Raw genomic sequence first — 115343 nt, forward strand, 5'->3', positions numbered from 1 at the left:
CGTGTAGCATTATTAGGATCAGTTATTTAGATATATCGACTCCAAGTTTGATTGTTTTTTTATCAGGTCGCGTGGGATGAATTTTGTAAATGGGTTTTAACGGATCGAACAAGACTGAACGAGCGACACCAGGAGCAACAAGGGAGATAAAACCAGCTTTAACTAGGGTTGATATAGAGCGATCAATTCTTGCCCTAGGCATGCCTAGCATCTTCTGTAACTCCAGACTTTCGAACCCAACTACATATCCTGCTTGATTCGCCTTACTGACTAACACAGCCCAAACTAAAAGTATCGACACTTTCATTGGTTTAGAGCTATCACGAAACTCTGAATTTGTTAGATTTGAATTAGCTAGCAGATGACATATCTCCATAGCCCAAACTGGACAATTATCGAGCGATTTACACCATAGACTCCAACCTTCAATAGTAAGCCCATAATCAAAACTGTCTTTGGTTTTAACCTTCAGTGCGGAGGAAGAAAGGCTTCTAGCCTGCCAAAAGTAACCTTCGCGAACAAGGTATTCAAGCGCTTCTTTAACATTACGCGTGGATAAAGCAAAAGCATCTAATTTAGCCCTAGTACCTGCTTGAAAACTCATCCCAAAACGAGCTGCCCAGGTAATGAGTATCAACCTAGTTTCGGGTGTTGCACCGGTCATCGTGCTTAATACATTCATTTTTCTTTATTAAAATCCTTTAATTTCTAGACTTTTACCACGTTACAACCAATTAAAACACTGTATGGCGCGAACAATAAACACATGTTACATTACATGTAACAAAAGTAATCATATACAGTTTCATGCCAATCCCCCATCCAGAATTGATCAAGCTATTCGACTTTTTAGATTCAGACACGCCTGCGACCATTAATTGGGTACAGCGGTATTTAACAAAACACGGCATTAGCATCTCCCACTACACCTATCAAGGGGCAGTGAAGCAATATATCGCCGAACAATTTATCCCTCTACAACCAACTCACGCAGACATCACGCTATTCGCGCAAAGAATGGGAAATGCCTGGCGGATAAGAAAACATCGTCAGAAAAAGGATGTGGTTTCTCTTTCGGTTAGTCTCGACAAATCAGTGGCAAACAAACTATCTCGGATGAGTAAGGAACAAAAAAAGGCTGATGTAGTATCAATGCTCATCAAGGAAAACTTTCAAGAATTTGTAGCAGAAAAAAACAGGCAGAAAGCCAAGCGCACCGAGGAAAAAAGAACTCTGACAATGCAGCCTGATCAAGCCTCTCTGATGCAGCCCCTCAACCAGCCACCAAGTGAAACAACGCAAGTATTGAACCAATCAAACCGAGCAGAGGAATTCAGGGAAGCAATGATTCATCTCTATGACATTATTTTCTGTGCTAATGAAAAGGGTGAACCCATTGATGACCAAACCTTGATTCAGGCAACAAAAATTTATTACACAGCATTTAACAAATAGCTGATTGGCACTTTACTTGAACCAGCATGCGTTAAAATACAACTCAAATTCATACCTTTTTCAGTACAATTTAGAATTGTATCGGCTAACCAATCCTTGATAGCGACATTAGCTAGCTTAAAAACTTACACCTAACCAATCAACAATTTCCTGGCTAGTGTAGCTTCACACTAAACACGCCAAATGCAAGCACCTAAAATCCACAGAACATCAGGTAAATAATGATTAAAATGAGATATTGATGTCGCATTTTTGCATTTGATAATTGTCGTATTTTTGCTTATGCTACAACTACGATAAACGGGAGGTATCAGATGACGATACAAGACAGAATACAAACCAGAGTGAAGCGCTCTAAGCGTTCTGTTTTCCTGCGTTCTGATTTTACTGATATCGCTGATTATGATCAGGTTGGCCGTGGGCTCAGAAGCCTGGTACGCGAAGGCTTGCTGTTGAAAATTGGCTACGGCATGTATGTACGCGCCAGAATCAATCGCATCACTGGTCAGCTAATGCCGGACAACCCTGCCGGTAATGACGGTGTAATGATAGAGGCTATGGAAAGGTTAGGTGTTGATTATCAACTTGATGACTTGTCTCTGAAAAATTTGTCAGGCGAAAGCACTCAAATTCCGGCAAATGTGAAGATTATTCCTAAGAGTTCGCGCTTTACCCGCAAGATTGCGGTAGGGAAACAGCGTGTCAACGAAGTTCGATAGTTCACTCTTTGTCGATGTTGCGAATGCTTTAGGGCTTGGCAACCCTGCCATTGTTGAAAAAGACTATTACGTAGTGCAATTACTGCAGCAGATATCTGCACTTGAACTCGAATATCACCACATCGTGTTCTCTGGTGGAACAGCACTGGCGAAGTCAGCTATTAAAACCTATCGCATGTCTGAAGACGTCGATCTAAAGCTGGTCCCGAAGCATGCTTTTTCTGGTCTCGTATCTCGCAATGCCAAAAGAAATGCACGCAAGGCCGCTAAGCAGCTAGTTGAGTCAGTTATTGCACAGAGTGAAATCTTCTCTGTTGAAACTGCGCCTCTAGTGTTAGATGAATATAGATATTTCAGTTTCGAAATCCGTTACCCACAGGAGTATCAGCAAGCTCCCTGTTTACGTCCATTTATCAAACTGGAGTTTATCGAGTCTGATTTACTCAGCGCCTCTGAGCCACGGAGTATTCAGTCTATTTTTTCGCGTGTGCTGAAAAGCGATGTCGAGATTAACCAGTTATCCTGCGCTGCGATTATTGAGACACAAGCCGAAAAACTGCTTTCTATGATGCGCAGAACAGCTAGTGTAGAGCGCAACAGCGAACGGGATGATGACGAGACCTTAGTTCGGCATATCTACGATACTTACCATATCCAACTTGCCCAACCTTCAGATATCGAACAACTTGGCTCACTGGTAGCCAGAGCAATCCGCACAGATATAGATCGCTACGGTAATCAACATCCACAGATGGTTGGATCCCCTATTGAAGAGTTGCGCTTTGGATTGCAGCTTTTAGCTGACAACCCTAAGTTCGAGCAGCGATACAACAGCTATGTTAGCCCTATGGTGTATGCTGAAATCCCCACTCAGTGGCAGGATGCGTTAGCGGTTTTTATAAAACTGTCGCATAACGTATTGGATTATGTAGAACAACAATTTGATGGCCCACTTTCGAAAGTAAGCAGTTAATGCATATTTAAAGCAAACCTAAAATGGTGGGTAAAGTGGCGAGTAAAACGCAAAAATTAATATCGAATTTACACACAAGCAATTGATTTAAAATAACTTATAAAAATAAATCAATTAACAGATACAAAATATCGAATAAAATCAATAGCTTGCTATCAAAGCCCTGTATTTTCGTAAATTCAGGGCTTTATACCTTAAGGGTTCTCCTTTTTTTTACCCTACAGCTAACTTCGCCGCTTGTTGCCACATAAAGCTCGGCATAGGCGACTGAAGCTTCCAGGTAATGCTCATGGGTTGTGAGCCTGTATGTGATACATACTCAACTTCACCATAGTTAACAAAGCCCATAGTACGGCCATATTCATCGTCTGTTTGCTCACGAACAAACAAGAAAATCCTCTTGCCCGTCATTTTATGCTGTAGATAATCCAAACCTCGACCACGATCTGGACGTGCGCTATTTTGTGACTGCCAATGAAACAGCGATTCATTAATGGCGTAGTCGTGATACATGGTCGTCGGAGAAAATTGTTTTTCGTTTTTAATTAAAGTGACAAATAACAGCTCAATATTTTGATTTTGAATAACATAAACCCCTTCCCTTGCTGGAGGTTGTCGCTCGAAAGTTATGGCTCCAAAACCAGTTAATATTTGCTCACGTGTATAGCGGGCATGAAGTCGTAGTGGCACTTCTGGTAAACCTGCCAAAGCTAACTGTTCATGCTTAGTTCGCGCGATTTTCCACTCCAAAACGTCGAGCAACTCATTCCTAAGAGATAGGCAGTTTAAAGCATTTAAACTTTGCTCAAGTGTTTCGAAACCTACTGCAGGACCTGGCTTTTGCCAAAAGTCGTAATGACACATTAACGCCAACCGTGGGTTCTGAGAGCCTTCAACAACAAAATGGTGCGAGACGAGCTTTTTCAGGAATACCAAATAGTGATAGTCGTCACAGGCCAAAATCTTGAGTTTGATAGCCCGTTTGTATACTTCAACCAATACATCATCGGTATCTTTTTCTCTGACTTCATCAAATGAACGCGAGACTAATTCGCTCCACCCACCCCGTTGATATAAATCACGGATACCAATATGTGGATGTAATTTAAGAAAATTACCAAGGGTTAACGGCAATTCAAAATTATGAGGGTATTGCCTGATAAGACCGACTAACCTGTTAGTCGTCAGTGTCGCCTGACGAATATTGTTCAGGACCATCTCTTGCGTGATTTTCGATAGCTCAATCCGACAGCCAAGTGGTGCGTGTGGGAAACCTTGTTTAATTTCTTCGCTAATGGCTTTATTTGTTTTACCAATCAGTGCACGGAATTTATTGGAGAAATCATATTCAGCTCGTGAATTCCCAACAAAATCTAATACAGTACAACACTCTTTGTCATCGGCTAGACGCAAGCCGCGTCCCAACTGTTGCAGGAAAATAGTCAAACTTTCGGTAGGTCGTAACAATAACAATGTATCAATTTCTGGAATATCTACACCTTCGTTAAAGATATCAACCACACATAACACATTGATTATGCCAGAACGGAGCGCCTGCTGCTTTTGCTGCCGCTCGTCACTGTTATCACTGGTTAATACGTCACTTTTGATACCTTTGAGCAAAAATTGTTTGGACATATACGTGGCGTGCTCACGACTCACACAAAAGGCCAGAGCTTTCATAGAGCCGATATCAGTGATGATTTGCTGCATGCTTTGCAAAATCTTATTTACGCGGCTTTGATTATGAGTGTAAAGATTGCTTAGCTGCGAAATATCATAGCGGCCACGATTCCAGCTAATGCCTCGAAGGTCAGTATCATCGTCAATACCAAAATACTGGAATGGGCAGAGATGCCGCCTATTGATCGCTTCCGGCAATCGTATTTCTGCAGCAATGACACCACAAAAATCATCTAAAATATTTGCGCCGTCATGACGTTCCGGCGTAGCCGTCAATCCTAATAGGATTTTAGGCTGGAAGTAATCAAGCACTGCACGGTAGCTATTGGCAGCGATATGATGCACTTCATCAATCACCAGATAGTCATAAAAGTCTGCAGACAACTTTATAGAATCTAATTGATTATTCAGTGTCTGGATCGACACAAATAGTTGATGGTGATGCTCTGGTCTGTGACTGCCAACCCATAACTCACCAAACTGGCCGCATTTCAACACGCCACGATAAGCCTGACGCGCTTGAATTAAGATCTCCTCTTTATGCGCAATAAATAAAAACTTAGCATCTGGTTTTTCTTTTATAAATCGGGTGAAATCAAATGCGGAAATGAGGGTCTTGCCAGTACCAGTTGCTGCGACCACTAAGTTACGAAACCTATTGTGAATTTGTCGCTCGATGCTAAGTTGTTCCAAAATTTCGAGTTGGTGTGGAAAGGGTTTTAGATCAAAATAATGCTGATGACCTTCGCTAACACTACCTCGGGCAGTCTTTAATGCTAACTTGAGCTTCTCGCGACTCTCGACTTGGCCATCAAATAGTTCAAACTCGCTGGATTGCCAATAGGTTTCAAAAGTGTTCAGTGACTTATCAATAATATGTGGAATTTCCTGCGATGTGATTTTCAGATTCCACTCAAGGCCGTTCGTCAGTGCAGAGTGCGATAGATTGGATGAACCAATGTATCCTGTGTGGAAACCTGTATGACGTAAAAATAGATAGCTTTTGGCATGTAGCCGCTCACGTTCAGTGTTGTAGCTCAATTTCACTTCAGTGTTAGGTAAGCTTGCCAGATACTCAACCGCCTTAGCATCTGTAGCTCCCATATAAGACGTGGTAATAATTTTCAGCTCACGGCCACTCCGCGCAAAAGACTCCAACTCGTTGCGAAATACACGAATACCAGTCCACTTAATAAAAGACACCAGCCAGTAAATTTTATCTGCTGACAAAATCTCACGCTTTAGCTCAGACTCCAGCGACAAACCTGCATTGCTACCACAAAACAACTCGCTCTCAGTCAAACCCGTCAGCGGGAATATGTCCTCAACATACTTCTGTAAATCAGCAGCTATTGGGTTATCTAGCCTGTACAACGCTGTCAGAATTTTTCCTCTGCTACTTAGTAAATTTTCTTCAATAAAACCATCATCTTGAATTTTATCCTTCAGCCACATCAGCATCTGGTTAGCGAGCTCAATTTGCAGCTTTAACCGATCGTCACCCGTTGGAACTGAGGCTACAGCAAATTCCATAATTTTACTGAGAAAGCGGGATAACCAAACTGAGGCCTCATTAGAAGACAGCTCTCGCTCACCGACGTAAAATCGTGTTCGATCCAAGTTCCGTTCAACCAACTGAGTGATCAATTGCTCGTAAAGGCCAATTTGCTGCATTAAAAAATCCTTTTCATTCTGGCGCTGGCGCAGTGAATGCTCTGCATAAAGATTTGGGGTTTAGCAAGTTGTTCCAGGATATCGTACTAGCTGCTACGCCGTAAAATAATAGCGACTGATACGACATAAAAACGGACTGAAACTCAGTCCACCTCAGTGCACAATAACGGCCCTACAATCTCACCAAAGCCTGAATCGAAGAACAAAAATAGGACTATATTTCAATAATACTATGCCTAAATAGGAATAAAGTTTGAAAACATCACTTTTCACGTCATTAATTGACGTAAAAAACTGAATCAGCAAACCATCACCCTTGATTCAGTTTGAAAAAGCAACAAAACACGTCAATAATTGACGTACATTTGCTAATTACCAAACTAGTTAAGGCCCACTATGCTGAATACTCAGGCCAGACAACAACTGCAGAAGGTGCTGCCTCTGGATCTCATTGCAACCAAATCATGGCTGGTGGAGCAAGGATTCAATCTGCACTTTTTGGATAATGCGGTGCGCAGCCGAACTTTAATCCCACTCGCAGCTGGTGTTTACGCGCGACAAGAAGCTCGACTGTCATGGCAGGGTATAGTGACTTCTTTGCAGTTGATGTCTGAAACCCCGGTTCATGTTGGAGGTTTAACTGCATTGGAGTTGGAAGGTCTCGGCCATTACTTGTCCAAGGGAAGCAAGCCACAAGTTCAGCTGTATTCTGATCTGGTACTTCCCAAGTGGTTGAACAGAATAGAAATTCAGGCGCAGTTTGAGTGGCACGGCACACGCCGCCTTTGGCCGGAAACCCTGATGCAAAACAACGAGTATCTCCGGCAGGAAACCTGGCAGGAATCACTTCCTCCACTGCGGTATTCTTGTCCGGAAAAAGCCATACTGGAGATACTTGCCAATGTTCCGGCAACCATCAGCTTTGAACATGCAAACCAGTTAATGCAAGGGCTGCACAACCTGTCACCACGCAAGCTGGACGAATTACTCAAAGCCTGCTTCAGTATTAAAGCCAAAAGACTCTTTCTATGGCTGGCTGTAAAACACCAACATGCCTGGTTCAAGCACCTTACCCCTGAGCACTATTCACTTGGCACAGGCAAACGGCTGATAGCGAAGGACGGCAGACTAGAGCCCCTATGGCAAATTACTGTGCCCAAGGAGATGTAACAAATGGACAGGCAAAGTCGTTACTACCGGCAAGCTCAGCTTTTACTGCAGGTTATTCCTTTTGTAGCCAAGCACAGTTGTTTCGCGCTGAAAGGAGGCACTGCTATCAATTTGTTCGTTCGTGACTTTCCACGATTATCGGTTGATATTGATCTGGTTTTTCTACCGATGATGGACAGGCCTGAGGCTTTAGAAACCATAAAAACCAATCTGGAAACTCTCTCGACTAATATCATGGCAGGTCTCGACAATACCTTGGTTATCCGATCCTTTGAGGAGAAAGAAGATGCCTTGCGTCTACTGGTGGAGAGAAGGACTGTACAAATTAAAATAGAATTATCTCCTGTACTACGAGGCACAGTTTATCCACCTGAAGTCATACCTGTCAGCGCAGCAGTAGAGGCCGAATTCGGTTTTGCCGAAATGACCGTAGTGAGTTTCGCTGATCTGTATGCAGGCAAAATATGCGCAGCGCTGGATCGCCAACACCCTCGTGACCTTTTTGATATCAAGCAGTTGCTTGAAAACGAAGGGCTAACTCAGGACCTACGTAAAGCAGTGCTGGTATACATGATTAGCCACCCTCGCCCTATCGCAGAGCTGCTAGATCCACATATCAAAGATATTACAGCAACCTACGAAGGGGAGTTTCGCACTATGACAGAGCAGGATATACCTTTGGTTGATCTGAACGCCGCATTGTTGCAGTTAGTACATAGAATCAATACTTCACTGACAACAGAAGAACGGGCGTTCCTACTATCCTTCAAAAATCGTACTCCAGATTGGTCGCTACTCGGGCTTTCGGGTATCGACCAGTTGCCTGCTGTGCGCTGGAAGCTGCACAATCTGAATAATATGTCCGCAGAAAAACACGCGATATCTTATGCCAGGCTTAAAAAACTCCTCAGTATCTGAAGTGCAAACTTAGATCGACTGAGCCTGTTTTACTCAAGTATACGAAGCTGCAGTTCCAACTTTTCTTTCCCGCAACATAAGTTAAATAGAAAAGCTAAAACTCTGCAGCAACAGCGGTTCTATGCTGGCCTTTCTCTGCACCTTCACCCCATTCACGTACAGTCTTGGGTCTAAAGTCACAAAACCCCAGAATTGTAAAAAACGTACCACAAAACGCGATTCAATCATTTTTCCGAGTTGCTCTTCTGGTGAGAAATAGTGCTCATCCGGCAGTTGCTGAAGCAGAGCTGGAAATGCGACACACACTTCTTCATTCAGCTTTTCGACAGAGGCATGGCTTTGCAAACGCCACAGCATAAAAAGCCAGAAGGGTTGCAGCTTAACCTGCTCACTCCAACCATCCAGATAAGCCCAGTTGTATTGTTTGATAGCCACCTCCAGCATAGGCCAGAAAAAAGCGCTAATACCCTGCTGCTGGTATTGTTTTATCGCCGCTTTTTTCACATAAAAACTGCCAGTTTTTTTATAAAGAATACCTGCAAGTTCAGCCAGTAATCGGCTGTAATGCAGAGCATTAAATTTATCTTCGTTGCTGCCAGAAAATTCGCTGATACTGGGGTCTGTTTCAAACCGGGCTACCGCAAATTCAGGCAACAGCTCACTGGCTTGCTTTACTAATTTGGCAGGAAGATTGCCTTTGGTAGTCGCCTTAAAAGATCCACCTTGTTCTATAGCTTCATCAAGCATCAAAGCCAAATAACACATCACAGGGCTGGCGGATAAATCAACTGGTGTGGTGATTTTGACCAGAGCTAATTCGCTCAAAGGCGCATACAACCAGTTTTCCATCTGCGTGGGTGACAGACCACAAAACTCAGCATGAGGCTTGTTGTTACGCTCCGCCATTTTATGCTGAGCCACCAGATTCAATTCGTCCAAATTCAGGTTTGGGTTCATCGCTACGACTTGCGCTATGTCGCCGAACATTTCTGCATGCTGCTTTGATACCGCATTGATGCAGCACTGTTTGTATTTTTTACCACTGCCGCAAGGGCAAGGATCGTTACGGCCTGTTTTCATACTGATATGCTCTGAATTATTCCTCGGTTAACCACAAAAGCAAAACAACACTGCCCTGAATAATACGGTGCTAAAGGTTGAAAGCCCCTTGCTTAGTGATTTGCTCACTGCGGTTGATCCCCAGTTTGGTTGCCACGGCTTGCCAGTGCTTCACCTTACTGAGTACTTCGTCATAAATAGCGATAGCTTCAGCTTCACTTAAACGGAAGAAATCTCTCACTTCAAAAGCCAGCTGGTAATCTAAGGCGTTGGAGTTGTCGGTAATGTTCAGATGCAAACCTTGTTTGTCATGGCTTGGGTTTAAATCGTAAGCGGGAGAAAGTTTCCAGCCTTTTTCCGTCAATAAGAAACCGTGGTTTCGTAAATGATCGTCGGTATTCGACACTGCAATATTAAACACTATTCGCCGCCACAACTGAGCAAGGTCTGCTTTAGTCTGGGCGCCGTTGTTACTCAGGAACTCTGCGATTTCCAGGTAGCTTGCTCCTGCTGAATGCTCACCATCATAGTATTGCAGCTGCGTCATGGCCGAGGAAAAGTGAATTCGTTGGTCACCCACCCGATCAAAGCGTTTGGTCAAAAACGTATGATGGTTGGAAGAAAAACGCTGTACGCTGCAGGGAAACATATCAATGCCAGAGGCAAGCGCAAGTTCATGGCACAACATTTCCCAGGCACCAACGTCGAAGTTATCGTTTTGATTAGGAAATTTGGCTATCCAAAGGTTGTTATCAGCATCAGTCACACAAGCTTTAGGTCTGGCTCCACCCAATGATGAACCTGGAGAAATCAACATCTTTAACCAGCGGTAGTATTCGTCACTGTCGATGTTTTTATCCTGCTCAATTTTCATCGCAGCATATTCAAGCTCTCTGAGTGATGTGATAGGTGGAGCAGCAAACTCCGCGTTGTTGTCCAGAAAGTCTGGTGATCCGGCAGTTTTAAAGCGGATCCCGCCCATTCGATAGGAATCATGCACACCTAACAGGTAATCAAGCTCTGTTAATCTGGCCGAAGCCCGAATGCCTTTACGATGTTCAATCGCAGCCCGTCGTTGCATTAATAAACGCCCCCAACGGTCTGGCGATGAGTCTAAAAAGGCACGAAAGTTTTGATCTGGCAAGTCGTTATAATGCTCACCTCTATGCAGCGCTAACAGTGGGTCGATTTGCAGACGATATTTAGAACTGAGAAAACTTTTGTCGTAGGCAAAACTAAAAATGCCACCTCTGGTTGTTTCAGCAAAAGTCAGTTGCCCTATCTGTAAAGGCTTTGTTATCGGCATCCATGCTGCATAAACGTCGACCAGAGTTCGGTTCATCGTGAGCGCTCCAACAGCTGGATGTTTTGCAGTTTGGTACCAACTTCATCATGTGCAGCCACTTCAGCAAAATTATCTTCCATACCCAACACTGCCATGACCTTCAGATAGGCCCCTATGGAGACACCTGGATCACCGGCAAATACTTTACTGACAGTCTTGTTATCAAAGCCTGTTCTGTCACAGATGGTTTGTTTATTAAAACCACGGCGTCTGGTCGCTAACAGCAAGTCTTCACCAAAAGTAGCGAGGATTTTTTGCTGTTTAGGAAATAACACTCTGTGCATATCGCGCTTTGACATAAAAACCATCCAAAATGGGACTATATTCCCTTTATTTGAGCTATATAGGGAATATAGTCCGGTTTATGGTTTATTTCAATCTAAGGTAGTGCCTGATTTGGAAAGTAAAAATGGGACTATATTCCTATAAAAGCGTAGCTTAGTAGGAATATAGTCCTATTCGAATAAATAGACCTGACTAGCTAAGCGCTATAAAAAGCGGCTTCCAAATTCAGCATTAACACCCAAAGCTACTTACAAAGCCCCCGCGGCAACAACCCCGCCGCTTTATAAGCATCATCAATCAGTTGCATTTGGTCGATCGCATCCTGACCACCTGTCAGCGGCTTGGTTTCGCCTTTGATGCAGGCTATTACATGCGCCAATTGGTGGTCGTAGGTGGTGTCGCCGTTGATTTGATACTCATGAGCCTCGCCGTTTTTGGTGAGGCACAACTTGTGGCCTTGATGGGGGGCGACCAGGTTCAGAACTTCTAGTTGGCCTTTGTCGCCTTCAAGATACAAGGATGCGTCGTGGTGACGGCTTAGATGTTCGCTCATAGCGCAGCCGACATAACAAAGCGGGCCGTTCGGGAACTGCAGGCGAAGCTCGAAGCTGCTATCGAGTTGGGGTTTAGGGCAAATGGCGTCGGCCCATAAAATCTCTGGAGTGCCGCCAAATAAAGTGCGTAACCAGTGCAGTGGGTAGCAGCCTAAATCCATTAAAGCGCCGCCACCTAAAGGCGCGTTATGGCGCAAAGAACCTGGTGTTTCGGCAATACGCACTGAAAAATTGCTGCGCACTGTGTGAATAGTGCCAAGCTCGCCACTCTTTACTAAGCGCTCTACTTCCGCAAACACCGGATGAAAGCGGTAGTGATAGGCTTCAATCAGCAAACGGCCACTGGCATCTGCAGCCGCCACCATAGCTTTGGCTTCTTCGGCGTCCATGGCAAAAGGCTTTTCGCACAAAACGTGTTTACCATGCAATAAAGCTCTGATTGACCATTTCGCGTGCAAAGATGGTGGTAAGGCGTTGTAAATTAAATCGATATCATCGCGGGCAATAAGCTCGTCATAACTGCCAAATGCGTGCTCTATACCAAACTGCTGCGCAAAAGCCTGAGCTTTTTCAAGATTCGATGCTGCCACTGCTGCTATCACCACATCATTACGCAAAGCGGCAGGCTGAATAATAGCCTGGTCGGCAATACGGGCTGCGCCTAATAAACCTATACGGATCATGCTGTTCCCTCTGAAGTTATAATCGGCAATTGCAGCAGTAGCTGATAACTTTGGCCTGCGGTGATAGTACGTACCGCCAACTCCGCCTGCTGCACACCGTCTAGCCAGAGTGTTGGAGCTGTGACATCAGCAACCCGTTCAAAACGAATATGGAAGTCTGCGCCACGGAAACGGCGTAACACAGTGGCTTTGTTCCAGCTGGCAGGCAGTTGAGGCGCCAAAGTTAAACCTTGTTGGTTACCCTTCACGCCAAACAAACCTTCGACTAAGCAGCGGTATACCCAGTGCACAGTGCCTGTATTAAACAGCTGGCTGGAGCGGCCTGCGGTGCGCGGTAATGTCTGGTAAGCGCCACGGTAATAATTTGGAATAAATACCGGCAACTGACCCCGTTGTAACTGATCCTGTGGATCGTCCGACGGCAGCATTTGTTTTAATACCTGATAGGCTTTGTCGGCTTCATTCACCTGATACAAAGCAAACAGATAAAAAGCCGCAGCATGGTTATACACCGAGCCATTTTCTGCTGAACCCGGGTATTTTTGGGTGACCCGGCCCACGTCTTCACGCATGGCTGTATAAGCAGGCGCCAGCATTTGCGGACCATAAGGTGTATGCAATTGCTGCTCTACGGCTTTTAACAGTTGCTGCTGTTGTTCGCTGTTGGCGGCACCACTTAATAACGCCCAGCTTTGTGGGTTCAGATAAATACGGCCTTCGGTATCTTTGCTGGTGCCAAAGACGACGTTATCGTCTGTGATACCACGGCCATACCAGTTGCCATCCCATAAATACTGATTAACGGCGGCGTTAAATTCACTGGCCTGTTGCTGATACAAAGAGGCTTGTTCGTCAAAGTTTAAATCACGGCAAATTTGCGCCCAGACGTTCAGCGCATAAGCTGCGGCTAAGCTGAGCCAACCCGATACCCCTTTGCCTTTGTAACCCACCATATTCATTGGGTCACACCAGTCGCCCTGCTCGATATAACTTAAGCAGCGCTCATCTTTTTTCAGCCATAACCAACCCATAGCGCGATGGATATGTTCAGCTACTGTGTGTTGCTCTCTCGAGTCTTTATAGGCTACTTTTTCGCTTAACAGCGCGTAATCGTTGGTTTCAGCCAGATAAGCACTGATACAGACAGGTAACCAGACGCATTGATCGGTATGAGGCACCTGGTTGATGTATTTCAGTTCGGCGTCTTTGTGCAACAAGATACCATCCGGCATTTCACCCGACAGATGCTGCTGCGATAAGGCCGTTAAAAAGGCCTGACGAGCCACAGCAGGAGCCAGATAGCTCATGCCCATATTATCCTGCAGATAATTACGGCTTTGTGGATCTGTGGTTAAACGGTTGACGTCGCCGTGGTAATACACCTGACGCGCCAGCCAATGGTTGACATAGTTATTCAGCTCTTGATCCGGCGTGTCGATTTCTAAGCAAGGCACAGCCTGGGCTACATAGGCGGCATACGCCTGCTGGATTTGATCAAAACTCTCTGGCGTGCCAAACACTTGCTGACGAATGTGCGCAACTTCCGCCTTGTCATAAGCAGGACCAAACACAAAACGGTATTGTTCGGTTTGGCCTGAAGCTAAAGATACTATGTACTGCATCACACAAGCAGGCGTTTCGTAGTCTGAATCGCCACAAGCTAAAAACGGTTGTTGCACTGCAGAAGGTGCATGTAAACCGCCCTGCCCTTCGAACTGTTGCTGGTTCACTTCCCAGAAATCCGGTGTGCGCTCAGCCAATAAGAAGGTTTTGTCTTTTAAGAACTTGTTTTTAAAGTAATCCGGATACTTTTGATAAGGCGTGACTGATGAGCAGATAATGGCTTTTAAATCGGCATCATAACGGCCAGACTGGTTCATCCAGGACATATAACCAACAGGGAAATACGGATACAAGCTTAAAGAACGGTTCTGCTTTGAATCATTGCGTACCGTCAGTTGCCATAACTCCAGCGGTTGATCTGGCGTTAAGGTCAACAGCCATTCCACCGTTAAACCTGAGTCCAGTGTGAGCTGCCAGCGGATATCCGACTTGCCCGCTGAAAACACAAAATTTTGGGCTTCTTTGCGTACCGGCTCGTACGGCACAGACCAGATTTCACCGCTGTTTTCATCTTTGATATACACAAAACGGCCCGGATGATGAGCATAATAGGGCTGCTCCGGCTGCATAAAAGTTTTAGCTTCTAAGTTCGGCGCATGGGCATATTTGGCGGGTTCTGGCTGCATAAACTGCGCTGTGGCGTAACCACGGCAGTTTTGCTGGATCATCATCACCTTGTTCCATAAAAAAGCCGCAGCCTGTGGCATCGCAGTGGCGCTGTACAATTCATAACGCTGGCCGCTTTCTGTGGCTTGCATCAACTTCTTCATAGTTACTCCGACACTCCGACTACGTCATTTTTTACAAAGGGTGCTGATTTACGCTGATCCAGTTCTTGCTGAATGGTCAGCAATTGTTTTTCATCTAAATGGTAAAAGCGCATCACAAAAGCAGCCAAAAAGGCCACTAAGCCAGGGATCACTGAAACCATGAGTAAAATACCCAGTTGTGAGCCGGCACTTTGTTCAGTGTTAGCCACATAACCTATCAGTGCCAATAACCAGCCAATTACTGCTGAGGCAATAGCCCCGCCAAGCTTTTGTGAAAAGGTAGCGGCTGAAAAGGTCATAGCTGTAGCACGACGGCCAGTGCGCCATTCGTTGTAATCTGCAGTGTCGGCATACATAGAAAAGGCCAAAGGAGACTTAGGCCCCAACACAAAACCTATAGCCAGATTGATGGCAAAAATTAAACCTACCTGGTCGGCTGGTACAAAAAACAAGCTGATAGAAAACAGACCGGCCAGGCTCATCAGCAGCATCATCAGCGGCTTTTTATCCATAAACTTAGTCATTAAAGGCGTAGAAGCAGCGCCTAAAGCCAAAGCAAACATATAAGAGGATAAAAACTCGCCCACCAGTTCAGGCCGCTCCACATAGTATTTAAAGTAATACACACCGCTGCTGGCTCTCATAGTGATAGTGATCATAATGATCAGCGCTAAGCTAAAGAGCACCAGCCAGGGTTTGTTGTTTTTTAAATCAAGTAAATCCTGCCTCACAGCACTGTTATTTTCGCTGACCGGCTGAATACGTTCTTTGGTGCTGAGAAAAGTAAAAATAAACAACAAAGCAGCAGCCACACCAAAAACGCCCATGGTCAGCTGCCAGCCTAAGATTTCATCACCCTGGCCTAATAACACAACCAGTTTAGGGGTTAAATAAGTCACCAGAATACCGCCGGTAAAACCGCCAATAAAACGGAAGCTAACTAAAGTAGTGCGCTCCTGACTGTTACGGGTCATCACACCAGACAAGGCTGAATAAGGAATATTGATAGCTGTGTAGGTCAGCATCAGCAAACTATAGGTACAATAAGCCCATACCAGTTTACCGCCTGGGCCTAAGTCTGGCGTGCTGTAGGTCAACACACCAGCACCAGCTAAAGGCAAAGCTAACCACAATAAATAAGGCCGGAACTTACCAAAACGGCTTTTGGTTCTGTCTGCTAAAGCGCCCATCATAGGGTCGGTAAAAGCATCGATGATTTTAGTGATCAGCATCATGGTGCCGGCGGCAGCCGCTGAAATACCAAACACATCTGTGTAGAAAATTAATAAAAAGGCAGAGATATTGGCCCAATAGAAGTTAAAACCCATATCGCCCAGGCCATAACCGACTTTTTCGCGCAGCTTTAGCCTGTCTTGAGGTACCGCAGTTTCTGTTGTCACTTTGTCACCCTGTCGTTGTTCTGTTGTTTTGATTCGCAGATTTATTGATCATGCGCCAGAGCCTGATGGCCGGTCGTGATCGCTTGTTATAGTTGTTGTTCGATTTTTAATACCACCTGCAGCATCAGTTCACTGACGCTTTGGCTGATATCCAGACACAACACATCAGGCTCCTGATCTACCGACTCCATAGTCGCCAGTTGGCTTTGCAGCATAGACACAGGCATAAAATGGTTTTGCCGCTGCGCCAGCCGTTTGGCCAGTAATTCAGCGTTGCCTTGTAAATAAATAAACTGTGGATGGGATGCTGCCTGACGAATACGCTCACGATGCTGACGGATTAAACCTGAATAACTCAGTACCACATGCTGTTGTCTGGCTGCACAGTTTTGCAAAGCTGCACATAAACGATTGACCCACAGATCCCGCATCTCGTTGCTAATAGGTGTGCCTGACGCCATCATTTGTTTGGCTTCTGGGCTATGAAAATCATCCCCTTCGAGATAAAACCAACTCAGTTGCTCTGCAAGGCGCAAAGCGAGTGTGGATTTACCGCTGCCGGCCACGCCCATAATGATCAGACTTTGGCAGTGGTTCGCATTTTTTGTTTTGCTTGCCAGCTGCCCTGTTGGATCCTGTTGCATCAGATACGATCACACCTTCCATAAAAATGTGACTTCAGCTTAAAGCAGCCAAAATGATAGCGCAACCATTTTGACTCAAACCATAGTTTCCGTTATTGTTTTTCAAAGGCTTGAGAGTGGCATAATGAATAAAAAACCTAACCTGAAAGATGTGGCCAAAGTAGCAGGTGTCAGTGCCATCACAGTGTCGCGTGTGCTTAGCAACCCGGATAAAGTCTCAGAAAAACTGCGGGTAAAAGTTGAACAGGCCGTGCATGAAATTGGCTATATCCGTAACCATGCTGCAAGCGCGTTGGCTTCCCGTCGCTCTGGTGTGATTGCGGTTATCATTCCATCATTATCTAACATAGTTTTTAATGATGTACTGCAGGGTATTTACAGCGCGGTGAAACCGCATCATTTGCAGGTGATCCTGGGGGATTGCCATTATTCACCTTTGGAAGAAGAAAAGCTGATCGCAACGCTGCTCAGCCAGTCGCCTGAAGGTTTTATTTTAACCGGCACAGATCAAACCCATTATGCCCGTAAATTGCTGCAGCAATCCGGTATTCCTATAGTGCAGCTGATGGAACTCAGTGACTGCCCTATTGATATGAATATTGGCTTTTCGCACTTTAATGCAGGGGTGGATATCACCAACCATTTACTGCAAAAAGGCTATCGTAAACTGGGCTTTTTAGGTGCCCGAATGGACCCTCGTACTCAGCAACGCTTGGCCGGCTTTAAAAAGGCGATAGCGGACTTTAAGCAGCCTTGTCAGAGTTATGTAGTCACCACCACTCAGTCTTCATCCATACGTTTAGGCGGTCAGTTGCTACAGGCCGTGATGGCTGAATCTCAGGGCCAGTGTGATGCAGTATTCTGCTGTAACGATGATTTGGCGTTAGGTGCTTTGTTTGAAACCAAGCGTATGAACCTGAAAGTACCGGCTGATATCGCCATTTGTGGTTTTAACGACTTAGAAGCTTCAGCTTTGGTAGAACCTTCAATCACCAGCGTAGCATCCCCCCGTTTTGAAATGGGCCAGCAGGCTGTTGAATTACTGATGACAGCATCAGGCGAGGACAAAACCCATAAACCACCTATAGATGTGGGCTATCGCATTGTGGAGCGAGCTTCGACCTAGCCAGAGATCAGGCGGATCAAAGCCTGACCTCTGCGGTTATTTCTTCTGTAAAAAGGCTTTATCCAAGGCGAGGAATACCACAGGAGTCGTTAATAAGGTCAGTACCTGGCTAAAGGCTAAACCGCCTACTACAGCCACACCTAAAGGCACACGCAGTTCTGCGCCAGTACCAAAACCCATCATTAAAGGCACTGCGCCTAAAATAGCAGCCAAGGTGGTCATCATAATAGGGCGGAACCTTACTAAACAGGCCTGATGAATAGCCTCTTTCGCCGACAAACCTTGTTCACGCTGGGCTTGCAACGCAAAATCGACCATCAGAATGCCGTTTTTCTTCACTATCCCTATCAGCAAAATAATGCCGATAAGCGCCATAATAGAGAAATCCAGCTGCCAGACCCATAGCAGCAGAATGGCTCCGATAGCAGCAGAAGGCAGAGTAGACAAAATAGTCAGAGGGTGAACAAAACTCTCGTACAACACGCCCAAAATGATATAGACAGCTAATAAAGCCGTGAAAATCAGCAGAGGTTGAGTGGCCAGAGAATCCTGAAACGCCTGAGCTGCGCCAAGGAATGAACCTGACACTGAAGCTGGCATTTGTAACTCGGTCCGAGCTTGCTCCAGAGCATCCACAGCCTCACCCAATGAAATACCTGCAGCCAGATTAAAGGATAAATTCGCTGCCGGTTGCATGCCATTGTGTGCAATCACCACAGGACCACTGGTCGCTGGCAGCACTTTTGCAAAAGCCAATAAAGGCACCATTTGCCCTGTAGTTGGAGAACGTAAGTGGAAATAATTAAGGCTTTCTGCTGTGCCACGCTGGGCCGGGTCCAGCTCCAATATCACGTTGTATTGGTTGGTTTCAGTTTGATATTCGTTGATCTGACGCTGACCAAAGGCATCGTACAAAGCCTGATCCAAATCGGCAGCAGCAAAACCTAAACGGGCGGCTTCCTGCCTGTCCAGTTCCAGCTTGATAATATTGGCATCCCATTGCAGGTCATTGGATAAATCGGTAAATATCGGATTTTGCCGTAACTTCGCCGTTAACGCCTGAGTCCAGGTGGCTAACTCTTCACTACTTAAGGCTTTCAGCACATAGCTGTATTGAGCCCGGGCACCACCGCCAGCACCTAAATTAATATCCTGAGCCGCCCTTAAAAACACCTGGAGGCCCGGAATTTGCGCAAACTGTGGTCGTAACCGGTCAATAATCTCACTGGCGCTGGCATCACGATCATCAGGATCGCTTAATACCACCCAGACCCGGCCTGAGCCAGTTGAGTTATTGCCGCCTACCGCATGGTTAAAGCCTGTGATATCCGGATCATTTTTTAAGATCTGCTCCAGCTGTTTATGTTTGGCAATCATATCTTCGTATGGAATATCTGAAGCAGCCTGAGTGACACCTATAACAAAACCTGTGTCTTGCAGCGGAAAAAAGCCTTTAGGAATGGCTATAAAACTGACGACACTGCCTGCCACTGTCAGAAAAAACACTCCGAGCATTATCTTCTGATGATCCAAAGCCCAGGTCAGCACTGTGTCATAACGTTTCACTAAGCGGTCAAAAAAACCAGGATTGTCCGGGTCATGGGCTGGCGCTTTGTCCATAAAAATAGAAGCTAAAGTAGGGGCTAAAGTTAAACACACCACCACTGAAATCAGAATAGCCGCCGCTGCTGTTAACGAAAACTCCAGAAACAACTTGCCAATGATGCCGCCCATAAAGAGCAGCGGGATAAAAGCTGCCACCAAAGACACACTGATCGACACCACAGTAAAACCAATTTCTTCAGCGCCTTTGAGCGCCGCTACTCTTTTGCTGTCGCCCGCTTCTAAGTGCCGGTGAATGTTTTCAATCACGACTATGGCATCATCAACAATAAAGCCTACGGCTATGACAATAGCCACCAGCGTCAGGTTATTCAGACTAAAGCCAACCAGATACATAAAAGCACAGGTGCCAATCAAGGACACCCCGAGCACAGCAGAGACAATCAGGGTGGCCGACCATTGCCGTAAAAATGCCGCCATTACAGCTATTACCAGCACCACAGCAATCGCCAGCGTCAGTTCTACTTCATGCAAAGAAGAACGAATAGTACGGGTTCTGTCGTTAAATACTTCTACCTTCACATCAGCAGGTAAAGCGGCGGTCAGCTGAGGTAAAGCAGCTCTGATTCGATCCGCAGTGGCCACTATATTGGCACCTGGCTGACGGCGGATAATAAGCGCCACACCAGATTCACCATTAGGCCAGATTTGCACAAAATCGTTTTCAGCGCCCAGTTTCACTGTGGCTACATCACGCAAGTACACAGGAGAACCATCGCTATAACTGACGATTAAATCAGCGTATTCATCGGCTGAGAAAATTTGATCATTGACCGCAAGAGTGGACACTCTGTTGTCACCAAACAAAGCGCCTTTAGGCAAATTAACACTGGCTCTTTGCACCGCGGTGCGAATATCTGCCAGGGTTAAACCCGCAGCTGCTAAAACTTCAGGCCTGGCCTGAATACGAATAGCAGGTTTTTGTTGGCCGCCAATAAAAACTTCACCCACGCCATTAATCTGGGTCATCTGGCGCGCCAGTACAGTTTCGGCCAAATCACTGATTTCCGTGCGGGACAAAGTTTCAGAGGTCACACCAATAATCAGAATAGGACTGTCGGCCGGGTTCACCTTACGCCAGGTCGGTAAATTAGGCATATCAGGCAAACGCCCTGCCGCCTGATTCAGTGCGGCTTGCACTTCCTGAGCTGCACTGTCGATATCTTTTTCCAGTACAAACTGCAAAGTCACTTCGACCGAACCTAAAGCGCTGGTTGACGTCATTTCGGTAATGCCAGGCACTGAACTTAATGCCACCTCCAAAGGAGTAGCAACAGAAGAAGCCATAGTTTCAGCACTGGCCCCGGGTAAACGGGCATTCACCTGAATAGTAGGAAAATCAGCCTCAGGCAAAGGCGCTATAGATAAACGTGGAAAGGCCAATATACCTAACAACACCAAAGCGAATGTCAGTAATACTGTGCCTATAGGGTGATCCATACACCAGGCATACAGACTGCGGCTTTTCATGCTTAGCGCTCCGTAGCCGCAGTTTGAGGGGCATCAGCCAGAACTTTCAGCTCTGATCCTCTGCGTAACCGGCTTTGCCCATCCACCACCACCTGCTGACCAGCGGTGACTCCTGTCACTACTACCTGATTTTTATCCTGCAATACCACATCAACTGCTGCAGTAGCGGCTTTACCTTGATCATCAAACCAGACAAAAGCGCCTTGTGGCCCTTGCTGTAAGGCTTTTGCCGGAATAGTTAAGGCATTTTCTAACACCTTGCTTTGCAAAGCGATCACCACAGACTGACTTGGCCATAAGGCAGAATCCGGATTGGCAAAATCAGCTTTGACTCTGATAGTGCCAGTCGCTGAAGCCACCCTGTTATCCACCACAGTGAGCTGGCCCTGCGCCAGCGGATCCGCTCCTTCTTTTAAATAAGCCAAGACGGGAACTGTCTGCTTTTGCCTGATTTGTTGCATCAGAAGCTGTAACTCGGCTAAACGGGACTGAGGTAGGGCAATTTCAATACTGATAGGGTCCAGTTGCACCACAGAAAACAAACTGGTTGCATCACTGGTTCGGACATAGTTGCCTGCATCTACATTACGAATGCCGACCTGACCTGCGATAGGCGACAGAATTTGAGTAAAAGACAACTCCACTTGCTGCGCATTGATAGTGGCCTGCACACTACGAAGTTCAGCCTCTAATTGTTGCACTGTGGCTTGTTGCTGATCGGCCATTTGTGCCGATACTGCCTGATCTTTGCGTAAATTCTGATAACGTTTTAAATCCAGTCGCGCTACATCCAGTTGGGCCTGAACCACAGAAAGCTGAGCTTTCGCCTGCTCAAGGGCTGCTTTAATGCTGCGATCATCAATCACAGCCAGCAGATCCCCGGCCTGCACCAACTGGCCTTCTTCCACCAGAATGCGCTGCAACACCCCATCGACCTGCGGACGTATTTCGACACTTTGTTGGGCTTTCACCTGTCCTATAGCCCGGATCCAAACAGGCACAGCCTGCTGTTGCACCACAGCGGTTTTGACAGGTACAGCCGGGCTTTGTTGTGCAACAACAGCGCAGCTCAGCCAAAGGCCGGATAGCATCACTAGTTTTACCAATTTCATGCAAAAACTCCGCTTCATTCAGTGACAATAAACAGCCTGTTCAGCCCACTCAGCATAGCCAGCGTTATCTGGAAGTCGTAGGCTATTTCTTTAATTTATTCAGTATTTTGTATTATCTAACCAAGCTAAACGATTTCAGTCTGATAAAGGATCAGAGAATGCGTTCAGCTGCAAAAAAAAACAGACCAGCAGAGCCTGTTTCTTCCCTTGAATTCAGTCAGCTCAAAGCGCCAAAAATCAACTATAGTTATTTAACCCTTCATTAACAGGCGGAGTTGTGGATGAAACCGCTGTTGTGTATTGTATTCTGCTGCAGTTTTGCACTTTATGCCCAACCCCAATGGCCAGCAGCTGATTGTGCCAAAGCCACCAAAAAACTGCAGCAACTGGAGCAAAAAATCAGTTCAGGGTACAGCTTAAAAGAAGCAGAACAGCTCAGCCTCGATCAGCGTTTGTTAGAAAAACAGCTGGATCAGTTTTGCCAAAAACCGGTCACACCGCAGATTAAACCAAAGAAAACCATCAAGGCACCAGACACAACAGCGGCACTGGATGATATAGCCAAAGGCCCACAACTTTATGTCAGCTCAGTTGCAGTGAAAGCACCTTATCAGGGCAAAAAATTACAGGCATGGCTGGCTTATTACTCTGAGCCGAAGCAATGTTTTGGTGTACGCGACAGCAGACAAATGGTCTGGTGCGTTGAGCAACGCCAGCAAGCCAAAGCGAATTTTGAGCGCCATTGGCAGCAAAAAGTCGCACTATCGCAACCAGAATGATAAGCTCCGACCAGTTGAATTCTGGAGCATGCTTTTATGAACACCTTAACTAAAGCCAACTGGCAACTCTGGTGGTTTGGATTTCGTTATATTCCGCTGATTGGTTTTTGTAAGCCAAAAATTCTGGAATTAACAGACGCTCGCACCGTCATTCGTATGCCACATCATCGCCATACTAAAAATCATTTAGGCAGTATTTATTTTGGTGCTTTGGCTATAGGTGCCGATTTAGCCGGTGCTTTTTTAGTTTTTTACAAAGCGCGACAAAAAGGCCTGAATATCCATTTTGCTTTTAAAGATGTGCAGGGCGAGTTTTTAAAGCGCCCTGAAGCTGCTATTCATTTCATCAGCAACGATGGCGCTTTAATAGATCAGATGATCCAACAATCGCTCGAGACCGGAGAGCGGATTAATCAGCCAGTGACTATTGATGTCACCTGCCCTTCTTTGCATGGCGACGAGCTGATGGCCAAATTCACTTTGACTTTGTCGGTCAAAGCGAAAAAGAAATCCTGAACAAACACCACACCTTGTTTGCAGCACGACAGCGATGCGGCTAAAATCCGCTTTTGATCAGAAGGTGGTACGGCATGCAGGATTTATTAGGTAACTTATTTATTATTTCAGCGCCAAGCGGGGCGGGAAAATCCACGCTCATTAATGCGCTGCTGAAACAACATACCGATATGCAGCTGAGTGTGTCTCATACCACCCGCTCACCAAGGCCGGGCGAAAGTAATGGTGTGCAGTACCATTTCACTGATATTCCAGCCTTTAAACAGTTGATTGAACAAGATCAATTTATTGAATGGGCTGAAGTCTTTGGTAATTATTACGGTACGTCCAAAGCAGCCCTGGCGGATAAACTTACCCAAGGTATAGATGTCTTTTTGGATATTGACTGGCAAGGTGCCCGTCAAATTAAAGCCCAACTGCCTTTTGTCACTACTATTTTTATTCTGCCACCCAGTGTTGAAGCTTTAGAGCAACGCCTGAATCAGCGTGGTCAGGATAGTGCAGAAGTGATAGCTGGCCGCATGGCGAAAGCCCGTGATGAAATCAGTCATGCCAGCGAATACGACTACTGGGTGGTGAATGACGATCTGGAACTGGCGTTACAGCAATTTTCCGGCATTATCCTCACCCAGCGCCTGAAACAGAACAAACAAGCCCTGCGGCAACAGAAGTTAATTTCTGGCCTGTTGGCGAACGAAACGAAATAGAGTAGACTATGCGGTCTTTATTCAGACCCAGATTAACCGGAGTGGCAGATGGCTCGCGTAACAGTTGAAGATGCAGTAAATAAAATTGGTAACCGCTTTGATTTAATTCTGGTGGCCTCACGTCGTGCCCGTCAGTTAGCTGTTGAAGGCAAAGAGCCAATGGTTGACCCGGAAAACGATAAGTCAACTGTGGTTGCTTTACGTGAAATCGAAAAAGGTTTTATCACGAACGGTATTCTGGACCAGCAGGAACGTCGTGAACAGTTACAGCAAGAAGCCTCTGAAATGGCTGCCGTTGCTGCAATTATCGGTTCTGACGAATAATCTGAGCTCGTACCCTCTGCCAACGGTATCCGGCCGTTGGCAATAGTTTGAAATCCACGTATATTCAAAGGAACACGCCAAAGCGTTGTGCGTATTGGGGAGTTTCGGATGTATTTGTTTGAAGGCCTGAAAAATCAAATCAGTGCTTACCTGCCAGCTGAGCAGGTCGTTCTGGTGCAACAGGCTTATGTTGTAGCCCGCGACGCGCACGCGCCACAAATTCGCTCCAGTGGCGAACCTTATATTACTCATCCTGTTGCAGTTGCCAGTATCCTTGCCGAAATGCGCATGGATTACGAAACCTTAATGGCTGCGTTATTACACGATGTGATTGAAGATACTCCTGTCAGTAAAGAAGACTTAACCCGCACTTTTGGTGAAACAGTAGCCGAACTGGTACAGGGTGTCAGTAAACTCGATAAAGTAAAATTCAAAGATATCAAAGAGTTCGAAGTTACCAACTTGCAAAAAATGTTTATGGCGATGACGCAGGATATCCGCGTTATTCTGATTAAACTGGCCGACCGCACTCATAATATGCGCACCATAGGTGCTCTCAAACCAGAAAAGCGCCGTCGTATTGCCCGCGAAACGTTAGAACTCTATGCCCCTATCGCCAACCGTTTAGGTATTCACAATATTAAAAACGAGCTGGAAAACTGGGGCTTCCGCGCTTTATACCCTATGCGCTATCGCGCTTTGGAAACTGCAGTGAAGCAGGCCAGGGGCAACCGCAAAGAAATTATCGAACGCATTCAGTCGGAAATAGAACAGCGTATTAAAGCCGCCGGTATCGAAGCAGAAGTAGCTGGCCGTGAAAAACATCTGTATAGCATCTATCGCAAGATGAAAAGCAAAGAGCTGATGTTTAACGATGTGATGGATATTTACGGTTTCCGTGTACTGATTAACAGCATAGACAACTGTTATCGGGTTTTAGGTGTAGTGCATAACCTGTTTAAGCCTATTGAAAGCCGTTTTAAAGACTATATTGCTATTCCAAAACAAAACGGTTATCAGTCCTTGCACACCTCTCTGATTGGTCCACACGGTATTCCAGTGGAAATTCAGATGCGTACCCGTGAAATGGATGAAATGGCTGACAAAGGTATAGCTGCGCACTGGTCCTATAAAGGCGCAGGCGAAAACAAAAATACCACAGCGCAAATCCGTGCTCAGCGTTGGATGCAAAGTTTACTTGAACTGCAACAAAGCTCAGGCAACACCTACGAATTTGTCGAAAACGTCAAATCTGAACTCTATCCGGATGAGTTGTATGTATTCAGTCCTAAAGGTCAGATTGTTGAATTACCTATAGGTGCCAATGCGGTCGATTTTGCCTACACAGTGCATACCGATATAGGAAACAGATGTGTTGGCGCGCGGGTGGATCGTAAACCTTATCCGCTGAACAAACCTTTAGAAACTGGCCAGACGGTTGAAATTATCACCAGCCCAGGCGGTAAACCTAACGCCAACTGGCTGAACCATGTGGTGACCAGTCGTGCCATCTTAGGTATTCGTAACTACTTGAAAAAACAGCAGCTGAGTGAAGCTGTGGGCTTAGGCCGTCGTTTACTCACTTCAGCTTTGGGTGATGTCAAACTGGAAAGTATTCCGCCAGAACGTATTGAGCAGGTACTGCAAAGCACTACGCAAAAATCGTTGGATGAACTGCTGGTTGAAATAGGTTTGGGTAATCAGTTGCCCATCGCTGTAGCACGGCGTTTGATGGGTGGTTTTGATTCAGGCGAAGAAGCATTGCCTGCTGAAAATCCGGCTAACCAAAAAGCCAAAGCCTTTATTATTGGCTCTGAAGGTATGTTATTGACCTTCGCCAAATGTTGCCGCCCTATTCCTGGTGATGAAATTGCCGCTAATGCCACGCCAGGCAAAGGCCTGAACGTGCACCGTGTGGAATGCCGTAATATTCGTGGCTGGGAAAAAGAACCGGGTAAATACTTCCCGGTGAAATGGGATAAAACAGGCGATAAACAATTTTTATGTGATATCCGGGTATTTATTGTCAATCAGCCCGGTGTGCTGGCAAAACTGACGACAGTGATAGCGTCGCAGGATTCAAATATTCAGGACTTGTCGACCGACGACAGAGACACAGGTGAATACGTGGTGAAAATCACTTTATCTGTACGTGACCGCATTAATTTAGCTAACGTCATGCGCAAAATTCGTGTTGTGCCTGAGGTACTTAAAGTTTACAGAAGGAAATAGTTGTTATGTCAAAAGTGATCATCAGTACAGATAAAGCTCCTGCCGCTATTGGTACTTACAGTCAGGCCGTCAAAATTGGCACTACTGTGTATTTATCTGGCCAGATCCCTTTAGTTCCAGAGACTATGCAGATGGTGTCTGAAAATTTCGCTGAACAAACCCAGCAAGTGTTTGAAAACCTGGCTGCTGTTTGTCAGGCTGCTGGTGGCAGTTTAAATGATATGGTGAAGGTGAATATTTTCCTGACTGATTTGTCGAATTTTGCCACAGTCAATGAAATTATGAGCAAACACTTCAGCGCCCCTTATCCGGCTCGTGCTGCGGTTCAGGTCAGTGCTTTACCTCGTGGCGCTCAGGTTGAAATTGATGGTGTGATGGAAGTTCCTTCAACGAACTAACAGGGACTTCCATTGCTTCTTTCCTGCAAGGCGAACTGAGTGAATAAAATCCTGTGTTGTGTTTTGCTGCTGGTTGTTTCTCGCCTGGCAGCCGCTGCAGAGACACCAGTGCTCACCTGGTGTCTGGATCATTTTTCGCGTTTTCATGCCTATGAAACAGGTAAAGCACCCTACGGCCCTTCGGTAGACTTAATGCAGGAACTGGCGAAACGTGCCGGCTTCCAATTGCAATTCAGCCCAAAAACTCCTTCGGCACGCTGCTTTCGTCAGATGCAAACAGGCGAAGCAGATTTAATGAGTAATCTGAACTTTACCGACGATAGGGCTGAATTTATGTATCTGATGCCTTATAACGAAAGAATTCCTGAGTCTTTGTATTTAAAGGTCACAGACCCAAGGCAGATCCGTAATTTTAGCCAATTGGCCTCTTTAACTTTGGCGACTGTACGCAACTACACGTACCACCCCAGCCTGATGTCATTAATCAAAAGCTCCAAGCGTCATGTTGAAATAGCCAGTATAGAAACAGGTTTTGAAATGCTGTTACGTGGCCGGGTAGATGGCTTAATAGTGCCCACTCAAAGCTCCCTGGATGTCATAGCAGACAAACAGGAACTGCATTATCAGTTTAAAAGAGCCCCTGTTGATTTCTCTGTGGTAGAAAAACGTTTTATCAATATTGGCTTGTCTAAAAAAAGCAGACATCTTGCACTACAAAACCGGATTGAACAGGCCATCGCCTCTATGGTGCAAGACGGCACAGTAAAAAAACTCTATGCCTTTAACCCTTTAGAACATGGCCCAACCTATCTGGCAGAGCCGGCAGAGGCGAAGCAATGATGAAAGTTTTTCTGTTGTGCTGTTTCAGTTTATTCAGTGCTTTGGCCTCAGCTTCAACTCTGGAATGGTGCCTTGATCATTTCCCACACAGGCATTTTTATCCTGACAATAGCGAACCTCATGGCCCTACTGTCGACCTGATGCAAGAACTATCGAAAAGAGCTGGTTTTACAATTACTTACAGTACAAACACCCCTTTCCCTCGTTGTTTACAACATCTGAAACAGGGTAAAAGTGACCTGATGACCAGTCTGAATTACTCAGCAGCCAGAGCAGAATTTATGTATTTGCTGCCTTATGACAAAGCCAGAGTGGAAGTACTGTATCAACGAAAAGGCGCACCACCACTTAACAGTTGGGCCGAACTAAGCAACCAGCAGCTGGGTTTGGTTCGGGGCTATGTGTACAATGCGGCTTTATTGGAAAAACTGACAGTGAAACATCAGGTAGAAGTGAGCAGTCTGGATATAGGTTTTGCGATGTTGCTGACAGGCCGTATTGATTCTCTGATTGCACCAGCTCAGCAGGCCATCAACGTCATAGACTCTAACCCTCGTTACAAATCCCAATTTCAACCCGCAGTCTTACAATTCCAGCCGGCTGAAGACCGTTTTGTCTACCTGGGGTTATCGAAAAAATCTGTTAATCCAGAACAAAAACAACGGATCGAAACGGCGTTGCAGAGCATGCTCGACGACGGCTTAATTGATCATTTTCACCACAATATCCAACGAGCAAAAGACTAAAGCTACCCTCAAAGAGGATCACAAGTTAAACTGCCTGTTATCAGCCACTTAGCTTTTTATTACCCAAAGTAATTGCAGCTGCGACGCGGCAGCAAGTACAAGCATCCCCATGAGCATAGAGACACTATGTGATTGGGGTGCGCGAACGCAGCGAACAAAGTGGCAGCTTCAAGTACGAAGGGAATATATTTTGACAGTTACAGCACTGGATACCCTATCCGTCAGCCAGCTAAAAGGTGTTGGCGCCAAAGTCAGTGAACTGCTGCATAAGCTGGGTATTCAGAGTGTGCAGGATTTGTTGTTTCATTTGCCCTTGCGTTATGAAGATCGTACCCGCCTTTACCCCATAGCCGACTTATGGCCGCAGCAAACAGCGACAGTACAAGGCGAAGTGATCAGCAGTGAAATCACCTTTGGTAAAAGACGCAGCTGGCTGGTGTCTATTCGTGACGGTTCAGGCCATCTGACCTTACGCTTTTTCCATTTTAATGCAGCGCAAAAAAATGCTGTCACGCCAGGTGTCACTTTAAGAGTGTTTGGTGAGGTGAAACGCGGCATGCGGGGTTTTGAGATGATGCACCCCGAATACAAAGTCTTAAAAGACGGTATTGATCAGGATGTAGCTGAAACTCTGACCCCTGTTTATCCAAGCACTGAAGGTTTAAAACAAAACAGCTGGCGTAATTTAACAGACGCCGCTTTGCAGGTATTACAACGCAGCAGCCCTATCGAATACTTAGCACCAGTGCTGGGCCACAACAGCTGGTCTTTGTCTGATGCTTTATTTTATCTGCACAGACCGCCACCAGATGCGTCTTTGCAATTGCTGGAGCAAGGCCAACATCCAGCGCAACAGCGCCTGATCTTCGAAGAATTAGTGGCACAACAGTTATCCATGCTGCAATTGCGCCAACAATGTCGTGTCCAGCAAAGTCGCAGTTTTGTAGTCGAAGAGCAGCAGGATCAACAATTTTTAGCCGCTTTGCCTTTTGCCCCTACAGCGGCCCAGCAGCGCGTGGTCAAAGAAATTCGCCATGATTTAGCTCAGACCGAACCTATGTTGCGTCTGGTGCAGGGCGATGTAGGTTCTGGCAAAACTTTAGTAGCGGCCTTGTCGGCTTTAACTGTGTTGAGCCGTGGCGCTCAGGTGGCCTTGATGGCCCCGACAGAGCTGTTGGCAGAACAGCATGCCAACACCTTCAAAGCCTGGCTGGAGCCTTTGGGTTATCAGATTGCCTGGCTGGCCGGTAAAGCCTCAGTCAAACAAAAGCAGTTACAGCTGAATGCTATTCAAACAGGTGAAGCCAAAATGGTGATTGGTACCCACGCTTTGTTTCAACAGCAGGTGCAGTTTCAACAACTGGCTTTCGTTATTATCGATGAGCAACACAGATTTGGTGTGCACCAGCGTTTAGAGCTGCGTGAAAAAGGCGCTGATACCGGCTTTTATCCACATCAACTGGTGATGACGGCCACCCCTATACCCCGCACTTTAGCCATGACAGCTTATGCCGACTTAGATACCTCTGTTATAGACGAATTACCGCCAGGTCGTACTCCTGTCACTACAGTAGTATTGCCCGACAGCCGTCGTGGCGAAGTGACAGAACGAGTCAGGCAAGTCGTACAACAACAAGGCAGGCAGGCCTATTGGGTTTGTACTTTGATTGAAGAGTCGGAACAGTTGCAATGTCAGGCGGCGGAAATGACAACTGTAGAGCTGGCTGCCGCTTTACCGGATTTACGTATAGCTTTAGTGCATGGCCGCTTAAAAGCTGCGGAAAAACAACAGGTCATGGCCGCTTTTAAAGCCGGTGAACTGGATTTATTAGTCGCTACTACTGTGATTGAAGTAGGCGTTGATGTTCCCAATGCCAGTTTAATGATTATTGAAAACCCCGAACGTTTAGGTTTAGCTCAGCTGCATCAATTACGTGGCCGGGTTGGCCGGGGCAGTGCAGCCTCCCACTGTGTGCTTCTGTATCACGCGCCTTTGTCACCCACAGCTCAGGCTCGTTTGGCGGTGCTGCGCGAAAGTAATGACGGTTTTGTGATAGCACAACGTGATTTGGAAATACGTGGGCCGGGCGAACTGCTGGGTACCAAACAAACAGGCCAGGTGAGCTACCGCATCGCCGACTTAAGCCGGGACGCTCAGCTTATCCCCGCAGCCCAACAAGCTGCAGCTTTACTCTGGCAACAATATCACCACAACTGCCCGCCTTTAATCCGCCGCTGGCTAGGTTTGAAAGAGATTTACGCCCAGGCGTGACAATTTCAAAACAAATTTCTATTTTTTATTACAGAAACCATTAACTCTGGCCGCTTATAATAGTCAGAGTAAAAAAGACAAGGAAAGTGCTTTCAATCTGAGGGATTTAGTGAAGTAGTAAAATCTCAAAGAAGGAAACAACATAATGCGGCTCATCAGCGCAATCATTCTTTTCACTTATGCAGTGGCTTTTAATCTTGATGCCAGGCAAATCCAGAGCATCAAAGCATTCCAGGCTTTAGAGCCCTATCAGGTGATATCCCCGGAACCCAGACAATGGAGCAACGCCCTTAGTTTTGGTATCTGGCATACAACAAGCCCACAACAACATCATACCCAAGGCTCTGCTTTAGCTATCTTAGGATTACCCCTGGATGCTCAAACACCAGCCTATCAACTCACTATGACAAATGGGCTGCAGTGGCAATATCTGGAATGTGTCAGTCGTCGCCATCTGACAGAAATAGCTCACTGGCCTGTCCACTCGAATAAAGGCCAGAAACCTGCTTTGGCTTGCGGCATTAGCGGATTAGCTGATGTAACTTTCTACCTGACTCCTGAGTGGGATAACCAATTTGTCGGATATAGTGAATTGTCAGACCGCTCAATCAAAATTCGGTCACTGCATTTTCTGGAAAAAACCACCTATCCAACACTCTTTCCTGTTGGCTATTTATTAACTGACGAACAAGGAGCTTTAGCTCAGGTGGAAATATCAGGCAGTGGCCGGGTTTGGTTCAGACCAGGTTTAACAGACCAAACCCAACTTGAACTGGCTGCTCGTGTAGCAGTTCTGTTATTGTTTAATCCACAAAACTGATGGACTGAAGCAATAATGTTCCAAATAGTTCAGATTGACCATGTAGTGCTGCGGGTGAAAAACCTGCAGCTGATGCTGGATTTTTATCAGCAAGTGCTGGGTTGTAGCTTAGAACGCGAAGAAACCGATTTAGGTTTATATCAATTAAGGGCCGGCACTAGCCTGATTGATCTCGTGCCTGTGGATCAACCTTTAGGGCAACAAGGTGGTAAAGCACCTGGCCCTGAAGGCCACAATATGGACCACTTGTGCTTACGTATTGAGCCTTTTGATGCACACAGTCTGCAGCAGTATTTTCAAAGCAAAGGGGTAACGGCTGGCCCGGTTGAATCACGTTATGGGGCTGAAGGTAAGGGTCCGTCAATTTATATTCAGGACCCGGAGGGCAATACCATAGAACTGAAAGGCCCAGCTGCCTGCCTCTGATTCAATAGTGCAAAGAGACGGGCGCGGATAAGCCACGCCCCTACGCTGCCGCCTTATTCCACTGGCTGAACAGCCGGTCTTTTCCGCAGCGCCAGATACGCATCCAGTGAATACACAATCAATGCAAGCCAGATAAAACCGAAGGTTACCAGCTTAGCTGTAGTCAGAGTTTCGTTGTACAACCAAACCCCAAATACAAACATAAAACTTGGCCCTATGTATTGAAAAAAGCCCATAGTGGAGAGCTGTAAGCGTTTGGCGCCCGCAATAAAAAACAGCAAAGGCACTGTAGTGACAAAACCTGCAGCTATCAGCCACAAGTTTAAACTCCAGCTGTTTTGACTAAAATCAGCTGCACTGCTGTCTGCAAACTGCCACCAGTAATACAAAGCTAAAGGCAATAACAACAGGGATTCAATAAAAAGCCCGGTAATGGCATCAATCGCCAGCTTTTTCCGGAATAAGCCATAAAGAGCAAAAGTACAGGCCAGCGTTAATGCAATCCAGGGTACAGAACCAAAAGTGACCAATTGGATCAGCACCCCTGTAGCCGCCAGCGACAAAGCAAGCCACTGAAATTTACGTAACCGTTCACCGAGAAAAAACATACCCAACAGCACATTCAGCAAGGGGTTGATGTAATAGCCTAAACTGGCATCCAGCATATGATGATTATTCACAGCCCAGATAAACAAACCCCAGTTGCCGCCTAAAATCAGCGAGGTGCCTAACAAAGCCAATACCATTTTAGGTTGAGCTAAAATTTGCTGCACTTTGCTCCATTGCTGCATCGCAAACACAATCAGCACCAACAATACAAAAGACCAGACGACTCTGTGGATCAGAATTTCCTGCGCTGGCACAAAATCAATTTGTTTAAAATAAAGCGGAGCTATACCCCACAAGGTGTAAGCACTGGCGGCAAAGGCGCCACCTATTTTTTGCGCCGGACTTAAAGACATATCTACCACTCTTGCTGAGGCATACAGATATTGAGGAAGGCCGGCATTGTACTGGATAAGAGGTCCTCAGGCGATGTTCCGAAGACCAATCTGGCGCAATATCAGATAAATCTGGCTGAAAGCTGTTTTAGTTTTACCCTACAAGATAAGTACCTGTGCCCAAAGCTATATGAATGCCCTGCTCGTTATGCAACTCCATGCGGCAAACACAAACCTTATTACCAGTGCGGATCACCTGAGCTGTAGCAATAAACTGCTGACCACGACCAGGTCGTAAATAATCAGTACGAATATCGATAGTGCTCATTTTGCCGAGTTTTTCCGCCAGTTCAGCGTCAGCTATATCACCAAAACGGCTTAAAGCGCTGGAGACGGCCATCAGGCCCCCTACTACATCCAGCACTGAGGCAATGACACCGCCATGTAAAATCTGCTGCACCGGATTGCCGACCAACTGGCCTGCCCAGTCAAAACGCACTTCAGCTTGTTGCTCATCAAAACGGGTGACTTTTAACCCCAACAATCTGTTAAAAGGCATCTGGTCAAAAGTATCGGCGATAAAAGGCAGTAACTGATCGGCGTGCATAAGGTTCTCAATGTGACTGGTAAGAGCAGTAAGGAATTTACCCCAGTACAGCCAATGACACAATGCCCAAGACAGCTCCGCCGCTTTTGGCTACAATGCGCCAGATTTTTCATAACGCAGTAACGCCTTTTGCCACAACTATTGTTCGACACCTTAAAACAAGCTTTTGGTTACAGCCAGTTCCGTCATGGACAACTGGAGGTGATCCAGGCTTGCCTGAGCGGTCAGGACACTTTTGTGCTGATGCCAACAGGTGGCGGTAAATCGTTGTGTTATCAGTTACCTGCTTTGATGCTACCTTATGTCACTGTGGTGGTATCACCTTTAATGTCGCTGATGAAAGATCAGGTCGACGCGTTACAGGCCAATGGTATAGCGGCTGAATTTATTAACAGCAGCCAAAGCAGAGAAGAAATTCAGGATGTGATCCGCCGTTTACGTAACCAGCAGCTGAAGCTGTTGTATCTGGCGCCTGAGCGGTTATTGCAAGCTGATTTTATGTCGCGCCTGGCGGAAGTGGGTGTCAGTTTGTTTGCCATAGACGAAGCTCACTGTATTTCACAGTGGGGCCACGACTTCAGGCCTCACTACACTGAACTGGCGCAGCTCAAGCACTATTTCCCCCATGTACCTATGATGGCTTTAACAGCCACAGCAGACCCAGCTACCCAAAAAGACATCAGCCGTCAGCTGAACTTACAGCAACCTTATATCTCTGTCGGCAGCTTTGACCGGCCTAATATCCGCTACACAGTTCAGGAAAAATTCCGCCCGCTGGAACAGGTGGTCAATTACCTGAAACTGCAGGAGCAACAAAGTGGCATTATTTATTGTGCTTCACGTCGTAAAGTCGACGAGCTGACCGAGCAGCTGGCAGGCAAAGGTTTTCAGGTGGCGGCTTATCACGCGGGCTTAACCAACGAGCAACGTAACTCGGTGCAGGAAGCCTTTAAAAAAGACCAAATCCAGCTGATTATCGCCACTGTGGCTTTTGGCATGGGCGTGAACAAATCCAATATACGTTTTGTCATTCACTTTGAATTACCCCGTACCATCGAAGCTTATTATCAGGAAACAGGCCGGGCTGGCCGTGACGGTGTGCCTGCAGAAGCTTTGATGCTGGTGGACCCTGCTGATATAGCCCGGATGCGCAGCTGGATCGAAAAAGATGAAAACAACAGCAGAACCGAAGTGGCGTTGCAGCGCTTTAACCAGATGGCCGCTTTTGCTCAGGCTCAAACCTGCCGGCGTTTAGTGCTACTGAACTATTTTGGTGAATCAAGCCAGAAACCCTGCGGCAATTGCGATATTTGTATAGACCCACCTAAACAGTTTGATGCCACTGAGCTGGCGCGAAAAGCCTTGTCTTGTGTCTACAGAGTCAATCAAAGTTTTGGTATGAACCATGTCATAGACGTATTGCGTGGCAGCCAAACCAGCCGCATTCACGAACTGGGGCACGATAAACTATCCACTTATGCGATAGGCAAAGATCAGTCACACGACTACTGGCTGAGTATTTTGCGCCAATTGGTGCATTGTGGTTTATTGCAGCAGGATATCAGCCAGCACTCGGTATTAAAACTGCAGGAAGCTGCACGGGCTGTACTCAGGGCAGAACAAACACTGCAACTGGCTGTACCACGTCTGGTGCAAACCAAAGCCAGCAGTAGCAGCAAAACCACAGCACCACAAAACTATGACCGCAAGCTGTTTGCCCGCTTAAAAGTACTGCGTAAAGCCATAGCAGAACGCGATGACGTGCCGCCTTTTGTGGTGTTCTCAGACGCCACTCTGATCGAAATGGCGCAAGCCTGCCCAACCAACAGCGTGGAGTTCTTAGCAATCAGCGGTGTAGGCCAGACTAAACTGGGCCGTTATGGCGCTGATTTCCTTGATTTAATCAGCGATTATTTAGCGGGCGATTAACGTTGCATTGACACAAAAAAGCATTCATATTAACCTGCCGCCTCAACTACAGCTTTAGACCTATCACCCAGAGGCAAAGTAAAAGCTTATGCAAAAACATGGATTTGGTTTTATTGTCATTCTGGCAAGTGCAGCTTTAATGACTGGATGCAGTAGCTACGATAAACATCAGGCCGCCCAATCTTTTCTGGATGGCATGGGAAATAGCGTTGAGGTCAGAGAAAAACAAGCAGAACAGCAGCATCGGAAACCGGATTCTTCTTTGCTGCCAGATGTGATAAACGGCGTCTTAAATGTGGGTTTGCAGTGGTTGGTTGCCTCAGAAGAACCAGCAGATAAAAACTGATTTTTGCATCAGGCTGCCGGCTCCGACAGCCGCCCTGTTACAACCCATCCCTATTTCTTTGCAGGCAAAGCCGCAAAATAGGCTGCTAAATCCAGAATATCTGCATCAGACAAACCTGCTGCCATAGGTGACATCACAGCATGTTTACGTTGGCCATCACGGTAAGCTTTGATGGAGCTTTCCAGATACTTCACTTTTTGCCCTGCTAAGTTCGGGTAATCCGGAATCACAGACACCCCTTCAGCACCATGGCAAGCAGCACAAACCGCAGCTTTGGTTTTTCCAGCAGCTGCATCTTGCGCCATAGCTGGCGCAGCCAACCCGACTAAAACTAATACTATCAAAGACATAAATCGCATTATTGTCATTCTCCCTGAATATGGACTTTGGGTTTATTTTTTTAGATCTTTTGTCCATTAAAGACCTAAGCACTTGTTTATACAAGTCAGAGCGCAAAATACATCCAAAGAGCCGCTTCAACACCAGAAAGCGCTTGAGCTAAGCAGATACAGCAACCACAATAGGCCATTGCAGTTTTGGGATTGGTTATGTCACTTATTTTAAGTTCTACCTACGCTTCAGGTTTGCCTGATTTAGTCAGCGCTGTTGCAGTGACTCCATTTGCGGAGCCCACACTTCTGGCGTTTAGCGCTGATACAGCAGCTTTGTTGCAACTTCCCACGGCGTTTTTTAGCCAAACAGATGCCGCTGACTATTTAAGTGGCAAAAAGCTGTTTGCTGGTAGCACCCCTGTGGCACAAAAGTACGCTGGGCATCAGTTTGGTCAGTACAACCCGGAATTAGGCGATGGCCGGGGTTTGCTACTCGGAGATATCCTGGGCAGCGATGGCCTGCATTATGATTTACATTTAAAAGGCGCAGGCCGCACCCCTTATTCACGTTTTGGTGATGGCCGTGCTGTATTACGCTCCAGTATTCGTGAGTTTTTAGCCTCCGAAGCTATGCATCATTTAGGCATTCCGACGAGCAGAGCATTAAGCCTGGTCGGAAGCGCCGAGCCAGTGCAACGCGAAACTATAGAACAAGGCGCTATGGTGATACGGGTTTGCCCCAGCCATATACGTTTTGGCCATTTTGAACACTGCTTTTACACTGGCGATAAAAACCAGCTGCAGCGGCTGGTCGATTTTACAGTGCAGCAGCATTTCCCCGACTGCCTGAATGAAAAAAATCCTGCTTTGGCTATGTTGCAACAAGTGGTAGTGCACACCGCAGAGCTGATCAGCCAGTGGCAAGCCGTAGGTTTTAACCATGGCGTGATGAACACAGACAATATGTCGATTTTAGGCCTGAGTTTTGATTATGGCCCTTATGCTTTTTTAGATGATTATCAGCCGGGTTACATTTGCAATCATTCAGATCACAGTGGCCGTTATGCCTTTGATGAACAACCTGGCATAGGCTTGTGGAACCTTAATGCGCTGGCTCATGCGTTATCCCCTTTGATTGAAGTCGAAGACTTACGAGCAGCGCTTGGTTTGTATGAGCCGACTCTGGTTAACCATTACATGACGCTGATGGGCAAAAAGCTGGGCCTGACCACACAACAACCCACAGACAGAGCCTTAATAGGCCAATGGCTGGCGTTATTGCAGCAACAGCAGCAGGACTACAGTTTAAGTTTCCGCCGTCTGGCTGATTTTACGGATGATGCAACAGGTTCTTCTGTTCGTGATCATATGTTGGATGTCGCCGCTTTTGATCAATGGGCTGAATTGTATCGCGATCGCCTGGCATTGGAATCTGCTTCAGCCGTTGAACGCAAAAGCCAGATGAACAACATCAACCCTTTGTATATATTGAGAAACTACTTAGCGCAACAAGTGATCAGCGCGGCAGAGCAAGGAGACACAGCGCCTTTGCATGAACTGATGCAGGTGTTACAAAGCCCTTATCAGCTACAGGCTGGTAAAGAAGCTTTTGCAGCACCACCACCGGATTGGGGTAAAGGCATGGATATCTCCTGCAGCAGTTAACGGAAGCTCTATGAATAAAAACCTAACCAACAGTTTTATAGTGCAAATCGAACAAAAACAGCTGTTGCTGACCCCTTTATGGCCAATGCGATTTGAACAGGTACAGCAGTGCAAGCTGTGGTTTGAACAAAACTCAATCCGAACCGGCACTTTATCTTACGGCGCAGACAGGGTAGAACTAGGTTTAAGTTTCGTTAATGAAACTTTCACATTTTGTTATGAAGACTATAGCGAAAGTTTTTGGGTGACGGCTGACAGTGCAGGCAGCGCTATGTTACTGTCAGAATTAGCAAAAGAATTCAGTAATTTGAGGATCGGATGACGGCAAAACTTCAGCATGTATTAAAGCTATGGTGGCTGATGCTGCTGATGTTCTGCGGCAATGTTTTTGCTTTTCATGCTCAGGTGAATCACTTTGATAAACAGCTTAGCCGTCAGGAATTAGGGCCTGCGCTGTATTTTCAACAAAGCCACAAAGCCTTGCCACTGGAAGAGCTGATATTTGACCCCGAGCGCCATCATGCTTTTCGTCTGATCACAGAATACAAAAAGTCGCTGCAAAGTGCCGATCAGGCGTTATGGTTATTTACCCGTTTACACTACAAAGGCCAAACACCTGTTCAGACTGTGCTGCATTATGATTTTCCGCTGGCCGATCTGGTGCAAGTGTACAGCTACAACAGAGAAAAAAATGATCTGCAGCTGTTAAGCAGCACAGGCGCTTCGGTGCCTTTTTATCAGCGCGCTCTGGCTTACCGCAGTTTCGCATTTCCAATCAACTTTGAACCAGGCCAGGAACTTGATCTCTTTATCAAGGTTCAGGATGCAGCAGTGGCGCCAGTGCAGCTGACTTTATGGCAGCACAATAATTTTGTGCTGGACCAGCTGTATAAAAATATTCTGGATGGCCTGTTGTGTGGTGTTTTATTGCTGATGGCTATCTACAACCTGTTTTTGTTTTTTTCAGTGCAACAGCGGCTGTATTTGTATTATTCAGGCTTTTTTATCAATTGCGCTCTGGTTTTGGCCATTTTAAATGGCCTGGCTTTTGCGATGCTTTGGCCCGACTATCCGGAAATTAATCAGGCTATTTTGTATGTGGCAGCCGGAGCAACTTACACTTGCCTGACCCTGTTCAGCTGGCATGTCCGTAAACAACAAGGTGGAATACTGGGGCGTTTTGGTTTTTATTTATGTCTAATAAGCGCCTTGTTATTACTATTTAGCCCACTTTATACCAATAACCAATTGCGTTTCTGGGGCTTGTTGGTGGTAACTGCTTTATGTTTAGGTGTGAACACCCTGTTTGCCTTGATGCACGCTATTAAAGGCGACCGTACCGCCAAAACCTTTGCCTTAGGATGGGCATTTTTCTTTGGTTGCATAGTCGTACTGGCTTTGTCCCAAATTGGTTATTTACCCACAGCTCAGGCCTGGCACTATTTGTTGCTGATGGCTGTGATGGGCAGCATGGCACTGATGAGCTTCAGCTTGCTGCAAAATATCAAAGGCACTCAACAACAAAGTCAGGATCATCAGCGTCTGGCGAATGCGCATTTGCAGCAGTATTACGATATTTATCACAACGCTGTTGAAGGTATGTTTACCAGCACTCTGCAGGGCCAATTAATTACCGCCAATCAGGCTTTGCTGACTATGCTGGGTTATCAAAATTTGCAGCAAATGCAGCAGGATGTCGCAAAATCCAGTATGGCGCGTTATTACGCCAACCCGGAAGACAGAGCGCAGATGCTGAAACAACTGCAGTTAGGTGACAATAAGAATTTTGAAATCAGAGGTTTACGCTCCGACGGTTCGGCGTTCTGGGCTTTAATGTCGGCCAGGCTGGCAGAAGGAGATGGCGTCCAAAGTGCTTATGTACATGGCTCTATAGTCGATATCACAGCCCACAAACAAAACACTGAACAACTGGCTTATCTGGCCACTCACGACCCTCTGACCTCTTTGTACAACAGACATTATTTTATAGAGCAGCTGGAACTGGCGTTGCGGTCTGAGCATAAAGCCACTTTGCTTTATCTGGACATAGATCAATTTAAACTGATCAACACCACCTGCGACCACAGAGCAGGTGACGCCTTGTTATGCCAAGTCAGTAATCAAATGCAAAGAGTACTGGATAACAGAGGTATTTTAGCCCGGCTGGAAAGTGACGAATTTGTGGTGCTGCTGCCGTATTTAACCAGCAATGAAGCTTTTGCTATTGCCCGTCAGTTGCTGGACACAGTGAAAGAATTCCGTTTTATCTGGCAGGACAGCGTGTTCAGTATCAGTGTCAGTATTGGTCTGGCAGAAAACTCAGACGGCAATAAAAGTACTGAACATTGGTTAAAACAAGCAGACTCAGCCTGTTTTGTGGCCAAAGAAAAAGGCCGTAACCGTATTCATATGTTTAATGCCAATGACGAAGAGCTGCAACGGCATCAATCTGAAATTCAGTGGTTAAAAACCTTACGACAAGCACTGGAACAAGATAATTTTGTGCTTTTTATGCAGCCTATAGCTGCAATTCAGCAAGCTCAGCCGGGTTTGCATTATGAGCTGTTATTGCGTTTATCTTTACCGGATCAGGGGCTGATAGCACCAGGCAATTTCTTAAGCTCGGCAGAACGTTACGGCTTGATGCCACAAATAGACCGCTGGGTGATCCGCAACTATTTCCGCTGGCTGGCCCAACAACCTGCTCATTTGGCGGAACTGGGTTTAGCCAATATCAATTTATCCGGTGCTTCATTAACAGACCCGCTGTTTAAAGCTTATGTAGCTTCGTTGTTTCGTGAATACCGAATTCCTTTTGCCAAGGTCTGCTTTGAAATCACCGAAAGTATGGCGATTTTAAATGTGCATCAGACACTGGATTTTATTTCCCATTTCCGCACTTTAGGCTGTAAGTTTGCTTTAGACGACTTTGGCAGTGGTTTTTCCTCTTATGGTTATCTGAAAAACTTCCCCGTCGACTTTGTCAAAATTGACGGCAGCTTTGTCCGCGATTTGCTGATCGACCCATTTGATTGCGCCATAGTGCAGTCTATTCACGATATTGCCAGGGCTATGAAAATCCAAACAGTAGCCGAATATGTTGAAAACATGGAGATTTGTCACAAACTGACAGAGATGGGAATAGACTTCGCCCAAGGCTACGGCATCGCCAAACCCCGCCCCTTATATCAACAAGAATAAAACCAGCAACAATCCCCATGTTCAGCAGCCAAAGTATATTTTTTGCGCCCTATTGCTGAGTCTCAATCGCTGTCATTACAATAGCGCCCCGCCCCAGTGGGGTTTTGCTGTTTGTTCGGAGAACCTATGCAGCAGCTGCTTGCAGTCACTTCTGAGTTAATGATCCTCAACGACGAAATTGCTCAAACTTATAGTGGTTACCAGAACGATCGTAAGCTGTTTTGCCGCACTGGCTGTGGTGAATGTTGTCTGCATCCGGGCATTGAAGCCTCAGTGCTTGAAATGTTGCCTTTAGCACTTTATTTACACGAACAAGGCACAGCAGAAAGCACCCTCGAAGCCTTACAACAACACGAGCAGGAGAGCTGTTTTTTTTATCAGCCCTCTTCAGCAGATCGTAAAAGCGGCCACTGTGGTATTTATGCCTACAGACCTGCTGTATGCCGTATGTTTGGTGCTGCAGGTTACCGCGGCCGCCAGGGCGAAGTCTTGCTGTCGATTTGCAAAGTGATACGTGCAGATGAACCTGCAGCTGTGATGGCAGCAGAACTCAGTCTGACGATTGAAGTTCCACCTATGATGATGAACCACAAAGCCCAAATTGCTCAGTTGGACTACGAACTCAGTAAACAGAATATGCCAATTAAAGATGCGGCCGCAGCAGCACTGGAAAAAGTGCTGACTAAAGCCTGGTATGCAGACATGGCTGGTTTTTCAGAGCCGTTGTAAAAATTGTTTGGCGTAAGTCAGGGCTGTATCTGTGTGGCTAAAATGTTGTGGCTTGTGGGAATGCTGGTATTTCATTTCCAGCAGTTGCTGCTGTATAGGGTTTAAGCCAATATAACAGCGCAATACACAGCCGTGTTGGTCTTCCCAAGCACTGAAATCAGTCATCAGACTGATCGCATCCGGAGTCGACAGTTCCCAGCTTTGCATATCCATGACTCGGGCCCATTTTTTACCGGCAAAACCCTGTACCAGGGATTTCAATTCCTCTATCAGCAGCTCTGAACCTTCTTTATTCCAGGCTCCCTGAATTTCGCATAACAGCACTTCACCATAGGGTGTAACACTGAATTTGCCATGGGCAATAAAATCGGTCATAGCTCGCACTCCTTTTGGCTAACTACTTGAGTATAGGCAACTTTAATCATCACCCACATCTGTCAGGCCATAACGCTCAATTTTTTTCAGTAAACCCTGTCGCGAAATGCCCAAAATACGGGAAGCCTGACTCTTATTGCCTTTATGTTGTGCCATGGCCTGCTGAATTAAACGTATCTCCAGCGCTTTGACCTGTTCATCCAGACTACTTAAATCAGCTCCGGGCAAGAGTTCGCTTTCTGTTGCCGTGCTTTGATGCTCCAGATGCAGCAGCTGAATATCTGCAACCCGGATCACACCTTGCTGAGCTATAGCAGCGACACTTTCCAGCGTATTCTTTAACTCACGTACATTACCTGGCCAGTGTTTTTGCAAAAACCAGCTGATAGCCGCCGATTCCAATTGCAGCTTGTGGCCATACTGCTGGCTAAGTTGCTCCAGAAAAAACTGGATCAGCAAAGGAATATCTTCCCGCCGCTCATCTAAGGCCACTGTTTCTATAGTGACCCCTTTGATGCGGTAATACAGATCTTCACGGAACTTACCTTGTTTGACTAAATCCGGCAGATTGGCGTTAGTGGCCGACACTAAACGGATATCGATTTTTTGCTGCTCGCGCCCACCCACAGGGTAAAAAGTACCTTCCTGCAATACCCGTAATAATTTCACCTGCATCGCCAACGGCATTTCACCAATTTCATCCAGAAACAAAGTGCCGCCATCCGCCAGTTTTAATAAACCCTGACGATCTTTATCTGCACCGGTAAAAGCGCCTTTGATATAACCAAATAACTCACTCTCCAGCAGTTCAGCCGGAATCGCACCACAATGAACAGACACAAAAGCTTTGCCAGCGCGTGGACTTAGCTCATGCAAAGCCCGTGAAATCACTTCTTTGCCCGTCCCTGAAGGCCCAGTCACCAGCACCCGCACTTCAGTGGGCGCTATACGCTGCACTAAGGTACGAACTGTTTCCATATGCCGCGAATGACCAGCTAACTTCGGCAAAAAAATATGTTGCTGTAAACCTTGCTTTAACTGACTCAGCTCTTTTTCCAGCTGATGTTTAGTAATGGCGCGCTTGACCACTACAGCCAATAATTCCGGATCTATGGGTTTGGCAATAAAGTCCCATGCGCCCTGAGCTATAGCCTGCAACGCCAGTTCCCGCTCAGCATGACCCGTTAAAATAATCACAGGCCTGCTGGAGAATTCAGGCACAGCAGCCAGCGTATGGGCAGGGTCAAACTGCGGAGGCAACGCCAGATCCAATAAAATTAAGTCGGCATCAAACTGCTGCAATTTAGTACGGGTTTCTTCCAGACTGGCAGCGCCAGCCACCTGATAACCTTGTTGCTGTAAAAAGCGCTCGGCTAACAAACGAAAGGCCGGTTCATCATCGACAATTAAAATGCGCGCCTGTGCAGGCGTTATTGCGCTAAACATAAGGAGTATCCTTGGGAAACAGAAGTTCAAAACTGACAGGCCAGCCCAAATCAGTGCGGAAACTGATCTGGCCCTGATGGGCATCCATAATACGTTTTACTATGGCTAAACCTAAACCACTACCACCGCTACGTTTGCTGATAAAAGGCCGGAATAACAATTCAGTGGTTAAACTGGCATCCAAAGCCGGGCCATTGTTATGCACTCTGAGCTGAATTTGCTCGCTGGTCTGTGTTACTTCAATCAGTAAAGACGCATTGGCCTGATTACGTAAAAAAGCATTGGCGTTATCGAACAAATTTAAAAACACCTGCTGCACTCTGTGCTGGTCTGCCCGCAGCATCAAACCAGCTGGTACCCGAAGTTCCAGTTGCACCTGTTGCCAGTCAAACTGCTGCAACAAGCTTTGCAACAAAGGTTCCAGTTCAATCTGACTGTATTGCAACTGTAACCGGCCTGAGTACACCAGCATATCGGAAATCAGCCGGTCAGCTCTTTTCAGTTGCTGCTGAATATGACCACGCAGTTCAGCATCCACACCGGCGGATGCCATTGAAATAATATTCAGCGGGTTACGCAACTCATGCGCCATAGAAGCGGCCAAAGCGCCCATTTCCACCAGATGTTGCTGCGACAACTGTTGCTTTTCAGCTTCTGCCAGTTGCAACGATTGCGCCAGTAACTCACAGCTGCTGCCAAGCAAAGAACCAAAGACTTCAGCCATTAAACGTATGCCAGGTGTCATATCATCCCAGCCCAACAACTGCACTTGCCATTGACCTTGCTGCATATAACAGCGCAGTTTCAGCTGACTTTCCTCACCTGCAACAACCGCAGCTAATTCCACCTGCACCTTTTGCGACAGGGTCTGCGACAACAACTCACCTGCGGTTTGACTCAATTGGGTCCAGTTCTGACATTGCCCCAATTGCTGCCGCCAGGTGCTGATCAACAGCTGATCTAAAATGGCACCAGGGTAAATCAAGCGTTCAGCCAGTTTAGCTACAGGCCGGTAACAAGCTGCTGTTAACAACAACACCAGACTGGAATACAACCACAACTGCCAGCCTGGTACATTCGCCAGTGCCTGCATGCCCAACTGGCCAAAAATCGAGCTAACCAGCGCCATCAACAACAGCAATAACAAGGACATAACCAGCCAAAGCAAGGCTCTGTTGGCCAGCGCATTCACCGCCAGCATCTGATAACGTACTACGCCATAAACCAGTAACACCGGATAGCTGGGCAACAACAACATAGGATAAGGAAACCAGTCCAGCCCAAAGGAAGGGAAAACCACAGGGGTCGCCAGCAATAAACCCCAGCCGCCAGCCAAAAACATCGCCACTATAGAACGTTTTTTATTACCCTGATGATAACGCCAGCCGTACCACAAGACGGCATGGGCTAATACGCCCAGAACCACTGTGTAGAGCAGATTTAAAAAACCATAAGAATGAAAAACAAAAACCTGGCCCAAAGCAGTACTTTGCAGCACATCACCAGCATCAAGGCTCCAGCTCAGCAACACCACTAGCGAGGTCAGAAAATATAACCAGCCAATATGGCGACGAGCCCAGCCTAGCCAAGGGGCTTTTACCTGATCCTGTTCAACAAAACGCAACGCAAAATGCAGAAAAAAGGTCGGCATCAAGGGATTAGCCAATAATAAATAGCGGCCTAACTGCGGTTCATTATGTAATACAAAAATATGACCCAGACACCAGAGCGCCATCATGGCACCAAAGCCAGCAAGGCCTGCCAGCGTGCGCTGATAACGCGAATGCCACCATAACCAACCCGACATCAACGCAGCACAAGCACTGGTGACTAACATCATCAGCTCAAAAGCTAAAATCAAATCCACAGTTTACCGTCAACTTAGTTATCACCACTTTGGCTTTAAAGCGTAAACAAAGTTAACACCGCCTGCAAACACTAAATTTTATTCATTTAAAATCATAGCGTTACAAACACATGAAATTATGGCCTGATTCTGGCACTACAAAGCTAAGCAGCCTGAATGCTGCATAACTTGTCAACAAAGAGAACACTATGCCTGACCTGTCTATTTTTGCGGCCGAACTGCTAACCATGTTGCTGTTGTTATCTGTTGCGCTTGCGCCTGCGGTGCTAAGCCGGATCAAAACGTCTAAAGACTGAGGTAGTTATGGAACTTGATGTCAGTATTCTATCCCGGCTCCAGTTTGCTTTTACGGTAAGCTTCCATATTATTTTTCCTTCTATCACCATAGGTTTAGCCACGCTGATTGCGATCTGGGAAGGCTTATGGCTGAAAACCGGCAATCCGCAGTATCTGCAACTGGCTAAGTTCTGGATTAAGCCTTTTGCCATTACCTTTGGTATGGGGGTGGTGTCCGGCATTGTTTTGTCTTATGAGTTTGGCACCAACTTCTCCAAATTTTCCGAAATGGCCGGTGCAGTGATTGGGCCTTTAATGGCCTATGAAGTGCTGACAGCCTTTTTCCTTGAGGCTGGCTTCTTAGGTGTGATGTTATTTGGCTGGCAACGTGTCAGCGCTAAAATGCACTTTTTCGCCACAGTCACAGTAGCAGTAGGCACCTGGATCTCTGCGTTCTGGATTATTGCAGCCAATTCCTGGATGCAAACCCCACAAGGGCATCAGTTTGTTGATGGCAAATTTGAAGTCGTCAGCTGGATGGAAGTAATTTTTAACCCTTCGATGCCTTACCGCTTTTTCCATATGTTATTAGCCGCTTTTATCACCGCCACTTTTGTGGTGATGGCCACTCATGCCTGGTATTTGCGTAAAGGCCAACATATAGATTTTGGCCGCAAAGGTTTGTCTATGACCTTATGGATAGCTTTGGTGTTGACCCCGCTGCAAGCCTGGGTGGGTGACTTACATGGCTTAAATGTGAAAGAACACCAACCGGTGAAACTGGCGGCTATGGAAGGAATTTGGGCAGAAAAAGAAGCCAATGTACCGCTGTTATTATTTGCTTTACCCGATATGAAAGCTGAAAAAAATCACTATGAAGTTGCAGTGCCAGGATTGGCCAGCTTGATACTGACGCACAGCTGGGATGGCGAGTTGCAAGGCTTAAAATCAGTGCCTGCAGCCGACAGACCTAATGTGCCTATGGTGTTTTTCAGCTTCCGCGTTATGGTCGGTATTGGCATGCTGATGATAGGCGTTGCGCTGCTGGGCGCTTATCTGCGCTGGCGTGGCACTTTGTATCAAAGCAACTGGTTCCTCTGGCCTGTCAGCTTTATGGCTCCTACAGGCATTATCGCCGTATTAGCGGGCTGGTATGTGGTTGAGATTGGTCGTCAGCCCTGGATTATTTATGGTTTGGTTCGTACCAGTGAAGTGGTCAGCCCTTTGCCTGCTGAACGGGTGCTGTTTTCGCTGACCTTGTTTGTACTGACCTACAGCTTGCTGTTTGGCGTGTATCTGTACTTTATGCGTAAGCTGATTAAAAAAGGCCCGGCGCCCGTCGATCATCTGCAACAACAACGTATAGGCGTAAAAGCTTCAGGTTATGCGCTGTCTTTTACCAAAACCTTAGCCACTGATGCTGAAACATCAAACTCCCCTGCCACTGATCCAAAAGGAGCCAACTAATGGAGCTGGAACTGAGTGTAAGCCTGTTTTATCTATTGCTGCTTGGCTTTGCCATTCTGATGTATGTGCTGCTGGATGGTTTTGACTTAGGCATGGGTATTTTGTATCCCTGGTTTAACAGTGACGCTGAACACGATCACCTGATGCGTTCTGTCGCTCACGTCTGGGATGGCAACGAAACCTGGTTGGTGTTTGGTGGCGTCATATTATTTGGTGCCTTCCCGGCCGCTTACGCCGCTATTGCCTCTACTTTTTATCTGCCAATAGTGCTGATGTTGATAGGCTTGATTTTCCGTGGTGTGGCTTTTGAATACCGTTTTAAATCAGACACGTCAAAGAAATACTGGAACACAGCTTTTGCTATAGGTTCGAGCTTAGCCGCCTTTTGTCAGGGCCTGATGCTGGGCACTTTAGTACAAGGTGTACCAGCGGATTTTATTGATCAGTCCAGTTTCAGCTGGCTTAGTCCTTTCAGCTTATTTTGTGGTTTAGCTGTAATGGCGGGTTATGCCCTGCTGGCCTGTTGTTATCTGGTGATGAAAAGCCGTGGCGAGTTGCAGCACAAAGCAGCCCGTTATGGCCAGCGTTTACTATTGATTGTGATGTTATCCATGCTGCTGGTCAGTCTCTGGACTGTCTGGATTGAACCTCAAATAAGGGTTCGTTGGTTTGGCGGCTGGCACGCTTTATGGTTAATCCCACTGCCTCTGTTGTCGGTGCTTGCCGCCCGTTTATTATTCCGCGACTTAGGCCGGGTGAACCGCTGCCATCAGGCGGAAACAGCAGTGCAGCAACGTCATGAAGCCAGGCCGTTCTGGCTGGCTGCAACCTTGTTCTTGCTGGCTTTTGTAGGCTTACTAATCAGCGTATTCCCTTACCTGTTGCCACGACAATTAACCTATCTGGAAGCCGCCGCGCCTGACAGCAGCCTGATGTTTATGCTGCCCGGCATCTTTATTTTTTTACCTCTTATTTGTGCTTACACTTTATGGGGCTATAAAATTTTTGCCGGAAAAATCGAAGATTATCAGGAGGGTTACTGATGAAATGGTTAAATAAACTTTCCCAGGGTCAGTGGTTTGTGGTGCTGTACCTGACTGGTTTTTTAACTTTACTGTTGATCGCCTGGCTGTTAAAACAGGGCATGAAGTTTTTATAAAGCGCTAAAAAAATCAACAGTTTTCACTTGCTCGACCGCAGGTTTTTATTGATCTGACACAAGGAAAGTGTCGATCAATAGCTTCACCTTTATCACTTTTTTCATTTTTTATTTGCATTTTAAAAAACAACGCTGCTATAGTCAGGCAAAGACCAAGCTGTATTGGTTCTTACCGGGCGCGAAAAATGAAGTATTTAAGTTTTATCGCAGTGTTGTTTTACCTGAGTTTGCTGTTTCCTTCAGCAGGCCATTCTGCGTCCAGCAGTTGGGTAGACTTACAGCAAGCGAATAAAAACTTCACTGTGGCTCTGGTAGCCTCAGCCCCTCATTCCAATGCCGACTCTACAGAAACTTCAACTGATGATGATAAAAGCGCAGTTTGCCGGAATAGCTTTGCATTTCCTGTAGCTCAGAATCGTTTTTATCAGCAGCCAGATACCCACTTCAATAAAGCGCAGCAAAGCTGTTATGCAGCGCGCGCACCACCCTCGCACCTCTCTTAATTCATTGAAATAGTCAGAGTTTCAGGCTTCATTGCCATAGATCTGACGACATCCATTGATTGTATTGATATCCGGTTCGCTGCCTCTGAGCGGACTGATGAGAGGTTTCTATGAAAAAGTTAAATTTATTCAACGTTGATGTAATAGATCATTTAGTTCAGCCTGCTGAATTTGCCGAAGCTACTTTAAATTCAGCAGCACTGGACTTCCTGTCTGATTTTAAAACCAACAGCCCAATGATGATTGATGCCGGTACCTGTGCTGTCGAAGCAGAGGACATGATGAATCATGAGCATAGCAAGTTAAAACTGGTGATAGACGCCAATCAGGAAATGATTGGTTTAATCAGCTACGAACAGTTGTCTATCCAGAATGTGCTGCAACGTTTAGGCAAAGGTGTAAATCGCACTGATTTAACAGTGGCAGATTTAATGCGTCCACGCGACAAAATCAAAGCCCTGGCTTATCAACAAGTGAAACACTGCTCTATCGGCGATGTGCTAAATACTCTGCAACACAATGGTGAGCAGTATTGTTTAGTCATTGATACCGAGTCTCACCATATTCGGGGAGTGATATCCGCAAGTGATATCGCCAGCCGTCTGCATATTCCGGTTCATATTGAAAAAGCACCGACTTTTTTGAATATTTTTGACCGTATGTATGCCTGATCGACCTTTGCCGTGCCGCAGTAGCAGCACGGCAAAGATGTTTTCTTCTGGTTTTCCCCGTTTCGTATTCATTCCCGCGGAACGGGGTTTTGAAAGCCGCCACAGAGTATAGGTACCTCCAAAGACCTCTCTCTGTCAGGTCTCCTGGTTTATGGCGGCATTTTCCACACCACAATCATCAGTACCTCCAAAGACCTGCTTCCACACTGTCGGTTATTCCGATTTATGGCGGCATTTTCCACACCACAATCATCAGTACCTCCAAAGACCTGCTTCCACACTGTCGGTTATTCCGATTTATGGCGGCATTTTCCACACCACAATCATCAGTACCTCCAAAGACCTGCTTCCACACTGTCGGCTATTCCGATTTATGGCGGCATTTTCCTCTACAACAAATGCAGATACCTTCAGAGCTCAACTTTCATCCGCTAGTCTCGCCATTCTCTCTTACAGACTGCTGCAAGTGGTTTATAAGAGCGTTGAACATTTAATGTATTTGCATTACTGTCAAATCGATATAAATGGCGGAACAAGCCTTCAAGTTCTTCTATTTCAACATCAGTGATGTTGTCCCAAACTTCAAAAGCGGAAAAATGACTCCATAGGCCTTCCTTAGATTTTAAATGAGATTCCAAGCGCTCCTTAATACTTCTTCTGGCCATTCCAACGTAAACGACGTCATAATGATGAGAATCATCATTTTTGAAGCCTCTGCGTTTATAAAGAACGTAGATACCTCGAACACCTTTATCAATACAGGTAAGTTCTTCTGAGGGTACATATTCTGTAGCGTTTTTGATTAATCGTAATTCACTCTTCACTGCTTGATAATCCTTTAAGCCTGATATTTGGGAGTGTGCCGAGTTGCGGTTAACAGTGGATCCTGCCAAAGAAAATTGTCTCAACACATAAAATTTGGACCAAGAGTACAACATTAGGTGTTCTCTTCAGACCAGGTTCTAAGTTAATCAAATTTACCTAAAACAGCAACTCATTATAAGCAAACTATAAAAGTGACTAGCCTTTTAATCATGCCGGAGAGTAATCCACACTCGCCCATGTGCTTTTGGCCTGACAACTCCACAGTTCTGATTTTTTCTTATGTATAAAGGACTCAACGTAAATCGCTTATTTAACTCTGTCCCACATCTCATAAATTCACTAAAGCTTTCCCGATCACAGCAGATATATAAGCATCAGGTTTAACTGCTTTTGAAGGGAGACAGAAATGAACGAAGCCAGCCGCTTACAAAGAATGCGTGAACTTGGAGTAAGGCTCCAGGAATTGCGTTTGCTGCCTTCGCATTCGGTCAACTCTTATGCAGGAGCAGCTATTAACTTTTTGTTCCAGAATTATCAAATTGAAAAACCTGCAGGTGCGCCTTTAGATGTCACCTTACGAGCTTTGGCCGCAGGTTTAGCCGTAAAACATAAAATGGTAACCCGGCCTGATCCGGACAAAGTGATCGACTTTTTCTGCCGCCATTATCAGGTGCATTAAGCACAGCTCATTCCGGATAAAGCTGCTGAAAAGCAGCTTTTTGCATTAAAGCTTAATCAGCTCCACAGCACCACGTTTTTGCATAGTGACATACAACAAGCTTGGATCTTTTTGCGAAAAAGTGACGTTGGTCGGAAACTCTCCTTTTAACTTGTATTCTTTCAGTAATGTGCCGTCAGGGCTTACTTTGGCAACCACACCTTTGCCATAACGGGCTATATAAAGATTACCTGTTGCATCGCAGCGCATGCCGTCTAAACCAAAGTCAGGGAACTGGATCAACAGCCTTTTATTGCTGGCGTTCAGTTTTTTATCCAGATCATAAACCCAGACTCTGCGCTGCGCGCTTTCATTAACATAAAGTCTGGTCTGGTCAGGGCTGATTTCCACCCCATTGGTGGTGCCCATCTCTGCTTCAACCAGACTGGAGCTGCCGTCTGTTTCAATACGCCACAACTGGCCTTTGCGGTTTTTCCAGTCCGGATCGCTGGCGAAAATCACGCCGTTGTTGGCTATGGTTAAGTCATTAGGCTGAAACATCAAAGGTTGATGGGCATGTAATTGCAGCTGCTTTCCGTCATAACGCCAGATATTATGGCCTGTGTAATCGGCTATATACATCAGACCTTTTTGATCAAAACGTATGCCGTTACCAATGCTGCCTTTAGGTAAAGTCAGAGCTAAGCTCACTTCACCTTCAGGGCTGACTTTGCCTATAGTGCCCTCAACGCCATAATTTACGGCATACAGATAGCCGTCTTTATCTGTGGCCGGGCCTTCAATAGCGGCATGAAAAACACCATCAGCTACAAAATCTGTACTGTCGATCTGATGTTCAGCCACCAGGTTAAAAGCCGACAGAGTTAATGACAAAAATAATAAATTCAATGCCTTACACTTCATTTTTTGATATCCCTCTTAGTTCAGGCTGGTGTGATGCCTTGAGCAAACCGCAGTAACTGCTGTGGATCGTAACGGCCTTTGAGTTGCTGTAGTTTGCTGTAATGACCAGCATAATAAGCATCAGACCAGTTTTTAAGCAAAGCGTCTGTGTAATTTAAATAAGCACCACCTGTGCTGTAGGGCTGCATTACAGAACGCATCTGATTGACCCAAAGCGCGGCACTTTGCAGTAAAGTTTCATCAGTACCCACAGGGTAACTCACCATATACTGGGCACAAAATACTGCATCTCTGTGCACAAAAGCAGTTTGATCTGTAGCTACTGAACGGATTGCACCGCCCATCAGCGTTAATAAAATACCGCCTGAAAGTCCTTGTTGCTGACGTAACTGCACCTGTTCCAGCAAAGCCGTTAAACCAGCCTGATTAATAGACCGATTAAAAAAGTCCGAACTACCGGCCATAGCAGTGCGGTTGAGTTTGGCCTGCTCCGACTGATGCGGCAGTTTGCATTCAGGCATCTCCAACCCATCACAATCACTGAGCATAAAATCCCGGTATGGATGCAAAGCCACTTCCTGGGTCAGCGGCTCTACCTTCAAAAGCTGCAACCAATTTTGCCATAATTGCTCTGCCTGCTCAGCTAAGCCTAAACTGGTCAGCCGTATTTGCACCACCGGTTCACGCTTTGTGTCGCCGCGCCACCATAAAGCAACTTGCGACCATAGCTGTTCTGGTAACTGCTGACTCCAGTTTTGCCAGGCACTCAGCACAGGCAACGCATCTTTCAGTGCAAAAGAAGCCCTGCAACTTAAGATATCGCTGCTGGCAAAGGTTTGAAATTTAAAGCGGGTGACTATGCCAAACTGGCCACCACCACCACCTTTTAAGCCCCAGAATAAATCAGTATTTTGCTGCTCACTGCAATACAGCACTTTGCCATCTACTGTGACTACTTCTGCCTCCAGCACCGCATCGCAGGTTAAGCCATACAAGCGGTCGGCAATGCCAAAACCGCCACCCTGAGTTAAACCAGCAATACCCACACCTACACAACTGCCAGCAGGAATGGAGCGGCCTTTTTGACTAAGCTGGTCGTACACATCCCCTAATTTAGCTCCGGCGCCAATCCAGGCCGTATTATCTTCTGGCTGAAACTGAATATCGGCCATCAAAGCCAAATCCAGCAAAATAACCTGAGTACTGGAGTAACCCGCATAATTATGACCACCACTACGGCCTGTAATGGGCAATTGATAACGGCGGGCAAAAGCTAAAACCAGCTGCACATCGGCCCTGGTGGCACAACGCGCTATCACAGCAGGAATAACAGAGTCGTAACGGGAATTGGCCGCTTTATAAAAACGATTGAAGCCAGCATCTGCTGGAAATAATAACTGGCCGGAAAAACTGGCTTTCAGCTGCTGCCAGTCAGTAGCTTCAGGCAAAGCTAGGGCTGGGCTGAACTGGCAACCAGAGACTGTAGCTAAAGCAGCGGCACTGCTTAAAGTTAAAAAATGACGTCTGTCCACAGGCTAGTCTTTTTCAAAATGGCACACCGCAGGCAAATTAGCATAAATTGCTGGGATCTTCTTGTGGCTGAGTTGAAATGATAAATAAAGGTTATAAAACAGCTATCAGCACAATGAAATCTGAGTTTTCCCTAAATAGAAATTATTTTGTAACCAGATTTAAACCTTCAACCTTAATATTGCGACTAAGCTATTTTACCCTGGATAAAATTGATGAAAAAACTATTTATAATCAACGCATTACTTCTGGCATCCACCATGGCTTGCGCTCAGCCAGAAGTTGATTGCGCTGTTTACCCTGAGCAGCAAAGCTCCCCTTATCTATTGCCTTATCAGGTGGGGGAAGCCTTTCCCGTCGTAGTTTCGACTGGTCATTACCGGGCATCAAACCAGGGTGTTGGTCTTTATGCTATCGACTTTGATATGCCCATAGGCACAAAAATAGTGGCCTCAAGATCTGGTGAAGTAGTGGCTGTGCGGGAAAGATTTCATGATGGTAACGGCAAAGATTTAGAAGAAAACTACGTTTTTATCCGCCATAGTGACGGCACCATAGCGCGCTACTTCCACCTGACTCACAACGGTGCTTTAGTGAACGAAGGAGATAAAGTAAAAGCTGGCGACCTTATCGCTATCAGTGGTGATACGGGCCAGACATTAAGCCAGCACTTACATTTTGATGTGCAGCAATGTGGCCCCAACCTGCCACCTGGCTATAACAAACTACCCTGCGGCCAAACCATACCAGTCACTTTTAAAAACACCACAAACCATAATTGCGGTTTAGAGGCAGGTGTTAGCTACAAAGCCTTGTAGTTTTGGTGCTGTTGGACGCTGGGTCATCAGCGTCCATAAGCTGCTTAAGGCTGTAAGGTCATTCCATGGAATAAACTGCGCTTGATGGCTAAAACCTTGCTCCATTTTACAATGAAAGATTCTGTTAAGACCTATTCGGTATATTGTCGCAAGGGGATAGCACAACTAAACTTAGTCTCTGGGTGATGACTTATTTGAAATACGGGCTAAAGCCAAGGAAGGCATTGGGCGTGGCTTATTTTGTTACTTAAAAGGCAAGCATATCTATGTGTTGCATGCCTTTGTAAAAAAATCGCAAAAAACGCCCAAAAATGAGCTGGAACTTGCTCGCGAATGACAAAAAGAGGTTCAACATTGATGAGTCTGCAAAAACTTAAACAACGTGCTTTAGACAATCCTGAAGTGAAAGCTGAATACGAGCAGTTGGAAGCTGAATTTAACTTTATCGATCAACTCCTCTCCATGCGCACTAAGGCCGGGCTCACGCAAGAACAGGTTGCACAAAGTATGCAGACACAAAAGAGCAATATCAGCCGCTTAGAAAAAGGGAACTCCAACCCCAGCTGGTCTACGCTGGTGAAATACGCCCATGCTTGTGGTTTTGAGTTTTCGATTAAGTCGCATAAAATCTAAACATTTCTCCTGCTCCAGAAGGCTTTGTTTGAACCTTCACAGTAAAACAATGCTCGGGATAAACCCGCCCCCTACGTTTTTCAATCCACTTTTGGCGAAATTTTAAGCTAGCATTACCACAAATTAGCCCACAGAAAACACAAGTCCGAAACAAAGCATTCACCAATTTCCCCTTGCCGCCTGGAAAAAAGCTGTTTATGCTGGCCGCACTTAGCTTGTCGGAGTGCTGCACAAACCTTGTTTGTCAGCTGAGACCGCCCTTGGGCGGAATCCGTGGAACCTGAACAGGATAATACCTGCGGAGGGAAACAAGAGCGCTAATAGCGGCGGTGATCCGTCTGCCTGTTGGCGCACTCATTCGGCTCATCTGTTGATGGCTGTCCACGCTTTTCCCAAGCTCTGTTGAAAATTAACTATTTAATTATTTCATCGGAGTTTATATGTCAGAAAATCAAAACCGTCGCGCCACCCGTGCTGCCGCCGAACAATTTATTCAGCAGTTTCAGGGCCAGCCTTATCCGGCCAGCCGCAAGGTCTATATCGAAGGCGAATTGCCCGGCGTTAAAGTGGGCATGCGTGAAATTGAACTGCAGCCCAGTTTAATTGGCGGCACCAAAGACAAGCCTTTATTTGCGCCTAATACCCCGGTTCGGGTGTACGACACATCAGGTCCCTATTCCTGCCCTGATGCCAAAATAGATATCCGTAAAGGTTTGCCAGCCCTTCGTACCGACTGGATTAAAGATCGAGACGACACGGATTTGGTCACCGATTTTGGTTCTGTGTACAGCAAAGAACAATGGCTGGATGAAAGCCTGCAAAGCTTAAGATTTGAAGCTTTGACAGAAAGACGTAAAGCCAAAGCAGGTGTGGCTGTGACTCAACTGGCTTATGCCCGCCGGGGCATTATTACGCCGGAAATGGAATACGTGGCTATTCGGGAAAACTTAAGCCGCGCTAACCTGGCAGCAGCCACTGAAGCACGAACCCAGCATCCGGGCCAGAGTTTTGGTGCCAATTTACCCACACAAATTACCGCTGAATTTGTCCGCCAGGAAATAGCGGCAGGCCGTGCCATTTTGCCTGCCAATATCAATCACCCTGAAATTGAACCTATGATTATTGGCCGTAACTTTCTGGTGAAGGTGAACGCCAATATCGGTAATTCAGCGGTTAGTTCGTCCATTGAAGAAGAAGTGGAAAAGCTGCTGTGGGCCACCCGTTGGGGCGCAGATACTGTGATGGATTTATCCACTGGCCGTTATATTCATCAAACCCGCGAATGGATTATCCGCAACAGCCCTGTGCCTATTGGTACTGTGCCTTTGTATCAGGCACTGGAAAAAGTAGGTGGTATAGCCGAAGACTTAAGCTGGGAATTATTCCGCGACACCTTAATTGAGCAGGCCGAACAAGGGGTGGATTATTTTACTATTCACGCCGGAGTACGCTTAGCTTATGTGCCTATGACGGCCAAACGCCTGACCGGCATAGTGTCACGTGGTGGTTCTATTATGGCCAAATGGTGCCTGGCGCATCATCAGGAAAACTTTTTATATCAACACTTTGACGATATCTGCGACATTATGCGCGCTTACGATATCAGCTTTAGTTTGGGTGATGGCCTGCGCCCTGGCTCTATAGCCGACGCCAATGACGAAGCACAGTTTGCCGAGCTTAAAACCTTAGGCGAACTGACCCATCGCGCCTGGGCTAAAGATGTGCAGGTGATGGTGGAAGGCCCTGGCCATGTGCCTATGCAGCTTATTCGTGAAAATATGCAGTTGCAGCTGGAATACTGTGCCGAAGCGCCTTTTTACACTTTAGGCCCACTGACCACAGACATAGCGCCGGGTTACGATCATCTCACTTCAGCCATTGGTGCTGCTCAGATTGGCTGGTATGGCTGCGCTATGCTTTGTTATGTCACGCCAAAAGAGCATTTGGGTTTACCTGATAAAAACGATGTAAAAGAAGGCATGATTGCCTACAAAATTGCAGCCCACGCCGCCGATTTAGCCAAAGGCCATCCGGGCGCACAAATTCGGGATGATGCGTTATCCAAAGCCCGTTTTGAGTTCCGTTGGCAGGATCAGTTTAATTTAAGTTTAGACCCTGAACGCGCCCGCTCTTACCACGACCAAACGCTGCCGCAAGAATCCGGCAAAGTGGCACACTTTTGCTCTATGTGTGGCCCTAAGTTTTGCTCGATGAAAATCAGTCAGGATGTGCGCGACTACGCTGCCAGTATTGAGGTGAAACAGCTGGATACAGAGCAGCAACAAGCAGAAATGCAGAAAAAGGCGCAGCAGTTCCGCCAGTCTGGTGCAGAGCTTTATCATGGCTCGGATAAAACACTGGCGGACCAAACAACTGAAGAACCTGTGCTATGAGCCAAACGCTGCTGATCCTCGGTGGCGGTTTAATAGGGCGTTTATCTGCTTTGGCTTTGTCCGCCCCCGGGCTTTGGCCAAAGCCAGCCCGTATCCGCCTGCTGGAAAAGGGTAGTTTCACTGCTACTCCAACCATGTATCAAAACAGTGCTGCAGTTGTCGCTGCCGCTATGTTATCGCCTTTGGCTGAGTCTGTGCTTTTGGAGCAGGATTTGGTCGAACTGGGTTATCGCAGTATGCAGCTTTGGCAACAGCTGCAACAGCAGTTGCCGGATTTTGGCCTGCAACAACAAGGGGCTTTGTTGCTGGCACATCCGCAGCAACAGCATTTGTTGCTACATCTGGTCAGCCAAATTAAAGCTCAGCCTGAATACAAAGCTAAATGGCTGAATAAAACCGAACTGAAAGAACTTGAGCCTTCATTAGCCGGGCGTTTTCAGCATAGTTGTTATTTGCCGGGCGAAGGTCAGTTAGATAATCAGGCTTTTTTAAAGCATTCCCTGCAGCTGTTGCAACAACGTGGTGTATCGCTGGAAGCTCAATCTCCTGTTGAGTTTAAAGGCGATCACCTCTGGTGTAATGGCAAGTTGCAACAAGCTGATCTGGTAATTGATTGCCGTGGTTTAGGCGCGTCCACTGAATTGCCACAATTAAGGGCTGTGCGAGGTGAAGTACTGAGAGTGAAAGCACCAGCAGTAAAATTAAGCCGACCTGTGCGGTTATTCCACCCCCGTTATGCGCTTTATATAGCACCCAAAGGTGAAGGTATTTTTGTGGTGGGCGCTACAGAGCTGGAATCGGCCGATCAATCCGGCCCTTCGGTGCGTTCGACACTGGAACTGTTATCGGCTTTGTATTCAGTAGACCCTGCTTTTGCCGATGCGGAAATTTTAAGTCTACAAGCATCGGCCCGCCCTGCTTTGCCAGATAACAGACCTGCTATTCACCAGCAGCCCGGCCTGATCCGGGTCAACGGTTTATACCGTCACGGTTATTTATTAGGCCCGGCTTTGGCTGAACAAGTGGCCCAACTGGCTTTGCTTCAATTCAGTGAGACTAAGGAGCTATGTTATGGCTGAAGTGACTGATACAACACTGAATATCTGGCTGAATGGCAAAGCCGAAACGCTGACATCCGGGGAGCTTATCGATTTATTACCTCGTTTTAAATCCCCTTTTGCTGTGGCGTTAAATGGCCACTTTATTGCAGCAGTTCAGTATCCGGGCACCCAGCTTAAAGCCGGTGATCAACTGGATATCGTTAGCCCTATAGCCGGAGGTTAAGTATGAACCCAGATTTCAATGTCTACGGTACGAAACTTAGCAGCAGGCTGATTTTAGGCAGCGCTCTCTATCCAAACCCGGCCTTGATGCAGCAGGCGCTGCAACAAAGTGGCTGTGAAGCTGTGACTTTAAGCCTGCGCCGCCAGGCGCCTGAACAACAAGGAGGCGAGCAGTTCTGGCAACTGGTCCGCGATTTAAAACTCAGGCTATTGCCCAATACAGCAGGTTGCCATTCGGTGCAACAGGCCGTGACTTTAGCGCAGATGTCGCGGGAGATTTTCCAAACCAATTGGATCAAGCTGGAACTGATAGGAGACGACTACAACCTGCAGCCCGACCCCATTTTATTGCTGCAAGCGGCCGAACAATTGCTGGCAGATGGCTTTGAAGTCTTGCCTTATTGCACTGACGATTTAGTGCTCTGCAAAAGGTTGTATGAGTTGGGCTGCAAGGTGCTGATGCCATGGGCTGCGCCTATTGGCTCAGGTTTAGGTGTGTTAAACCCTTATGCGCTGCGTACTTTAAGGGAGCGTTTGCCGGACGCCACTTTAATAGTGGATGCAGGTTTAGGTTTGCCCAGTCACGCCTGTCAGGTCATGGAAATGGGCTTTGACGGCGTATTGTTAAATTCTGCTGTGGCTTTGGCCAAAGATCCTGTGCTGATGGCCCAGGCTTTTTCGCATGCAGTAGCAGCAGGCCGCTCTGCATTTTTAGCAGGGGCTATGCCAAAACAGGATTTTGCCAGCCCTTCAACACCTGTACTTGGTATGCCGTTTTGGTTACAGGAGGCAACATGACTGATTCAGCAAATCGAGCCAATAAAACCACTGTGGTATGGAGTATTGCAGGTTCCGACAATAGCGCAGGTGCCGGTATTCAGGCCGACTTAAAAACTATCCAGAGTTTTTCAACGCCAGAGCAGCCCTTGCACTTATGCACTTTAGTTACAGCTATTACCGCCCAGCATAGTTCGGGAGTTGATAGTTGTATGGCTGTTTCTGTGGCTATGCTGCACCAGCAGGCTATGGCGTTACTGAAAGATGCACCACCTGCTGTGATTAAAATTGGTTTGCTGGTGAATAAACTTCAGGTGCTTTGGTTGGCTGAATTTTTACAAGAACTCAGGCAACAACAACCTGAGCTATTGGTGATTTACGACCCTGTCGCCATTAGCAGCTCTGGTTCAAGGATGGCGGACGCTGATTTATATCAGGCTGTGATGCAACACTTATTGCCCCAACTCGACTTATTAACTCCCAATTTGCCAGAGCTGGAAGCGTTAATTAAAGCTGCCCCCATCCAGCAGGCGGTGCAGCAATTGTTTGAGTTTGGCGTGAAGGCGGTATTAGTCAAAGGCGGCCACGACTTTGATACACAAAGCTGCACAGACGAGCTTTTTGTCAGCCCGCAGTTTCGTTACCGTGGTTATCCGGCTTATAGCCATCAGATCAGCCTTTGTAGCCCACGCCAACAACACCAGTTTAACCATGGTACAGGCTGTTGTTTTAGCAGCGCTTTGGCAGCAGCTTTGGCTTTAGGTTATGCCCTGGAAGATGCTTTTGTGTTGGCTAAAACTTATATCAATCAGGGTTTAAGTCAACCTGTTGCTATCACAGAATGTTCGGGCACTTTAGGCCACTGGGGTTTTCCAGCCAAACCGGAGTATTTACCAGAGCTGCTCACTGAAAATCTGCTGCCGCCAGCCAAAGCCTTTGCGCCACTGAAAGCGCCTTTAGGTTTATATGTGATAGTACCTTCAGTGGCAGAACTACAAAGGGCTTTGGCAGCCGGAGTTAAAACCCTGCAACTACGAATAAAAAGCACAGATCAGGCGCTATTGAGGCAAGAAATTCAGCAGGCGATCCAGCTCTGTCAGCAGCATGATATTCAGCTTTTTATTAACGATCACTGGCAATTGGCTCTGGAATTGGGCGCTTATGGTGTGCATTTAGGTCAGGAAGATATCAACAGCGCCAACTTAGCAACTTTGCAACAAGCAGGACTCCGGCTGGGTTTATCCAGCCATGGTTTTTATAAACTACTAAGAGCGCAGCAACTAAAGCCCAGTTATCTGGCGATAGGCGCTGTTTTTGCCACTCAAACCAAAGAGATGAGCGGTAAATTACAGGGGCTACAAAAACTAGCCCGATACCCTGGGTTATTCCCAACGACTCCGCTGGTCGCTATTGGTGGCATTAACCAAAACAATGCCAAAGCAGTTTTGGTCTGTGGCATCCAACATCTGGCGGTAGTACAGGCTTTTGCGACCGCTGCAGAGCCAAAACTATGGGTGCAACAAATGCAGCAGCTGATCGCCGGGGCCCAACTGGAGCAAAAGCTATGCTGAATGATTTGGAATTTATTCGCTATAGCCGCCAGTTGATGTTGCCCGGTTTTGGCGAAGCCGCTCAGTTGAAACTAAAACAGACGAGAGTGCTTTTGATAGGTTGTGGTGGTTTAGGCAATGCCGCCAGCCAGTATCTGGTGTCATCAGGTATAGGCCAACTGACGCTTGTCGATGGCGATAAAGTAGAGTTGTCTAACCTGCAACGGCAAGTCTTATTCCGCGACAGCGACAGAGGTTTTAATAAAGCCAAAATGGCGGCGCGCCAGCTCAAACAGCTGAATCCGCATGTAAAAATCACAACAGTAGAACAGCATTTTAGCGCCAACAATGCCAATGAATTATTGGCAAACACCGACTGGGTGCTGGACTGTACCGATAATTTCCAAAGCCGAAAACTCATTAATCAGCTTTGCCAGCAGCATCAAATCAGCCTGATTAGCGCTGCTGCTATAGCCCAACAAGGCCAGTTGATGCTTTGGCCTTTTGCCCAAAGCCGCAGCCCTTGTTACCAATGTTTATTCCCTGAATTAACAGACCAATCCGGCAATTGCAGTAACTTAGGCGTTTTAGCCCCTTTGCTTGGGATCATCGGCGCTATGCAGGCTATGTTACTGATCCAACAAATTATCCAGCCGGATAACCAGGCGAAGTTTTGGCATTTTGAAGGCATGGGGTTTAGGTTGATTGGTTACGACATGTCAACTACTACTTGCCAGTGTCAGTCAGTAAAAACAGCATGAAATATAGATATTAGTCAGGTTATAGTGACCGCATAAAGTGATGTTTCCCAAGGATGGTTGTTATGCGTTTTATTGCAGTTTTATCTGCGTTGCTGGCGTTATCAGGCTGTGCCTCAATCCCCTTTAGTACGATGGCCATATTTAGCCAGTTTGACGAAAAGACCCTGACCACAATCGACCCGAACCAGATGCTGGTGAAAGTCAGTGTTGACGATGATTTTACTCTGAAGCCGGATTCAACCAAGCTGCAGCTGAGTGTTAAGCCAAAGAATGCTAACAGAAGCACAGAAGCTGCTTTTGGCTTAGAGCTACTGAGTAAAGTTACTGAAAAACGTGCCACCGGCCTGTTTAGTGCTGAAATGGAGGTCACCACTTATGAGTTTAAAGTTGATCAGACAGGAGTAGCCGCATTAAAACAACTGCAGACCCAATTTGAAACTACAGGCATATCGGGCGACATGAGTTTTAGTGTGGAAACAAACTTTGACGTAAAAGATGGCACAGAAATCAAAGATGAAATGTCGCTTTGGATAGACCTCCAACTGTCTGAACAGCAAGGTTATATTCCTTTATTCGATGCGGCGAAAATGGAAGTGAAAAAGGTTTGAGTCGCGACATGGTTTTGCCGCTCGCCGGCTAAATCAACAAAAGCACTGATGATAAGAAGAAAGCGCAGAGAGCAGCGATACATACTCCTGCGCGGCTAGCCGCCTGGTATCTAGGTAAACTCAGCGGCAGCGTTAAACTCTTTTAAACCCGATCCTAAACCCACCCCAATGCCGACCTTTGACCATAATGGGCACTGACAAATCATGCAGAATTTCGCCTGTGTCGCGTTTATAGGTTTGCAGCAGCATAGGCTGGGTGTTGCTGCCACAGCGGCTGCCGGTGCGATCGCCAAACACTCGTTTGGTGCGGTTTTGCAGTAAGTCTTTCTCATAGTTGCCTGTTAAGGCCTGGCTGTATTTTTTATTGTGGGTGGGGAAATAACCTTTGCGATCCACACCACCAGCGTACAACACATTGTTATGCCGCTCTAAAATGGGCTCCTGGATCAAAGGGAAAAACTGGTCGGTAAAACTGTCGTAGCCGGTGTGGAATTTTTGTGGATTGGTATTGGCTATGGCCTGGTACTGCTCAGCAAATAACTGCTGTTCGGTTAGCTTGCCGTCGCTCAGGGCTTTTTCAAATAAAGCGCCTATAGCTGCGGCTGCTTGCTGAGCTTCTTTTAAAACAGGGTTAAAAAAGCTCTGACTGGTGACAGTGCTGAGTTCGCGGTAAATACTTTCGGTTTCCACCGACAACTCAATGGCTTGTTCGGCCACTGTGCTGCCTTTATGTTCTATTGCCGATAAGGCCTTATTAATACTCTGAATCGACTGGCCCAATTGCTGACTGGTATTTTCCAGGCCAGTACTCACCTGCTCTATTTGCTCCAGCGCAGCAGATACCTGCCCTACTTCAGTATTGATGCCATTAAAACCCGAGGCTACGCTGTGTAATTCCTGTTGCACATCACCACTTAACTGCACAAGTTGTGTCATCACATCCGCTGTTTGTTCACTTTGACTGCGAATATCAGCGAGCATTTTGGCTATATCTTTAGTGGCTTCAGAGGTTTTGCCTGCCAAAGCCCGCACTTCATCGGCTACGACCGCAAAACCACGGCCTTGTTCGCCAGCCCGGGCCGCTTCAATAGCAGCGTTCAGCGCCAATAAATTGGTTTGATTAGCCACGCCAGTGATGACTTCAGTAATACGCTGAATATCGTCAGCGCTGCCTTTAAGTTGCTCCAAACGGGCTGCTGCATCGCTGACTGCATTAGCCAACTGATTGATATTATTTACACTTTTTTGCAAGCGTTGATCGGCAGTACTACAGGCATTGGCGGTATGAGTAATGCTATGGCTGATTTGTTGCAAATTATCTGTGAGTTGACCGCTGGTATCGGCTAAACCAGAAGCGGCGCTGCCTATCTGACCACAATCGTCGCCGCTGTGTTTGATGTCTTTAATTAAACCATCGATATAAAAGGAAACTTCGGCTGCACCTATCGCCATTTTTGAAGTGGCTTCGGTAATATGATGGGCACTGTCGGCCAGCGTATTGGATTCATTTTGCGGCTGAGGTTCTGGTTGTTTTCGCCCTGTCCACAACAGGAAAGCACCTACAGCAAGCAGGTTGAACAGCACCAGCAGCCAACTATTCCAGTTTAGCCACAAGTACAGCACCTGCGCAGCAAGCCAGAACACCACAAAAACCAATGCAGCCCGTACATTTTCCATAACGACTTCCCATCAACAGTGGCCAGAAGACAACATGGCAGAAGAAAACGTCACAGAGTTGTAAACTCTGTAGCATTTCGGTTCTGGCAGTGTTTCTGTTCTGTCAGCAACTGTCAAACCATCCGCAGGGGATTGCGACTAAAGTCTAGGTCGCTTTGGGTTCAACCTTGCCTTATTGCCTGACAGGAAAACCACCGTCTGACCAAGCCTGCATACCACCAGCTATTGAGTATAAGTCACGAAAACCCATACGTTGCAGCGATTCCGCCGCTAAAGCCGAACGGGCTCCGGAACGGCAAATTAAATACAAAGGCTGATTCGCCAGTTCAGTTAAAGCTTCAACAGCATCCTTATGTTGCGCCACAGCCGGATGCTGCGGTAATTGCATTTCCAATACGCCACGCGGCATATTGACAGCAGTAGGTATATGGCCAGTCGCAAACTCAGCAGGTTCACGCACATCAATAATACGCGCCTGACTAGTCTGTAATAAAGCAGCCAGTTGCTGCACCGTCAGCTCCTGAATTTTCGCTTTAGCTTCCGCCACAAGCTGGGGTCCGGTTTTCATAAAAGCAGTCCTGTGTTGAGGGTTCGATTTACTATATACCGAAAAGGAGTAGAGGTGGAGTCACAGCTTCAGAGTACAGATACGCCAAATCCTCCATAAAGCAAAAGCTACAACGGATCTACAAGACCAATCACTTCCCCCCAGCCAACTGCTGTAAAAACTGCAAACGCTGTTTCTCTTCGTCACTTAACACAAAAGGCTCGTCGCTCAGTTGGCCAAAGTTGATGGCTTCTACTATAAAACCAGGTTCTTTACTGTCGCCGTAGCGGTTGGGTTCACCTGGCATGGCGGAGCGTAGTTCCAGCACAAAAGTACCAAGCCAATAAGGCCCACCTTGTTGCTGTAATACCTGTTTAAATGCTTTTAGATCCAAAGTTGCAGAACCTTCGGTCAGTTTCCCCTCTGCCGTTAGTACCGCTAGCGGCTGTTTGTTTTCGGTAAATAAATTGGCTCTTAAGCGGTACATCCCGGCTTTTTTTACATCAAGTTCAACAGGTATCACTAAATCAGATCCACGTGAACTGCTACTACCAATGCCGGTGATAGTGGCCACAGGAAAACTGTAGTCCAGCCCTGTTTGCAGCTGTTGGGTTTTGCCTTCTGCTTCAAATAACACCACCAACTCCATAGCGCCATCCCAGTTTTCACTGGCATCAAACTGATGCGGCCATTCGGTGGAGTCTGGCGTGGCTGTTAAGTCAGCTTGCGCCAGTACTTTGCCGCTTTGTTGTTCACGTAGTTCAGCTCTGGCATGTTGTGGCGACAACCCATCCATCACCAAAGTAAAAACCACGGCTTCAGGGTAGCTAAAGCGGTATTTTGGCAACACCAGACTGGCGCTGGCACCAGCTTCCAGCGGCAAAGCCACAGTGTCAAAATGATTGGGGTTGAGGAGCTGAGGATCTGCTGCCGATAAAGGCCTGGAGTAAGGCGGATAACTTAGTTCAGCCGCATAAGCCTGCGACAACAAACTAAAACTTTGCTGCAACTCTTCCTGCTGATACTGATCCATCTGCACTGGTGCAGCAGTTTGAGCATCGGCTTTGGCCTGGGGTTCAGCAATAGCTTCAAGCTGGGGTTTATCCAGCACAGCCACAGCAGTTTCAGCTTTGGGCCAAAACCAAAAAGCTGCCAGTGCCAACAGCACCAGCAGCATCATCACCAGAACTTTTTTTGGCATTAATCAGCAGCCTGACTGACTAAAGACGACATGCTGTGACGATCCGAACCTGTCACCAATAAATAGTTCGAAGCAAATATCCACCAGCCGCGTTTTTGCTGATAAGTCTGGAACTGCAAAGCTTCATTGTTTAAGTAATTAGCTCTGGCATTAGCTGCAGTTACTTCACCATCGCGGCTATCTTCAATCAGACCGCTGTGGCTGTAGTCGTTGCCCATCAGCATAGGGTAGTGATAGGGCATAAAGCCTTTAACGCCACTGCTTTGGCTGGCCAGTTTGCCATCAAAAGCCACATTGGCACTGCAGCTGTCAAAAGAGCCAACAGCAGAGGCACCACAACTGGAATGACTGGCGACTACACCATCGTCAGTCCCAGGTAAAAATGGGCCTGTGGCATTTAAAAAGTCAGAACCTGCGCCAGCAAAACGTAAACGTGGCACACGACTGCTGGGGAAACTCGCCAGTTGCCGTGCTGTATTCACCCGCAGATCGTTTAACACACCTATATTAGAAGGTGATGGCATTTGACCTAACCATAAAGATAAAGCAGCACGTAAAGCTGCGTCTGTCCAGCTGCCGCCTCCAGCCACATTGACTGCTAAATCAGCCAGTTCAACACCACCACCAGCGCCGGCAAAGTCAAAACTCGCAATAATATTTAAAGGTTGTAAACCTGCGTTTTGCAGCCATAAAGCCTGATTGTCGATGATATAACGGGTGACTAAATCACCTGTAGAGTGGCTGACAAAAATACAACCATTATTGCAGGTGCCTGCACGGGACAGCTGTTGCAGTTTTGGCCAGACATAATCAGTGGCAATTTTACCCGCAATACGTTCCTGTGAAGGCCAGTCGATACGCGCATCAGCACGGCTTAACCAAAAACCAGCCCAGTAGTCGGCACCATTGCTGGTGACATCAGCACCTACAGGCTTATCAGCCAAATTACCAGGCTGAAAACCATGCACTAAGACTACAGGATGACCATTCAAAGCAGCAGAAAGCGGTAAACTCAGCAGCGCTAATGTGGCTGCCGCCATTTTTAATAGTTTCATTCGTTTGTCCTTGTTCTTGTCTGTGTAAATTTATTGTTTTATTTGCATCATTTCCGTGATGCCAAGTTACAAATCCCAGTACAAGATAGAACAGCTAAATGACAATGCAATGGCATATTTGCGGCCAACGGCGCAGATTAAGCAGCAAAAGTTTCATGTTATGTTTGAATTTTGAGCTGCTCCAATTGTTAACAAATAGCTAAAACTTCAGGCCAAAGCGGCGGCCAGACCAGTGGAATTATAAGTTTGAATGGTTCTGGCGTTTAAAGTGATTACTCGAATTATTTTTTGAATTTGCTGAAATGATCAGGCTGCTGTAGTGAGCAATTTCTCGACATGAGGTTTTTCGCGGTTCTCGGCTAACCATGCATCGTAGTTAGCTTGCAGATTGATCCATACAGCCACATTGCTCTCTATAGACAATGCGATACGTTGCGCTATTTCTGGCGTGCAGGGAGTATGACCGTTACAGAAGTTACTCATAGTTGTACGGGACAACCCCAGAGCTTTAGCTGCTTTAGTGACGGATATGCCATGTTCTTCTAAAATAGTAACCCGAAAAACAACTCCGGGATGGGTAGGACACCTGGTCATTTTTTCCATACTAAACTCCGGTTTAATTCAAAGGCTGCTATCGCTACTTTTTGGCCTTGATCTGTTTACCATGATAGTCGCGGTAATCGAGTAATACGGCGCCATCATCTTCAATTTCAAAGGTAATTCGCCAGTTGCCATTCACTTCAATTGAAAAAACACCAGCGCCCGCTCCAAGCTTTTCCGCAAACTTACTGCCAAAAATAGCTCGCAAATCTTTTGGCTGATGTGATGCATGGATGGTATCCAGCATTATTTCAAGTTTGGCTGCATGTATGGGCTGCACACCACTACTGTCCCCTTTGTAAAACAAGTTCTTCAGCCCTTTGTGACTAAAACTCTTAATGGCCATAAGCTATTCCTTCAGCTTACCCCAAAGTGTAAAGCATTGCTTTACACCTATCAATGAAAAGGTACTTTATGGAAGAGCCAGAAAACTAATATTTAGCAAATATTAACTGCGTAACGCTGGTTTCTAGTCAGCCGTTTTGGCGAGCCCAACAGCTGAAGCCACAATATTCGCCAGCTTAGCGCGCAGCTCTGTGATAGAAGTATCACGGTTTGGGTGTACTCTGTTTGATAGCAGAATGATATAAGTGCGGCTGGCCGGATCTATCCAGATACTGGTGCCGGTAAAACCCGTGTGACCAAAAGAGCCTGGCGGCAATAAATCACCTTTAGGCGCTGAGTAGGCTGTTTGCATATCCCAGCCTAAAGCCCGGCTTTGATGCTCAATAACCACAGGCATTAATAAACGTTGTACGGCCAATGGAGACAACACTTTTTGGCCTTTTAGCTCGCCGCCATTTAACAACATTTGGGCAAATAAGGCTAAATCGTCTGCTGTGCCAAAAACACCGGCATGACCTGCCACTCCGCCTAAACGCAAGGCTGTTGGGTCATGTACTACAGCATGTAAATAAGGCTGAGCGTAATTGGGCAGCAGCTTTTGATAATCCGCATCCCCTTGCAGGTTTTCAGTGGGAGCCACACGCTGCAAATAAGCAGTATCTTGCGAGGGTCTTTCCAAAGGCAAATAGCGGCTGTCTTTCATTTTTAGCGGCTGAAAAATGCGCTGCTGAGCTACAAAATCCAAAGGCTGTTTTGTGATTTTTTCAACCACCAAACCCAATAAAATAAAGCCTAGATCTGAATACACAAACTGCTGATCGGGTTTGGTTTTTAACTGCAGCTTTGCAAGCGCAGCATCTAAGCCTGCTTTACCCTGCCAGAATTCACGCCTGTTAAAGCCATCAGCTAAACCTGAGCTGTGAGTCAGTAATTGCAAAATTGTGATTTTCTTCACATCAGCATCGTTAAGCTGCTGCAGGTACTTGCCAACAGGGTCTGTTAAACGCAACTCGCCCTGCTCCACCAGCTGCATTATTAAGGTTGTGGTTACTACAGGCTTGGTTAAAGAGGCTAAATCAAAGACTGTATCTGGTGTGATCACAGAAGCTGCTGGTGAATAAGTTTTAAAACCAAAAGCTTTGCGATACAAAATCTGCTCGCCACGCCCCACCAGCACCACAGCGCCAGGTAATTGCTTATCAGCTATAGCCTTTTCTACCAAAGGCGCTATGCGATCATAAGGTTCAGTTGCCAGAACTGCAGAACTGACGCAACACAACAGGGAAAACAATACGTTTTTGATTTTCATAAAATTTTTCCCGTTATATTTACCCCAAGTGTAGGAGCGGGGCTTGTCCCCGCCCGTCCAGAAGCCGGGTCGGTGTCGAATAGGGCTTGCCCTGCCCGTGCTGAGTTCAATAGTCGACCAGAACGAATTAGTTCTCACTAAACAGCGCCAATAAATCCTGCGCTTCGCCTTGCCAGATATGGCTTTGGCCCAGACTGAAAATCTGATCAGCCAGCCCTTGCTTAAACTGTTGTAACTGCTGTACTTTTTCTTCCACAGTTTTGCTGATAATCAGCTTATAGACAAATACCTGCTTATCCTGGCCTATACGGTAAGCGCGGTCTGTCGCCTGATTTTCTGCCGCCGGGTTCCACCATGGATCGTAGTGGATCACTGTATCAGCAGCTGTCAGGTTTAATCCTGTGCCACCTGCCTTTAAGCTGATTAAAAATACAGAATTGTCGCCGAGCTGAAATTCGTCTATTTGTTCCTGGCGTTTTTTCGTCTGGCCTGTCAACTTACTGTAGCTGATATCCATATACTGCAGTTCCTGCTCTATCAGGTTCAGCATGCTGGAAAATTGACTGAAGATCAGCACCTTACGACCTTCTTCAATCATTTCAGGCAAGGTATCACGCAGCCATTGCAACTTGGCATTATTCTGCACCATCTGAGCCTGTTCTATCGGCACCAAACGTGTATCACAACAGGCCTGACGCAGTTTTAACAGTGCATCCAGATACTCAATATGACTGGCCGCCACCCCTTTACGCAAAAACAATTCCCGTACTTTGGTTTCCATAATTAAACGGATACTTTCATAAAAGTTACGCTGATCCGACTCCATATCCAGCAGCTGCAGAATTTCGGTTTTATCTGGTAATTCTGTCGCCACCTGTTTTTTAGTACGGCGTAACATAAAAGGCGCTATCCGCTGACGCAGCGCATGAGCCCGTTCCGCATCGGCCGATTTTTCAATGGGTTTGCGGAATACCTGCGTAAATCGCGCTTCTGTGCCTAATAAACCCGGCAAGACAAAATCAAATAAGGCTTTGAGTTCACCCAAATGGTTTTCCAGCGGAGTGCCCGTTAAGGCCAGCTTAAAGTCGGCTTTCACCAGTCGTGCACTTTGCGCCGACTGCGAACCGGCATTTTTTATATGTTGGGCTTCGTCCAGCGCCATCAAGCTAAAATGATGGGTTTGGTAATACGCTAAATCCCGTACCAGCAGCGGATAACTGGTGACTATTAAGTCGTATTTTTCCAGCTCGTCAAACAGCGCCTGACGCTTAGGGCCGTATAAAGTAAGGACTCTGAGCGAAGGGGCAAAACGGGCGGCTTCCTGCGCCCAGTTGCCCAACAAGCTGGTAGGGCAGACGATTAAAGCCGGATGTTTCAGTACACCCAGCTCTTGCTGATGTAGTAAAAACGCCAGGGTTTGCACAGTTTTACCCAGGCCCATATCGTCGGCCAGAATGCCACCTAAGCCAAAACGGCGCAGAAAACAAAGCCAGCTTAAACCTTGCTGCTGATAAGGTCGCAACTGAGCTTTTAAACTTAAAGGTGCTGCGACATCTTCAATGCCATCAAAATGATGCAACTGAGTCACGAGCTGCTGCAAACGACCAGCATTTAAATAACGAATTTCTTCAGCACCTGGGCCAGGTAACAAGGCCGCTTTGTAATCCGGTAGTTCTATTTCGCTGGGTGCTTTTTTCAGGTTTAGCAGTTCAACTATGGTGTCGATCAAGGGTTGAATCAGACTGACAGGCAGCGGTAATTTGCCTTGAGGTAAACTCAGCCACAAGGTTTCATCAGCCGCTGGCAAGCCAAAACTACGTAACCACTGGGTGATCAAAGGTAATAACGGAATTTGCTGACCATCAATTTCGACCTGTATCGCTAAACCAAAACCGCCGGTGTGTTTGTCTGTCACTTCCAGATAAGCTTTGGCATGGATCACCGCCTGATTAAAAGCTTTGTCCTGTTCAATGCGCCAGCCTTGTTGTTTCAGTTCGGGTATGGCTTGCAATAACGGCTGCCATAACAGCGGATTTTCCGGCCCTTCACCGCAGTCAAAATAAGGTGTAGTCGACTGCTCAACAGGCACAGAACGTAAACCGTACTGAGATACAGTTTCCAGCGCCTTGATTTCGCTGTCACGGTCACGGCGGATAAATACCGTCTGGTTATCCAGTTGCAACTGAGTTTGGGATTGCTGTAAATCCAAAGGCAACAAATGTGGGCCATATGCCATTTGCAAGACTGCCACAGCTTTGCTGACTTTGTTTTTTTGCGTCAGCAATTTCAGCTGCAATACAGGCACTGGCTTGCTTTCAATTTTTTGTACTGCACTGTCATCCGGCATGGGTAAATTGAGTTTGGGGAAAATTTGCTGCAGCCGTTTCATGCTGTCCGGCAATACGGCGGCTGGCACAGGTGGCATTCGCATTAACAGTTTCAGTTCACGGCCTGTAATGTCGCTTTCGAGCAAGCCCAACTGATTATTGACTAAGTCGAGGTAACAAGGTGGATCGGTATACACCAGTTCCAGTTCGCGATCTTTAGGCATCAGTTGCAACAACTGCCAGCCGGCTTTGCTTTTTAACCAGCGTAATTGCAGCGGCAGTTGATCAGCCCAAAATAGTTCGCGGCGTTCTTCGTCCAGCACACAACGGCCTGTTTCCAGCATTTTTAATAGCAGCTGATAACCCCACTGATCTTCCAGCAAGGCCTGACGGCGTAAATCAAACGCAAAAAACTGCTGCAATAATCTGTAATCATCTTCGGCCAGCCATAAGGGCCTCACTTGCCCGGAAAGCTCACTTTGGGCAATGATTTTACCTTTGCTGTAACTGCCATTTTTGGCTTGTTTCACCCGTTTAGGTAGCAGCTGTAAACCTAAGCTACTGGGGCGCAGTTCATACAGGACTGTATCTTCGGGGGTATTGGCTGCAACTGGCGGATTGTATTGTTCGGCTTCGCTAAACCATTGGTTTAACTGACGCACTGGCTGCTGCACTGACTTCTGTTGCAGTTGGTCCAGCTGATGTTTCAGCTTTAACAAGGCCGCCAGCACATGTTTGCATCTGTTGCCTTCAGAGCAGGTGCAGGAATCCGTCAGTTGTACCTGACCATCCCGCTCTGATAACGAAATCAGCTGTTTAAAAGGACTAAAGCCATCGCCCCACACCTGACTACGAATTTGCGAAAAGTCGGCTTCGTAATCCAGCTGCACCACTTTTCCGGCCAGAAAATAAGCCCGCGCCTTATGAAAGGTGGCAGGGTGAAACCAAAGTTGTAACTGCTCTGCAGATACAGGAAAAACAAAATCAGCCGTCATATGCCAAATTTTTTAAAACCAAATGGCGTTTATGCTACCTCAATTTGGCGGGCAGCCAAAGCAGGCATTTGTCGGATTAGGTTAATCTTCTGGTGATAAGGTCGTTAACACCACATGCCTTTTGATGTCTTTCACTAAAATTCCGCATTTAAATAGCTGCTTATGGATTTGTTTTTGAAAATACAGATCCAGCTTTTGTTCCAGCGCAGCCGCAAGAGCGGGTTCGGAATTAAACTGACAACGCACCAGTAAAGATCCCGGAAAGTTTTCAAACTCCATACTAAACCAGCAACCCACAAAATCGGCACACAAAGCTGCCGCTGCTTGCTCTACTGTTTCCAGCGACTTCAGCACATTGGCTTGTTGTTTTTGTTGCACCACACTTAATTTTTTTGCCATCGTTCACTCAGCTCCAGGCTTCTATATGCAGGATTATGCCATGGATTAAGCTGTTACAGGGTCAGGCTTTAGGCTCTAAAGCCTGACCCTGTTACTAATCTGCCTGTAAATTTTACCTCTGAAGCACACAAAACCCAGACAGCCTGTGTTCAGGGTTCAAGTATAAAATAAGCGATAACAATAACTTAGAGTATAAATTTTGACCTTGGCATAACGCTGGCTTAGTGAAAAAGTACGTTCAACCAAGTGCTGAAGCACTTTTGATGCGGTACTTAAGTACCAGGGAGCAATTATGTTAGGCTGGGCTTTAACTTTTCTTATTGTGGCCATAGTGGCCGGGATCCTGGGTTTTGGTGGCATAGCAGGTGCGGCAACAGGTATAGCAAAAGTCATTTTCCTGATTTTTATTCTGTTGTTGGTGATTTCGCTGTTAGCCAACGCCTTACGCGGCAAAACCCCTAAATTGTAAAACGCCGGAATTGGCAGAAGGAGAATGGAATGAAAACTCAAACTTCGTTGTTCAAAGTGTTATTTGCTGTAGTGCTTGCGACTTCTGTAGTCGCCTGTAGTGAAAGTGATGCAGATAAAGCCGAACACAGAATGGAAGAACTAAAAGCTCAGGCTGAGAAAACAGCTGCACAAGCTAAAGATAAACTGGAAGAGGCAGCTGATAAAACAGCAGATGCTTTGGAAGAGGCTGCAGACAAAACAGCAGAGAAAGCCAAAGAACTATGTGAAGCGGCCAGGGAAAAAGCCGACGCCAAAGACAAAGATTGCTAAACAATTGGGGCGGGGTTCTACCCGCCTTTATCAGGCCCTGTTCAGTCGATTAACTTTCCTGCTGATATTTTTCCAGTTTGTTATAAAGGGTTTTTACACTGATCCCCAACTGTTGCGCTGTGTCGGTTTTATTACCGCAGTTTCGCTCCAGTGCTGCAAAAATTGCGGCTTTTTCCAGCTCGTCCAACGGCATATCGGCGGGAATATCTGCCACAGCTGTCACCGAAGTAGCGACTTCCAACAGTAAGTGCTGTGGCTCGATCAGTTTATCTGCCATTATAAAAGCCCGCTCAACAGCATGTTTTAGTTCACGCACATTACCTGGCCATTTGTGCTGTGCTACCAGGGATAAAGCTGCATCAGACAGCTGTTTTTGCTGTTTTTCTCTGGCATTGCAATAGGCCAGAAAATGCTGAGCCAGACCGGTAATATCGTCTTCCCGCTCTCGCAGTGGCGGCACTTTCACCGGAAACTGCGATAACCTGAAGTACAAATCTTCCCGCAACATACCATCAGCAACAGCCTGCAGCGGATCCCGGTTAGTTGCAGCTATCACCCGGACATTGGCCATACACACTTTGTTACTGCCAACAGGGCGATATTCACCACTTTCCAGCACCCGCAGTAATTTCACCTGCTGCTCAAGCGGCATTTCTGTGACTTCATCCAAAAACAAAGTGCCTTGTTCCGCCTGAGCAAACACGCCCTGATGGTCACGTAAAGCACCGGTAAAGGAACCTTTGACATGACCAAACAACTCACTGTCGATCAGCTCCGAACTCAAAGCTCCACAATTAATCGCAATAAAAGGCTTATCGGCTCTGTGACTGGCTAAATGCACTGTATTGGCCACCAGTTCTTTACCTGCACCGCTTTCGCCAATAATAAAAACATTGGTTTCAGTGACGGCCACTTTACGTACAGTTTTGTAGAGCCGGAGCATGGCTGCTGAAGAACCTACCAATAAACCAAACTGGTCCAGATCACTGGTTTGAACTTTGCGCTTCACCACCACAGTGGACAACTGTCGGTAACAATCCTGCACTGCATCCAACACAGAGTTCATATCCAGCGGCTGGCGGAAGTGATAACCAGCACCACAGCGCATCAGTTGATCCAGCGCTAAATCCGGTATTCCTTTGCTGATGAGAATGAAGTCGATTTCTGACAAGACATGACTCTGTTGCAACAATTCGTATTGAGCAGGCTCTGGATTGTCCATTTCAATGATTGCCAGATCGCAGGACTGCCTCAGCATCTGTTCAACCCAGCATTCATCTGGCTGGCTTTTGCAAATGACAAAACGCCGGACAATGTCGGACTGCAATAGTTGAGTAGTTAACTCTGGATCCTGCACATGCAGGAATAATAAAGGCTGGCTCATACATACTTTCCGTAGTTGAGAGCGTGTTGACGTTTCAGGGTTATTTTTGCAGCAGTCTGGCCGGTTTTTATGCAAGGCAGCACGAGTGCAGTGTAGTTATTCTACATAAACGAGTGCTAACACAGCAAAAAGGCCGGCCAGGCGCTGCCCTTCGGGTTCGTCTGGCGGCGCCCTGAGCTTTGTCACTCGTCGCTCATTTAGAATAACTAAACTTCGCTCCTCCTTTCGCGCTCAAAGCGGCGCCAGAACGAACAAAATTTAATCTCGAAACGTCAACACGCTCTAAGACTGTAAATTTAACAGGGGTCCTGAGTAAAACTTACCGATCTGCACTCAGCTTCCCGGATAGAAAAAATCAAAAATATCTATACATCATCAACTTACATTCTGGTACATGAATTGATTATGAATTATACCCAAGTGACCTCAAGATGCGAGTTTCAGAGCCGCTGGGCGCTTGCAATGCAAGGCGGCCTGGCGAAGCAATGTCGTCTACCTTGTGAGACAGGCTAACACCGCAGTGCAATCGCCCAGCGACTCCCTTCGGGCGGGGCTAAAAGCGCTTTATGCGGCGTTAACTGTTGTCGCTTTAGAACCACTAAAGCTTCCAACAGCTGCCTTGCCTAAAGCGCTTTTATCTCCCGCTGAATTCTGTATCTTGAAGTCACTTGGGTATAGATGGTTTTTATTTGCCATGGAGTACCAAACTAATGACAGACCCCTTGTTACACACAAGCTCAACATGCCAGCAGACAGAGCTGCTGGCAGATTTAAGCCGTTTATTTACCCGGGCTAAAATTTTTTACCAACATACTGCAGAAACTGTCGGACCAGGTAACCTGCGCCGACAATTTTCAGTGCTGGCAGAGCTGCACCAACAAATTTTATATTTGTTTCCACCGGTCGACAGTAGTACGGCTGAAGGTAGCGCTTTATCCGAGCTTAGCTGCTGGTATAACAACCCACCCAACCAGACCTCAGTGCCTGCTATACAGCAGCAACTTGCTACTCAACTGCAGCTGCAAAAAGCACTGATCAGAAGTGGCGATTTACCCCAGCATCATAAAAGCTTGTTGCATTTTACCGCTAGCCTGCAAATAGCGGCCGATCAGTTGGCACAAAGTGAAACTCTGCCGGCAGAGTATGAAACTTTTACCGAACAGTCAGCCAAAATTACAAACATAAAATTAACATCAAATGAACCGTAAAACATAGTCTATATAAATCAATAACTTAAATTCTGGCATCAAACTGGCAATGTCTATTCTGTCTCACTAACAAAAGGAGCGACATAATGAAACGCACAACATTAGCAGTGATGATCACTTTAACTCTTGCTTCAGTTTCGGCCATGGCGGCCAATGACTGGAAAGATACAGCAAAAGACGCCTGGATCGACGGTAAAGCTGAAACCACTCTGTTGCTGAACGGCAACCTGAATTCTTTTACTATCGACACTCATGTGAAAAACGGAGTAATCACTTTAACGGGTGAAGTTGAAAGCGATGTGGATAAAGCCCTGGCTGCAGAGCTGGTAGAAGGTTTGGACGGCGTTACCTCAGTAGAAAACAAGCTGATGGTGAAAAAAGACGGTCAAACCAATGCAGATCCAAAACAAACCAGCGCATTAAAAGATGCAAAAATAGCGACAGTGGTAAAAACCAGTCTGTTGTTTGAACCGGAAACCAGTGGTACCAGCATTGATGTGGATGTTGAAAACAGTGTGGTAACACTCAGTGGCGTGGTGGATTCAGATGCTGAAAAAGATCTGGCCGTCGCCAAAGCTAAAAACACCAAGGATGTGGTGAAGGTAGTAGATAAACTAACAGTGTCAGAAGGTTAATAATCTTAGAACCAAAGCCGATCTGGATGATCGGCTTTGTTTTCTCTTTATGGCTTTACTGCAGCAGGATCGACTGGAACTGGCACACCTTTGCTATGCCATTTCATCACAACAAACTTCAGCGGTACTTTGCCTGTATTGCGAATGCCATGCGAATCCCAAGGCGCTGCATATAAAATATCGCCAGCCTTAGCAGGAATATCTTTGTCTTTCAGCGACCAGATCCCTTCGCCTTCAATCACCATCAGATACTCTTCTTCGGCATGAATATGAGGCGGATGGATTTCTTTACCTGGCTCAATCACAGCCACACCAGTCAGCGCGTCCTGGGTGCCAAAAGTGGGTTTGGTGAAGTAGCTATAAAACACATAACCATCGCCCTTCTCGGCTTTGGCTTCAGATTGCTGAATAATTTGCGACGGCTGCGCAGGCTCTGCCGCCATAGTACTCAGGCAAGTCAGAGTCAATCCGGCCACTAATCCTAACTTTAATTTGAACATCCCTGGTCTCTCCTTCAGAACAATGCGACCTTTACACTGCCCTGAAAAGCAGGTGAGGTCAAACGGCTATTGGTCCGATCTGTGTGGCTGAAGCCGAAATGATCAGTAGAAAAACCGTACAAATAGCCTTTCCTGTTTATCCTTGTTAAGTTACCCATTCAGAATACAAAAGCTCGTAAATAACCATATAGCCACTCATCAAGCTGTATAAGGTAAATAGACCATGACAATGCCTAAACCAGTGCGCTTGTTTCATATCACTGCAATTGATAATTTAACCGCGATATTTCAGCAAGGTGCTCTGCTGTGTAAACAACAAACCCAAGCTGCGGGCATTAATTATCAGAATATTGCTCATTCTGGGGCTCAGGGTATTCGTGCCAGCAAGGCGGTGATCAATCCGCCCGGTGGCCATATTCACGACTATGTACCCTTTTATTTTGCGCCGCGATCACCCATGTTAATGGCTATTCATGGTGGTCAGGTGACGGGTTGCCACTACCAGCAAGAAGATATAGTGCATTTTGAACTGCTGGTAAGAACAGTAGTGCAACATACGCAGGAGTTTGTGTTTTACGACCGCAACGCCACTAAAAGTTACAGCCAGGCCTACACAAACCCAAGCCTGTTGCAGCATGTCATTGATTGGGGTTTGCTGACCGAAGTGCCACAGCTGGATGGCTTTTGTAAGTATTTCAGTGATAAACCAGAGCCTGCTAAATATATGGATCGCATGGAGAAACGCCAGGCAGAATTCTTAATCAAACATCAGGTGCCTGTAGACTGGTGCAGGCGTATAGGTGTAATGAATGCAGCCAAAGCACAACAAGTACGCGATTTAATGCAGCCTTTTGGGTTAAACTTGCCCCTAATAGTGATGCCGGACTGGTATTTTGCTGGTCAGTGATCATCTGTACAGAAAACACGCATAAAAGACAGGTTAATTGGGAGCGGCAATGACCATAGAGTCAAGCACTGGTGATTTACTTAAACAGCAAGATGTTGATGCCATTATCAATACAGTGAACTGTGTTGGTGTAATGGGCAAAGGCATTGCTTTGCAGTTTAAGAAAAAATGGCCAGCCAATTATCAGGCTTATGCCAATGCCTGCAAAGCAGGACAAGTACAGCTGGGCCGCATGTTTATTTTTGATTTGGGCGCATTGGCAACACCTCGTTATATCATCAACTTTCCGACAAAAGGCCATTGGCGGAATCCATCCGTGCTGGCTGATATTGACTCTGGCTTACAGGACTTAGTCACCCAAATTAAAGCTTTGGATATTCGTTCTGTTGCTATGCCACCGCTCGGCTGTGGCAATGGTGGCTTAAACTGGGCTGAAGTACGGCCTTTGATTGAGGCCTATTTTGTTAAGCTGCCTGATGTGACGTTACGCCTGTTTGACCCCTCAGAAACAGCAGTGGACGCCAGGCTAGAAATCAACACCACAGAACCTAAAATGACAGCAGGCAGAGCCGCTATTCTGGCCTTATTGGAATGTTATCAGGCTGTCAGTTATGGCTTATCCAAACTCGAAGTACAAAAGCTTGCTTACTTTTTGCAGGAAGCTGGCGAAGACTTAAAACTGAGTTATCAAAAACATAATTTCGGCCCTTATGCAGATCAGCTGCGTCATGTACTGGACCGTATGGACGGCCATTATATTCATGGCGTAGGTGATGGCGTAGTGGAGTCAGCAATCACACCAAACCTGAACGCACTGGCACGGGCAAAAGCATTTTTAGCCACCGCAAAACCAGATTTAAAGACCAGAGTTGAACGTGTAGCGCAGCTTATTGAAGGCTTCCAATCGCCTTTTGGTATGGAATTACTCGCAAGTGTGCACTGGGTAGCTAAACAGGAAGGAGCACAAAATGCACAACAAGCTCTGCAAAAAATTCAGTCGTGGAACCCACGCAAAAACCAGCTAATGAAAGCGGTTCATGTGGAAGCCGCCTGGCTGCAGCTAAAGCGGTTGGGGTGGGTTTAGGTTTTGCAACAATTACAATCTTAATAGTGGCAGAATACAAATGACTCTGATTATTGCTGGTTACAGGCAGAATAAATTTCGTTGGAATATAGGTGAAAATTCAAATTACACGCCAGACATAAACTCTGGAGTGTTCGTTATTGCAGACAGCATTATTAGCGCTAAAACTAATGCAGGTAGCAAGCCTCTAGTCTCAGGATTTAGAAAAATTATTGAAGTCCCAGTTCATGTTTGGCAACCTCACTTCGTTGGAGAGCTATTTCAAGGTTACAGTACGATTTTTCAAACACACAAATGCTTAGTAGCTTTTGCTGGCAGTACATTAACAGCACAACATTTAATTAACGGTATTTCCGGCCATTTAGCCGAGCTAAAAATAGATTATGAGAGAAACCCTGAAATTGAGTATGTAGTCAGGAAAAGCTGTGATCACAACAATTTGATTAGTAAAGGAATATCAAACCACTATGACGAAAATCTCTTTGTCGCGGCAAAAGACTATCAAAACCTCTTATCTGCTGAACTGATTTCAGATGTCGTGGAACACTCAATTAACAAAGCACTTGAATCCAGAATGCAGCATGTATTGGACCCCATAGCTCTGGACGCTATGTATACTGATATTATCTTGGCGGTCACCTGCCCTATTCAGCGACAAGACTACCTCTATAAATTTAAGTTTAAGTCCTCAGCACTTCCCGAGGGAGGTATCAAAGTTTATTGCGAGAAAGAGTTCATTGAAGCAGACAAGATCGCTGTTATTGGTATGGAAAAAGCGTTCGCTGAAGAAGCATTCGAACTGGCTAAAACAGCGATCAGCAGTGGGCTTAGATTCGAGCATGATATGCTCGATTTCGTTGTAAATTGCGTCAAACAGGACCAAACTTTTGAAATCGGATTACCTGTGATTATTAAAACAATCAATGGTACAAGTGTTCAAAAGGAAGTTATTACAAACTAATTGGACCAAGCAAAATTGCTTCGCTTCAAAAACTAACAATACTGCCCTGCCACCCAGCCAGATGCCCAAGCCCACTGGAAGTTGTAGCCTCCTAACCAGCCGGTTACGTCTACTACTTCACCGACAAAATACAGGCCTGGTTGTTTTTTCGCTTCCATGGTTTTGGACGATAACTCGTTGGTGTCAACGCCACCTAAAGTCACTTCGGCGGTGCGGTAGCCTTCGGTGCCGTTGGGTTTGAATACATAATGCGTCAGGCTGTCGGCCAAACGCTGGATAGATTTGGCATGCAGCGCTTTAATCGCCTGATTTTGAAATACATTCAGCTCCAGCAGCTTTTCGACCAAACGTTTGGGCAGCAAGCGCGACAGTATGGTTTTTAATTCCTGCTCAGGGTGTTTTTGCTGTTGCTCCAGCAGAAATTCATTTAAATCCTGCTGCGGTGATAAGTTGATAATCAGCTCGTCACCCGGTTGCCAGTAGCTGGAGATTTGCAAAATAGCAGGGCCACTTAAACCCCTATGGGTAAAGAGCATATCTTCCGGAAACACCACGTCGTTGGCTTGTGCCGTGACAGGCAAAGACACACCGCTGATTTCTTCAAATACGGCTTTATCGGCCGGTTGCCAGGTTAAAGGCACTAAAGCAGCGCGCACTGGCAATACATTTAAACCAAACTGTTCAGCCAGCTGAAAACCAAAAGCTGTAGCGCCTAAATTTGGCAAACTTAAACCGCCAGAAGCCACCACCAGGCTTTGGCAGCTGCGATTGTGTTGTGGCGTTGTGACTGTATAGACACCATCGGCAAAACTGATGTTTTGAATATCCTGCTGCAGCGCTATAGACACACCGGCCTTGTCACACTCTTGTTGCAGCATATCGACAATATCTTTGGCGCTGTCGTCACAAAACAACTGGCCCAAAGTTTTTTCGTGATAGGCAATGCCGTATTGCTGCACCAAAGCGATAAAATCCCATTGGGTATAACGACTTAACGCCGATTTACAAAAATGCGGGTTTTGCGATAAAAAGTTAGCCGGGCTGGCGTAGATATTGGTGAAGTTACAGCGGCCACCACCAGACATCAGAATTTTGCGGCCTATACGTTTGCCATTATCCAACACCAGGGTTTTACGGCCTCTTTTGGCAGCTTCAATAGCGCTGAATAAACCGGCTGCGCCAGCACCTATAACTATTACGTCCCACTGCTGCATTAATTTGTACTCTGTATGTGTTGGCTTGCCGCTTGCTGATAACCCAGCTCAAGCGCGGCAAATTGGTCGTGCTGCCAATGAAACTCCGGCAACTGCTGTTTTTCTTTGTTTAAAGAGCGCAATAAACGCTGCAGATTTTGTGGTTTCCAACTTTGATCAGGAAAGTCGGCTGCTGTGCGAATAGCGCATTTATCAAAATCAATCAGCCAGAACTGGCCTTGATCATCCAGCAAAATATTGTGGCAGTTTAAGTCGGAGTGATACACCTGATGCTGATGGAAGCGGGCTATTAAAGCACCGAGTTGTCGCCACTCAGTCGAAGTTAAAGGCCGTTGTTGCAGCAGGTGTGCAAGGTCGGTTGCGCCTTGAATACGTTCAATCAGAATATCGGCGCTATAACTAAAAGCGTGTTTTTGATACAAAGCAGCACAAGGCCGTGGCACAGGCAAACCCCATAATCGCATTTGCCAGAGTAAACTGAATTCTGCCATAGCCCGGCTTTGTGCTGCAGGCTCTGGCCAAAACTTGTCTTTGTTGATTTTACCAACCAAACCACCGCGGTAATAATGCCGCAGCACGGCCTGCTGGCCGTCCTGATGCCGGATAAACCATACGGTATTGCGACCTTTTGACTGGCCCGTGACTAAAGCTTGTTTTTGCCAGAATTCGCTCTGAAAATAAGCCATTTCAAAGTTCGGATAAAAGTACGGGTCAAACCACGCTAAAGCATTGTCATTATTTAATTTTTTTATTTCAGCCATAGGCAATAAATTATTTACCTGCGCCATAATGCGGGCCACTGCACCTTGCTGTTGCTGATACAGCTTTAAGCCCTTTTCGCCGGTCTGAATGGCTTGTTCGGGTTGCTGAATAAGTTGAGTGACTGTGCCAACCAGGGTTTCAACATCAGGCACCTGGAAATAAGCCTGCTGTTGCTGCAGCATCTGAAAGACCTGCTGGAAATTAAACACAGAAGGCCCGGATAACACCGCTTTGCCAAAGGCCATGGCTTCGAGTGGATTATGGCCTCCCCTGTTGATCAGGCTGCCACCAATAAACACAAAATCAGCCAGCTGATACCAGCTTAATAATTCGCCCATCGAATCGCCGAGCCAAACTTCGGTGCTTGCATCAGGTAGCCCATTTTTGCTTCTGCGGACAAACTTCAGTTGCTGTTGCTTTAACAGCTCTGCGACCGCATCAAAACGCTCCGGATGCCTTGGTACCAGCACCAGCATTAACTGCGGGAATTGTGTTTTTAACTGCTGATAAGCCTGAATAAGCAGTTCATCTTCACCGGCATGAGTACTGCCTGCGACCCAAACCATACGGCCCTGCAGCAAAGGTTTTAAACTTTGCGCTAATTGAATGCTGCTTTTTGGCACATCCAGCTCAAACTTTAAGTTGCCTGCCACCTGCACATTGGGCGCGCCCAAAGCGGCAAAACGCCGGGCGCTGTGTTTATCCAAAGTTAAAATCTGGCTGATGTTTTTCAGCATAGGCTGGGTTAAAGCGCTAAAACGCCGGTAACCTTTAGCTGAGCGCGACGACAAACGGGCATTTACTATTAAAGTGGGAATAGCCAAAGCTTTGCAATTCGCGATCAAATTGGGCCACAGCTCAGTTTCCAGAATCAGCAGCAATTGCGGCTGCATAAAACTCAGCCAACGGCGCATCAATACAGGGTAATCAAAAGGCAAATAACAATGTTCAAGCTTGCGGCCCAATTCACGCTGTTCGGCCATCAGTTTGACAATAGCTGCTGAAGCTGTGGGTGTGGTGCAGGTGATAGTTAAGGTCAGTTGTGGGTATTGCTGTAGCAGTTGCTTAATCAAAGGTTTGGCAGCGTTAAATTCCCCCACCGATACCGTATGCAGCACTATGCCGTCTTTGGCCGAAGACGCAGGCAGCTTTAAGGCAAAACGTTCAGCAAAACGCTGACGATAGGCCGTGTCTTTGCGCGAGCGCAGCAACAGATAAAAAATAACCAGAGGCCAACACAGCACAAGCAATACACTATAAATCCAGCGGTTTACCATCGATGTCCCGTGTTCCAGCGGCAAAATACGCAGCTATTATCGCAGAATAGCTTGTTATACCGCAATTTGTTAAACTCAGCGCCTCAAAACAGTGCTTAATTAAGATGGCTAATTCATTGAAAGTTTTGTTTATCCCCGTATCTTCAGCCCAGGGTATAGGTGAGTATATGCGCTCACTTATTATTGCTCAGGCCATCAAAAGGCAATGGCCAGAATCAGACATCAGTTTTATTCTGAACAAAGATGCCCCCTATGCGTCCAGCTGTCCTTTTCCGCATTTTCTGCTGAATAATTCCCCCACTAAAGAAGTCAGTGCGGTGAATCAGTTGGTGTCCGGATATAAGCCTGATGTCACAATTTTTGATTGTTCAGGCCGGGCTTCTCAGGTCAGGCATGCAAAAGCCTGTGGCAGCAAAGTGGTGTTTATCAGCCAACATAAAAAGAAACGCAAACGTGGTTTTTCTTTTGGTCGCCTACCTTTTCTTGACGCTCACTGGATCACCCAGTTCAAATTTGTGGATGGCGATTTAACCTGGCTGGAAAAACTTAAACTCAAACTCTGCAATGGCAAAGCTCCACAGTTTATAGGCCCTGTGTTCACGCCTCCAGCACCTGATTTACCTGCGGAGTTTGCCCGGTTAAATGGTCAGGATTTTGTGCTTTGGGCAGCTGGCGGCGGTGGTCATAGCCATAAAGGTGTGCCAGCCATTGAAGTGTTTTATCAGGCAGCAAAAGAACTTAATAGCCAGGATCTGCAGCATATTGTTGTCACCGGCGCTAATTATCAGGGCAGCCTGACTGCAACTGAAAATATGCTGCTTGTTAAAAGTTTGCCAAACGAGCAGCTCATGACATTGATACAACATGCCAGACTGGTGGTGTGTGGCGGTGGCGACATGATGGGTCAGGCCATGGTGCTGCGTAAAAACCTTGTCGCAGTGCCTGTTGCAAAAGATCAGCCTCCACGTATCGCCAAATGCCTTGAACAAAAAGCCATTTACCAGGCCAGTCTTGAACAAGCGAGCATAGTGGCTCAAGCGAGGATAGCCCTGGAACATCCTCTGAAACATCAACTTGATGTCACGCCAGGCTTAACCTACGTCATGGATTATTTTAAATCGGTGCTGGAGTCAAAAAAATGAATGCAACGGAAGTACAGCAGTCTGAACATGCAGTTCGCATTATTCATATTATCGACTCATTTAATGGGGGCGGAGCTGAAGCTGTAGTTTTGCGCTTACATGAGGCGATTAACAATCAACCCAATGCTGAGTCTTACATTGTGTCTCTGAGTCGCCGAAGCGACTATGACATCAGCCACCTGACTAATTGTTATGTATTGCCATTTGGCACCAATAAAAACCTGGACAGCTGGTATCGCGTCAGTAAAGTCAGACAGGAGTTGCTGAACGTGATCCGGCAAATTGAGCAAGGTGGTGCTGTTACGGCCATTTATAGCCACCTCGATGTCAGTCACAGTGTAGTGGCTGGCCTTCAGTGCGAAATAAAAAGACACTATGTGGTGCATGCGTCCTGTAAAGCCGAACTAAGCAATGCCAAAAAACGTGGTTTCTTTGGCTATCAGCGTTTAAAAAGACGTAAAGCTGTGATGCATCAACAGCATCTGGTGACAGTGTCTGCTGGCGTGGGGTCAGAGTTACAGGGGGATATCGATTGGCTACAGGCCGCCAGCGTGACCACTATTTATAACCCCTTCGATACTCAGGCTATCTTAAATTCAGCTCAAGCCACTGAACCAGCACTTCCTCAGTCGCCTTATTTATTGCACATAGGCAGAGTAAGCGCTCAGAAACGTCATGACAGATTGTTTGATGCCTACAAAAGGTCAGGTGTAGATACCAAGCTGGTATTACTGACCAAAGATTCAACCAAGTTAAGAAAACTGATTAAAAACTATGACTTAGAGCATAAAGTTGTAGTGATTGGCTTTACACAAAATCCATTTGTCTGGATGCGCCACGCCGAGTTATTACTGCTGTCATCTGATTATGAAGGCTTACCTAATGTGTTAAATGAGGCCTTGATCTGTGGAACTCCGGTACTATCAACCGATTGCCCTCATGGTCCTGCAGAAATATTACAGAATTTCCATGAAGACTGGCTTGTGCCTATGTCTGATATTGATACTTTTGCGAAAAAAATAAAACTTTTGCTGCAAACCAAACCCAAAGTGGATGTAGAACAATGGCCCATGTATGAAAAAATACAGGCCAGCTATGCAGCGAACTCTTATATTCAGCATGCACTAAAGCATATGGCCGACTAAATTGCTAAAACAGAGTTTCAGACAAAAATGAAAGGTGAAAGCTAAAAGCGGGTGATAGAGCTGAAGTTCATCATGGATGAGCTTCTCCTTGTATCTCAGCACTACTTTTACTGAATTGTATCGTCCATTTAGCGGATCAGCAGTGAGACAAAAAATGACGGCCAAGCCAGAGGTATGGGCTGATAAGCATAATCAGCCTTACTTTTAAGCGGAAGCAAGAAAAAGTTCTTTTGCAATAAACCAGATCCGTTAAAATGCCTTTATTCATGCAGCCAGGCAGAGCCTCCTATGTCAGATTTAAAAGCCAATTTAAAACAAAGTTTTTTAGATAGTTTAAAACGTCACCGTGACGCTTTTGCCACAGTGGAAGCCTACCATGATGAAGCCATGCAGCTGTTGGAAGCAGTACAACACTGCTTAAAACAAGGTGGCAAAGTAGTCTGGATGGGTAATGGCGGCAGCGCTGCCGACAGCCAGCATTTAGCCGCCGAGTTTATGGTGCGTTATAAAGCAGAACGTGGCCCTTTGGCTTCTATTGCCTTAACCACAGACACTTCTATTCTGACAGCCCACGCCAATGACTACCATTTTGACAGCGTATTTGAGCGTCAGGTGTTAGGTTTAGTGCGGCCACAAGACGTGGTGATTGGCCTGACGACTTCAGGCAAAAGCCCAAATATCAATTTAGCCTTAAAAGCAGCCAACGAATTAGGTGCTTTTACTGTAGCCCTGACCGGCCGCGACGGCGGTTTAGTTAAAGATATTGCCAGGCTGCCTATTATCGTGAAAAACGACGAAACCGCCCGTATTCAGGAAGTGCATATGTTTATTGGTCACTGGCTGTGTGAAGCGCTTGATTTATCGATAGAGCATCTGGCGATTACAGGAAATAACTAATGATTAATCTGAGCCTGCTGCAAAATTTGTCTTCTGCGTCTGTACTGGTAGTGGGTGATGTAATGCTGGACCGCTATTTTAATGGCGACTCACAGCGTATATCGCCTGAAGCCCCTGTACCTGTGGTAAAAATCAGCAAAATAGAAGACAAAGCAGGTGGAGCTGCCAACGTGGCCCGTAATATTGCTCATCTGGATGGCAAAGCAGGTTTATTAGGTATTATTGGTAACGACAGCGCTGGCGAGTCTCTGCAGCAATTGCTGGCGGGTGAACAAATTCATTCAGAATTGTTTAGCCAAAATGATAAACCTACTATCGCCAAAATGCGGGTGGTGTCACGCCAGCAGCAAATAGTGCGGCTGGATCAGGAAGAAATGTTCAGCGCGGAAGATGCAGCCCGGCTGGCAGAACGTTTTTCCGCTGTGTATCAGAACTACGATGTGATTGTATTCAGTGATTACAACAAAGGTTCGTTGCAGCACATATCCGGCATGATCAAACTGGCCAAAGCGGCCGGTAAAACTGTATTGGTTGACCCTAAGCAAGCGGATTTGTCGGTCTATGCCGGTGCTGATGTGATCACACCCAATTTAGGTGAATTTAAAACCGCTGGCGGCAAAACAGCTTCAGTGGAAGATATGCTCAGTTCAGCCCGCGAGCTGATGAAAAAAGCAGGTTTGGCCTCGATTTTATTAACCCGCAGCGAACAAGGCATGAGCCTGATTACCCCAACCGAACATCATCACTTCCCTGCTCAGGTGCTGGAAGTCAGTGATGTGACTGGTGCCGGCGATACAGTGATCGCTACTTTAGCTGTGATGTTAAGCGCAGGTATGTCGCTGCATGATGCCACTCAGCTGGCTAACTTAGCGGCTGGCATAGTGGTAGGCAAAGTAGGAGCTGCAACTGTTTCTCCTGAAGAGCTGGCCGCTAAGCTGAATAAAGATTTATTCCGTCAGGGCGATTTTTACCAGACACCTTTTAACAAAGTACTGCAGCATATTCAGTTTGCCCGTCAAAACGGTGAACGTATTGTCTTTACCAATGGCTGCTTTGATATTTTACACGCAGGTCATGTGCGTTATTTAGCTCAGGCCAAAGCCTTAGGTGACCGTTTAGTAGTGGGTCTGAATTCAGATGCTTCAGTGCGCCGCTTAAAAGGCGAACAGCGCCCTATCAATACTTTGGAAGACCGCGCCACAGTGCTGGCAAGTTTAGCCAGTGTCGACTGGGTGGTGCCTTTTGGCGATGATGCGGCAGAAAACGATACGCCATTCCAGCTTATCAGCACTATTTTGCCTGATGTCTTAGTCAAAGGCGGCGACTACAGCATTGAAACCATAGTAGGTGCGGATCTTGTGATAGCCCATGGTGGTGAAGTACAGGTGCTGACTTTTGTCGATGGTCGTTCCACCAGCAAAGTAATACGGAAAATCCAGGACTTGCAGGGAAATAACTGATTTGTTGGCTCAAGAACTAAAGTCCATTTGTATTCTGCGTTTATCCGCTATTGGCGATGCCTGCAATGCGGTCTCTGTAGTGCAATCTATTCAGCGCCAGCATCCACAAGCGCAAATCACCTGGATCATCGGCAAAGTGGAAGCCCGCTTACTGGAAGGCTTGCCTGGTGTACGTTTTGTCGTCTTTGATAAAAAGCTTGGTAAAGCAGCCTACAGCCAGCTAAAGCAGGATTTAAAAAACGACTATTTTGATGTGCTGTTGCATATGCAGGTGGCCTTTCGCGCTAACGTCGCCTCACTTTGTATCAAGGCGCGTAAAAAAATTGGTTTTGACTGGCACACAGCCAAAGAGTTACATGCGCTTTTTATGCGACATCGTATAGAAGCGGCCCCTCGTAGCCATGTGCTGGATGGCTTTCGCCAGTTTGCTAAAGCTATTGGGGTTACAGAGCAAGAGCTTGGCAAAACTCCAACATGGCAACTGCCTATTCCGGAAGCTGACGAGTTATGGGCTAAACAGCAGTTGGCAGCCACTGGCAACTCTCGCATTTTGATCATCAGCCCTGCCGCTTCTAAAGCGGAGCGCAACTGGTTGCCAGAGCGTTATGCGGCCTTGGCCGATTATGCTCAGTCAAAAGGTTTTGCGGTGATCTTATGTGGTGGCCCTACAGAGCTGGAACGCACTTTAAGTCAGGCTATTTTGGCATCGGCACAGCAGAGCATCACAGATTTAACCGGCAAAACCAATTTAAAACAGCTGCTGGCTTTATTAAAACATTCCAGCCTGGTGTTGGCACCAGATACTGGCCCTACCCATATGGCGGTGGCGGTTGGCACCCCGGTGATAGGTTTATATGGCCACAGTAATCCGGATCGCACTGGTCCTTATTTGTTCCGTCAGTATGTGGTTGAGGTCTATCACCCATCCTTACTGGAGCAACAAGGTAAAACAGCGGCAGAACTGAAATGGGGCACCCGGGTAAAAGGCGCGGATATTATGCAGAAAATATCTGTAGAGGCTGTAACCGCCATGTTCGATAAAGTAGTGGCAGAGCAGCAGTTATGAACGGATTACATAAGGCGGCTTTCTTAGACCGCGATGGCGTGATCAATGTCGATCACGGTTATGTCAGCAGCCCAGAACAATTTGAGTTTATTGAGGGTGTATTTGAGGCTTGCCGCCATTTACAGCAGCAGGGTTATTTACTGATAGTGGTGACTAACCAATCAGGTATAGGCCGCGGTTATTACAACGAGCAGCAGTTCCATGCGTTAACCGACTGGATGAAAGCACAGTTTGAGTCGCATGGTGTTACTCTGACAGATGTGTTTTTTTGCCCTCATCATCCGGTCAATGCCAAGCCACCTTATCAAACCGACTGCGATTGCCGTAAACCAGCGCCAGGCATGTTAATGCAAGCCATCGAGAAGTATCAGATAGACCCAGGCCAAAGCCTGATGTTAGGTGATAAAAAAGCCGATATGCAGGCAGCACAAGCTGCTGGTGTTGGCCGTAAAGTGTTGGTGTTATCTGGCCAAACCCTTACAGCAGAAGACAAAGCCAGCGCTGATGAAATCTGGCCTTCGATAAAAGCAGCTTTGGAATTAGTGGTGAACTAAGGTTACGGGCCTGAACTTTTACAAGGAATGTAATGCGAAAACTATTAGCTTTGTCCTTAGTGCTGCTACTCCTATGCGGCAGCCTGTTTTTTATAGCCACAAACAACAGCAGTACTCAGCCTCAAACTCAGTTGCAGCACAGCTCTGATATTCAAGAACCCAACCCGGCGCCTTTAGCCATTGAGAAGGAAGGGGGCACACAACCCAACTTCAGTCCGGCAGAGCCGGAACCAGCTGAACAGATGGCCGTTATTGAACGACCTGACTGGACGCTGGACGGGCCTTTGCATACTCAGCTGACAAAGCTGAAAAATCGGGCAGACCAAGGCGATCTGCAAGCCGCCTATAGTCTGGCAATGAACCTGAGGTTTTGTGGCATGGCGCCACTGGATGAAACCGATTTAGACGCTCGTTTGCAACAAGCCTATGAGTATAAAGACGATGGTGTTGCCATAGCTGACATCAAAGAACGCTATGAGTTTTGTGAAGGAATAAATCAGCAGCAACGCGATGAGTTTTACGCTTATTTGGAAAGTGCCGCCAAAGCGGGTTATGTGCCAGCCCAGGAAGAGATGGCCACAGTCACACCTGAGCTGTTTATGAAATTGGCTGGTGCAACAGATCTTGAACGCGACGCTTATATCCAAAAGCGGGAAGACTTTATTCAGCTCCAGCTTTTTTTACTGGAATCCGCATCCCAGCACGGCAGCATCAGAGCGCTGATCACACTGTCGAATATGCACCACTCACAAAAATATGGCGAACATGGTCGCACTAAGTCTTACGCCTTAAACCATCTGATTCTTGAACTGACGGACGACAATGAATTGCAAAGCAGATACTCATGGTTTGTGCAACGTCGTCAGTCAGAACTTACTTCAGAGCAGATTGAACAAGCCCTGGCTTTGTCACAGCAGTGGTTAACTATCATCAAAGCAAATGGTACCTTGTATTTGCAATGATCTACGCTGTCAATTTGTTAGTCTTGAAACATAGTCAAAGTAGTGCTGGATTGTGTTATATCTATGGCGCTTTTTAAAAAATCAGGTGCTTAGCAGAATATGAACCCTATACAAAATGAAAACATGCAATGGGATAACGAGCAGATCAACGCCGTAGTGGCAGATTTGGCCCGTTTACGTCTGCAGGTCGATTTAGAGCTGGTTCCACGTTATCCCTATCTGGGCACTAAGATTTACCCGCTAGGGCGCTGCAAAGAGATACGAGATGCCGTATTTGTGCTGCTGCAACAACAACTTCCGCAAGCAACAGAACCCGGACTGCTGTTAATCCGCGACCAGTTGGCCAAAGGCGAGAGCCTGAAAAAAATATGGGGCGCTTTGCGGGGCGTCTATTTTCAGAATGCTATGTCTGTTGGGGACTGGTATCTGGATGTATCCAATGACACAGTCAATCCAAATAAGCCACGCATTGAGGTATTACCTTTAGCAACCTCTGGTTTTGCTGAAGTCACCAGTTTTGAGCAGTTTATCTCCGTAGCCCGCACTTACTGGGAAGTGGAAGTCTATCGCAATGATATCTGCCCTGCTTTGGCACCTTACATGCCTTTGCTTTATATCTCTAAAAATGGCACTTGCTGGCTAGGAGAAGCCACGGACAACATGCTGGCCGTCGCCACAAAAAGTCAGTTTTCAGCCTCAGAACGTATTTTATTAACACTGCCTGCGCCACCACAAAAAGCGGCCAGTCGCTGGCAAGAGGCTTTATCTAAGGTGAAACACAGTGACTTTTTGCACCAACAAGGTGACGCTGTTGAGTTTTGCCAGGCCTATCGCACTAAACACTATGAGCAGGATTCAAGCATCCGCGATAGTGCTGTGATGGCCTATGTAACCTTACCAAAAAGTGTTTCACTGGCCGACTAAAGAGCTGGCTTAAACCAGCTCTATCATCACTTCAGCTTTACTGACTTCGAACTGTTTCGGCTCGTCGACATTCAGCGCTTTGACTACAGCATTGTCCACGACCATTGCATAACGTTTTGAACGCACACCACCAAAATCACCGGTATCAGTATCCAGTCCAACAGCTTTGGCAAATTTAGCTGCGCCGTCTGCTAAAAATACGATATCAGTAGCGTTATGAGCTTTGCCCCAGGCATCCATCACATAAGCATCATTAACCGAAGTACAGATAATACGATCCACACCCTTATCAAAAAACTGCTGCGCCAGTTCTATAAAACCAGGCAAATGAGCTGCACTGCAGGTGGGCGTGAAAGCGCCAGGCACTGCAAATAACACCACTTTTTCGCCTTTAAAGACTTCGGCCGTAGTCAGGTTCACAGGGCCATTGTCGGTTAAACGCGCAAAGGTCACATCAGGTAAGGTATCGCCAATTTTGATCATAAATTTATCCTTAAACTCTTGCCTTGTTGTTTTAAATACCTCTGAAGCTGATTCACTTCAGGCACCACATTCATTTCTAACCGCGAGCTTTTACAGTATTGGGTCAGCTTCACTAAAAACAAAGCACCCAAAACACTCATAGTTTGTTTTCTTTATCGATCGGGTAATGGTTACAGGGCTGAGGAGCCCCACGTAACTCAGACTTCAGTCGGTTTACATCCTCTTTATTACTGATCAAGCTAAACAGAGCTGATTCCATAAATTCAACATGTTCAATAGCGCAGCTCGCTTTCCATAACTGCATCGATCTAACCTGGTCTAAGCGGGTCGATTGTGTTGCTATGTTAGACATCTGAACCTGCGCGGCTACTTCTTGTATAACTGCTGCGCGCAAAGAATGCATAAAGAGGTACGTCGTTATAAGCACTGTGACCAGTGACGCCGCCAGCGTCCCCACAATCAGCCCCTTGGTGTAGTGACTCATCCTAAATCCCCTCCCTTTGATATACAGCAGTATCAAAACATATAGGTATTAGTCCAGCGCAGCCTTCACGTACACATCAAATCTGTTATTTTTACCTTCGATTTGCATGCTGGGTTTTTGCCCTGCTAAAAACTCTGCATAACCAGGCCGCTTTACCACTACTCTTTTGCTGGCAAGTTGCCAGGCCAGAGGAAACAATGCATCAGCGTCGTCATCTGTACCCACCACCTGATGAAAGGCCTGCATTTCCTTTTTTACCAAAGCCGACTTTTCACGGGCCGGAAACATTGGATCTAAATACACTACGTCCGGTGATGGCAATTGGGTTAACGCCTGCTGCGAGGGCGCAAAAACCAGTTGCATACGTTCGGGCAACCAATGGGCTAATTCAGGATCAAGGGCTGCACGACGCAAGCCATCGGCCAATAAAGCAGCCACAGCAGGCTGACGCTCCACTAAAGTGACTTTAGCGCCTAAACTGGCCAGCACTAAGGCATCACGGCCCAAACCTGCTGTTGCATCTACTACAGTTAAACCCGGCTTTTTGGTTAAGCCCACAGCTTTGGCTATGGCTTCACTTTTACCGCCACCAAACTTACGTCTGTAGGTTGCAGCACCACTGGCGAAGTCGACCAGTATATCGCCTTGTTTATTAAGTTCTGTGTTACGCAACACCAAAGCATCACCAGTCCAGCACAAATACCAGCCTTGGGGCGAATCTGTTGCTTGCAAACCAAAGTGTTGTTGCAGGCTTTCGGCCAGTTCAGGGGGGAAATCGGGCTGGATTAAATAACAGGTGCTGGACATAGCGTCACTTTAACTTTTCAGATCAAGGATAAAACTATAGCTAGTGTAACCGCCCTAGCCCTGTTTAAAAAAGGGGTCAGATCACATTGTTAACTGTTAACAATGCGAGCTGACCCTAATAGATGCAATGAATGCTTACAACTTGCGGATATTATCTGCGCCGTCGCGGTCAATCAGACGGACAAATGGGTCCACACCTACATACAGCGGCTTCTGATCCAGCACCAGCTCTATGCTGTTTTCACCGCTAGTCAGCTGATGTTTTTTCAGATAAATCACCCCACTTTCACCACTGGTTTGATCCGGATCCACACTGAATACACCAATGTCGATCTGCTCTGCCAGAGGTTGGATGGTTTCCACACCTTTTTCATCAGCCACTAACTTGTCTGCATGCAGAACTAAATTCAGTTGGAACTTACCATCGGCCAATTCTGTTACTTTGGCATCTTTGACACGCAAATCGTACAAAGTAATGTTGTTAAATAAGTCGTCAATAAAGGCCTTTTCTTCCGTTGTGGTGTTCTGACCTAAATAGCTGACCAAATCCAGCGTGGTTGGGAAAGGATCATTACGGTAGCGGTAACGCTCGTTAAAGGCCTTTAAGTTGGCATTTAAACGGTCTTCACCTAAGCGGTCTTTAATAGCCATCATGACCACAGAACCTTTTTGGTAATGAATATAACCCTGACCTTCAGAACGTAATAACGGCTGTTCACCTAAACGCTCGGCAGAACGCCCTTGTAAGTAGCGATCCAGTTCGTGTTTCAGGAATTTACGGATCTTATCAGCGCCGTATTTTTTCTCCATCACCATCAAAGCAGCATACTGCGACAAACTTTCTGAAATAACGGCACTACCCTGCACATTAGCGGCACCTACCTGATGACCCCACCACTGGTGTGCCACTTCGTGTGCTGTGACGTAATACACAGGGTCGATATTTTCCGCGTCACGCAAGTCGGTAATAAAACCTATCAGCTCAGAATAAGGCACTGTATTGGCAAAACTCTGGGCAAAACTGCGATAACCAGGGAATTCAATAATACGCAGCTGTTTATGCTGGTAAGGACCAAAAGCTGCACTGAAATAGTCGATAGAATCTTTTACCGACTCCACCATGCGATCGATATTCCACGGATGGCCTTTGTGGTAATAGACTTCAATAGCCACACCATTGTGCTCTGCTTTTTTCACTTCATAACGGCCTGAGCTGATGGAGTAGAAGTTCACCATAGGCTGGTCCATTTTGTAACTGAAGTAATTACGGCCATCTTGCTGCCATTGTTTTTGCAGGTAACCTGGCGTTAAAGCCACTTGATCAGCTTCAGTCGAGATGGTGGCTTCAAATTGGATAAAATCACCGTCAGGACCAAAGAAGTTCTGGGTATAAAAGCTTGAATCTTCCAGTTTGTTAGCGCGCTCGTTTGGCTCTAAATCACGTTTTAAACGCTCATGCCTGTCCTGCAATTCAACCGCTTCACGATAACCAAAAGTCGGTAACAATTCCCAGTTATTAATAAAGGTGCCGTTCTCCACCACGACAGAATCAAAACCTGTTTCGCGTAATCCTTTAGATTCACGGGTCAGCTCAATGACACCTTCTACTGTGGCACCTGGCGCTACTGCCGTGCTGAAAGTTAACCAGGAGGTACGGAATTTAACGTCTTTTTCACTTAAGCTGGCTCCTTCAATCATCACCGCCATCTGTTCGGTATTTTCAGGCCAGTTCACCAGCACTTTTTCAACGGGCAATGCTGATTTGTTTTGCCACTGCATCTGCATAAGGGCAACAACCTTTTGCTCTGAAGGGAACAAATCAATCTGCGCTTTCACATCAGTAGTGACCAAGGCAGGCAAGGTCGCAAACTGGATATATTCTTTCTCATACTCAGCCTGTAAATCTGTCATTTCGTCCGTGGTGATATAGTTATTCAGCACCATGGTTTGCTGGTAGATAAAACCACCAGTTGCCACTGCGACCAGAAGCGACACCGCAATCACGGCCTTGCCTGCTTTACCCAGGTGATACCCCAGTTTGCTCCAGCGTACTTTCAGGCTTTGTAATGGGCCTCTGTGGTACAAGCCATAACCCAACACGAACAAGACGGTGCTGATAGCGCCCCAATACAGCATATACACCGAATGGGTGCTTAAGTTGGTGGCATATTGGTTTAGATCAGAAAAACCTATAAAAGGTGATGAGCTGAAGTTATATAAGCTATGGCCTAAACCCCAGGACGCCATCACTAAAGTGCTTAAGAAATAACCGACAAAAAGCCCCATGCCAACAAACTTATTCGGGCTTAACACCTGCAGGAAAAACGCCAGCACTGCACTCATCATAAAAGGCAGCAGGAAGAAATAACCTAAGCGTATCAAGTACTGCGTTAATTCAAAGTCTTCAATGCCTTTGATCAACTGGTATCCCATAGTGGTTAAAACACCAAGCACTATTAAAGTTGCCATCACTAAAACCATGGCCAGTAACTTGGCGGTCCAGAAGGTTAAGTTAGGCACTGGCATGGTATCGATTATATCGCCCATACCTGAATTACGTTCACGCCACACCACTTCAGCGCCGTAATACACAATAACAATAATCATCAACAAACTGACTGACCCCATCACATGGTCTACCATGGTTTGGGTCAGTGGCCAGTTGGACGTACCGTACCAACCAAAGTCAGCAAACAATGGGCCTATCAATTGTGCGACAGTAATCAAACCCAGAATAATAAAAGGCGCAGTAAACAATACCTGCTTCACTTCAAACTTTAATCTGACCCAAAAGGCCGGTAAAAGCGTGGTTGAAAAGGCTTTTTTCTGTAAGTTTTGCAGTGAAAGTTCAGGCAGTTTTAATTCAGCTTTTTTGGCTTTTTTGGCTTTTTTGCTGTCTTTTCTGTCTAATGAAGGCAGTTTAAATAAACCGGAAAACGCCAGCAATATCAAAGCGATAGCCAGCCATAACAGACGGTTTTGTAACAACACCCCTTCAAAACCAACCAGCAGCGTGTTTTTTTCCTGAATAGTCCAGTAACGGGTGACATCAAGAAAGGTGCGTAAACCAAAAGGATCCAACAAGGCTGACACAGAACGGTACTCTGGTGAACTCGCGACAGAACCTGACACCATATAAAGCACCAGCAATACCACAGCAATCAGATACAGGGCCATCATGGAACGGAAACGGGCCGCTATAGCGTAAAACAAGGCGGAAATGATAAAAAAACTGGGCACTGACAATACCAGATAGTTATAGGCATAAAAGCTGAGATCTGTTGGGCCAAAACGACTGGCATCCACCCAAGGCATAAAGCTTGCCAATAACATGCCCAAAGGCACTGCGATGTAAACCAGTAACACCACCAGATAGCTGCCAAAAAAGCGGCCAAACTGGTAAGCAAAAGGCGATACCGGCTTACTGTAGATCAGCTCTTCCATTTGATGTTGCTGATTACGTACCGCACTGCTTCCGACAAAATTCACCACCAAAAACATGGCGAATATACTTAAAATCAACAGGGTTTGGCCTATAGAGAAAGGGCCATTTTTAAATACCTCACCACCACCACCTATGGTGACGTTGTCAGAGGCAACAGATAAGAAGCTGACTAAAAAAAGCAATAAACTAACCACATAAAAAGAGGGCTGGCGCAGGTAATAACGCAGCTCAAAACGGGTCATTAAAGCAAACATAACCCCTCCTAAGCTGCAGCTTGTGCTGTGCGGTGATTTGATAAACAGGAGAAATAAACATCCTCCAGACCAGCCGCTGTTGCGACAAAACCTTCAGGCGCTTGCTCTGCAAATACATTCAGCACAGTGCGACCGGCAAACAGACGCTTGGAGATCACTGGCAATACTTTTTCCAGTTCAGCCGCTTCCTGCTGTGACACTGTTTTAGTCCAGATTTGACCATTAACCCTTTGGATCAAGTCCAGCGGATTGCCTTGCAACAAAATCTGACCACCGGCCAACACCGCCATAGCAGGGCACAGCTCTGCCACGTCATCCACAATATGAGTGGATAAAATAATGACTTTCTCTTCACCTAAACTGACCAGCAAGTTATGAAATCTGTTGCGCTCTTCCGGGTCCAGACCCGCTGTGGGTTCGTCAACAATCAACAGATCCGGGTTGCCCAATAAAGCCTGAGCTATACCAAAACGCTGACGCATACCGCCGGAAAAACCGCTGACTGCTTTATCTTTATGCTGAAACAAGTTGGTATGAGCCAATAATCCTTCAACCAGCTCTTTACGTTCTTTTTTCTGGGTAAAACCTTTTAATACCGCCAGATGATCCAATAAATCAAAAGCGCTGATACGAGGGTAAACACTAAAATCCTGCGGCAGATAACCCAAGGTTTTGCGAAGTGCCTGTGGGTCTTTTAATACATCAATGCCATTAAACTGAATGCTGCCGCTGTCGGGTTGCTGCAAAGTGGCTATGGTACGCATTAAGGAGGATTTACCGGCACCATTTGGGCCTAACAAGCCAAACATACCTTTGCTGATAGACAGATTGACGTTATTCAGCGCTTTGACGCCATTGTCGTAGGTTTTGGTCAGACCTTTAATTTCCAGCATGGGGGAGCTCCTTGTTATGGTGTTGTGTCATTAATACACTAAGTTAACATGGAGTTTGTAGAGGAGTAACCTATCAATGGCTCACAAATGAAGTGAAGTTGTAACAAGTTATTAAAATTGGGGGCAGATCACATTGTTAACTGTTAACAATGTGATTTGACCCCAATTTTACATCTGAAGGCCTACATGGTTATCGCCGAAGCTAAAGGCGACTACTTTACTGATTTCCTGCAGGCTTAAGCCGGATTCCTGTTGCCACAGGTTAAATTGCTGTTGAATGGCTTTCTGGTTTTTCTGGCTGGTTAAACCACCTTCGACCACACCAAAGTTACGCAGATAAGCTTCTAAATCCTGGCTGATAATAAAGGTATCTTTGCCCAGCATACGAAGCGCATAAGCACCGGTATTGCCGCCTAAACGACAGCCGTGTTTTTTCAGATATCCCCATAAGCCAATAATGTCTTCACCTGGCCACTGGGCTAAAAAGGCGCCAAAGCTGCCATATTGATCAGCCACCTGTTGGATCATCAGCGCGTTGTCACGTATCGCAAACACCTTGGTGGCATTGCGGATGATACGAGGGTCTGTGGCTTTAGCTGCCAGCATTTCGTCACTCATCAACAGCATTTTTTCCGGTTCAAAACCAAAAAAGATTTCTTCAAAACCCGGCCACTTTTTTTCAACCACAGACCAGACAAAACCGGACTGAAAAATCTTTTTGCTGAACTCGCTTAAACATTCAGCATCTGTCAGTTGGCTTAACTGAGCCGCAGTTCGGGGTTTAGATAACAAAGCCTGCAATGCGGCTTTGCCCCCTTTGCGCTCAGCGGCCCTGTGAAAAATAACCGCAAAAGATTCTGCATAGGACATCATCAGCTTTCTCTATAAAACATTGTCAGCCCCAAGTACACAATAGCCATTCACCCACCCCACTTTGGGTTCTGGCACAATAGCGCAGTCCGAATACATTCTTTCCTGCTTTTGCATGGTCTGTTGTGCATTTTTATAGTGTTCAGCAAGCTTTAACAGCTCAGCTTCGTCTGTATGCTCAGTCGAATACGCCACATAAGTTTCAGGCCCTCCACACGCTTTGTGGCCGAGCGCAAGCACTCTGCATTGAGAGGGATCTGAAGCTTTGGCATCACCTATCAGTTGCCTGATCTGCTCTCTTTCTTGCTGAATTTGCGTTTTTATATCCATAGCACCCTCTTGTGGCTGAACAGTCTGCAGCGGTTCAGATTCTGAACAAGCGGCTGTACTTACACAGATAGCCGCAAACAGGACATAAGGAAAAAACTTCTTCATAGCGCCTCTTTATAAAGGTATGACCCTTTTAAGCTGTTATGCCCATGTGCCGCAATAATGCTGCATTGGATGGTTCACGACCACGGAAAGCTTTAAACAGCTCCATAGGTTCTGCACTGCCGCCTTTTTCTAAAATGCAGTGCAGAAAGTCCTGACCCACAGCAGCATTAAAAATACCTTCTTCTTCAAAGCGGCCAAAGGCATCAGCAGACAATACTTCAGCCCATAAATAGCTGTAATAACCAGCACCATAACCACCGGCAAAAATATGGCTGAAACCATGCTGGAAGCGGTTAAAGCGTGGCGGCAGTATCACAGAAACCTGCTGGCGCACATCATCCAGAATGTGCTGTACACGCCCACCCAAAGCCGGGTCGTATTCGGCATGTAAACGGAAGTCAAACAAAGCGAACTCCAGCTGACGCACTAAAAACAACGCCGACTGGAAGTTTTTCGCTGCCAGCATTTTTTCCAGCATATCCTGTGGCAATGCTTCGCCTGTCTGGTAGTGGCCTGAAATTAACGCCAAAGCTTCTGGCTGCCAGCACCAGTTTTCTAAAAACTGGCTGGGTAGCTCCACCGCATCCCAGGCCACACCACTGATACCTGCCACATCAGACGCATCGACCTGAGTCAGCATATGGTGTAAACCATGGCCAAACTCATGGAATAAGGTGACTACTTCGTCATGAGTGAATAACGCAGGTTTACCACCTACAGGTTTATTAAAGTTACAGGTTAAATAGGCTACAGGGTGCTGCAGGCTGCCATCGGCTTTCCAGCGCCGCCCCTGGCAATCGTCCATCCAGGCACCACCCCGCTTTTTCGCGCGGGCATATAGATCCAGGTAAAAACTGCCACGCAGCTCGCCTTTGGCATCAAAAATATCGTAAAAGCTGACGTCCGGATGCCAGACATCAACGCCTTGACGTTGTTTCACGTCAATACCAAATAGCTTATTTAACACACTGAACAAACCAGGCACTACTTTGGTTTCCGGGAAATAAGGCCGCAAAGCTTCGTCAGAAATGGAGTATTTGGCTTGTTTTAATTTCTCTGAGTAATAAGTGACATCCCAGGCGTTTAACTCATCGACGTCAAACTCTGCTTTAACAAAAGCTTTTAACTCGGCCAGATCCTGCAGCGCCTGAGGTTTAGCGCGGCGAGCTAAATCGGCTAAAAACTCCAGCACCTGAGCCGGACTTTCGGCCATTTTAGTCGCCAGTGATTCTTCCGCTGCGTTGTTAAAATCCAGTAGCTGCGCCAGCTCGTGACGCAGTGCTAAGGTCTCTTCAATAATGGCCGTGTTATCAAACTGACCCGCTGTTGGGCCTTGATCCGATGCACGGGTGCAATAAGCCTGATACAACTCAGCACGTAAATCGCGATTGTCAGCATAAGTTAAAATGGCGATATAACTTGGGAACTCCAGCGTAAAAACCCAACCGGACAATTCTTTTTGTGCAGCCGCTTCTGCCGCTGCTAATTTGGCATCTTCAGGTAAACCAGACAGCAGGCTTTCATCTTCAATATGTTTAAACCAGGCTTGAGTGGCATCCAGCGTATTGTTGGAAAAGCTGGAGGCTAAATCAGAAGCACGGCTTTGAATTTCACCATAACGCTGCTTTTTCTCATCCGACAACCCAATACCGGACAGCTTAAAATCACGCAACGCGTTTTGAATCACTTTTTGCTGCGCTGTGGTTAAAGTGGCGTATTCAGTACTGTGCGACAGCTTTAAATAAGCCTGATACAAACCTTCATGCTGACCTATATAAGTGCTGAAATCGGATAACAATGGCAGGCAGCTTTCATAAGCGTCACGAAGTTCAGGGCTGTTTTTCACTGAATTTAAATGCGATACAGGCGACCAGAATTTACCCAGTTCATCGCTGTTTTCCTCAAGCGCCACAATCAGCGACTGCCAGCCCGGGTTTGGCTCTTTCACTACAGCTTCGATATCTGCAGTACAAAGGGCTATTAACTGCTCTACACGGGCTTTGATTTGGCTGGGTTCGATTTGACTAAATGCAGGTAAGACTTGGGTCATGGTTTATCTCTGTCTGGCCTTTAAAAAGGTGTACGTTTTTCACGTCACTTGGGTATAAATGAATTATTGGGGCTTTTTCAGTGTTCTCAAGCATTTTTCTGCGCTCTGGTTAGACTTTATCGCATATTCCCTTGAGTTCAGCCAGTTGACCCCATATAACCATTAAATACCGAAGCAACAACAGAGCCAGCAATGACTGAACATTTTGACTATATCGCCATAGGTGGCGGCAGCGGTGGCATAGCCAGCGCCAACAGAGCAGCCAGCCATGGTCAGAAATGCGCCATTATTGAAGCCAAATTTTTAGGCGGCACCTGCGTCAATGTAGGTTGTGTGCCGAAAAAAGCCATGTGGTTTGCCGGGCAAATTGCCGATGCTTTTAAATATGCGCCGGACTATGGTTTAGCTGTTGAAATGCCTGCCTTAAACTGGGGCAAGTTAGTAGAAAGCCGTGAAGCTTATATTTCCCGTATTCATGGCTCTTACGACAGAGTATTAGCAAAAAATGGCGTCACAGTGATTCAGGGATTTGCCCGTTTTGTTGGTAAAAATACGGTCGAAGTAAATGGTAAATTGTATAGCGCTGACCATATAACCATAGCCACTGGGGGTCGTCCTGTGCGCCCAGATTTACCGGGAGCTGAACTGGGCATAGACAGCGATGGCTTTTTTGCCTTACAAAGCCAGCCCAAACGTGTGGCTGTTGTTGGGGCAGGTTATATCGCCGTAGAAATTGCAGGTGTGATGCAAGCCCTTGGCAGTGAAACCCATTTACTGGTGCGTAAAGACAAACCTTTGCGTGGCTTCGACCCTATATTGTCTGACACCTTAGTTGAACTGATGGCCAAAGATGGCCCGAAGTTGCACACTCACACCGAAGTCACTTCTGTCAGTAAAAATACCGATGGCTCCTTAACTGTTCAGGTGTCGACAGGCCAGAACCTGACTGTGGATTGTCTGATTTGGGCTATAGGCCGTGAACCTGCCAACGATCAACTACATTTGGAAAAAGCCGGTGTGACCTTAGACGACGACGGTTTTATTCCTACAGATGAATTTCAGAATACCAACGTGCCAGGTATTTATGCCGTAGGGGATAACACAGGCCGGTTGGCGTTAACTCCGGTGGCAGTAGCGGCCGGACGACGTTTGTCAGAGCGGTTATTTAATAACAAACCAGACAGCAAACTGGATTACAGCACAGTACCGACAGTAGTATTTTCGCACCCTCCTATTGGCACTATAGGTTTAACTGAAGACGAAGCCCGTCAGCAGTTTGGTGATGATCAAGTGAAAGTGTATCGCAGCGAATTTGCCGCTATGTATACGGCTTTAACCCAACATCGTCAGCTTACCCGGATGAAACTGGTGTGCGCTGGCCCTGCCGAAAAAGTGGTAGGTTTGCATGTGATAGGTTTTGGCGCCGATGAAATGCTGCAAGGTTTTGGTGTAGCCATCAAAATGGGCGCCACCAAAGCCGACTTTGATAACTGTGTGGCTATACATCCAACTTCCTCTGAAGAGTTTGTTACTCTTAGAAATTAGTGCAGAAAAACCAGCCAGCTTCATTTTTAGCATCTTGCAAAGAATGGCGCTGGTGTGGTTTTTTATCGGATCGCTTTGAAGTCCGGTAAAAAATATCTCTATTGCCAGATCAGCTCCGGCGCTTCAGCTTTGGCGAAGCGGATAAAATGCCTGTCTATCGTATCCACTATCTCAACCAGTTCCTGCTCCGAATCTGCGCTGCAGATCATCTGTAAACCTAAAGCATCAGCCTGCAAGGTACAAGTGCCCTCGGCAAAGCAGATATTTCCACGGTTTTCGTCCCAGTCAGCACTGACTCTGTGGGCGAAATGCTTGCACAACCTTTGCAAATATTTACTGCCGTTAGGAGTCTTTACCTGAGCTACACGGTTGAGTTGAGGTGTGAATTGTTGTTCAGACATGCCTGGTTCCTGAAAAAGTGTGACCGACCAGCGTCCTGGACGCCGGTCGGATGTTACGATGTTACAGCTTAAAACTGCCAGGACAGACTCAGGCGGACATCCCGACCCGGCTCTTTGTGACTGGCAAAGCCTTCCCAGATATCGCTGTAGTCAGCAAAACTGGAATGATCCCGATAGGCCTTATCAAAGGCATTTTTAACCATCAGACGCAGTCTGATATCGTCGTTAAAATCATAGTTGGCGTAAAAGTCATGCAGGATATAACCTGGCTTGCGTAGTGTTACCACCTCACTGATGTCGCCACTGCTCACCGCATTGTGCAGGGCGACTATACCGTCCAGCTCCTGAATATGAGTAAAGAACCAGCCGATTTCCAGGCTTTCCAGCAAGCTGTAGCTAACGTCCAGGCTAAAGGTATCACCACGGGAGTTGCCTATAGCGCGCTGTTCGTAGCCTTCGATCTTAATACCATCATAAACAAGTGGCTGACCATTGACTAAGGCCGGGGCCTGTAGCTTGGCAATATCAAAGGCGTTGAATTGTGCACTGTAGGCTGCCAGATTAACGATAGGGGCACCATTGGCGTCGAACGCATTGGTGGCCACATTAGGTTGGTAGTTGTACAACTCGCTGTTGTTATGCACATAGCTGGCGACAATACGCAGATCATCTTTTAGGTAACCAAGCTTTAGTTCTACGCCGTCTGATTTAATGTCGCCAATATTACGCACGTTGGTACCACCAACCTCGAGGTTCATGGCATCGTGCAGAGTAGACTGGTAGGCTGCAATCTTGAACATCAGGCCGTCCTGATTATATTCCAGGCCTACTTCGGTATTCTCCGCCTCTTCTGCCACAACATCAGGTTCGACACCGTTATAGTCGATGGTAAAGGTGTCGCCCACTTCTTTACCACGCAGCGCCTCTGCATAACCGGCAGTGAATTTCCAGTCTGGAGTCAGTTGCCAGGCCAGACCTATATTGGCACTGACACCGTCACTCTTGACTTCGATAGCCTCAGAGCTACGACTGAGGTAACTAAAGGTGCCATCCGGCCCAACGACCCGACCAACAGGAGTCAGGCTGTCAAAGTCGGCAACGACGAAAAAGCCGGCTTGAGCCACTTGCGGGAACTGTGCGGCAACGGCAGCAAAATTAGCCTGGTTCTCTGCATAAAACTTATGTGTCGTGTTCAGACTGTAGTCGTCATAGCGCAAACCAAAGCTAAGCAGCAGAGTATCAGTGATATCCCAGTGATTCTGGGCATAGATACCCAGGACTTCGCCTGTTTCTTCAGCGTTCAACGGCTTCCCCAGGGTACCGGCTGAAGAACGTTGGTCGCGGTATTCCACGCCAACAGTGAGCGCATGGGCCCCCAAATCCAGGGTATTGCGGATATCGCCGCCCTGGGTCTCGATTTGTCCCTGGTAAGGGTGCCAGGCGCGATTACCTTTCACCAGCAGTGATTGCTCTGTATCGTACAGGGTGACAGCCAGATCCAGCAGATCCCCCTGATGAATGCCATAGTTGAACACTGTAGTGTTGCGTTCAGTTGCAATAGGATAGATAGGGTTACTTGGTGAAATCGGGAAATTAGGCTTGGAAGGGAAGCTCCCCTCTTCTTCGCGTGTTTCGTAGCTCAGAGACAGGTACTGACCATGGCTTAATTCACCGCTTAGTTTGATAAAATCCAGTTCCTGCCCGGTTTCGGTCGTTTGACGTACAGTATTGCCAGCTGCATCGGTAAATTCGTAAGCAATTTCGTTGCCGTCACCGTCTTTGTAGCTGTCGCTGTCTATTTTTACGTGGGAAGCCAGAATGCTCCAATTGTCACCGATACGGCCGTAACCTGTTGCACTGTATTTGTCAAAATTATTGGTACCACCGCCAATTTTCAGCATGCCGCCAAAACGCTCATCCTTGCCCAACAGATCATTGGCGTCTTTGGTCTTAAACCGGATAGCACCGCCAATGGCCCCTGAACCGGCGGTCGCTTCACCTGCACCAGCCTGTACCTCAACGCTTTTAAGCAGCTCTGGTTCAATAGACAGTCGGCCAATATGGTGAAACAAGGTGCCGGTTTGAGGCGCGCCATCAACAGTGACGTTAAGCATAGTGTCTTCAAAGCCACGAATGTATACCAACTGGGTGATACCCAGACCGCCACCACCTACAGTGACCGAAGGTTCAAGGCGGAATATGTCACTTAAGTCATTGGCCTGAATTTTGGCAATATCATCGGCAGTCACCTCAAAATTAGTAGCCGCACCTACCACAGAAATTTTCTCAATTTTCTGATGGTCCGCTGCTTGTTCTGCGTTTTGCGCTAAAGCAGAGTTGCTGAGCAGCGCCAGAGAAATGGCCAGCGGCAAAGCCGCAAGTTTTTTGCTTGTGTATTCCATTGGCAATAGATTTCCTGTGCTATATCATAAATGATAATGGTTGTTATTTGCAGTGGCATTATAGGAATCGGCTACGTAAAGGGAATAAAATTTACAATTGTTACATTTTCGTCAGCAAAAATTGATTATTGATTGGTATAGGGAAAGCGCATAAATGATGAAATCACGCCACAGCAACCCAGCTCTTGAAGGTCCCATACTGCGTACTTTTTTTTACTATGTATTCCCTTCTATGATCGGCCTGGTGGCCCTCACCACTGCTAATCTGGTGGATGGCATATTTGTGGGGCATCACGTAGGAGCCGAAGCACTGGCAGCCATTAGTTTGTTGCTGCCCTATTTCAGCTTGCTGATAGCCATTTCTTTGATGTTGGCAATAGGTGGTGCCGTTACTGTTGGTAAATATCTTGGGCAAAACGATAGTGCTATGGCTTCAGCACTGTTTAGCAAGGTAATGATGGTTACCCTGCTGCTGAACAGCCTCTTTGCTATCGCCAGTTACCTGGCTGAACCCTGGCTATTGTGGTTACTCAAGGCCCCACTTGAGGTGCAGCCCCTGATGCAGGAATATCTGGCGGTGATCCGCTGGGTATTGATCGGGCAGTTGAGCACTATGGTGCTGTATTATTTTGTGCGTATGGACGGTCATCCCGTATTGGGTACACTGGCACTGCTGGCAGGGGCTCTGACCAACATTCTTTTTGATGCTCTGTTCATTGTGCACTTGCAAATGGGATTGGCTGGGGCGGCTTATGGCACGGCAATAGCTCAGTTGTTACAATGTGCAGTGCTGTCCACCTGGTTCTTCAGTCAACGTCGACGTCTTCGTTTTTCGTGGTATCAGCAAAACTGGCGAAGGCTGTGGCAAACTGCCTACAACGGCTTTTCTGAGTTGATCAATGAACTCTCTGTAGGTCTGTTATTCCTGTTGCTTAACTGGTTACTTGTGATGCAGTTAGGTACAGAAGGGGTGGCAGCATTCAGCGTGGTAAACTATCTGATGTTCCTCAGTGTCATGCTCAGTTATGGGGTGGCCGACGCCCTGCACCTGTTAGTCAGCCAGAATTATGGTGCCGGCAAAAGGCATAGGATCAGTCAGTTCCTGAATCTGTCTTTGCTGACCGCCTGCATATTGGGCAGCCTGTTGGCAGTCGCTTTGGCTTTTGCACAAAGTACTGTAGTCAATTGGTTTCTGGATGCTGGTGCAGAAACTGTCGCTCAGCTGTCAGGCGATATTATGTTGCTGATTTGGCCGCTGTTTCTGGTGAATGGCTGTAATATATTATTGAGTTGTTATCTTACGGCAGTACATCAACCCGGTGTATCAGCCACTCTGGCTTCTTGTCGTAGCATAGTATTGCCGGGCACAATGTTATTGCTATTTTACGCTTTGTTTTATCATTCATCAGTGTTCGACCCAGCCCCGGCTGACTGGTTATTCCTTATTGGGTTACCTGTGGCTGAATGGCTTTCCTTCCTGCTGGCCATGACTTACGTCTGGCGTTTTCGACCTGCACGCTTGCTCTGAAATGTAACAAATGTAAATTTAATTGCAAGATGATAACAATTATCATTAACATATTGAGGAGTTCAGCAACGAGCGCAAGCTTCAGGAGTTATGCATGGCATTTCAAGCCAGGCAAGTGGCAGATAATGCTTCCTTTCAGGCGTTTGTTAACGCTTATCTCAGAGAAATTCAGCCCGGTGTCTGGCATTCAGCTGCCCTATGGCAAAGATGTACCGGACTGGAAACAGACGCACAGAGCCAGTACATCACAGAATTACAATTAGCAAAAACCGGACAAAGTCTGGCTATTGCAGTAGCTTATCGCTCGCTGGTCGGCAGACACAGGCTGATCGCTTGTTATCAGTTACAAGCTGGCAGTCTGGACTGGCAACCTATTGATTCTGTATCGGCCATTATGTTGCTTATTCAGGACATCTATGCCGCCCCTGCAGGCCAGACAGCAGTCAGTGATCAACAACTGGAACTGACAGCCCGCACTCTGGAAAGTCACCAGGTCATGGCGCACTACCTGCAGGCAAGGTATGACGATCCTGCCCTGCACAGCACGCGTTTTATCGACTCTGAGCAGTCGATCCTATTTGGACACTGGCTGCATCCAACCCCCAAATCCCGTCAGGGCATGCATCGTTGGCAGCACACGCTTTATGCCCCTGAGCTGAAAGGACGCTTTAAGTTACACTTTTTCGCTGCTGCAGCGGATTTGGTGATACAAAATTCGGTGTTAGCGCAAAGCGCTGAACAAATAGTGGCCGACATCGCCAGCCGTGAAACCGACAAGGATCAACGTCAATATGCTGAACTGCTTCGTGCTCAGGGTAAAGTGTTGTTGGCCGTTCACCCGTTACAGGCACAATGGCTAGTTAATCAGGACCATATTCAACAACTGATTGCCGCACATAAACTGGTTGACATCGGGCCATTGGGGCCGCTGTTTACACCCACTTCGTCTGTGCGTACCTTGTATTGTGACGAGCTGAGTTACATGGTGAAGGTTTCCATTCCGGTCAGGATCACCAATTCTTTACGTATTAACTTGCACTACGAGCTTGAAGCCGGCGTGACATTGGCCAGGCTAATGACAGCCAACGGCTTTAGTCAGTGTCATGCTGATTTCCGTCTTATTCGTGATCCTGCTTACTTGTCACTGGCAATGCCACAGCAACAGGAGAGCGGTTTTGAATTTATCATCCGGGATAATCCGTTTTGTCAGCAAGCATCCGACACAGGGGGGGCTGGTGTCCAGTCGTTGGCAGCCTTACTACAGGAACCGCTTCAGCCAGCAGAGCTATCCAGACTGGCCAAAATCATTACTCAGTTAAGCAAAAAACAGGGGACATCGCTGCAGCAAACCAGCATGGACTGGTTTACGCGCTACTGGCAATGCGCCATAGCACCAGCCATTCAATTGTTTGATCAATTCGGTATTGCGCTCGAAGCACACCAGCAAAACTCACTACTGGAATTAAGTCATGGTTATCCGGCAGTTTATTACTACCGCGACAATCAGGGCTATTATCTGGCCGAATCTCATCGGGCTGAGTTGATCGACCTCGAACCTGGTCTGGAACACTGTCCGAAGCTGTTTTACCCCGACACAGAGATTTTTGATCGGTTCAGTTATTATTTGATCATCAATCAGTTGTTTGCTGTGATCAACCGCTTTGGTCTGGATGGCCTGTTGTCTGAAGCTGTATTATTGGGAGAGACACGCAACAAATTGCTCAGCCTGTTGCCCCGCATGTCAATCCGCGGCAGTGCTTTGATTGAGTCTATGCTGTACCGCAAGACGATTCCCTGTAAAGGCAATCTGCTGACCAGAGTCGGGGACGTCGACGAATTGCAGGCTGATAACGAACTCGCTGTTTACACCCGGATAACCAATCCTTTGTACACTGGGGCCAAGCTGTCCCGCCATGCCGACACTATCCGGAACGAAGCAGAGGTGGCGCTTGAGTCTGCCTGAGTCTGTTGCGCCGGAGCAATCGATTTGCAGCCATCAGGCGCGATCCGGCTGCCCTCATCGTGCCCGGGTTATACGGCAACTCGTGGAGGCAGCACTATTTGAGCGGGTGTTGCCCTACCAGTACGATGGGAGTTGGTTTACTTTTCGTGCCGGTGCCCAGGCTTATCGTGCCAGGGGGAAACTGTCTGGCTTTGGCCGGGTGCGTCTGGCAGAGAAAGATATCTGGCAACTCAATGGCGGGCTGCAACATTCTGTGGATTTAGCCTCGCTGGTCCAGGCCCTGCCCGCAAGTGCAGGGGTTGGTGAGCGGCTGCTGCAGGAGCTGGAGCAAACCATAGCTTTTTGCCGCTGGAACCAGGAACATCTGAACCCGTCAGATAATCGTCGTGGCCTGAGCTATATTGCTCTGGAATCGGCCATCCATGAGGGGCACCCCTATCACCCCTGCTTTAAGTCTCGTACTGGCTTTAACTTTGCCGACCATGCCCAATTTGGGCCTGAAGCCGGCAACCCATTTCAGCTTTGCTGGCTGGCGGTACAACGGCACTATCTGGCTATTTATCTGGATTGCCCTGACGAGCAGGAATTTTGGTTGCGGGAACTGGGCCTGGCTACCTGGCAGCAACTGCAAGACGCCATGGCAGCACAGGACATAGGACTGACAGATTACGCCTTGTTGCCGGTACATCCCTGGCAGCTCAAAGCTCTGCAGGCGACCTTACAACAAGCTGTCGCGCAAAAGCATCTGATACCACTGGGTAGCGCCGGTGATTATTATCAGGCCAGCATTTCATTGCGTACCTTACTCAATGTCAGCCATCCGGATAAAGCGAATATTAAGCTGCCTCTTAATGTGGTGAACAGCTCTTCACTGCGCACTATTGAGCCTCATTCTGTGGGGACAGCGCCGGTGTTGAGCCAATGGCTACAGAGGTTAATCAATCAGGATCCCTGGTTTTCACAATACACCACACTGGACATTCAGCATGAATACGCCGGTATGGTGCTGAAAGACGATGTCACTTGTGAGACTGACACAAAGGCCGAAAATGACTGGTTGCTACAACTGGCCCCTTCGTTAAGTGTTATTTTTCGCGACAGTCGCGCTATCCATGCCAGCCCCTTCACGGCAACCCCCTTTGTGGCATTGTCTCTGCTGGAAGCTGATGGCGACGCATTTATCGCGCCCTGGCTGCAACACTATGGCATTCAGAACTGGGTACGTCGTCTGTTAGAGGTGGTGGTGTTGCCTGTCTGGCACTTGCTGGTGCGCCATGGCATAGCCCTGGAAACCCATGCACAAAACATGACACTGCTACACGATCATGGCTGGCCGCAAAAGCTGGTGCTGCGCGATTTTCACGAAAGCCTGGAGTTTGTCTGTGAGTTTCTGGCGGCACCAGAGCAACAACCGCATTTTGCCGCACTGCATCCAGACTATGTCCGGCCAGCACCGGATCGTTATTACTGGATGTCTTCTGTCGAAGCGCTACGGGAGCTGCTGGTGGATACCCTCTTTGTCTACAACCTGGCTGAGCTGGCTTATTTACTGGAGCAGCAGTTTGATTATCCGGAGTCACGTTTTTGGTTACAGCTGGATGAAGCATTAAGCAGTTACGCGGATACAGCAAAGGACTGGTCGGGCCGTCTGGCACAGCTGGATCTTTATCAGGCGCAGATCCAAACGGAATCACTGCTACGCAAAAAACTCAGTGGCCACTCGAACACGGAATTTCACCATACCATACCTAACCCCTTACATCAGATCCGCCGTGGAGCAAAACATGTTATATATTGATGATACCTTCTACGCCAGGCAGACATTAGAACAGCACTTTGCACATTTTGCCGGCATAGAGCAACTACAGGTGCCTGGTCGCCACATTGCGATCTGTGTGCCAGATACGTTGCAGGGCCTGGCTCTGTGTCTTTACGCCAGAGAACACCAACTGTCAGTGTTGCCTGTTCATGCCAGTGCCCCCAGGGCTCTGGCTGAAAATTACGCAGTGAAAGCAGGCTGTGATCTGCTGTTTTATGGCGGTCTCACTAGTCCTGTCAGTCTGCAACCAGCCGCCAGTGAACCCACTGAAGCCGGATTGATCCAGATGAGCTCAGGCACGACCGGCGCATCAAAATGTATCAAACGCAGCTGGTCAGACATTGCCATAGAAATCCAGAGTTACTGCCAACATTTCCCCGAGGCCCAGAGCATGACCCCTGTGGTGGCTTGTCCTGTCACCCATTCTTATGGATTAATTTGTGGTGTGCTGGTCGCACTGGCTCGTGGTCTGGAGCCACGAATTATTACCAATATCAACCCTAAATTTTTACTGAAACAACTTCTGGCTACAGATAAGCCGCTGCTTTACACCTCACCCGCTATGCTCAGCACCCTTATGCCGTTTTGGCCCAAAGGCAGTCAGCTGCATGCCGCCATGATCTCCGGCACCTTAATGTCCGAACCGGCATTTCAGCGGGTACGGCCTGTGGTCACGCATCTGTTTCAACAATACGGCTGTTCTGAAGTGGGTTGTATCAGCCTGAACAGAGACACGCAAAATGCAATGGCTGTAGGCAGTATCTTGCCTCACATGCAGGTCAGCGCGGGGAAGCAATACGGTCAGCCTGAGGAAATTTGCGTGAGTCAACGGCAGCAACCTGATGCAGCACCTGTTCACACTCAGGATCTGGGATATTTCGCCACAGCAGAGAATGCTGAGTTGCTGTTGCATTTTGTCGCCCGACAGGACGATACCATTATTGTGGCGGGCATGAATGTCTATCCACAGGACGTCGAAGATGTGGTTCTGTCGCATCCACAGGTACAGGATGCGGTGTTGTTTAAAGTCCCTGATGCACTGGCCGGGCAACGCGCCTGTTTGCAGTTTTGCTCTGAAGGTGCGCTGAGCGCTGATGAACTGCGGCGCTGGTGCTGTCAACAGCTGGCAGACTGGCAAGTACCACAGCTGGTGGAATCTGTACCTCAGATTGCGCGTCTGGCAAACGGCAAGATCAATCGTAAACAACTTGCAGCCACCTGGCTGGCGTCACAATCCAGACAGTCAGCGCTGGTGGCTGAGTAGTAAAGAGAAATCAATATGAACAAGAATGCGATGATCTCAGCTATACGCCAGGTATTGCAGAAAGAACTGCAATGTCAGTACTTAGATCGTTTTAATGCTGAAGCGCGTCTGAATGAAGATTTATATCTGGATTCAGTGTTGTTAATGCAGTTATTGCTGCATCTGGAATTGTCGCTTGGCATAGCGGTGCCCGATAGTGCTTTAAACAAAGAAGACCTCGCAACAGTGGATAGTCTGGCGCAGTTTTTATTGGGTCAGTCAACGCAAGCGCAACCTGTTGGCAATGCATCGGTTGAGCCGCAGCAGGAGTTTGACGATATCAAGGTACACTGCTTTGTCAGTTGTCTGTGTCAGATTATTAAAGCGGATGAACGGGTCGATCACCGGCCATTTTACTTTGGCGTATGGGATGCGGAGGTGTTAATCGATGAACAGAGTCGGCTGACTTATCATGCCCCGACCTTGAATCATGATTTTTTCCGCACCTGGTTCCAGCGTATCTACGGTGTTGCCGTGAATCCCTGGTATAGGCCTGACCTGAGCAAAGCTCAAAATCTGGATATTATGCAATCACTGTTGCGGCAAAAAAGCACCACGCAGCAACTGATGGTCATGCTGGATATGTATTTGCTACCGGAACGGGAAAACAAATTTAACCAAAACCCCTTTCCCCATTATGTCATGCTGGCCGAGACCGACGATCCATTACAGTGGTTTATGTACGATCCGGACTTTCGCTGGGAAGGTGTACAGCCAAAAGAACAGGTATTAGAGGCGGTGGCCTCAGAGGCGGTAGCCGGAGGTTATCTCTTTGATAGTAAGCAAATAAAACCTTCTGAAAATCAGGTGATTGCTGACTATTTTCTCGCTTGTATCCAGCGCCACAGCAACCCCATGACGGCCAGAGTACGGCAAGTGGTACAGCGCCATGAAGCACAATCAGCGGATGGCCCGGACATAACTCATCTCGGTGCGGCTTTGCATCATTTACCGGTGCTGGCGATCCGTAAATACGCATACGAGCACGGCTTCGCGTTTTTCTGGCTGGATATTGGCTTTCCTGAGCCGGAGTTTGAAGTCTGGTGTGAGGTGATCGAAGACCTGGTGAGCAGCTATAAAAAAATACAGTATCGGGCGATGAAACTCTCAACAGGGCAATTTTCTGCGACTGAGCAGACAGCACTCTTTGCACAAATATATCAGTTGCTGGATGAACAGGACGCCAGAGAGTTTCGCATTAAAGCGCGTTTGTATCAGGTATTTGAACAGTGGCGTGACAAACATAAGTTAAGGTCCGTTGCGCCACTGGCTAACAAAGCGGAGCTGAGCCTGTGAATCTGTCAGTATGCACCATATCCTTTCGCCATCAGTTGATATCCATTGCTGAAATCGCCACCTTTGCACAGCGCAATCATTTTCAGGGCATTGAACTTTGGGGCGCCCATGCTAAAAACCTTGCAGAGCAGCCGCAATTCGATCAGCACTGGTTAGCAGGCTATGGCCTGAAAACCAGCATGCTAAGCGATTATCTGCCTTTGCTGGCAGAACAAGCTGCTTTGTATAGCAAGGTGCAATTATTGGCTCGTCTGGCGCGCCACTGGGGCACTCAAAAAATACGCACTTTTGCCGGTGCAGATGGCAGTGCGGACCTGAACGAGCAGCAAAGGGACGCGCTTTTTGCAAGATTGCAACTGGTGTGTGACTGGCTGGGACCTTACGGCATCAATCTGGTGATTGAGACCCATCCCAGAACTTATGCTGATTCGGTTGCCTCTACGCTGGAGCTCTTTGCCGGTGTAGACCGCAGTAATATGCAACTTAACTTTGACGTACTGCATGTATGGGAGTCCGGTGCCGAATTGATACCGGCTTTAGAAGCGCTGCGCCCCTTGATCAACCATTTCCATTTCAAAAATATCAGTGATGCCGCCTACCTCAGCGTTTTCTCGCCCGATAATGTCTATGCTGCCGCCGGTTCAAGGGAAGGCATGGTGCCCATCTTTGAAGGTGCCGTTGACTACGCTGGCTTCATTGATTATTTGCAACAGCACCCTGATCCAGAATTGCATAACATGGACGCTTCACTGGAGTGGTTTGGCAATCAGTGTAAAAAGGTGCTGGGACGTGACCGTTACCTGTTGCAGTTGCAACAACAACAGGCTCAACCCGTGCAGAGCAAAGCAGGATGAGTCGTTTAAATACGACCCGGTCAGAGCGAAAACAACGCTCTGTGATAAAAGGAACTTATTCATGTTGATCAAATTTCTGGCACTGCAATTAATCTGGTTTGGCAGTGCTGCGTTTTATTGCAGCTCTGACAAACAGCAATTATTGAGCCGTCCCTTATCCCGGAGCTTTGCTGTCGCTGCTTTTCTGCTGGGCACAGGATGCTCAGTGATTTTACTTTCCCAGCTTTACCATTGGTTAAGTGCCAGCTTTACCCTGTTGGTGGTACTGATGTTTTGCTGGTGCTTCCTGGCGTTTATGGCTGGGCATTGTTCAAAAGCCGCTACTGTACTGGGGGCTGGCGCCTTGCTGATGACACTGTTGGCATGGTTGGGAGGTGCTAATGTGGCTTAAGTCTGGCGTGGCGTTGCTGGTGGGGCTGATGATCAACGCCAGCCTGATGCTGAATCTGACCTTATTGTTACCCCTTTCTATTGATGTGTTGCTGCTACTTGGTTTTGTGCTTGGCTTTATTGTCTGGGCCGCTGTAATGACCTGGTTTTATTGCCGCGCATCGCTACGGCAGGCCCTGCGCCC

General features: G+C 46.8%; 105 protein-coding genes and 1 riboswitch (1 of these 106 running past the window's edge). Of the genes, 62 read left to right on the forward strand and 43 right to left on the reverse strand.

Going from position 1 to position 115343, the window contains the following annotated elements:
• Nucleotides 1-22: 22 nt before the first annotated feature.
• Complete coding sequence (locus RHEIN_RS19515; protein ID WP_008900709.1) at nt 23-682, reverse strand: hypothetical protein; 660 nt, start codon at nt 680-682, stop codon at nt 23-25.
• A gap of 125 nt (nt 683-807) precedes the next feature.
• Between RHEIN_RS19515 and RHEIN_RS19520 the strand changes: the two genes are divergently transcribed.
• From RHEIN_RS19520 to RHEIN_RS19530, 3 genes are all read left to right on the forward strand, one after another.
• Nucleotides 808-1455, forward strand: a complete 648-nt coding sequence (locus tag RHEIN_RS19520) for a hypothetical protein (protein WP_008900710.1) — start codon at nt 808-810, stop codon at nt 1453-1455.
• Between the two features lie 314 nt (nt 1456-1769).
• Entirely contained in the window at nt 1770-2174 is a 405-nt protein-coding gene (locus RHEIN_RS20855) for a DUF6088 family protein (protein ID WP_008900711.1), read from the forward strand.
• Complete coding sequence (locus RHEIN_RS19530; RefSeq protein WP_008900712.1) at nt 2155-3147, forward strand: nucleotidyl transferase AbiEii/AbiGii toxin family protein; 993 nt, start codon at nt 2155-2157, stop codon at nt 3145-3147. The genes RHEIN_RS20855 and RHEIN_RS19530 overlap by 20 nt, the downstream gene beginning before the upstream one ends.
• A gap of 213 nt (nt 3148-3360) precedes the next feature.
• Here RHEIN_RS19530 and RHEIN_RS19535 read toward each other — a convergent pair whose 3' ends face one another.
• Nucleotides 3361-6504: a DUF3427 domain-containing protein gene (locus RHEIN_RS19535; RefSeq protein WP_008900713.1), complete on the reverse strand. Its 3144-nt coding sequence runs from the start codon at nt 6502-6504 to the stop codon at nt 3361-3363.
• Between the two features lie 396 nt (nt 6505-6900).
• On the opposite strand from RHEIN_RS19535, the gene RHEIN_RS19540 reads away from it, so the two are divergent.
• Complete coding sequence (locus RHEIN_RS19540) at nt 6901-7674, forward strand: type IV toxin-antitoxin system AbiEi family antitoxin domain-containing protein (protein ID WP_008900714.1); 774 nt, start codon at nt 6901-6903, stop codon at nt 7672-7674.
• Nucleotides 7675-7677: 3 nt separating this feature from the next.
• A complete protein-coding gene (locus RHEIN_RS19545; protein WP_008900715.1) occupies nt 7678-8592 on the forward strand; it encodes a nucleotidyl transferase AbiEii/AbiGii toxin family protein in 915 nt (304 codons plus the stop codon).
• Between the two features lie 81 nt (nt 8593-8673).
• On the opposite strand, the gene RHEIN_RS19550 is transcribed toward RHEIN_RS19545, so the two are convergent.
• The 7 genes from RHEIN_RS19550 to RHEIN_RS19580 form a co-directional block, all read right to left on the reverse strand.
• The gene (locus RHEIN_RS19550) at nt 8674-9672 is read right to left on the reverse strand and encodes a YecA family protein (protein ID WP_008900716.1); all 999 of its coding nucleotides are present in this window, start codon (nt 9670-9672) and stop codon (nt 8674-8676) included.
• 70 nt (nt 9673-9742) lie between these two features.
• Nucleotides 9743-10993, reverse strand: coding sequence for a type II toxin-antitoxin system HipA family toxin (locus tag RHEIN_RS19555; RefSeq protein ID WP_008900717.1), 1251 nt, complete (start codon nt 10991-10993; stop codon nt 9743-9745).
• Entirely contained in the window at nt 10990-11295 is a 306-nt protein-coding gene (locus RHEIN_RS19560) for a hypothetical protein (protein ID WP_008900718.1), read from the reverse strand. Before RHEIN_RS19560 ends, RHEIN_RS19555 begins: the two co-directional genes overlap by 4 nt.
• A gap of 230 nt (nt 11296-11525) precedes the next feature.
• Entirely contained in the window at nt 11526-12518 is a 993-nt protein-coding gene (locus RHEIN_RS19565; protein ID WP_008900719.1) for a Gfo/Idh/MocA family protein, read from the reverse strand.
• Complete coding sequence (locus RHEIN_RS19570) at nt 12515-14911, reverse strand: GH36-type glycosyl hydrolase domain-containing protein (protein ID WP_008900720.1); 2397 nt, start codon at nt 14909-14911, stop codon at nt 12515-12517. Before RHEIN_RS19570 ends, RHEIN_RS19565 begins: the two co-directional genes overlap by 4 nt.
• A gap of 2 nt (nt 14912-14913) precedes the next feature.
• Nucleotides 14914-16311, reverse strand: a complete 1398-nt coding sequence (locus RHEIN_RS19575; RefSeq protein WP_008900721.1) for an MFS transporter — start codon at nt 16309-16311, stop codon at nt 14914-14916.
• Nucleotides 16312-16397: 86 nt separating this feature from the next.
• Nucleotides 16398-16955 (reverse strand): gluconokinase, encoded by a 558-nt coding sequence (locus RHEIN_RS19580; RefSeq protein ID WP_008900722.1) that lies wholly within the window; start codon nt 16953-16955, stop codon nt 16398-16400.
• A 124-nt stretch (nt 16956-17079) separates the two neighbouring features.
• Between RHEIN_RS19580 and RHEIN_RS19585 the strand changes: the two genes are divergently transcribed.
• A complete protein-coding gene (locus tag RHEIN_RS19585; RefSeq protein WP_008900723.1) occupies nt 17080-18081 on the forward strand; it encodes a LacI family DNA-binding transcriptional regulator in 1002 nt (333 codons plus the stop codon).
• A 36-nt stretch (nt 18082-18117) separates the two neighbouring features.
• On the opposite strand, the gene RHEIN_RS19590 is transcribed toward RHEIN_RS19585, so the two are convergent.
• Nucleotides 18118-21174: a multidrug efflux RND transporter permease subunit gene (locus RHEIN_RS19590; RefSeq protein WP_008900724.1), complete on the reverse strand. Its 3057-nt coding sequence runs from the start codon at nt 21172-21174 to the stop codon at nt 18118-18120.
• A 2-nt stretch (nt 21175-21176) separates the two neighbouring features.
• On the reverse strand, nt 21177-22286 hold the full coding sequence (locus RHEIN_RS19595) for an efflux RND transporter periplasmic adaptor subunit (RefSeq protein WP_008900725.1): 1110 nt from the start codon (nt 22284-22286) through the stop codon (nt 21177-21179).
• 281 nt (nt 22287-22567) lie between these two features.
• Here RHEIN_RS19595 and RHEIN_RS19600 point away from each other — a divergent pair, with 281 nt between their 5' ends.
• The 11 genes from RHEIN_RS19600 (at nt 22568) to RHEIN_RS19650 (ending at nt 32346) form a co-directional block, all read left to right on the forward strand.
• Nucleotides 22568-23065, forward strand: a complete 498-nt coding sequence (locus tag RHEIN_RS19600) for a hypothetical protein (protein WP_008900726.1) — start codon at nt 22568-22570, stop codon at nt 23063-23065.
• A 36-nt stretch (nt 23066-23101) separates the two neighbouring features.
• Nucleotides 23102-23581, forward strand: a complete 480-nt coding sequence (locus RHEIN_RS19605; RefSeq protein ID WP_008900727.1) for a PaaI family thioesterase — start codon at nt 23102-23104, stop codon at nt 23579-23581.
• A gap of 74 nt (nt 23582-23655) precedes the next feature.
• Complete coding sequence (gene gmk / locus RHEIN_RS19610) at nt 23656-24288, forward strand: guanylate kinase (RefSeq protein WP_008900728.1); 633 nt, start codon at nt 23656-23658, stop codon at nt 24286-24288.
• 48 nt (nt 24289-24336) lie between these two features.
• Nucleotides 24337-24612 carry a DNA-directed RNA polymerase subunit omega gene (rpoZ, locus tag RHEIN_RS19615; RefSeq protein ID WP_008900729.1) on the forward strand — a complete coding sequence of 92 codons (276 nt, stop codon included), beginning with the start codon at nt 24337-24339 and terminating at the stop codon, nt 24610-24612.
• A 108-nt stretch (nt 24613-24720) separates the two neighbouring features.
• Nucleotides 24721-26844 (forward strand): bifunctional GTP diphosphokinase/guanosine-3',5'-bis pyrophosphate 3'-pyrophosphohydrolase, encoded by a 2124-nt coding sequence (gene spoT, locus RHEIN_RS19620; RefSeq protein WP_008900730.1) that lies wholly within the window; start codon nt 24721-24723, stop codon nt 26842-26844.
• Nucleotides 26845-26849: 5 nt separating this feature from the next.
• Nucleotides 26850-27242, forward strand: coding sequence for a RidA family protein (locus RHEIN_RS19625; protein ID WP_008900731.1), 393 nt, complete (start codon nt 26850-26852; stop codon nt 27240-27242).
• Nucleotides 27243-27281: 39 nt separating this feature from the next.
• Nucleotides 27282-28082: a substrate-binding periplasmic protein gene (locus RHEIN_RS19630; protein ID WP_008900732.1), complete on the forward strand. Its 801-nt coding sequence runs from the start codon at nt 27282-27284 to the stop codon at nt 28080-28082.
• A complete protein-coding gene (locus RHEIN_RS19635; protein WP_008900733.1) occupies nt 28079-28828 on the forward strand; it encodes a substrate-binding periplasmic protein in 750 nt (249 codons plus the stop codon). The genes RHEIN_RS19630 and RHEIN_RS19635 overlap by 4 nt, the downstream gene beginning before the upstream one ends.
• A gap of 109 nt (nt 28829-28937) precedes the next feature.
• Complete coding sequence (gene recG, locus RHEIN_RS19640) at nt 28938-31100, forward strand: ATP-dependent DNA helicase RecG (protein ID WP_083826348.1); 2163 nt, start codon at nt 28938-28940, stop codon at nt 31098-31100.
• Between the two features lie 145 nt (nt 31101-31245).
• A complete protein-coding gene (locus tag RHEIN_RS19645; protein ID WP_008900735.1) occupies nt 31246-31920 on the forward strand; it encodes a hypothetical protein in 675 nt (224 codons plus the stop codon).
• A 15-nt stretch (nt 31921-31935) separates the two neighbouring features.
• Nucleotides 31936-32346, forward strand: a complete 411-nt coding sequence (locus tag RHEIN_RS19650; RefSeq protein ID WP_008900736.1) for a VOC family protein — start codon at nt 31936-31938, stop codon at nt 32344-32346.
• A 53-nt stretch (nt 32347-32399) separates the two neighbouring features.
• Here RHEIN_RS19650 and rarD read toward each other — a convergent pair whose 3' ends face one another.
• Nucleotides 32400-33308 (reverse strand): EamA family transporter RarD, encoded by a 909-nt coding sequence (rarD, locus tag RHEIN_RS19655; protein ID WP_008900737.1) that lies wholly within the window; start codon nt 33306-33308, stop codon nt 32400-32402.
• Between the two features lie 133 nt (nt 33309-33441).
• Nucleotides 33442-33894 carry a thioesterase family protein gene (locus tag RHEIN_RS19660; protein ID WP_008900738.1) on the reverse strand — a complete coding sequence of 151 codons (453 nt, stop codon included), beginning with the start codon at nt 33892-33894 and terminating at the stop codon, nt 33442-33444.
• 129 nt (nt 33895-34023) lie between these two features.
• Here RHEIN_RS19660 and recQ point away from each other — a divergent pair, with 129 nt between their 5' ends.
• Entirely contained in the window at nt 34024-35823 is a 1800-nt protein-coding gene (gene recQ, locus RHEIN_RS19665; protein ID WP_008900739.1) for a DNA helicase RecQ, read from the forward strand.
• A gap of 88 nt (nt 35824-35911) precedes the next feature.
• Nucleotides 35912-36169, forward strand: coding sequence for a hypothetical protein (locus tag RHEIN_RS19670; RefSeq protein ID WP_008900740.1), 258 nt, complete (start codon nt 35912-35914; stop codon nt 36167-36169).
• 50 nt (nt 36170-36219) lie between these two features.
• Here RHEIN_RS19670 and RHEIN_RS19675 read toward each other — a convergent pair whose 3' ends face one another.
• Nucleotides 36220-36528 carry a c-type cytochrome gene (locus RHEIN_RS19675; RefSeq protein WP_008900741.1) on the reverse strand — a complete coding sequence of 103 codons (309 nt, stop codon included), beginning with the start codon at nt 36526-36528 and terminating at the stop codon, nt 36220-36222.
• A gap of 189 nt (nt 36529-36717) precedes the next feature.
• Here RHEIN_RS19675 and RHEIN_RS19680 point away from each other — a divergent pair, with 189 nt between their 5' ends.
• The 4 genes from RHEIN_RS19680 to RHEIN_RS19695 all read left to right on the forward strand — a co-directional run bounded on the left by RHEIN_RS19680 (nt 36718) and on the right by RHEIN_RS19695 (nt 42096).
• A complete protein-coding gene (locus tag RHEIN_RS19680) occupies nt 36718-38166 on the forward strand; it encodes a protein adenylyltransferase SelO (protein ID WP_008900742.1) in 1449 nt (482 codons plus the stop codon).
• 10 nt (nt 38167-38176) lie between these two features.
• A complete protein-coding gene (locus RHEIN_RS19685; RefSeq protein ID WP_008900743.1) occupies nt 38177-38488 on the forward strand; it encodes a DUF3630 family protein in 312 nt (103 codons plus the stop codon).
• Nucleotides 38485-41367 carry an EAL domain-containing protein gene (locus RHEIN_RS19690; RefSeq protein ID WP_008900744.1) on the forward strand — a complete coding sequence of 961 codons (2883 nt, stop codon included), beginning with the start codon at nt 38485-38487 and terminating at the stop codon, nt 41365-41367. The genes RHEIN_RS19685 and RHEIN_RS19690 overlap by 4 nt, the downstream gene beginning before the upstream one ends.
• A gap of 126 nt (nt 41368-41493) precedes the next feature.
• On the forward strand, nt 41494-42096 hold the full coding sequence (locus RHEIN_RS19695) for a YkgJ family cysteine cluster protein (RefSeq protein ID WP_008900745.1): 603 nt from the start codon (nt 41494-41496) through the stop codon (nt 42094-42096).
• Here the strand turns inward: RHEIN_RS19695 and RHEIN_RS19700 are convergent.
• From RHEIN_RS19700 to RHEIN_RS19710, 3 genes are read right to left on the reverse strand one after another with little or no spacing between them, the layout of a single operon-like run.
• Nucleotides 42082-42471 carry a hypothetical protein gene (locus RHEIN_RS19700; protein ID WP_008900746.1) on the reverse strand — a complete coding sequence of 130 codons (390 nt, stop codon included), beginning with the start codon at nt 42469-42471 and terminating at the stop codon, nt 42082-42084. The genes RHEIN_RS19695 and RHEIN_RS19700 overlap by 15 nt on opposite strands.
• A 42-nt stretch (nt 42472-42513) precedes the next feature.
• Nucleotides 42514-43917 (reverse strand): sigma-54-dependent transcriptional regulator, encoded by a 1404-nt coding sequence (locus RHEIN_RS19705; RefSeq protein WP_008900747.1) that lies wholly within the window; start codon nt 43915-43917, stop codon nt 42514-42516.
• Nucleotides 43910-45784: a sensor histidine kinase gene (locus RHEIN_RS19710; RefSeq protein ID WP_040555517.1), complete on the reverse strand. Its 1875-nt coding sequence runs from the start codon at nt 45782-45784 to the stop codon at nt 43910-43912. The genes RHEIN_RS19705 and RHEIN_RS19710 overlap by 8 nt, the downstream gene beginning before the upstream one ends.
• Nucleotides 45785-46087: 303 nt before the next feature.
• Between RHEIN_RS19710 and RHEIN_RS19715 the strand changes: the two genes are divergently transcribed.
• The 4 genes from RHEIN_RS19715 to RHEIN_RS19730 all read left to right on the forward strand — a co-directional run bounded on the left by RHEIN_RS19715 (nt 46088) and on the right by RHEIN_RS19730 (nt 49860).
• Nucleotides 46088-47527: a cytochrome ubiquinol oxidase subunit I gene (locus tag RHEIN_RS19715; protein WP_008900750.1), complete on the forward strand. Its 1440-nt coding sequence runs from the start codon at nt 46088-46090 to the stop codon at nt 47525-47527.
• A complete protein-coding gene (cydB, locus tag RHEIN_RS19720) occupies nt 47527-48570 on the forward strand; it encodes a cytochrome d ubiquinol oxidase subunit II (protein WP_008900751.1) in 1044 nt (347 codons plus the stop codon). The genes RHEIN_RS19715 and cydB overlap by 1 nt, the downstream gene beginning before the upstream one ends.
• Nucleotides 48571-48871: 301 nt before the next feature.
• Nucleotides 48872-49189 carry a hypothetical protein gene (locus tag RHEIN_RS19725; protein ID WP_008900753.1) on the forward strand — a complete coding sequence of 106 codons (318 nt, stop codon included), beginning with the start codon at nt 48872-48874 and terminating at the stop codon, nt 49187-49189.
• Between the two features lie 110 nt (nt 49190-49299).
• On the forward strand, nt 49300-49860 hold the full coding sequence (locus tag RHEIN_RS19730) for a CBS domain-containing protein (RefSeq protein WP_008900754.1): 561 nt from the start codon (nt 49300-49302) through the stop codon (nt 49858-49860).
• A 431-nt stretch (nt 49861-50291) separates the two neighbouring features.
• On the opposite strand, the gene RHEIN_RS19735 is transcribed toward RHEIN_RS19730, so the two are convergent.
• Complete coding sequence (locus RHEIN_RS19735; protein ID WP_139056517.1) at nt 50292-50684, reverse strand: GIY-YIG nuclease family protein; 393 nt, start codon at nt 50682-50684, stop codon at nt 50292-50294.
• A 407-nt stretch (nt 50685-51091) separates the two neighbouring features.
• Between RHEIN_RS19735 and RHEIN_RS19740 the strand changes: the two genes are divergently transcribed.
• Entirely contained in the window at nt 51092-51364 is a 273-nt protein-coding gene (locus tag RHEIN_RS19740) for a hypothetical protein (protein ID WP_008900756.1), read from the forward strand.
• A 45-nt stretch (nt 51365-51409) separates the two neighbouring features.
• Here RHEIN_RS19740 and RHEIN_RS19745 read toward each other — a convergent pair whose 3' ends face one another.
• Together RHEIN_RS19745 and RHEIN_RS19750 are read right to left on the reverse strand one after the other, a co-directional pair.
• Nucleotides 51410-52252 carry an SMP-30/gluconolactonase/LRE family protein gene (locus RHEIN_RS19745; protein ID WP_202797850.1) on the reverse strand — a complete coding sequence of 281 codons (843 nt, stop codon included), beginning with the start codon at nt 52250-52252 and terminating at the stop codon, nt 51410-51412.
• 35 nt (nt 52253-52287) lie between these two features.
• Nucleotides 52288-53799: an FAD-binding oxidoreductase gene (locus tag RHEIN_RS19750; protein WP_008900758.1), complete on the reverse strand. Its 1512-nt coding sequence runs from the start codon at nt 53797-53799 to the stop codon at nt 52288-52290.
• Nucleotides 53800-54012: 213 nt separating this feature from the next.
• Here RHEIN_RS19750 and RHEIN_RS21400 point away from each other — a divergent pair, with 213 nt between their 5' ends.
• The 10 genes from RHEIN_RS21400 to RHEIN_RS19795 all read left to right on the forward strand — a co-directional run bounded on the left by RHEIN_RS21400 (nt 54013) and on the right by RHEIN_RS19795 (nt 62620).
• Nucleotides 54013-54615, forward strand: coding sequence for a M23 family metallopeptidase (locus tag RHEIN_RS21400; protein WP_008900759.1), 603 nt, complete (start codon nt 54013-54015; stop codon nt 54613-54615).
• A gap of 178 nt (nt 54616-54793) precedes the next feature.
• Nucleotides 54794-54952 carry a type II toxin-antitoxin system RelE/ParE family toxin gene (locus RHEIN_RS20810; protein ID WP_083826353.1) on the forward strand — a complete coding sequence of 53 codons (159 nt, stop codon included), beginning with the start codon at nt 54794-54796 and terminating at the stop codon, nt 54950-54952.
• Between the two features lie 20 nt (nt 54953-54972).
• On the forward strand, nt 54973-55248 hold the full coding sequence (locus RHEIN_RS19760) for a helix-turn-helix domain-containing protein (RefSeq protein ID WP_008900760.1): 276 nt from the start codon (nt 54973-54975) through the stop codon (nt 55246-55248).
• 209 nt (nt 55249-55457) lie between these two features.
• Nucleotides 55458-55573, forward strand: a riboswitch (TPP riboswitch).
• Nucleotides 55574-55688: 115 nt separating this feature from the next.
• Nucleotides 55689-57641 carry a phosphomethylpyrimidine synthase ThiC gene (thiC, locus tag RHEIN_RS19765; RefSeq protein ID WP_008900761.1) on the forward strand — a complete coding sequence of 651 codons (1953 nt, stop codon included), beginning with the start codon at nt 55689-55691 and terminating at the stop codon, nt 57639-57641.
• Entirely contained in the window at nt 57638-58720 is a 1083-nt protein-coding gene (locus RHEIN_RS19770; protein ID WP_008900762.1) for an FAD-dependent oxidoreductase, read from the forward strand. Before thiC ends, RHEIN_RS19770 begins: the two co-directional genes overlap by 4 nt.
• Nucleotides 58713-58925, forward strand: coding sequence for a sulfur carrier protein ThiS (thiS, locus tag RHEIN_RS19775; RefSeq protein ID WP_008900763.1), 213 nt, complete (start codon nt 58713-58715; stop codon nt 58923-58925). The genes RHEIN_RS19770 and thiS overlap by 8 nt, the downstream gene beginning before the upstream one ends.
• 2 nt (nt 58926-58927) lie before the next feature.
• Nucleotides 58928-59722, forward strand: a complete 795-nt coding sequence (locus RHEIN_RS19780) for a thiazole synthase (RefSeq protein WP_008900764.1) — start codon at nt 58928-58930, stop codon at nt 59720-59722.
• On the forward strand, nt 59719-61272 hold the full coding sequence (gene thiE / locus RHEIN_RS19785; protein ID WP_008900765.1) for a thiamine phosphate synthase: 1554 nt from the start codon (nt 59719-59721) through the stop codon (nt 61270-61272). The genes RHEIN_RS19780 and thiE overlap by 4 nt, the downstream gene beginning before the upstream one ends.
• On the forward strand, nt 61266-62012 hold the full coding sequence (locus RHEIN_RS19790; RefSeq protein ID WP_008900766.1) for a HesA/MoeB/ThiF family protein: 747 nt from the start codon (nt 61266-61268) through the stop codon (nt 62010-62012). Before thiE ends, RHEIN_RS19790 begins: the two co-directional genes overlap by 7 nt.
• Nucleotides 62013-62074: 62 nt before the next feature.
• The gene (locus RHEIN_RS19795; protein ID WP_008900767.1) at nt 62075-62620 is read left to right on the forward strand and encodes a hypothetical protein; all 546 of its coding nucleotides are present in this window, start codon (nt 62075-62077) and stop codon (nt 62618-62620) included.
• A gap of 132 nt (nt 62621-62752) precedes the next feature.
• Here the strand turns inward: RHEIN_RS19795 and RHEIN_RS19800 are convergent, their stop codons facing one another.
• The 9 genes from RHEIN_RS19800 to RHEIN_RS19840 all read right to left on the reverse strand — a co-directional run bounded on the left by RHEIN_RS19800 (nt 62753) and on the right by RHEIN_RS19840 (nt 73075).
• Nucleotides 62753-64297: a methyl-accepting chemotaxis protein gene (locus tag RHEIN_RS19800; RefSeq protein ID WP_008900768.1), complete on the reverse strand. Its 1545-nt coding sequence runs from the start codon at nt 64295-64297 to the stop codon at nt 62753-62755.
• Between the two features lie 172 nt (nt 64298-64469).
• Nucleotides 64470-64865: a rhodanese-like domain-containing protein gene (locus RHEIN_RS19805; RefSeq protein ID WP_008900769.1), complete on the reverse strand. Its 396-nt coding sequence runs from the start codon at nt 64863-64865 to the stop codon at nt 64470-64472.
• A gap of 130 nt (nt 64866-64995) precedes the next feature.
• Nucleotides 64996-66045, reverse strand: coding sequence for a hypothetical protein (locus RHEIN_RS19810; RefSeq protein WP_008900770.1), 1050 nt, complete (start codon nt 66043-66045; stop codon nt 64996-64998).
• The gene (locus RHEIN_RS19815; protein WP_008900771.1) at nt 66045-67100 is read right to left on the reverse strand and encodes a hypothetical protein; all 1056 of its coding nucleotides are present in this window, start codon (nt 67098-67100) and stop codon (nt 66045-66047) included. The genes RHEIN_RS19810 and RHEIN_RS19815 overlap by 1 nt, the downstream gene beginning before the upstream one ends.
• A gap of 306 nt (nt 67101-67406) precedes the next feature.
• Complete coding sequence (locus tag RHEIN_RS19820) at nt 67407-67694, reverse strand: HigA family addiction module antitoxin (RefSeq protein WP_237704482.1); 288 nt, start codon at nt 67692-67694, stop codon at nt 67407-67409.
• Between the two features lie 43 nt (nt 67695-67737).
• Nucleotides 67738-68046, reverse strand: a complete 309-nt coding sequence (locus RHEIN_RS19825) for a type II toxin-antitoxin system RelE/ParE family toxin (RefSeq protein WP_008900773.1) — start codon at nt 68044-68046, stop codon at nt 67738-67740.
• A 123-nt stretch (nt 68047-68169) separates the two neighbouring features.
• A complete protein-coding gene (locus RHEIN_RS19830) occupies nt 68170-69354 on the reverse strand; it encodes a serine hydrolase domain-containing protein (protein ID WP_008900774.1) in 1185 nt (394 codons plus the stop codon).
• Nucleotides 69355-69481: 127 nt separating this feature from the next.
• Nucleotides 69482-72676: a DEAD/DEAH box helicase gene (locus tag RHEIN_RS19835; protein WP_008900775.1), complete on the reverse strand. Its 3195-nt coding sequence runs from the start codon at nt 72674-72676 to the stop codon at nt 69482-69484.
• 81 nt (nt 72677-72757) lie between these two features.
• Entirely contained in the window at nt 72758-73075 is a 318-nt protein-coding gene (locus RHEIN_RS19840) for a hypothetical protein (protein ID WP_008900776.1), read from the reverse strand.
• A 292-nt stretch (nt 73076-73367) separates the two neighbouring features.
• Here RHEIN_RS19840 and RHEIN_RS20815 point away from each other — a divergent pair, with 292 nt between their 5' ends.
• The gene (locus tag RHEIN_RS20815; protein ID WP_008900777.1) at nt 73368-73544 is read left to right on the forward strand and encodes a DUF1328 domain-containing protein; all 177 of its coding nucleotides are present in this window, start codon (nt 73368-73370) and stop codon (nt 73542-73544) included.
• A gap of 29 nt (nt 73545-73573) precedes the next feature.
• Nucleotides 73574-73855, forward strand: coding sequence for a hypothetical protein (locus RHEIN_RS19850; protein ID WP_008900778.1), 282 nt, complete (start codon nt 73574-73576; stop codon nt 73853-73855).
• A gap of 49 nt (nt 73856-73904) precedes the next feature.
• On the opposite strand, the gene RHEIN_RS19855 is transcribed toward RHEIN_RS19850, so the two are convergent.
• Nucleotides 73905-75239 carry a sigma-54 interaction domain-containing protein gene (locus RHEIN_RS19855; protein WP_008900779.1) on the reverse strand — a complete coding sequence of 445 codons (1335 nt, stop codon included), beginning with the start codon at nt 75237-75239 and terminating at the stop codon, nt 73905-73907.
• Between the two features lie 710 nt (nt 75240-75949).
• Between RHEIN_RS19855 and RHEIN_RS19860 the strand changes: the two genes are divergently transcribed.
• Together RHEIN_RS19860 and RHEIN_RS19865 are read left to right on the forward strand one after the other, a co-directional pair.
• Nucleotides 75950-76447, forward strand: coding sequence for a hypothetical protein (locus RHEIN_RS19860; protein ID WP_008900780.1), 498 nt, complete (start codon nt 75950-75952; stop codon nt 76445-76447).
• An 86-nt stretch (nt 76448-76533) separates the two neighbouring features.
• On the forward strand, nt 76534-77082 hold the full coding sequence (locus RHEIN_RS19865) for a BON domain-containing protein (RefSeq protein WP_008900781.1): 549 nt from the start codon (nt 76534-76536) through the stop codon (nt 77080-77082).
• 47 nt (nt 77083-77129) lie between these two features.
• Here RHEIN_RS19865 and RHEIN_RS19870 read toward each other — a convergent pair whose 3' ends face one another.
• Nucleotides 77130-77582 (reverse strand): cupin domain-containing protein, encoded by a 453-nt coding sequence (locus RHEIN_RS19870; protein ID WP_008900782.1) that lies wholly within the window; start codon nt 77580-77582, stop codon nt 77130-77132.
• A gap of 223 nt (nt 77583-77805) precedes the next feature.
• Between RHEIN_RS19870 and darT the strand changes: the two genes are divergently transcribed.
• Genes darT through RHEIN_RS19885 form a run of 3 tightly spaced genes read left to right on the forward strand, consistent with a single transcriptional unit; the run spans nt 77806 to nt 80534 of the window.
• Nucleotides 77806-78489 carry a type II toxin-antitoxin system toxin DNA ADP-ribosyl transferase DarT gene (darT, locus tag RHEIN_RS19875; RefSeq protein ID WP_008900783.1) on the forward strand — a complete coding sequence of 228 codons (684 nt, stop codon included), beginning with the start codon at nt 77806-77808 and terminating at the stop codon, nt 78487-78489.
• 49 nt (nt 78490-78538) lie between these two features.
• Complete coding sequence (darG, locus tag RHEIN_RS19880) at nt 78539-79573, forward strand: type II toxin-antitoxin system antitoxin DNA ADP-ribosyl glycohydrolase DarG (protein ID WP_008900784.1); 1035 nt, start codon at nt 78539-78541, stop codon at nt 79571-79573.
• A gap of 40 nt (nt 79574-79613) precedes the next feature.
• Nucleotides 79614-80534: a hypothetical protein gene (locus tag RHEIN_RS19885; RefSeq protein WP_008900785.1), complete on the forward strand. Its 921-nt coding sequence runs from the start codon at nt 79614-79616 to the stop codon at nt 80532-80534.
• A gap of 32 nt (nt 80535-80566) precedes the next feature.
• Here the strand turns inward: RHEIN_RS19885 and RHEIN_RS19890 are convergent, their stop codons facing one another.
• Together RHEIN_RS19890 and waaA are read right to left on the reverse strand one after the other, a co-directional pair.
• Nucleotides 80567-81748, reverse strand: a complete 1182-nt coding sequence (locus RHEIN_RS19890; protein WP_008900786.1) for an NAD(P)/FAD-dependent oxidoreductase — start codon at nt 81746-81748, stop codon at nt 80567-80569.
• Nucleotides 81748-83787 (reverse strand): lipid IV(A) 3-deoxy-D-manno-octulosonic acid transferase, encoded by a 2040-nt coding sequence (gene waaA, locus RHEIN_RS19895; protein ID WP_008900787.1) that lies wholly within the window; start codon nt 83785-83787, stop codon nt 81748-81750. Before waaA ends, RHEIN_RS19890 begins: the two co-directional genes overlap by 1 nt.
• Before the next feature lie 104 nt (nt 83788-83891).
• Between waaA and RHEIN_RS19900 the strand changes: the two genes are divergently transcribed.
• The 8 genes from RHEIN_RS19900 (at nt 83892) to RHEIN_RS19935 (ending at nt 91937) form a co-directional block, all read left to right on the forward strand.
• Nucleotides 83892-84929: a hypothetical protein gene (locus RHEIN_RS19900; RefSeq protein WP_050801231.1), complete on the forward strand. Its 1038-nt coding sequence runs from the start codon at nt 83892-83894 to the stop codon at nt 84927-84929.
• Nucleotides 84926-86074: a glycosyltransferase gene (locus RHEIN_RS19905; protein ID WP_008900789.1), complete on the forward strand. Its 1149-nt coding sequence runs from the start codon at nt 84926-84928 to the stop codon at nt 86072-86074. The genes RHEIN_RS19900 and RHEIN_RS19905 overlap by 4 nt, the downstream gene beginning before the upstream one ends.
• A 288-nt stretch (nt 86075-86362) precedes the next feature.
• On the forward strand, nt 86363-86971 hold the full coding sequence (locus RHEIN_RS19910; protein WP_008900790.1) for a D-sedoheptulose-7-phosphate isomerase: 609 nt from the start codon (nt 86363-86365) through the stop codon (nt 86969-86971).
• A complete protein-coding gene (gene hldE, locus RHEIN_RS19915) occupies nt 86971-88431 on the forward strand; it encodes a bifunctional D-glycero-beta-D-manno-heptose-7-phosphate kinase/D-glycero-beta-D-manno-heptose 1-phosphate adenylyltransferase HldE (RefSeq protein ID WP_008900791.1) in 1461 nt (486 codons plus the stop codon). Before RHEIN_RS19910 ends, hldE begins: the two co-directional genes overlap by 1 nt.
• 1 nt (nt 88432) lies before the next feature.
• Nucleotides 88433-89497 (forward strand): glycosyltransferase family 9 protein, encoded by a 1065-nt coding sequence (locus RHEIN_RS19920; RefSeq protein WP_008900792.1) that lies wholly within the window; start codon nt 88433-88435, stop codon nt 89495-89497.
• Complete coding sequence (gene gmhB, locus RHEIN_RS19925) at nt 89494-90051, forward strand: D-glycero-beta-D-manno-heptose 1,7-bisphosphate 7-phosphatase (RefSeq protein ID WP_008900793.1); 558 nt, start codon at nt 89494-89496, stop codon at nt 90049-90051. Before RHEIN_RS19920 ends, gmhB begins: the two co-directional genes overlap by 4 nt.
• Nucleotides 90052-90083: 32 nt before the next feature.
• Nucleotides 90084-91013, forward strand: coding sequence for a hypothetical protein (locus tag RHEIN_RS19930; protein ID WP_008900794.1), 930 nt, complete (start codon nt 90084-90086; stop codon nt 91011-91013).
• 99 nt (nt 91014-91112) lie between these two features.
• Nucleotides 91113-91937, forward strand: coding sequence for a hypothetical protein (locus RHEIN_RS19935; RefSeq protein ID WP_008900795.1), 825 nt, complete (start codon nt 91113-91115; stop codon nt 91935-91937).
• A 9-nt stretch (nt 91938-91946) separates the two neighbouring features.
• On the opposite strand, the gene RHEIN_RS19940 is transcribed toward RHEIN_RS19935, so the two are convergent.
• The 8 genes from RHEIN_RS19940 to prlC form a co-directional block, all read right to left on the reverse strand.
• Complete coding sequence (locus tag RHEIN_RS19940; protein ID WP_008900796.1) at nt 91947-92420, reverse strand: peroxiredoxin; 474 nt, start codon at nt 92418-92420, stop codon at nt 91947-91949.
• A gap of 136 nt (nt 92421-92556) precedes the next feature.
• The gene (locus RHEIN_RS19945) at nt 92557-92904 is read right to left on the reverse strand and encodes a hypothetical protein (protein ID WP_008900798.1); all 348 of its coding nucleotides are present in this window, start codon (nt 92902-92904) and stop codon (nt 92557-92559) included.
• Nucleotides 92905-92952: 48 nt separating this feature from the next.
• Nucleotides 92953-93711, reverse strand: coding sequence for a class I SAM-dependent methyltransferase (locus RHEIN_RS19950; protein ID WP_008900799.1), 759 nt, complete (start codon nt 93709-93711; stop codon nt 92953-92955).
• 135 nt (nt 93712-93846) lie between these two features.
• On the reverse strand, nt 93847-97410 hold the full coding sequence (locus tag RHEIN_RS19955; protein ID WP_008900800.1) for an ABC transporter permease/M1 family aminopeptidase: 3564 nt from the start codon (nt 97408-97410) through the stop codon (nt 93847-93849).
• Between the two features lie 8 nt (nt 97411-97418).
• Nucleotides 97419-98303, reverse strand: a complete 885-nt coding sequence (locus tag RHEIN_RS19960) for an ABC transporter ATP-binding protein (protein WP_008900801.1) — start codon at nt 98301-98303, stop codon at nt 97419-97421.
• 168 nt (nt 98304-98471) lie between these two features.
• The gene (locus tag RHEIN_RS19965; RefSeq protein WP_237704494.1) at nt 98472-99176 is read right to left on the reverse strand and encodes a DNA-3-methyladenine glycosylase I; all 705 of its coding nucleotides are present in this window, start codon (nt 99174-99176) and stop codon (nt 98472-98474) included.
• Nucleotides 99177-99185: 9 nt separating this feature from the next.
• Nucleotides 99186-99608 carry a hypothetical protein gene (locus RHEIN_RS20575; RefSeq protein ID WP_008900803.1) on the reverse strand — a complete coding sequence of 141 codons (423 nt, stop codon included), beginning with the start codon at nt 99606-99608 and terminating at the stop codon, nt 99186-99188.
• A 28-nt stretch (nt 99609-99636) separates the two neighbouring features.
• A complete protein-coding gene (prlC, locus tag RHEIN_RS19975; RefSeq protein WP_008900804.1) occupies nt 99637-101658 on the reverse strand; it encodes an oligopeptidase A in 2022 nt (673 codons plus the stop codon).
• 192 nt (nt 101659-101850) lie between these two features.
• On the opposite strand from prlC, the gene gorA reads away from it, so the two are divergent.
• Entirely contained in the window at nt 101851-103203 is a 1353-nt protein-coding gene (gene gorA, locus RHEIN_RS19980) for a glutathione-disulfide reductase (RefSeq protein WP_008900805.1), read from the forward strand.
• A 98-nt stretch (nt 103204-103301) separates the two neighbouring features.
• Here gorA and RHEIN_RS19985 read toward each other — a convergent pair whose 3' ends face one another.
• Together RHEIN_RS19985 and RHEIN_RS20580 are read right to left on the reverse strand one after the other, a co-directional pair.
• Nucleotides 103302-103604 (reverse strand): DUF2218 domain-containing protein, encoded by a 303-nt coding sequence (locus RHEIN_RS19985; RefSeq protein WP_008900806.1) that lies wholly within the window; start codon nt 103602-103604, stop codon nt 103302-103304.
• A gap of 68 nt (nt 103605-103672) precedes the next feature.
• Entirely contained in the window at nt 103673-106006 is a 2334-nt protein-coding gene (locus tag RHEIN_RS20580; RefSeq protein WP_008900807.1) for a TonB-dependent receptor domain-containing protein, read from the reverse strand.
• 154 nt (nt 106007-106160) lie between these two features.
• On the opposite strand from RHEIN_RS20580, the gene RHEIN_RS19995 reads away from it, so the two are divergent.
• The 8 genes from RHEIN_RS19995 to RHEIN_RS20030 form a co-directional block, all read left to right on the forward strand.
• Complete coding sequence (locus tag RHEIN_RS19995) at nt 106161-107534, forward strand: MATE family efflux transporter (protein ID WP_008900808.1); 1374 nt, start codon at nt 106161-106163, stop codon at nt 107532-107534.
• A gap of 94 nt (nt 107535-107628) precedes the next feature.
• Complete coding sequence (locus tag RHEIN_RS20000; RefSeq protein WP_008900809.1) at nt 107629-109497, forward strand: IucA/IucC family protein; 1869 nt, start codon at nt 107629-107631, stop codon at nt 109495-109497.
• Nucleotides 109484-111295 carry an IucA/IucC family protein gene (locus RHEIN_RS20005; protein WP_008900810.1) on the forward strand — a complete coding sequence of 604 codons (1812 nt, stop codon included), beginning with the start codon at nt 109484-109486 and terminating at the stop codon, nt 111293-111295. Before RHEIN_RS20000 ends, RHEIN_RS20005 begins: the two co-directional genes overlap by 14 nt.
• Entirely contained in the window at nt 111282-112580 is a 1299-nt protein-coding gene (locus RHEIN_RS20010; RefSeq protein WP_008900811.1) for an AMP-binding protein, read from the forward strand. The genes RHEIN_RS20005 and RHEIN_RS20010 overlap by 14 nt, the downstream gene beginning before the upstream one ends.
• 15 nt (nt 112581-112595) lie before the next feature.
• Nucleotides 112596-113915 carry a DUF6005 family protein gene (locus RHEIN_RS20015; protein ID WP_008900812.1) on the forward strand — a complete coding sequence of 440 codons (1320 nt, stop codon included), beginning with the start codon at nt 112596-112598 and terminating at the stop codon, nt 113913-113915.
• Nucleotides 113912-114769 (forward strand): sugar phosphate isomerase/epimerase family protein, encoded by an 858-nt coding sequence (locus RHEIN_RS20020; protein ID WP_008900813.1) that lies wholly within the window; start codon nt 113912-113914, stop codon nt 114767-114769. The genes RHEIN_RS20015 and RHEIN_RS20020 overlap by 4 nt, the downstream gene beginning before the upstream one ends.
• A gap of 61 nt (nt 114770-114830) precedes the next feature.
• Nucleotides 114831-115160, forward strand: a complete 330-nt coding sequence (locus RHEIN_RS20025) for a DUF2955 domain-containing protein (RefSeq protein ID WP_008900814.1) — start codon at nt 114831-114833, stop codon at nt 115158-115160.
• Nucleotides 115150-115343, forward strand: partial view of a hypothetical protein gene (locus tag RHEIN_RS20030; protein ID WP_008900815.1) — the 5' portion only. Its footprint extends 67 nt past the window's final position; only the first 194 of its 261 coding nucleotides appear in the window; it begins with the start codon at nt 115150-115152; its stop codon lies beyond the right edge, outside the window. Before RHEIN_RS20025 ends, RHEIN_RS20030 begins: the two co-directional genes overlap by 11 nt.

This window comes from Rheinheimera sp. A13L, from assembly GCF_000217935.1.
Classification (GTDB): domain Bacteria; phylum Pseudomonadota; class Gammaproteobacteria; order Enterobacterales; family Alteromonadaceae; genus Pararheinheimera.

What these genes read in the sequence shown, in the direction of transcription:
- RHEIN_RS19515 (WP_008900709.1), bottom strand. Translation starts at nt 682, where the DNA reads ATGAATGTATTAAGCACGATGACCGGTGCAACACCCGAAACTAGGTTG.
- RHEIN_RS19520 (WP_008900710.1), top strand. Translation starts at nt 808, where the DNA reads ATGCCAATCCCCCATCCAGAATTGATCAAGCTATTCGACTTTTTAGAT.
- RHEIN_RS20855 (WP_008900711.1), top strand. Translation starts at nt 1,770, where the DNA reads ATGACGATACAAGACAGAATACAAACCAGAGTGAAGCGCTCTAAGCGT.
- RHEIN_RS19535 (WP_008900713.1), bottom strand. Translation starts at nt 6,504, where the DNA reads ATGCAGCAAATTGGCCTTTACGAGCAATTGATCACTCAGTTGGTTGAA.
- RHEIN_RS19540 (WP_008900714.1), top strand. Translation starts at nt 6,901, where the DNA reads ATGCTGAATACTCAGGCCAGACAACAACTGCAGAAGGTGCTGCCTCTG.
- RHEIN_RS19545 (WP_008900715.1), top strand. Translation starts at nt 7,678, where the DNA reads ATGGACAGGCAAAGTCGTTACTACCGGCAAGCTCAGCTTTTACTGCAG.
- RHEIN_RS19550 (WP_008900716.1), bottom strand. Translation starts at nt 9,672, where the DNA reads ATGAAAACAGGCCGTAACGATCCTTGCCCTTGCGGCAGTGGTAAAAAA.
- RHEIN_RS19555 (WP_008900717.1), bottom strand. Translation starts at nt 10,993, where the DNA reads ATGAACCGAACTCTGGTCGACGTTTATGCAGCATGGATGCCGATAACA.
- RHEIN_RS19560 (WP_008900718.1), bottom strand. Translation starts at nt 11,295, where the DNA reads ATGTCAAAGCGCGATATGCACAGAGTGTTATTTCCTAAACAGCAAAAA.
- RHEIN_RS19565 (WP_008900719.1), bottom strand. Translation starts at nt 12,518, where the DNA reads ATGATCCGTATAGGTTTATTAGGCGCAGCCCGTATTGCCGACCAGGCT.
- RHEIN_RS19570 (WP_008900720.1), bottom strand. Translation starts at nt 14,911, where the DNA reads ATGAAGAAGTTGATGCAAGCCACAGAAAGCGGCCAGCGTTATGAATTG.
- RHEIN_RS19580 (WP_008900722.1), bottom strand. Translation starts at nt 16,955, where the DNA reads ATGCAACAGGATCCAACAGGGCAGCTGGCAAGCAAAACAAAAAATGCG.
- RHEIN_RS19585 (WP_008900723.1), top strand. Translation starts at nt 17,080, where the DNA reads ATGAATAAAAAACCTAACCTGAAAGATGTGGCCAAAGTAGCAGGTGTC.
- RHEIN_RS19590 (WP_008900724.1), bottom strand. Translation starts at nt 21,174, where the DNA reads ATGAAAAGCCGCAGTCTGTATGCCTGGTGTATGGATCACCCTATAGGC.
- RHEIN_RS19595 (WP_008900725.1), bottom strand. Translation starts at nt 22,286, where the DNA reads ATGAAATTGGTAAAACTAGTGATGCTATCCGGCCTTTGGCTGAGCTGC.
- RHEIN_RS19600 (WP_008900726.1), top strand. Translation starts at nt 22,568, where the DNA reads ATGAAACCGCTGTTGTGTATTGTATTCTGCTGCAGTTTTGCACTTTAT.
- RHEIN_RS19605 (WP_008900727.1), top strand. Translation starts at nt 23,102, where the DNA reads ATGAACACCTTAACTAAAGCCAACTGGCAACTCTGGTGGTTTGGATTT.
- gmk (WP_008900728.1), top strand. Translation starts at nt 23,656, where the DNA reads ATGCAGGATTTATTAGGTAACTTATTTATTATTTCAGCGCCAAGCGGG.
- rpoZ (WP_008900729.1), top strand. Translation starts at nt 24,337, where the DNA reads ATGGCTCGCGTAACAGTTGAAGATGCAGTAAATAAAATTGGTAACCGC.
- spoT (WP_008900730.1), top strand. Translation starts at nt 24,721, where the DNA reads ATGTATTTGTTTGAAGGCCTGAAAAATCAAATCAGTGCTTACCTGCCA.
- RHEIN_RS19625 (WP_008900731.1), top strand. Translation starts at nt 26,850, where the DNA reads ATGTCAAAAGTGATCATCAGTACAGATAAAGCTCCTGCCGCTATTGGT.
- RHEIN_RS19635 (WP_008900733.1), top strand. Translation starts at nt 28,079, where the DNA reads ATGATGAAAGTTTTTCTGTTGTGCTGTTTCAGTTTATTCAGTGCTTTG.
- recG (WP_083826348.1), top strand. Translation starts at nt 28,938, where the DNA reads ATGAGCATAGAGACACTATGTGATTGGGGTGCGCGAACGCAGCGAACA.
- RHEIN_RS19645 (WP_008900735.1), top strand. Translation starts at nt 31,246, where the DNA reads ATGCGGCTCATCAGCGCAATCATTCTTTTCACTTATGCAGTGGCTTTT.
- RHEIN_RS19650 (WP_008900736.1), top strand. Translation starts at nt 31,936, where the DNA reads ATGTTCCAAATAGTTCAGATTGACCATGTAGTGCTGCGGGTGAAAAAC.
- rarD (WP_008900737.1), bottom strand. Translation starts at nt 33,308, where the DNA reads ATGTCTTTAAGTCCGGCGCAAAAAATAGGTGGCGCCTTTGCCGCCAGT.
- RHEIN_RS19660 (WP_008900738.1), bottom strand. Translation starts at nt 33,894, where the DNA reads ATGCACGCCGATCAGTTACTGCCTTTTATCGCCGATACTTTTGACCAG.
- RHEIN_RS19670 (WP_008900740.1), top strand. Translation starts at nt 35,912, where the DNA reads ATGCAAAAACATGGATTTGGTTTTATTGTCATTCTGGCAAGTGCAGCT.
- RHEIN_RS19675 (WP_008900741.1), bottom strand. Translation starts at nt 36,528, where the DNA reads ATGCGATTTATGTCTTTGATAGTATTAGTTTTAGTCGGGTTGGCTGCG.
- RHEIN_RS19680 (WP_008900742.1), top strand. Translation starts at nt 36,718, where the DNA reads ATGTCACTTATTTTAAGTTCTACCTACGCTTCAGGTTTGCCTGATTTA.
- RHEIN_RS19685 (WP_008900743.1), top strand. Translation starts at nt 38,177, where the DNA reads ATGAATAAAAACCTAACCAACAGTTTTATAGTGCAAATCGAACAAAAA.
- RHEIN_RS19690 (WP_008900744.1), top strand. Translation starts at nt 38,485, where the DNA reads ATGACGGCAAAACTTCAGCATGTATTAAAGCTATGGTGGCTGATGCTG.
- RHEIN_RS19695 (WP_008900745.1), top strand. Translation starts at nt 41,494, where the DNA reads ATGCAGCAGCTGCTTGCAGTCACTTCTGAGTTAATGATCCTCAACGAC.
- RHEIN_RS19700 (WP_008900746.1), bottom strand. Translation starts at nt 42,471, where the DNA reads ATGACCGATTTTATTGCCCATGGCAAATTCAGTGTTACACCCTATGGT.
- RHEIN_RS19705 (WP_008900747.1), bottom strand. Translation starts at nt 43,917, where the DNA reads ATGTTTAGCGCAATAACGCCTGCACAGGCGCGCATTTTAATTGTCGAT.
- RHEIN_RS19715 (WP_008900750.1), top strand. Translation starts at nt 46,088, where the DNA reads ATGGAACTTGATGTCAGTATTCTATCCCGGCTCCAGTTTGCTTTTACG.
- cydB (WP_008900751.1), top strand. Translation starts at nt 47,527, where the DNA reads ATGGAGCTGGAACTGAGTGTAAGCCTGTTTTATCTATTGCTGCTTGGC.
- RHEIN_RS19725 (WP_008900753.1), top strand. Translation starts at nt 48,872, where the DNA reads ATGAAGTATTTAAGTTTTATCGCAGTGTTGTTTTACCTGAGTTTGCTG.
- RHEIN_RS19730 (WP_008900754.1), top strand. Translation starts at nt 49,300, where the DNA reads ATGAAAAAGTTAAATTTATTCAACGTTGATGTAATAGATCATTTAGTT.
- RHEIN_RS19740 (WP_008900756.1), top strand. Translation starts at nt 51,092, where the DNA reads ATGAACGAAGCCAGCCGCTTACAAAGAATGCGTGAACTTGGAGTAAGG.
- RHEIN_RS21400 (WP_008900759.1), top strand. Translation starts at nt 54,013, where the DNA reads ATGAAAAAACTATTTATAATCAACGCATTACTTCTGGCATCCACCATG.
- RHEIN_RS19760 (WP_008900760.1), top strand. Translation starts at nt 54,973, where the DNA reads ATGAGTCTGCAAAAACTTAAACAACGTGCTTTAGACAATCCTGAAGTG.
- thiC (WP_008900761.1), top strand. Translation starts at nt 55,689, where the DNA reads ATGTCAGAAAATCAAAACCGTCGCGCCACCCGTGCTGCCGCCGAACAA.
- RHEIN_RS19770 (WP_008900762.1), top strand. Translation starts at nt 57,638, where the DNA reads ATGAGCCAAACGCTGCTGATCCTCGGTGGCGGTTTAATAGGGCGTTTA.
- thiS (WP_008900763.1), top strand. Translation starts at nt 58,713, where the DNA reads ATGGCTGAAGTGACTGATACAACACTGAATATCTGGCTGAATGGCAAA.
- RHEIN_RS19780 (WP_008900764.1), top strand. Translation starts at nt 58,928, where the DNA reads ATGAACCCAGATTTCAATGTCTACGGTACGAAACTTAGCAGCAGGCTG.
- thiE (WP_008900765.1), top strand. Translation starts at nt 59,719, where the DNA reads ATGACTGATTCAGCAAATCGAGCCAATAAAACCACTGTGGTATGGAGT.
- RHEIN_RS19790 (WP_008900766.1), top strand. Translation starts at nt 61,266, where the DNA reads ATGCTGAATGATTTGGAATTTATTCGCTATAGCCGCCAGTTGATGTTG.
- RHEIN_RS19795 (WP_008900767.1), top strand. Translation starts at nt 62,075, where the DNA reads ATGCGTTTTATTGCAGTTTTATCTGCGTTGCTGGCGTTATCAGGCTGT.
- RHEIN_RS19800 (WP_008900768.1), bottom strand. Translation starts at nt 64,297, where the DNA reads ATGGAAAATGTACGGGCTGCATTGGTTTTTGTGGTGTTCTGGCTTGCT.
- RHEIN_RS19805 (WP_008900769.1), bottom strand. Translation starts at nt 64,865, where the DNA reads ATGAAAACCGGACCCCAGCTTGTGGCGGAAGCTAAAGCGAAAATTCAG.
- RHEIN_RS19810 (WP_008900770.1), bottom strand. Translation starts at nt 66,045, where the DNA reads ATGCCAAAAAAAGTTCTGGTGATGATGCTGCTGGTGCTGTTGGCACTG.
- RHEIN_RS19815 (WP_008900771.1), bottom strand. Translation starts at nt 67,100, where the DNA reads ATGAAACTATTAAAAATGGCGGCAGCCACATTAGCGCTGCTGAGTTTA.
- RHEIN_RS19820 (WP_237704482.1), bottom strand. Translation starts at nt 67,694, where the DNA reads ATGACCAGGTGTCCTACCCATCCCGGAGTTGTTTTTCGGGTTACTATT.
- RHEIN_RS19825 (WP_008900773.1), bottom strand. Translation starts at nt 68,046, where the DNA reads ATGGCCATTAAGAGTTTTAGTCACAAAGGGCTGAAGAACTTGTTTTAC.
- RHEIN_RS19830 (WP_008900774.1), bottom strand. Translation starts at nt 69,354, where the DNA reads ATGAAAATCAAAAACGTATTGTTTTCCCTGTTGTGTTGCGTCAGTTCT.
- RHEIN_RS19835 (WP_008900775.1), bottom strand. Translation starts at nt 72,676, where the DNA reads ATGACGGCTGATTTTGTTTTTCCTGTATCTGCAGAGCAGTTACAACTT.
- RHEIN_RS19840 (WP_008900776.1), bottom strand. Translation starts at nt 73,075, where the DNA reads ATGGCAAAAAAATTAAGTGTGGTGCAACAAAAACAACAAGCCAATGTG.
- RHEIN_RS20815 (WP_008900777.1), top strand. Translation starts at nt 73,368, where the DNA reads ATGTTAGGCTGGGCTTTAACTTTTCTTATTGTGGCCATAGTGGCCGGG.
- RHEIN_RS19850 (WP_008900778.1), top strand. Translation starts at nt 73,574, where the DNA reads ATGAAAACTCAAACTTCGTTGTTCAAAGTGTTATTTGCTGTAGTGCTT.
- RHEIN_RS19855 (WP_008900779.1), bottom strand. Translation starts at nt 75,239, where the DNA reads ATGAGCCAGCCTTTATTATTCCTGCATGTGCAGGATCCAGAGTTAACT.
- RHEIN_RS19860 (WP_008900780.1), top strand. Translation starts at nt 75,950, where the DNA reads ATGACAGACCCCTTGTTACACACAAGCTCAACATGCCAGCAGACAGAG.
- RHEIN_RS19865 (WP_008900781.1), top strand. Translation starts at nt 76,534, where the DNA reads ATGAAACGCACAACATTAGCAGTGATGATCACTTTAACTCTTGCTTCA.
- RHEIN_RS19870 (WP_008900782.1), bottom strand. Translation starts at nt 77,582, where the DNA reads ATGTTCAAATTAAAGTTAGGATTAGTGGCCGGATTGACTCTGACTTGC.
- darT (WP_008900783.1), top strand. Translation starts at nt 77,806, where the DNA reads ATGACAATGCCTAAACCAGTGCGCTTGTTTCATATCACTGCAATTGAT.
- darG (WP_008900784.1), top strand. Translation starts at nt 78,539, where the DNA reads ATGACCATAGAGTCAAGCACTGGTGATTTACTTAAACAGCAAGATGTT.
- RHEIN_RS19885 (WP_008900785.1), top strand. Translation starts at nt 79,614, where the DNA reads ATGACTCTGATTATTGCTGGTTACAGGCAGAATAAATTTCGTTGGAAT.
- RHEIN_RS19890 (WP_008900786.1), bottom strand. Translation starts at nt 81,748, where the DNA reads ATGCAGCAGTGGGACGTAATAGTTATAGGTGCTGGCGCAGCCGGTTTA.
- waaA (WP_008900787.1), bottom strand. Translation starts at nt 83,787, where the DNA reads ATGGTAAACCGCTGGATTTATAGTGTATTGCTTGTGCTGTGTTGGCCT.
- RHEIN_RS19900 (WP_050801231.1), top strand. Translation starts at nt 83,892, where the DNA reads ATGGCTAATTCATTGAAAGTTTTGTTTATCCCCGTATCTTCAGCCCAG.
- RHEIN_RS19905 (WP_008900789.1), top strand. Translation starts at nt 84,926, where the DNA reads ATGAATGCAACGGAAGTACAGCAGTCTGAACATGCAGTTCGCATTATT.
- RHEIN_RS19910 (WP_008900790.1), top strand. Translation starts at nt 86,363, where the DNA reads ATGTCAGATTTAAAAGCCAATTTAAAACAAAGTTTTTTAGATAGTTTA.
- hldE (WP_008900791.1), top strand. Translation starts at nt 86,971, where the DNA reads ATGATTAATCTGAGCCTGCTGCAAAATTTGTCTTCTGCGTCTGTACTG.
- gmhB (WP_008900793.1), top strand. Translation starts at nt 89,494, where the DNA reads ATGAACGGATTACATAAGGCGGCTTTCTTAGACCGCGATGGCGTGATC.
- RHEIN_RS19930 (WP_008900794.1), top strand. Translation starts at nt 90,084, where the DNA reads ATGCGAAAACTATTAGCTTTGTCCTTAGTGCTGCTACTCCTATGCGGC.
- RHEIN_RS19935 (WP_008900795.1), top strand. Translation starts at nt 91,113, where the DNA reads ATGAACCCTATACAAAATGAAAACATGCAATGGGATAACGAGCAGATC.
- RHEIN_RS19940 (WP_008900796.1), bottom strand. Translation starts at nt 92,420, where the DNA reads ATGATCAAAATTGGCGATACCTTACCTGATGTGACCTTTGCGCGTTTA.
- RHEIN_RS19945 (WP_008900798.1), bottom strand. Translation starts at nt 92,904, where the DNA reads ATGAGTCACTACACCAAGGGGCTGATTGTGGGGACGCTGGCGGCGTCA.
- RHEIN_RS19950 (WP_008900799.1), bottom strand. Translation starts at nt 93,711, where the DNA reads ATGTCCAGCACCTGTTATTTAATCCAGCCCGATTTCCCCCCTGAACTG.
- RHEIN_RS19955 (WP_008900800.1), bottom strand. Translation starts at nt 97,410, where the DNA reads ATGTTTGCTTTAATGACCCGTTTTGAGCTGCGTTATTACCTGCGCCAG.
- RHEIN_RS19960 (WP_008900801.1), bottom strand. Translation starts at nt 98,303, where the DNA reads ATGCTGGAAATTAAAGGTCTGACCAAAACCTACGACAATGGCGTCAAA.
- RHEIN_RS19965 (WP_237704494.1), bottom strand. Translation starts at nt 99,176, where the DNA reads ATGATGTCCTATGCAGAATCTTTTGCGGTTATTTTTCACAGGGCCGCT.
- RHEIN_RS20575 (WP_008900803.1), bottom strand. Translation starts at nt 99,608, where the DNA reads ATGAAGAAGTTTTTTCCTTATGTCCTGTTTGCGGCTATCTGTGTAAGT.
- prlC (WP_008900804.1), bottom strand. Translation starts at nt 101,658, where the DNA reads ATGACCCAAGTCTTACCTGCATTTAGTCAAATCGAACCCAGCCAAATC.
- gorA (WP_008900805.1), top strand. Translation starts at nt 101,851, where the DNA reads ATGACTGAACATTTTGACTATATCGCCATAGGTGGCGGCAGCGGTGGC.
- RHEIN_RS19985 (WP_008900806.1), bottom strand. Translation starts at nt 103,604, where the DNA reads ATGTCTGAACAACAATTCACACCTCAACTCAACCGTGTAGCTCAGGTA.
- RHEIN_RS20580 (WP_008900807.1), bottom strand. Translation starts at nt 106,006, where the DNA reads ATGGAATACACAAGCAAAAAACTTGCGGCTTTGCCGCTGGCCATTTCT.
- RHEIN_RS19995 (WP_008900808.1), top strand. Translation starts at nt 106,161, where the DNA reads ATGATGAAATCACGCCACAGCAACCCAGCTCTTGAAGGTCCCATACTG.
- RHEIN_RS20000 (WP_008900809.1), top strand. Translation starts at nt 107,629, where the DNA reads ATGGCATTTCAAGCCAGGCAAGTGGCAGATAATGCTTCCTTTCAGGCG.
- RHEIN_RS20010 (WP_008900811.1), top strand. Translation starts at nt 111,282, where the DNA reads ATGTTATATATTGATGATACCTTCTACGCCAGGCAGACATTAGAACAG.
- RHEIN_RS20015 (WP_008900812.1), top strand. Translation starts at nt 112,596, where the DNA reads ATGAACAAGAATGCGATGATCTCAGCTATACGCCAGGTATTGCAGAAA.
- RHEIN_RS20025 (WP_008900814.1), top strand. Translation starts at nt 114,831, where the DNA reads ATGTTGATCAAATTTCTGGCACTGCAATTAATCTGGTTTGGCAGTGCT.